General features: G+C 71.5%; 98 protein-coding genes and 3 pseudogenes (2 of these 101 cut by a window edge). 55 read left to right on the top strand and 46 right to left on the bottom strand.

Going from position 1 to position 114577, the window contains the following annotated elements; genetic code table 11:
- A protein-coding gene (locus tag OG199_RS17370) for a SigE family RNA polymerase sigma factor (protein WP_405830188.1) crosses the window boundary here: on the top strand, positions 1–77 show its end. Its footprint begins 700 nt before the window's first position; 77 of the gene's 777 nt are visible here — the last part of the coding sequence; the start codon falls outside the window, past its left edge; the stop codon is at positions 75–77.
- 159 nt (positions 78–236) lie between these two features.
- On the opposite strand, the gene OG199_RS17365 is transcribed toward OG199_RS17370, so the two are convergent.
- On the bottom strand, positions 237–869 hold the full coding sequence (locus OG199_RS17365) for a uridine kinase (protein ID WP_356803557.1): 633 nt from the start codon (positions 867–869) through the stop codon (positions 237–239).
- A 127-nt stretch (positions 870–996) separates the two neighbouring features.
- On the opposite strand from OG199_RS17365, the gene OG199_RS17360 reads away from it, so the two are divergent.
- Positions 997–1404, top strand: a complete 408-nt coding sequence (locus OG199_RS17360) for a hypothetical protein (RefSeq protein ID WP_401805662.1) — start codon at positions 997–999, stop codon at positions 1402–1404.
- Between the two features lie 38 nt (positions 1405–1442).
- Here the strand turns inward: OG199_RS17360 and OG199_RS17355 are convergent, their stop codons facing one another.
- Genes OG199_RS17355 through deoC form a run of 3 tightly spaced genes read right to left on the bottom strand, consistent with a single transcriptional unit; the run spans position 1443 to position 4772 of the window.
- A complete protein-coding gene (locus tag OG199_RS17355; protein WP_405830187.1) occupies positions 1443–2342 on the bottom strand; it encodes an aldehyde dehydrogenase family protein in 900 nt (299 codons plus the stop codon).
- Positions 2335–3771, bottom strand: coding sequence for an aldehyde dehydrogenase family protein (locus OG199_RS17350; RefSeq protein ID WP_401805665.1), 1437 nt, complete (start codon positions 3769–3771; stop codon positions 2335–2337). Before OG199_RS17350 ends, OG199_RS17355 begins: the two co-directional genes overlap by 8 nt.
- Positions 3772–3776: 5 nt before the next feature.
- On the bottom strand, positions 3777–4772 hold the full coding sequence (gene deoC, locus OG199_RS17345; RefSeq protein ID WP_356803552.1) for a deoxyribose-phosphate aldolase: 996 nt from the start codon (positions 4770–4772) through the stop codon (positions 3777–3779).
- Positions 4773–4905: 133 nt separating this feature from the next.
- Between deoC and OG199_RS17340 the strand changes: the two genes are divergently transcribed.
- Positions 4906–5547, top strand: a complete 642-nt coding sequence (locus OG199_RS17340; RefSeq protein ID WP_356803550.1) for a PH domain-containing protein — start codon at positions 4906–4908, stop codon at positions 5545–5547.
- A 297-nt stretch (positions 5548–5844) separates the two neighbouring features.
- Here the strand turns inward: OG199_RS17340 and OG199_RS17335 are convergent, their stop codons facing one another.
- The 4 genes from OG199_RS17335 to OG199_RS17320 form a co-directional block, all read right to left on the bottom strand.
- A complete protein-coding gene (locus OG199_RS17335) occupies positions 5845–7062 on the bottom strand; it encodes a mannosyltransferase family protein (protein WP_405830185.1) in 1218 nt (405 codons plus the stop codon).
- Positions 7063–7364: 302 nt separating this feature from the next.
- Entirely contained in the window at positions 7365–9002 is a 1638-nt protein-coding gene (locus OG199_RS17330; RefSeq protein ID WP_405830183.1) for a phospho-sugar mutase, read from the bottom strand.
- Positions 9003–9260: 258 nt separating this feature from the next.
- Positions 9261–10085 (bottom strand): purine-nucleoside phosphorylase, encoded by an 825-nt coding sequence (locus OG199_RS17325; protein ID WP_266701020.1) that lies wholly within the window; start codon positions 10083–10085, stop codon positions 9261–9263.
- A 100-nt stretch (positions 10086–10185) separates the two neighbouring features.
- Positions 10186–10623 carry a gamma-glutamylcyclotransferase gene (locus OG199_RS17320; RefSeq protein WP_054233631.1) on the bottom strand — a complete coding sequence of 146 codons (438 nt, stop codon included), beginning with the start codon at positions 10621–10623 and terminating at the stop codon, positions 10186–10188.
- On the opposite strand from OG199_RS17320, the gene OG199_RS17315 reads away from it, so the two are divergent.
- Together OG199_RS17315 and OG199_RS17310 are read left to right on the top strand one after the other, a co-directional pair.
- The gene (locus OG199_RS17315) at positions 10558–12180 is read left to right on the top strand and encodes an NAD(P)H-quinone dehydrogenase (RefSeq protein WP_405830180.1); all 1623 of its coding nucleotides are present in this window, start codon (positions 10558–10560) and stop codon (positions 12178–12180) included. The two genes, OG199_RS17320 and OG199_RS17315, sit on opposite strands and share 66 nt — an antisense overlap.
- Positions 12181–12347: 167 nt before the next feature.
- On the top strand, positions 12348–13310 hold the full coding sequence (locus OG199_RS17310; RefSeq protein WP_266701022.1) for a DeoR/GlpR family DNA-binding transcription regulator: 963 nt from the start codon (positions 12348–12350) through the stop codon (positions 13308–13310).
- 746 nt (positions 13311–14056) lie between these two features.
- Here the strand turns inward: OG199_RS17310 and OG199_RS17305 are convergent.
- Positions 14057–15829, bottom strand: a complete 1773-nt coding sequence (locus OG199_RS17305) for an acetyl/propionyl/methylcrotonyl-CoA carboxylase subunit alpha (RefSeq protein WP_405830178.1) — start codon at positions 15827–15829, stop codon at positions 14057–14059.
- Between the two features lie 355 nt (positions 15830–16184).
- Between OG199_RS17305 and OG199_RS17300 the strand changes: the two genes are divergently transcribed.
- On the top strand, positions 16185–16679 hold the full coding sequence (locus OG199_RS17300; RefSeq protein WP_356804981.1) for a hypothetical protein: 495 nt from the start codon (positions 16185–16187) through the stop codon (positions 16677–16679).
- A 15-nt stretch (positions 16680–16694) separates the two neighbouring features.
- Here OG199_RS17300 and OG199_RS17295 read toward each other — a convergent pair whose 3' ends face one another.
- Both OG199_RS17295 and mmpB read right to left on the bottom strand, forming a co-directional pair.
- Positions 16695–17315, bottom strand: a complete 621-nt coding sequence (locus OG199_RS17295) for a nucleoside triphosphate pyrophosphatase (RefSeq protein ID WP_356804983.1) — start codon at positions 17313–17315, stop codon at positions 16695–16697.
- 37 nt (positions 17316–17352) lie between these two features.
- Positions 17353–17481 carry a morphogenic membrane protein MmpB gene (gene mmpB / locus OG199_RS17290; protein WP_266701026.1) on the bottom strand — a complete coding sequence of 43 codons (129 nt, stop codon included), beginning with the start codon at positions 17479–17481 and terminating at the stop codon, positions 17353–17355.
- Between the two features lie 163 nt (positions 17482–17644).
- Between mmpB and OG199_RS17285 the strand changes: the two genes are divergently transcribed.
- Positions 17645–18787, top strand: a complete 1143-nt coding sequence (locus tag OG199_RS17285) for an SGNH/GDSL hydrolase family protein (protein ID WP_405830175.1) — start codon at positions 17645–17647, stop codon at positions 18785–18787.
- 55 nt (positions 18788–18842) lie between these two features.
- On the opposite strand, the gene OG199_RS17280 is transcribed toward OG199_RS17285, so the two are convergent.
- Both OG199_RS17280 and OG199_RS17275 read right to left on the bottom strand, forming a co-directional pair.
- Complete coding sequence (locus tag OG199_RS17280; protein ID WP_356804986.1) at positions 18843–19052, bottom strand: acyl-CoA carboxylase subunit epsilon; 210 nt, start codon at positions 19050–19052, stop codon at positions 18843–18845.
- 24 nt (positions 19053–19076) lie between these two features.
- Positions 19077–20678 (bottom strand): acyl-CoA carboxylase subunit beta, encoded by a 1602-nt coding sequence (locus tag OG199_RS17275; RefSeq protein ID WP_356804987.1) that lies wholly within the window; start codon positions 20676–20678, stop codon positions 19077–19079.
- Positions 20679–20808: 130 nt separating this feature from the next.
- Between OG199_RS17275 and OG199_RS17270 the strand changes: the two genes are divergently transcribed.
- Together OG199_RS17270 and OG199_RS17265 are read left to right on the top strand one after the other, a co-directional pair.
- Positions 20809–21684 (top strand): biotin--[acetyl-CoA-carboxylase] ligase, encoded by an 876-nt coding sequence (locus OG199_RS17270; RefSeq protein WP_356804989.1) that lies wholly within the window; start codon positions 20809–20811, stop codon positions 21682–21684.
- Between the two features lie 161 nt (positions 21685–21845).
- Positions 21846–23192 carry an adenylate/guanylate cyclase domain-containing protein gene (locus OG199_RS17265; RefSeq protein WP_401799246.1) on the top strand — a complete coding sequence of 449 codons (1347 nt, stop codon included), beginning with the start codon at positions 21846–21848 and terminating at the stop codon, positions 23190–23192.
- Positions 23193–23486: 294 nt separating this feature from the next.
- Here the strand turns inward: OG199_RS17265 and OG199_RS17260 are convergent, their stop codons facing one another.
- Positions 23487–24404, bottom strand: a complete 918-nt coding sequence (locus tag OG199_RS17260; RefSeq protein WP_405830172.1) for a hypothetical protein — start codon at positions 24402–24404, stop codon at positions 23487–23489.
- Between the two features lie 210 nt (positions 24405–24614).
- Between OG199_RS17260 and OG199_RS17255 the strand changes: the two genes are divergently transcribed.
- From OG199_RS17255 to OG199_RS17235, 5 genes are all read left to right on the top strand, one after another.
- A complete protein-coding gene (locus tag OG199_RS17255; protein ID WP_356804993.1) occupies positions 24615–25457 on the top strand; it encodes an enoyl-CoA hydratase-related protein in 843 nt (280 codons plus the stop codon).
- A gap of 197 nt (positions 25458–25654) precedes the next feature.
- Positions 25655–26809: a sensor domain-containing diguanylate cyclase gene (locus OG199_RS17250; protein WP_356804995.1), complete on the top strand. Its 1155-nt coding sequence runs from the start codon at positions 25655–25657 to the stop codon at positions 26807–26809.
- A 121-nt stretch (positions 26810–26930) separates the two neighbouring features.
- Positions 26931–28469 (top strand): histidine ammonia-lyase, encoded by a 1539-nt coding sequence (hutH, locus tag OG199_RS17245; protein WP_356805006.1) that lies wholly within the window; start codon positions 26931–26933, stop codon positions 28467–28469.
- Positions 28470–28683: 214 nt separating this feature from the next.
- Positions 28684–28887 (top strand): cold-shock protein, encoded by a 204-nt coding sequence (locus OG199_RS17240; RefSeq protein ID WP_028803001.1) that lies wholly within the window; start codon positions 28684–28686, stop codon positions 28885–28887.
- A 149-nt stretch (positions 28888–29036) separates the two neighbouring features.
- Positions 29037–30689, top strand: a complete 1653-nt coding sequence (locus tag OG199_RS17235) for a DEAD/DEAH box helicase (RefSeq protein WP_356804996.1) — start codon at positions 29037–29039, stop codon at positions 30687–30689.
- A gap of 103 nt (positions 30690–30792) precedes the next feature.
- Here OG199_RS17235 and OG199_RS17230 read toward each other — a convergent pair whose 3' ends face one another.
- Both OG199_RS17230 and OG199_RS17225 read right to left on the bottom strand, forming a co-directional pair.
- A complete protein-coding gene (locus OG199_RS17230; protein WP_405830170.1) occupies positions 30793–31533 on the bottom strand; it encodes a DUF2625 family protein in 741 nt (246 codons plus the stop codon).
- 29 nt (positions 31534–31562) lie between these two features.
- Positions 31563–31916, bottom strand: coding sequence for a hypothetical protein (locus OG199_RS17225; protein WP_356804998.1), 354 nt, complete (start codon positions 31914–31916; stop codon positions 31563–31565).
- Positions 31917–32026: 110 nt separating this feature from the next.
- On the opposite strand from OG199_RS17225, the gene OG199_RS17220 reads away from it, so the two are divergent.
- The 5 genes from OG199_RS17220 to OG199_RS17200 all read left to right on the top strand — a co-directional run bounded on the left by OG199_RS17220 (position 32027) and on the right by OG199_RS17200 (position 39834).
- Entirely contained in the window at positions 32027–32371 is a 345-nt protein-coding gene (locus tag OG199_RS17220; protein WP_356805000.1) for a hypothetical protein, read from the top strand.
- Between the two features lie 279 nt (positions 32372–32650).
- Positions 32651–33901, top strand: coding sequence for an Ig-like domain-containing protein (locus OG199_RS17215; RefSeq protein WP_401799252.1), 1251 nt, complete (start codon positions 32651–32653; stop codon positions 33899–33901).
- 206 nt (positions 33902–34107) lie between these two features.
- A complete protein-coding gene (locus OG199_RS17210) occupies positions 34108–35571 on the top strand; it encodes an ABC transporter permease (protein ID WP_405830167.1) in 1464 nt (487 codons plus the stop codon).
- Between the two features lie 74 nt (positions 35572–35645).
- Entirely contained in the window at positions 35646–36329 is a 684-nt protein-coding gene (locus OG199_RS17205) for an ABC transporter ATP-binding protein (RefSeq protein WP_356806300.1), read from the top strand.
- 193 nt (positions 36330–36522) lie between these two features.
- A complete protein-coding gene (locus OG199_RS17200; RefSeq protein WP_405830165.1) occupies positions 36523–39834 on the top strand; it encodes a S8 family peptidase in 3312 nt (1103 codons plus the stop codon).
- Positions 39835–39961: 127 nt separating this feature from the next.
- Here OG199_RS17200 and OG199_RS17195 read toward each other — a convergent pair whose 3' ends face one another.
- Positions 39962–40876 (bottom strand): helix-turn-helix domain-containing protein, encoded by a 915-nt coding sequence (locus tag OG199_RS17195; protein WP_405830163.1) that lies wholly within the window; start codon positions 40874–40876, stop codon positions 39962–39964.
- Between the two features lie 173 nt (positions 40877–41049).
- Between OG199_RS17195 and OG199_RS17190 the strand changes: the two genes are divergently transcribed.
- The 4 genes from OG199_RS17190 (at position 41050) to OG199_RS17175 (ending at position 45374) form a co-directional block, all read left to right on the top strand.
- The gene (locus OG199_RS17190) at positions 41050–42090 is read left to right on the top strand and encodes an NAD(P)-dependent alcohol dehydrogenase (protein WP_356806296.1); all 1041 of its coding nucleotides are present in this window, start codon (positions 41050–41052) and stop codon (positions 42088–42090) included.
- A gap of 365 nt (positions 42091–42455) precedes the next feature.
- Positions 42456–42683 (top strand): ferredoxin, encoded by a 228-nt coding sequence (locus OG199_RS17185; RefSeq protein ID WP_356806294.1) that lies wholly within the window; start codon positions 42456–42458, stop codon positions 42681–42683.
- Positions 42680–44071 carry an FAD-dependent oxidoreductase gene (locus tag OG199_RS17180; protein WP_356806292.1) on the top strand — a complete coding sequence of 464 codons (1392 nt, stop codon included), beginning with the start codon at positions 42680–42682 and terminating at the stop codon, positions 44069–44071. The genes OG199_RS17185 and OG199_RS17180 overlap by 4 nt, the downstream gene beginning before the upstream one ends.
- 88 nt (positions 44072–44159) lie before the next feature.
- On the top strand, positions 44160–45374 hold the full coding sequence (locus OG199_RS17175) for a cytochrome P450 (protein WP_401799258.1): 1215 nt from the start codon (positions 44160–44162) through the stop codon (positions 45372–45374).
- Positions 45375–45526: 152 nt separating this feature from the next.
- Here the strand turns inward: OG199_RS17175 and OG199_RS17170 are convergent, their stop codons facing one another.
- Together OG199_RS17170 and OG199_RS17165 are read right to left on the bottom strand one after the other, a co-directional pair.
- Positions 45527–46744 (bottom strand): alkaline phosphatase, encoded by a 1218-nt coding sequence (locus OG199_RS17170; protein WP_401800050.1) that lies wholly within the window; start codon positions 46742–46744, stop codon positions 45527–45529.
- 407 nt (positions 46745–47151) lie between these two features.
- On the bottom strand, positions 47152–48072 hold the full coding sequence (locus OG199_RS17165; protein ID WP_356806287.1) for a DUF5829 family protein: 921 nt from the start codon (positions 48070–48072) through the stop codon (positions 47152–47154).
- 435 nt (positions 48073–48507) lie between these two features.
- On the opposite strand from OG199_RS17165, the gene OG199_RS17160 reads away from it, so the two are divergent.
- Entirely contained in the window at positions 48508–49101 is a 594-nt protein-coding gene (locus tag OG199_RS17160) for a DUF4291 domain-containing protein (RefSeq protein ID WP_356806286.1), read from the top strand.
- A 91-nt stretch (positions 49102–49192) separates the two neighbouring features.
- Here OG199_RS17160 and OG199_RS17155 read toward each other — a convergent pair.
- Together OG199_RS17155 and OG199_RS17150 are read right to left on the bottom strand one after the other, a co-directional pair.
- A pseudogene (locus OG199_RS17155) lies at positions 49193–49339 on the bottom strand (DUF4291 family protein); the annotation flags it as partial.
- Positions 49340–49399: 60 nt separating this feature from the next.
- Positions 49400–50506, bottom strand: a complete 1107-nt coding sequence (locus OG199_RS17150) for a serine hydrolase domain-containing protein (protein WP_405830160.1) — start codon at positions 50504–50506, stop codon at positions 49400–49402.
- Between the two features lie 142 nt (positions 50507–50648).
- Here OG199_RS17150 and OG199_RS17145 point away from each other — a divergent pair, with 142 nt between their 5' ends.
- The gene (locus OG199_RS17145; RefSeq protein ID WP_405830158.1) at positions 50649–51596 is read left to right on the top strand and encodes a hypothetical protein; all 948 of its coding nucleotides are present in this window, start codon (positions 50649–50651) and stop codon (positions 51594–51596) included.
- Positions 51597–51667: 71 nt separating this feature from the next.
- Positions 51668–52090 carry a VOC family protein gene (locus tag OG199_RS17140; RefSeq protein WP_405830156.1) on the top strand — a complete coding sequence of 141 codons (423 nt, stop codon included), beginning with the start codon at positions 51668–51670 and terminating at the stop codon, positions 52088–52090.
- 60 nt (positions 52091–52150) lie between these two features.
- Here OG199_RS17140 and OG199_RS17135 read toward each other — a convergent pair whose 3' ends face one another.
- The gene (locus tag OG199_RS17135; RefSeq protein WP_356809028.1) at positions 52151–53050 is read right to left on the bottom strand and encodes a phosphotransferase; all 900 of its coding nucleotides are present in this window, start codon (positions 53048–53050) and stop codon (positions 52151–52153) included.
- A 130-nt stretch (positions 53051–53180) separates the two neighbouring features.
- Here OG199_RS17135 and OG199_RS17130 point away from each other — a divergent pair, with 130 nt between their 5' ends.
- Entirely contained in the window at positions 53181–54140 is a 960-nt protein-coding gene (locus OG199_RS17130) for an epimerase (protein WP_405830154.1), read from the top strand.
- Between the two features lie 63 nt (positions 54141–54203).
- Here the strand turns inward: OG199_RS17130 and OG199_RS17125 are convergent, their stop codons facing one another.
- The 3 genes from OG199_RS17125 to OG199_RS17115 form a co-directional block, all read right to left on the bottom strand.
- Positions 54204–56636 carry a SpoIIE family protein phosphatase gene (locus tag OG199_RS17125; RefSeq protein ID WP_405830152.1) on the bottom strand — a complete coding sequence of 811 codons (2433 nt, stop codon included), beginning with the start codon at positions 56634–56636 and terminating at the stop codon, positions 54204–54206.
- A 223-nt stretch (positions 56637–56859) separates the two neighbouring features.
- Positions 56860–57528, bottom strand: coding sequence for a peptide-methionine (S)-S-oxide reductase MsrA (msrA, locus tag OG199_RS17120; RefSeq protein ID WP_405830150.1), 669 nt, complete (start codon positions 57526–57528; stop codon positions 56860–56862).
- 130 nt (positions 57529–57658) lie between these two features.
- Entirely contained in the window at positions 57659–58777 is a 1119-nt protein-coding gene (locus OG199_RS17115) for a hypothetical protein (RefSeq protein ID WP_356807605.1), read from the bottom strand.
- A gap of 244 nt (positions 58778–59021) precedes the next feature.
- Here OG199_RS17115 and OG199_RS17110 point away from each other — a divergent pair, with 244 nt between their 5' ends.
- On the top strand, positions 59022–60176 hold the full coding sequence (locus tag OG199_RS17110; protein WP_266701063.1) for a cystathionine gamma-synthase: 1155 nt from the start codon (positions 59022–59024) through the stop codon (positions 60174–60176).
- A 54-nt stretch (positions 60177–60230) separates the two neighbouring features.
- Here the strand turns inward: OG199_RS17110 and OG199_RS17105 are convergent, their stop codons facing one another.
- The 3 genes from OG199_RS17105 to OG199_RS17095 all read right to left on the bottom strand — a co-directional run bounded on the left by OG199_RS17105 (position 60231) and on the right by OG199_RS17095 (position 61771).
- On the bottom strand, positions 60231–60479 hold the full coding sequence (locus tag OG199_RS17105) for a hypothetical protein (protein WP_266701064.1): 249 nt from the start codon (positions 60477–60479) through the stop codon (positions 60231–60233).
- On the bottom strand, positions 60476–60973 hold the full coding sequence (locus OG199_RS17100) for a sigma factor-like helix-turn-helix DNA-binding protein (RefSeq protein WP_356807614.1): 498 nt from the start codon (positions 60971–60973) through the stop codon (positions 60476–60478). Before OG199_RS17100 ends, OG199_RS17105 begins: the two co-directional genes overlap by 4 nt.
- Positions 60974–61273: 300 nt before the next feature.
- A complete protein-coding gene (locus OG199_RS17095; protein WP_401800051.1) occupies positions 61274–61771 on the bottom strand; it encodes a MarR family winged helix-turn-helix transcriptional regulator in 498 nt (165 codons plus the stop codon).
- 170 nt (positions 61772–61941) lie between these two features.
- Between OG199_RS17095 and ilvA the strand changes: the two genes are divergently transcribed.
- The 3 genes from ilvA to OG199_RS17080 all read left to right on the top strand — a co-directional run bounded on the left by ilvA (position 61942) and on the right by OG199_RS17080 (position 65254).
- Complete coding sequence (gene ilvA / locus OG199_RS17090) at positions 61942–63171, top strand: threonine ammonia-lyase (RefSeq protein ID WP_405830147.1); 1230 nt, start codon at positions 61942–61944, stop codon at positions 63169–63171.
- Between the two features lie 224 nt (positions 63172–63395).
- Positions 63396–64406: an ATP-binding cassette domain-containing protein gene (locus tag OG199_RS17085; RefSeq protein WP_405830146.1), complete on the top strand. Its 1011-nt coding sequence runs from the start codon at positions 63396–63398 to the stop codon at positions 64404–64406.
- The gene (locus OG199_RS17080; protein ID WP_356807612.1) at positions 64403–65254 is read left to right on the top strand and encodes an ABC transporter permease; all 852 of its coding nucleotides are present in this window, start codon (positions 64403–64405) and stop codon (positions 65252–65254) included. Before OG199_RS17085 ends, OG199_RS17080 begins: the two co-directional genes overlap by 4 nt.
- Before the next feature lie 138 nt (positions 65255–65392).
- Here the strand turns inward: OG199_RS17080 and greA are convergent, their stop codons facing one another.
- Positions 65393–65890 carry a transcription elongation factor GreA gene (greA, locus tag OG199_RS17075; RefSeq protein WP_266701069.1) on the bottom strand — a complete coding sequence of 166 codons (498 nt, stop codon included), beginning with the start codon at positions 65888–65890 and terminating at the stop codon, positions 65393–65395.
- A gap of 178 nt (positions 65891–66068) precedes the next feature.
- A complete protein-coding gene (locus OG199_RS17070; protein WP_401799279.1) occupies positions 66069–66467 on the bottom strand; it encodes a DUF4307 domain-containing protein in 399 nt (132 codons plus the stop codon).
- A gap of 202 nt (positions 66468–66669) precedes the next feature.
- Between OG199_RS17070 and mca the strand changes: the two genes are divergently transcribed.
- From mca to OG199_RS17055, 3 genes are all read left to right on the top strand, one after another.
- Positions 66670–67530, top strand: a complete 861-nt coding sequence (mca, locus tag OG199_RS17065) for a mycothiol conjugate amidase Mca (RefSeq protein WP_405834571.1) — start codon at positions 66670–66672, stop codon at positions 67528–67530.
- A complete protein-coding gene (locus OG199_RS17060; protein WP_405830144.1) occupies positions 67523–67783 on the top strand; it encodes a hypothetical protein in 261 nt (86 codons plus the stop codon). The genes mca and OG199_RS17060 overlap by 8 nt, the downstream gene beginning before the upstream one ends.
- 258 nt (positions 67784–68041) lie before the next feature.
- Positions 68042–68269: a hypothetical protein gene (locus OG199_RS17055; RefSeq protein WP_405830142.1), complete on the top strand. Its 228-nt coding sequence runs from the start codon at positions 68042–68044 to the stop codon at positions 68267–68269.
- Positions 68270–68380: 111 nt separating this feature from the next.
- Here the strand turns inward: OG199_RS17055 and OG199_RS17050 are convergent.
- Positions 68381–71571, bottom strand: a pseudogene (locus OG199_RS17050) (NB-ARC domain-containing protein).
- A 145-nt stretch (positions 71572–71716) separates the two neighbouring features.
- Positions 71717–71930: pseudogene (locus OG199_RS17045) on the bottom strand (Uma2 family endonuclease); the annotation flags it as partial.
- Between the two features lie 209 nt (positions 71931–72139).
- On the opposite strand from OG199_RS17045, the gene OG199_RS17040 reads away from it, so the two are divergent.
- From OG199_RS17040 to OG199_RS17015, 6 genes are all read left to right on the top strand, one after another.
- The gene (locus OG199_RS17040) at positions 72140–74164 is read left to right on the top strand and encodes a thioredoxin domain-containing protein (RefSeq protein ID WP_356806128.1); all 2025 of its coding nucleotides are present in this window, start codon (positions 72140–72142) and stop codon (positions 74162–74164) included.
- 192 nt (positions 74165–74356) lie between these two features.
- On the top strand, positions 74357–75610 hold the full coding sequence (locus tag OG199_RS17035) for a glycosyltransferase (protein ID WP_356806130.1): 1254 nt from the start codon (positions 74357–74359) through the stop codon (positions 75608–75610).
- A gap of 232 nt (positions 75611–75842) precedes the next feature.
- Positions 75843–77501, top strand: coding sequence for an ArnT family glycosyltransferase (locus OG199_RS17030; RefSeq protein WP_405830140.1), 1659 nt, complete (start codon positions 75843–75845; stop codon positions 77499–77501).
- Positions 77498–78715 (top strand): glycosyltransferase, encoded by a 1218-nt coding sequence (locus tag OG199_RS17025; protein ID WP_405830138.1) that lies wholly within the window; start codon positions 77498–77500, stop codon positions 78713–78715. The genes OG199_RS17030 and OG199_RS17025 overlap by 4 nt, the downstream gene beginning before the upstream one ends.
- 143 nt (positions 78716–78858) lie before the next feature.
- On the top strand, positions 78859–81123 hold the full coding sequence (locus OG199_RS17020) for a galactose oxidase-like domain-containing protein (RefSeq protein ID WP_405834569.1): 2265 nt from the start codon (positions 78859–78861) through the stop codon (positions 81121–81123).
- Positions 81124–81259: 136 nt separating this feature from the next.
- Positions 81260–82190, top strand: a protein-coding gene (locus OG199_RS17015) for an IS5 family transposase (protein WP_405830136.1) whose coding sequence is annotated in 2 segments (ribosomal slippage) — positions 81260–81624 and positions 81623–82190 — 933 coding nt in all. Because the reading frame shifts where the segments join, the coding sequence is not laid out codon by codon here.
- A gap of 15 nt (positions 82191–82205) precedes the next feature.
- Here the strand turns inward: OG199_RS17015 and OG199_RS17010 are convergent.
- The 4 genes from OG199_RS17010 to OG199_RS16995 all read right to left on the bottom strand — a co-directional run bounded on the left by OG199_RS17010 (position 82206) and on the right by OG199_RS16995 (position 86049).
- A complete protein-coding gene (locus tag OG199_RS17010; RefSeq protein ID WP_405830135.1) occupies positions 82206–82940 on the bottom strand; it encodes a Mut7-C RNAse domain-containing protein in 735 nt (244 codons plus the stop codon).
- 12 nt (positions 82941–82952) lie between these two features.
- A complete protein-coding gene (locus OG199_RS17005) occupies positions 82953–83597 on the bottom strand; it encodes a TetR/AcrR family transcriptional regulator (RefSeq protein ID WP_405830134.1) in 645 nt (214 codons plus the stop codon).
- Positions 83594–85162, bottom strand: coding sequence for an MFS transporter (locus tag OG199_RS17000; protein WP_405830133.1), 1569 nt, complete (start codon positions 85160–85162; stop codon positions 83594–83596). Before OG199_RS17000 ends, OG199_RS17005 begins: the two co-directional genes overlap by 4 nt.
- 161 nt (positions 85163–85323) lie before the next feature.
- Positions 85324–86049 (bottom strand): hemolysin III family protein, encoded by a 726-nt coding sequence (locus OG199_RS16995; RefSeq protein ID WP_401799295.1) that lies wholly within the window; start codon positions 86047–86049, stop codon positions 85324–85326.
- Positions 86050–86382: 333 nt separating this feature from the next.
- On the opposite strand from OG199_RS16995, the gene OG199_RS16990 reads away from it, so the two are divergent.
- A complete protein-coding gene (locus OG199_RS16990; protein WP_356799801.1) occupies positions 86383–88206 on the top strand; it encodes a phosphoenolpyruvate carboxykinase (GTP) in 1824 nt (607 codons plus the stop codon).
- 213 nt (positions 88207–88419) lie between these two features.
- Here the strand turns inward: OG199_RS16990 and OG199_RS16985 are convergent, their stop codons facing one another.
- The 5 genes from OG199_RS16985 to OG199_RS16965 all read right to left on the bottom strand — a co-directional run bounded on the left by OG199_RS16985 (position 88420) and on the right by OG199_RS16965 (position 93627).
- On the bottom strand, positions 88420–89028 hold the full coding sequence (locus tag OG199_RS16985; RefSeq protein ID WP_356799799.1) for a hypothetical protein: 609 nt from the start codon (positions 89026–89028) through the stop codon (positions 88420–88422).
- Positions 89015–90553: a substrate-binding and vWA domain-containing protein gene (locus tag OG199_RS16980; RefSeq protein WP_405830131.1), complete on the bottom strand. Its 1539-nt coding sequence runs from the start codon at positions 90551–90553 to the stop codon at positions 89015–89017. Before OG199_RS16980 ends, OG199_RS16985 begins: the two co-directional genes overlap by 14 nt.
- Positions 90550–91722 (bottom strand): toxic anion resistance protein, encoded by a 1173-nt coding sequence (locus tag OG199_RS16975; protein WP_405830129.1) that lies wholly within the window; start codon positions 91720–91722, stop codon positions 90550–90552. The genes OG199_RS16980 and OG199_RS16975 overlap by 4 nt, the downstream gene beginning before the upstream one ends.
- Positions 91719–92810 (bottom strand): substrate-binding domain-containing protein, encoded by a 1092-nt coding sequence (locus tag OG199_RS16970; protein WP_405830127.1) that lies wholly within the window; start codon positions 92808–92810, stop codon positions 91719–91721. The genes OG199_RS16975 and OG199_RS16970 overlap by 4 nt, the downstream gene beginning before the upstream one ends.
- Positions 92811–92922: 112 nt before the next feature.
- Positions 92923–93627 carry an SDR family NAD(P)-dependent oxidoreductase gene (locus tag OG199_RS16965; RefSeq protein WP_405830125.1) on the bottom strand — a complete coding sequence of 235 codons (705 nt, stop codon included), beginning with the start codon at positions 93625–93627 and terminating at the stop codon, positions 92923–92925.
- Between the two features lie 102 nt (positions 93628–93729).
- Between OG199_RS16965 and OG199_RS16960 the strand changes: the two genes are divergently transcribed.
- Positions 93730–94632 (top strand): helix-turn-helix transcriptional regulator, encoded by a 903-nt coding sequence (locus OG199_RS16960; protein WP_356799791.1) that lies wholly within the window; start codon positions 93730–93732, stop codon positions 94630–94632.
- A 75-nt stretch (positions 94633–94707) separates the two neighbouring features.
- Here OG199_RS16960 and OG199_RS16955 read toward each other — a convergent pair whose 3' ends face one another.
- Entirely contained in the window at positions 94708–95121 is a 414-nt protein-coding gene (locus OG199_RS16955) for a hypothetical protein (RefSeq protein WP_401799306.1), read from the bottom strand.
- A 103-nt stretch (positions 95122–95224) separates the two neighbouring features.
- The gene (locus tag OG199_RS16950; protein ID WP_356799787.1) at positions 95225–96436 is read right to left on the bottom strand and encodes a pyridoxal phosphate-dependent aminotransferase; all 1212 of its coding nucleotides are present in this window, start codon (positions 96434–96436) and stop codon (positions 95225–95227) included.
- A 365-nt stretch (positions 96437–96801) separates the two neighbouring features.
- Here OG199_RS16950 and OG199_RS16945 point away from each other — a divergent pair, with 365 nt between their 5' ends.
- The gene (locus OG199_RS16945; protein ID WP_405830124.1) at positions 96802–97716 is read left to right on the top strand and encodes a serine protease; all 915 of its coding nucleotides are present in this window, start codon (positions 96802–96804) and stop codon (positions 97714–97716) included.
- Between the two features lie 19 nt (positions 97717–97735).
- On the opposite strand, the gene OG199_RS16940 is transcribed toward OG199_RS16945, so the two are convergent.
- Entirely contained in the window at positions 97736–99358 is a 1623-nt protein-coding gene (locus OG199_RS16940) for a D-aminoacylase (protein WP_356799783.1), read from the bottom strand.
- Between the two features lie 26 nt (positions 99359–99384).
- On the bottom strand, positions 99385–100662 hold the full coding sequence (locus OG199_RS16935; protein ID WP_405830122.1) for an amino acid deaminase: 1278 nt from the start codon (positions 100660–100662) through the stop codon (positions 99385–99387).
- A gap of 141 nt (positions 100663–100803) precedes the next feature.
- Between OG199_RS16935 and OG199_RS16930 the strand changes: the two genes are divergently transcribed.
- The 5 genes from OG199_RS16930 (at position 100804) to OG199_RS16910 (ending at position 105489) form a co-directional block, all read left to right on the top strand.
- Entirely contained in the window at positions 100804–101964 is a 1161-nt protein-coding gene (locus OG199_RS16930; protein WP_405830120.1) for a sugar kinase, read from the top strand.
- Entirely contained in the window at positions 101961–102719 is a 759-nt protein-coding gene (locus OG199_RS16925) for an IclR family transcriptional regulator (RefSeq protein WP_401799312.1), read from the top strand. The genes OG199_RS16930 and OG199_RS16925 overlap by 4 nt, the downstream gene beginning before the upstream one ends.
- A gap of 8 nt (positions 102720–102727) precedes the next feature.
- Positions 102728–103138, top strand: coding sequence for a RidA family protein (locus OG199_RS16920; RefSeq protein WP_356799775.1), 411 nt, complete (start codon positions 102728–102730; stop codon positions 103136–103138).
- Between the two features lie 130 nt (positions 103139–103268).
- A complete protein-coding gene (locus tag OG199_RS16915) occupies positions 103269–104741 on the top strand; it encodes a gluconate:H+ symporter (protein WP_356799773.1) in 1473 nt (490 codons plus the stop codon).
- Between the two features lie 64 nt (positions 104742–104805).
- Complete coding sequence (locus OG199_RS16910) at positions 104806–105489, top strand: hypothetical protein (protein WP_405830117.1); 684 nt, start codon at positions 104806–104808, stop codon at positions 105487–105489.
- A gap of 140 nt (positions 105490–105629) precedes the next feature.
- Here the strand turns inward: OG199_RS16910 and OG199_RS16905 are convergent, their stop codons facing one another.
- Complete coding sequence (locus OG199_RS16905; protein ID WP_405830115.1) at positions 105630–107321, bottom strand: chitinase; 1692 nt, start codon at positions 107319–107321, stop codon at positions 105630–105632.
- A gap of 371 nt (positions 107322–107692) precedes the next feature.
- On the opposite strand from OG199_RS16905, the gene OG199_RS16900 reads away from it, so the two are divergent.
- From OG199_RS16900 to OG199_RS16870, 7 genes are all read left to right on the top strand, one after another.
- Entirely contained in the window at positions 107693–108568 is an 876-nt protein-coding gene (locus OG199_RS16900) for a hypothetical protein (protein ID WP_405830114.1), read from the top strand.
- A 192-nt stretch (positions 108569–108760) separates the two neighbouring features.
- Positions 108761–109474, top strand: coding sequence for a Flp pilus assembly protein CpaB (gene cpaB / locus OG199_RS16895; RefSeq protein ID WP_266701102.1), 714 nt, complete (start codon positions 108761–108763; stop codon positions 109472–109474).
- Positions 109475–109513: 39 nt separating this feature from the next.
- On the top strand, positions 109514–111133 hold the full coding sequence (locus tag OG199_RS16890; RefSeq protein WP_405830112.1) for a CpaE family protein: 1620 nt from the start codon (positions 109514–109516) through the stop codon (positions 111131–111133).
- The gene (locus OG199_RS16885; protein ID WP_356799761.1) at positions 111130–111507 is read left to right on the top strand and encodes a TadE/TadG family type IV pilus assembly protein; all 378 of its coding nucleotides are present in this window, start codon (positions 111130–111132) and stop codon (positions 111505–111507) included. Before OG199_RS16890 ends, OG199_RS16885 begins: the two co-directional genes overlap by 4 nt.
- 121 nt (positions 111508–111628) lie before the next feature.
- The gene (locus tag OG199_RS16880; RefSeq protein WP_356799759.1) at positions 111629–112969 is read left to right on the top strand and encodes a CpaF family protein; all 1341 of its coding nucleotides are present in this window, start codon (positions 111629–111631) and stop codon (positions 112967–112969) included.
- Between the two features lie 25 nt (positions 112970–112994).
- Positions 112995–113933, top strand: coding sequence for a type II secretion system F family protein (locus OG199_RS16875; RefSeq protein ID WP_356799757.1), 939 nt, complete (start codon positions 112995–112997; stop codon positions 113931–113933).
- A 16-nt stretch (positions 113934–113949) separates the two neighbouring features.
- A protein-coding gene (locus OG199_RS16870; RefSeq protein ID WP_356799755.1) for a DUF5936 domain-containing protein crosses the window boundary here: on the top strand, positions 113950–114577 show its 5' portion. It continues 263 nt past the right edge of the window; 628 of the gene's 891 nt are visible here — the first part of the coding sequence; its start codon is at positions 113950–113952; its stop codon lies beyond the right edge, outside the window.

The raw sequence follows: 114577 nt of genomic DNA, 5'->3' as shown, positions 1-114577 counted from the left end.
TGCGCCGGATGCGCGAGGACGAGGTCCTCAGCTTCGGCCGTGACGAGGAGGAGTCCTTCGGGGAGCTCGTCGCCTGAAGGTCTGCGGGGGAAGCGGTTCGCGCGGGGAACGGTTCCGGGGGGAGCCGACGGGGGACCGCGGGGAACCACGGGGGAAGCGGAAAAGGTCCGGGCGGACGGGGGGTCCGCCTGGACCTCTTTTCGTGTGCGGGCCCGGCGTGTCGCCGTGGCCGGCGGTCATGCCGCTGTCGTACAGCGATCCGCGGGGCCGGCCGCCGTGGCCAGCCGGCCCAGGGCCTCGTCCTTGTCGCAGGGGTGTGCGCCCAGCGCGGTCTGGCGCGCCACGATCGAGCGTTCGGCGCGCATCAGGCGCCAGCCGCGGCGGAGCAGGAACAGGACCGACTTGCGGCCCTCCTTGAGATCCCGCACGAAGCGCCGCCGGAACGTCGTCACCGGACCGCGGGACAGGCACAGCGCGTCGCCCAGCAGGCCCAGTTCACGGCAGCGCTCGACGATCTCGGCGGCGAAGATGCCCTCCGCGATGAACAGCGGAGTCCGTTCGATGCGCAGCGCCTCCGTGCCGGTACGGGCGCTCAGCGCGATGTCGTACACGGGAACGGTCGTACGTCCCGTACGGCACAGTTCCTCGATCGCGGCCACCGCCGTGTCCGCGTCCCATGACCGCGGGTGGTCCCAGTCGATGTCGGAACTCCCGTCCACCAGCGGCAGTGTCGGGTCGTCACCCTCCTTGTAGAAGTCGTCCAAGCGCAGCACGGGCAGGCCGGAACGGGCGGCGACGAGGGACTTGCCCGAGCCGGAGGGGCCACAGAGCAGCGCGACGCGGGTCGCTATCGGGGGAGGGAGACTCACGAGACACCAGTCTGACGCATCGCGCGGGCGGTGCCGACCCTGCGGGTCGTCGTTGGAGCGCACATCACACCTCAACTACCCTTCGCATCGGACCGATTACTTTGCGCTGCAGAAGGTGGCACCCGTCATGGCACGACACGCATCAGGCAAGAACCCGACCGCGCGGCGCGCGCTGGTCGCCCTGGCGACCGCGGGTGCGGCACTCGGGGCGGGCGCGGCCACGGCCGCCGCGGACACGGCTCCGGCCGTCGACGTGCTGCGCGCCCGGCCCGCGTCGGCGGGGGACCTCGACCCGCAGGCGGGCCTGCAGGCACTGACCGGCACGGTCGGATACGTCACCGGTCCGATCGCCGGCCTCAAGCCCAACCCGCTCGCGGGCACAGGCGTCGACCCGCTCGACAACGGGGTCGGCACCCAGCTCGCCGACTTCAAGCCGCTGAGTTCGCAGGCCCTGACGCGGCCGCTGGCGCAGGCGCCGTCGGTGGGCAGTGTGCCGGTGGTGGGGCAGGCGCTGGGGGTGCTGGGGGGTGCGTGAGCTTCCCCGCGCCCCTCGGGGGGCGCGGGGAACCCGACTCAGTACGACGAGCCCGAGGCGCCCAGTGAACCGGTCGGGTGCCAGACGGTCTTCGTCTCCAGGAAGGCCGTGAGGCGCTCGATGCCGGGGGTCTTCGCGTAGTCCACAGGCTGTGGACGCAGGACCCGCTTCAGGTTGTCGGCCGCGGCGATCTCCAGCTCCTTCGCCAGGACGTCGTCCGCGCCCGCGAGGTCGATCGCGTTGACGTCCTGGTGCGCGGCGAGGGGAGCGGCGATCTCCGCCGTCCTGCCGGAGAGGATGTTGACGACACCGCCCGGGAGGTCGGAGGTCGCCAGCACCTCGCCGAGCGACAGCGCCGGCAGCGGGGACTTCTCGCTCGCGATCACCACGGCCGTGTTACCGGTCGCGACCACCGGGGCGATCACCGAGACCAGGCCCAGGAACGAGGACTCCTGGGGCGCGAGGACCGTGACGACACCGGTCGGCTCCGGGGTCGACAGGTTGAAGAAGGGGCCCGCGACCGGGTTGGCCCCGCCCACGACCTGGGCGATCTTGTCGGTCCAGCCCGCGTACCAGACCCAGCGGTCGACGGCCGCGTCGACCTGGGCCGCCGCCTTCGACTTCGACAGGCCCTCCGCGTCCGCGACCTCGCGCGCGAACTGGTCCCTGCGGCCCTCCAGCATCTCGGCGACGCGGTAGAGGATCTGGCCGCGGTTGTACGCGGTCGCGCCGGACCAGCCGCCGAACGCCTTGCGCGCGGCGACCACCGCGTCACGGGCGTCCTTGCGGCTCGACTGCGGGGCGTTCGCCAGCCACTTGCCCTTCGAGTCCGTCACCTCGTACACCCGGCCGCTCTCGGAACGCGGGAACTTCCCGCCCACGTACAGCTTGTAGGTCTTGAAGACACTCAGACGGTGCTCTTCGGACTTGTCAGACATCGAGGTACGCCTCCAGGCCGTGGCGGCCGCCCTCGCGGCCGAAGCCCGACTCCTTGTAACCGCCGAACGGCGAGGTCGGGTCGAACTTGTTGAACGTGTTGGACCAGATGACGCCCGCGCGCAGCTTGCCCGCGACGGCCAGGATCCGGGAACCCTTCTCCGTCCAGATGCCCGCCGAGAGGCCGTACTGGGAGTTGTTGGCCTTGGCGACGGCCTCGTCCGGGGTGCGGAAGCTGAGGACGGACAGCACCGGGCCGAAGATCTCGTCGCGGGCGATGGTGTGCGCCTGGGTGACGTTGGTGAACAGCGTCGGGGCGAACCAGTATCCGGAGGAGGGCAGTTCACAGGCCGGGGACCAGCGCTCGGCGCCCTCGGCCGTGCCCTGCTCGACGAGCGAGGTGATACGGGCCAGCTGCTCGGCGGAGTTGATCGCGCCGATGTCGGTGTTCTTGTCGAGCGGGTCGCCCAGCCGCAGGGTGGAGAGCCTGCGCTTCAGGGAGTCGAGCAGCTCGTCCTGGATCGACTCCTGGACGAGGAGCCGGCTGCCCGCGCAGCAGACCTGGCCCTGGTTGAAGAAGATCCCGGTGACGATCCCCTCCACCGCCTGGTCGATGGGGGCGTCGTCGAAGACGATGTTCGCGCCCTTGCCGCCCAGTTCGAGGGTGACCTTCTTGTCGGTGCCGGCCACCTGGCGGGCGATGGCCTTGCCGACGGCGGTCGAGCCGGTGAACGCGACCTTGTTCACGTCGGGGTGCTCGACGAGCGCGGCGCCCGCGTCGCCGTATCCCGGAAGGATGTTGACGACGCCCTTGGGCAGGCCCGCCTGGCGGCAGATGTCCGCGAAGAACAGCGCCGACAGCGGGGTGGTCTCGGCGGGCTTGAGGACGACCGTGTTGCCGGTCGCCAGCGCCGGGGCGATCTTCCACGCCAGCATCAGCAGCGGGAAGTTCCAGGGGATGACCTGGCCGGCCACGCCCAGCGGGCGCGGGTTCGCGCCGAAGCCGGCGTGGTCGAGCTTGTCGGCCCAGCCCGCGTAGTAGAAGAAGTGCGCGGCGACCAGGGGGAGGTCGGCGTCGCGGGTCTCCTTGATGGGCTTCCCGTTGTCCAGCGTCTCCAGGACGGCGAGCTCGCGGGAGCGCTCCTGGACGATGCGGGCGATGCGGTAGAGGTACTTGGCGCGCTCGGAACCGGGCAGCGCCGACCACTTCTCGAAGGCCCTGCGGGCCGCCTTCACGGCACGGTCGACGTCCTCGGCGCCCGCCCGGGCGACCTCGGAGAGGACCTCCTCCGTGCTGGGGCTGACGGTCTTGAAGACCTTGCCGTCTGCCGCCTCGGTGAACTCGCCGTCGATGAACAGGCCGTACGAGGGGGCGATGTCGACGACCGAGCGGGACTCGGGTGCCGGTGCGTACTCGAATGCAGATGCCATGGTGATCAGTCCACCGTCACGTAGTCGGGGCCGGAGTAGCGGCCGGTGGCCAGCTTCTGGCGCTGCATCAGCAGGTCGTTCAGAAGTGAGGACGCGCCGAAGCGGAACCAGTGGTTGTCCAGCCAGTCCTCGCCCGCGGTCTCGTTCACCAGGACCAGGAACTTGACGGCGTCCTTGGTGGTGCGGATGCCGCCGGCCGGCTTCACGCCGACCTGGACGCCGGTCTGCGCGCGGAAGTCGCGGACCGCCTCCAGCATCAGCAGCGTGTTCGACGGCGTCGCGTTGACGGCCACCTTGCCGGTGGAGGTCTTGATGAAGTCCGCGCCGGCCAGCATGCCGAGCCAGGAGGCCCGCCGGATGTTGTCGTACGTCGACAGCTCGCCGGTCTCGAAGATGACCTTCAGACGGGCGGCGCCCGAGGCCTCCTTCACCGCGACGATCTCGTCGTACACCTTCAGGTAGTGGCCCGCGAGGAACGCCCCGCGGTCGATGACCATGTCGATCTCGTCGGCGCCCGCGGCGACGGCGTCCCGCACGTCGGCCAGCTTCACGTCGAGCGCGGCGCGGCCCGCCGGGAAGGCGGTGGCCACGGAGGCGACCTTCACACCGGAACCGGCCACGGCCTCCTTGGCGGTGGCCACCATGTCGGGATAGACGCAGACCGCGGCCGTGGCGGGCGCCGTGCGGTCGGTCGGGTCCGGGTGGACCGCCTTGACGCCGAGCGCCCGGACCTTGCCCGGGGTGTCCGCGCCTTCCAGCGTCGTCAGGTCGACCATCGAGATGGCGAGGTCGATCGCGTACGCCTTCGCGGTCGTCTTGATGGAACGGGTGCCGAGCGAGGCGGCGCGCGCCTCCAGGCCGACCGCGTCGACGCCGGGCAACCCGTGCAGGAAGCGGCGCAGGGTGCTGTCGGACGCGGTCACGTCGCCGAGTGCGTGGGTGGGGGCACCACCCTGCTCGAGCGAAGTCGAGTGCTTGGGGGAGGGTGCAGTGGTGGGCATGGTCACCACCCGAGCATATCTACGCGCGTAGCGGCTGTACAGCCCCGGGGGTGGATGCGGAAGGGGCGGGGCAACCCGGGGAGACGGCGGGGGCGGAAGAGGCCGCCGCGGACCGTCGGGCAGAATCGGGGGCATGACGACGCCCGATCACCAGCCACCCCCGCCGGACGCCTCGCGCCCCGAGTCGAGGGACCGGATCTACCGGTCATCCGCCGGCATCGCGGGCGGCGTGCTGCTGCTCGCCATCGTCGCCTGGCTCGGCATCGACGCGCTGGTCTCGGGACACGGGCGCACCCCGTGGCTGGCGCTCGCCGCGATGATCCTGGTGATTCCGCTGGTGAGCGCCTTCACCCTGCGCCCGGCCGTCTACGCCAACGAGGACCGGCTGCGCGTCCGCAACCCCTTCCGCGTGATCGTGGTGCCCTGGAGCGCGATCGCCACGCTGCGCTCCGGCTACTCCAACGAGGTCGTCACCACGGACGGCACCAAGTACCAGCTGTGGGCGATCCCCGTCTCGCTGCGCTCCCGCAAGCGCGCGGCCAAGCGGCAGACGCGGGGGCGGGCGGCGGCGGCCGACAGCGCCGGGCGCGTGACCCCGGCCGCGCCCGCGCGCGCCCAGGCCGACCGGGCCATGGACGACCTGCGTGAGCTCGCCGAGGCGCACCCGGCCACGGAAGGGGCGCAGGGCGCGGTCAGCGTGCGCTGGGCGTACGAGGTCATGGGTCCCGCGCTCGCGGGCGCCGTGGTGCTGGCGATCCTGCTCGCCGTGGGGTGACGCCACAGGGGTGCGGGTGCGCCGTCGCCGGTTCGCCGGGGTGAGCGAGGGACGGCCGGTTCGCCGGGGTGTGAGAACGGCGGGGGCCGCCGGTCGCGGCGCCGCGGGCCGGTGTCACCGCGTACGGCCGGCCGCGGTCCTGTACGACCGCGTGCGGCCGCCGGGCCGGGGCCGCCCCGGTCGCGCCGGGCGCGCGGTGTCCGGCACGGCATCTTGCCGCGTGGTCGGATCAGCTGGGTGCGGGTGCGGGTGCGGGTGCGGGTGCGGGTGCGGGCGGTACGCCGTCACGGACGCCGTTCAGGGCGCGCTCGGCCACACCAGGACCATGTACGCGCCGCAGTACGCCGCTCCCAGCACCGCGGTGCCCAGGGCCAGCGTCAGATAGCGGCGTGAGGCCCGGGACAGGTGCAGGGCCACCGGAAGCAGCAACGGGAAGCCCGGCAGGAGGAAGCGGGCCCGGGGGAAGTAGACACCGCCGCTGCCCAGCACGATGAGCAGCAGGACACCGGTGAAGAGCAGCAGCGGGAGCGGCCGGCGGTCCCAGACGCAGAGGACGTGGAGAGCCGTGGAGACGACGAGCGTCACCGTCACCAGGAACAGCTCCGGCGTCGAGTCGGTGACGAGTACCTCCCGCATCCGCCGCAGGGTCTCGGCGCCGCCGTCCCACTCGTTGTGCCACAGGCGCTGTACGGCGAAGTAGCCGTCCCAGCGGCCCAGGCGCCACCCCACCCAGCCGACGTACGCGAGCCAGCCCGCGGGGGCGAGGGCGGCGGCCACGAGGGCACGGGAGGAGAAGCGGTGGCGCAGGCCGAGCAGGGCCGTGACGGTGACGGCGGCCGCGACCGCGATGCCGGTGGGGCGGGTCAGGCCGGACAGCGCCGCCAGCCAGCCCGCCCAGAGCCAGCGGTCGCTGAGCACCGCGTACAGCGCCCATGCCGCGAACGCGGTGAACAAGGACTCCGTGTAGCCCATCCACTGCACCAGACCGACCGGGAGGGCCGCCCACAGGACGGTCAGCAGTACGGCGGCGCGGCGGCCGTGGAGACGGTGACCGACGGCGAAGACCCCCCATGCGGCGAGGAAGGAGGCGACCACCGTGATCAGCAGGCCCGCCGTCGCGAGGGTGCCCGGCGTCAGCGCCCCGACCGCCTTCACCAGGAACGGGTAGAGCGGGAAGAAGGCGAGGTTGTTGGCGTCGTAGGCGGTGCCCAGACGGTGCGTGTAGCCGTGCCGCGCGATGCCCAGATACCAGTTCGCGTCCCACTGCGTGGCGAGGATCGGCCGGACGCCGTGGTGTTCGGCGTGCGCCCAGAGCGCGAGGACGAGCAGTCCCACCAGGCGCACCGCGGCGTAGGCCAGCAGAGCGGGGGCCGCCAGGCCCAGCCGGGTGCGGAGCGAGGCCGCGGGGCCGGCCGCGGGCCTGGGGAGCCGGGTGCCCGGGGTGGTGTCCGGGAGGAGCCCGCCGGGGGAGTTCCGGGGCGGGGCGGAGGTCGGCCGGGAAGCGGTCGGGGGCACGCGGCAGCTCCTGGGACTCGGCGGTGCGCTACCGGTAACCGTTCCTCGGCCGGGTGGCGGCGCACGGGAGTGCTGCCTCAAGTGCCGGGCGGAAATCACCCGTAAGGGCGGTGGAGGGGTGGAGGGGTGGAGCGGGGTGCTCGGTGGGTCCACTCGGTGCCGCTCGGTGGCCCGCCCGCTCCTGCTCGGTGGACCCACCCGCTCCTGCTCGGCGGACCGGCCCGGTCCCCCTCCGTGTGCCCGTACCGCCCTGCCCCGTGGGCCCACCAGGTCCCGCCCGGCGGCCCCACCGGGGGCAGGCGTCAGATGCCGGCCGCCGCCGACAGGTCGCGCTTGATGGCCGTGAGCAGCTCGGCGGCCTCGGCGTGGGCCGCGGCGAGACCGGCGTGCGAGGCGACCGGGACCACGACCTCCAGGTAGCACTTCAGCTTCGGCTCGGTGCCGCTGGGACGGACGATGACGCGGGCGCCGTCCAGCGTGTAACGCAGACCGTCCGTGGGCGGGAGGCTGTCCGTGCCCAGGGTGAGGTCCTCGGCCCTGGTGACGGGCAGGCCCGCCAGCCGCGTCGGCGGCTGTTCGCGCAGGCTGCGCATGGCGTTCGCGATCACCGAGAGGTCCTCGACACGGACGGAGAGCTGGTCCGTGGCGTGCAGACCGTGCTCCACGGCGATGTCGTCGAGCAGGTCCAGCAGGGTGCGGCCGTCCTCCTTGAGCTGGGAGGCGAGCTCCGTGATCAGGAGGGCCGCCGTGATGCCGTCCTTGTCGCGCACCCCCTCGGGGTCGACGCAGTAGCCGAGCGCCTCCTCGTAGCCGTAGCGCAGGTCCTCCACGCGGGCGATCCACTTGAAGCCGGTCAGGGTCTCCTCGTACGCCAGACCCGCCTTCTCGGCGATCCGGCCGAGGAGGGATGAGGAGACGATCGACTCGGCGAAGGTGCCGCGGGCGCCGCGGTCGACCAGGTGCCGGGCGAGCAGCGTGCCGACCTCGTCGCCGCGCAGCATCCGCCAGTCCGCGCCCTCGCGGCCCTTCACGGCCACGGCGCAGCGGTCCGCGTCGGGGTCGTTGGCGATGATCAGGTCGGGGTCCGTCTCCCGGGCCTTCGCGAAGGCGAGGTCCATCGCGCCGGGCTCTTCCGGGTTGGGGAAGGCGACGGTGGGGAAGTCAGGGTCCGGCTCGGCCTGTTCGGCGACCAGTACGGGGGCGGGGAAGCCTGCGCGGGCGAAGGCGGCGAGCAGGACGTCCTTGCCGACGCCGTGCATCGCCGTGTAGACGGTGCGGGCGGTGCGGGGGGAGTCCTGGGCGAGCACGGCGTCCGTACGGGCCAGGTAGGCGTTCAGGACGCCCTCGTCGAGGATCTCCCAGCCGCCGTCCGGGCGGGGGACGGTGTCCAGGCGGGTGACGGCGTCGATCTCGGCCGCGATCTCGGCGTCCGCCGGGGGGACGATCTGCGAGCCGTCGCCGAGGTACACCTTGTAGCCGTTGTCGCGGGGCGGGTTGTGGCTGGCGGTGACCTCGACGCCCGCCACGGCACCGAGGTGCCGAATGGCGTAGGCCAGGACGGGGGTGGGGAGGGGGCGGGGCAGCACGGCGGCCCGCAGCCCCGCGCCCGTCATCACCGCGGCGGTGTCGCGGGCGAAGTCGGCGGACTTGTGACGGGCGTCGTAGCCGATGACGACGAGACCGCCGGTCTCGCCCTTGGCCTTGAGGTACGCGGCCAGACCGGCGGCGGCGCGGATGACCACCGCGCGGTTCATGCGCATCGGGCCCGCGCCGAGTTCGCCCCGCAGGCCCGCGGTGCCGAACTGGAGGGTGCCGCTGAAGCGTGCGGTGAGCTCGGTGACGTCCCGGGCGTCGATGAGCTTGGCGAGTTCCTCACGGGTCTCCGCGTCGGGGTCCTCGGCCAGCCACGCCTCGGCCCGTGCGATGAGTTCGTCCTGCACGTCGGGTGTACCTCTCTGTCTGTGGTGCCTTGCTGATACCGGGCCGCGGTGGGCTTTCCGCGCCATCGCCGCTCCTACCCCGTCCCGTTCCCGGAGACCGTCCCCCCAGGCCCCCACTTCGGCCTGAACGTCCTCGTCCTCGGACGCGGGCGGGCCGAGTCGCCCAGGGACGCGGGGAACCGCGTGTCCGGCCCCCACCCACCCGCGGCCGGACGACGCACCGTCGAACGCCGACACCGGGGGACCCGGGGCGCGGTCCTACAGCCGGTCCAGGACCTGGGTGAGCAGCGCACCCATGCGGGTCGCCGAGTCACGGCCGGCCTGGAGGACCTCCTCGTGGTTCAGCGGCTCGCCCGTCATGCCGGCGGCGAGGTTGGTGACGAGGGAGATGCCCAGCACCTCCGCCCCGGCCTCGCGCGCGGCGATGGCCTCGAGGACGGTCGACATGCCGACGAGGTCCGCGCCGATGGTGCGGGCCATCCGGATCTCGGCGGGCGTCTCGTAGTGCGGCCCGGTGAACTGCGCGTAGACGCCCTCCTCCAGGGTGGGGTCCACCTCCTTGCAGAGGGCGCGCAGCCGCGGGGAGTAGAGGTCGGTGAGGTCGACGAAGTTCGCGCCGACGATCGGGGAGGTCGCCGTCAGGTTGATGTGGTCGCTGATCAGCACCGGCTGGCCGGGACGCATGTCCGCGCGCAGGCCGCCACAGCCGTTGGTGAGCACGAGGGTCTTGCAGCCGGCGGCGACGGCCGTACGGACACCGTGCGCGACGGCGGCGACACCGCGGCCCTCGTAGTAGTGCGTGCGGCCCAGGAAGACCAGCGCCCGCTTGTCGCCGATCAGGTACGAGCGGACCTTGCCGCCGTGGCCCTCGACCGCGGGCGGGGGGAACCCGGGCAGCTCGGTGACCTGGAACTCGGCCTCGGGGGAGCCGAGGGCGTCCACGGCCGGTGCCCAGCCGGAGCCCATCACGAGCGCGACGTCGTGGGTCTCGGCGCCCGTGAGCTCCCGCAGGCGTGTGGCGGCGGCGTCGGCAGCGGCGTAGGGGTCGCCCTGGATGTCGTCCGGAAGAAGAGATGCGTTCACGCGCATGAGGGTAGCCGGTCCGGGCCTACGCGCGTAGATGATGGAGCTCACGGTCTTGCGATCGTTGTCTTGTCGTTTCCAACGAAGGGACCCGGGCTCGTCAGCAGGGGCGCTTGCGCAGCTCCATCACGTAGTCGTGCGGCGCTCCCGCCGACTCCGCCGCGTCGGCGATCTCACCGAGGTAGCGCGCGGAGGGGAGGCCGCCCTCGTACCCGTTCAGTACGTACACCCACGCGGGCTCCTCGCCCTCCAGCGTGTGCACCCGTACCCGCATCCTGCGATAGATGTCGAGGCCCACGCCCTCCCAGCGGTCCATGGAGTCCTCGTCCAGGGGGGCGATGTCGTACAGCGCCACGAAGACCTGCGAACGGGGCGCCTCGACGAGGGTCACGAGCGCACCCTCCCACCCCATGTGCTCGCCCCCGAACGTCAGCCGCCAGCCGTTCAGCCAGCCGGTGGCGCGCAGCGGCGAGTGCGGGGCGCGGCGCGTCATGAGCCGCGGGTCGAGATTGCCGGCGTACGCGGCGTAGAGCGACATGTGGTCGAGGGTACGGCAGTGAACACGTGCGCCTCCCGCGTAACAGAAGCAGCTCGAATACGCGGTCGGCGGCCCCCGGGGCGCGGGCACCTTGAAGCGTGCGGGACAATGGAGTACGTGACTCGGATCGTGATCATCGGTGGCGGACCCGGCGGATACGAGGCGGCCCTGGTGGCCGCCCAGCTCGGCGCGGAGGTGACCGTCGTCGACTGCGACGGTCTGGGCGGGGCGTCGGTGCTCACCGACTGCGTGCCGTCGAAGACCCTCATCGCCACGGCCGAGGTGATGACGACCTTCGATTCGTCGTACCAGGAACTCGGCATCATCGTCGCCGACGACACCCCGCCGGCGGAGCAGTCCGCGCGGGTGGTCGGGGTCGACCTGGGCAAGGTCAACCGCCGGGTGAAGCGGCTGGCGCTGGCCCAGTCGCACGACATCACCGCCTCCGTCACCCGGGCCGGCGCGCGTGTGCTGCGCGGCCGCGGCCGGCTGGAGGGCATGCAGTCCCTGGACGGCTCGCGCAAGGTCGTCGTGCGCGCCGCGGACGGCACCGAGGAGACGCTCGTCGCCGACGCCGTCCTCATCGCCACCGGCGGGCACCCCCGCGAGCTGCCCGACGCCCAGCCGGACGGTGAGCGGATCCTGAACTGGACACAGGTGTACGACCTGGACGAGCTGCCCGAGGAGCTCATCGTGGTCGGGTCCGGTGTCACCGGAGCCGAGTTCGCCGGCGCCTACCAGGCGCTCGGCTCGCGCGTCACCCTGGTCTCCAGCCGTGACCGCGTGCTGCCGGGCGAGGACCCGGACGCGGCGGCGGTGCTGGAGGACGTCTTCCGGCGCCGCGGCATGAACGTCATGGCCCGATCGCGCGCCGAGTCCGCCAAGCGGGTCGGCGACCGGGTGGAGGTCACCCTCTCCGACGGCCGCGTCATCAGCGGCTCGCACTGTCTGATGGCCGTCGGCGCCATTCCGAACAGCAGCGGCATGGGTCTGGAGGAGGCCGGGGTCAAGGTCAGGGACTCCGGGCACATCTGGACCGACAAGGTGTCCAGGACCACGGCCCCGGGCGTGTACGCGGCCGGTGACGTGACGGGCGTCTTCGCCCTCGCCTCGGTGGCGGCGATGCAGGGACGTATCGCCATGTACCACTTCCTGGGCGACTCGGTCACGCCGCTGAACCTCAAGACGGTGTCCTCCAACGTCTTCACCGACCCCGAGATCGCGACCGTGGGCTACTCGCAGGCCGACGTGGACGCGGGCAAGATCGACGCCCGGGTCGTCAAGCTTCCCCTGCTGCGCAACCCGCGCGCCAAGATGCAGGGCATCCGGGACGGCTTCGTGAAGATCTTCTGCCGTCCGGGCACCGGGATCGTGGTCGGCGGTGTGGTCGTCGCCCCGCGCGCCTCGGAACTGATCCACCCCATCTCGATCGCGGTCGACAACAATCTGACGGTCGAACAGATCGCGAACGCGTTCACCGTGTATCCCTCCCTTTCGGGCTCGATCGCCGAGGTGGCACGGCAGTTGCACACCCGTAAGCTGACCGACGAGGGCTGACGGGCGAAAGCGATTTCCCGCTGGTCACGGGGAGTCGCCGCCCATTCCCGCGGCATAGGCGGCGTGAGTAGACGCGTATACCACTTCGTACCCTGCCATGCGAACAACTTCTGTTATTCGGCGCAAACTGCTGAAAGCAGACGGTCGTTGGGGTTACTGTCAGTTTCGTGTTCGCTGCAGAACGTCGCCAATTGATCCTCGAAATGGTGCGAGCGAACGGGGCCGTGTCGCTCCGTGAGCTCGCCCGCGTCGTCCAGACCTCCGAAGTGACCGTACGGCGGGACGTGCGCGCACTGGAGGCAGAAGGACTCCTCGACCGCCGGCATGGCGGTGCGGTATTGCCGGGCGGGTTCACGCGGGAGTCCGGCTTTCCGCAGAAATCGCATCTCGCGACCGCCGAGAAGACGGCCATCGCCGATCTCGCCGCGGGTCTCGTCGAAGAGGGCGAGGCCATCGTGGTGGGCGCGGGTACCACCACGCAGGAGCTGGCTCGCCGGCTCGCGCGGGTGCCCGGCCTGACCGTCGTCACCAATTCCCTGCTGGTGGCCCAGGCGTTGGCCCATGCCAACCGTGTCGAGGTCGTCATGACGGGCGGCACCTTGCGCGGCTCCAACTACGCGCTGGTGGGCAGCGGTGCCGAGCAGTCCCTCCAGGGGCTGCGGGTCTCCCGGGCCTTCCTGTCGGGCAGTGGGCTCACTGCCGAGCGCGGCCTGTCCACCTCCAACATGCTGTCGGCGTCCGTCGACCGCGCGCTGGTGCAGGCCGCGGCGGAGGTCGTGGTCCTCGCCGACCACACCAAGCTCGGCACCGACACCATGTTCCAGACGGTACCGACCGATCTGATCACCCGTCTGGTGACCGACGAGCCGCCCGCGCACGACGATCGCGCGGTCACCGAACTGCAGGCGCTGGCGGACCAGGGCGTGCAGATCGCGGTGGCGGGGCAGTCGGGCGGTGGTACGGCAGGCGATACGGCCCCGGCGGGGCGTCAGCCGCGCCGGGACGTGCCCCTGCCCGGTCCGCGCCGCGGTCAGGTCCCGGGCGCCGGGCCGCAGTTGCGCAGCGCGACCTCTCTGGGCGAGCAGTCTCCCGGAGAGCGGGCTCGGGTGGCGGATTTACGCCGCCGTTGACCGAGGCGCAGACCGACGCACAGCCCGGGGCGGAGGCTGAAGCACGGGCCGAGGCGCCTTCCGATGCGCGGGCCGAGCCACCGCCGTCCGGCACCGAGCCAGGCGCCGACCACCGCGGCCGTGACGGTTCGTGACGGCCGGTGGTGACCCTTGACGGCACGCCGCGGCCCAGTGGCCGACGGCGACCGCTCCCGTCCTTCTGACCGCCGGTGAGGCCGGGCGCCGGGTCCCTGGCGGCCCGTCGTGACCCCTCGCCCACCGGATCGTGCCGGCCCATGGTGGAGCCGCACTCCGGATCGCCGCCCGGCCGTCCCCGCGCGAGGCCCCCCGGCCCACGTCCACAGGAGTGGGCCCGCGTCCACACGATCCGCCGGGAGTGCGGACCCCCACACCGGTGTCCCGCGTTCACCCGAACGGGCGACCCCCTGTGCCGCGCCCCCACTCACCCGCGCGATACCCGTCCGCCCGCGCCGCGCCGGACCGGACCGGACCGGGAACACGACGTGGACCTGTAACCGGAGTGGGACCTGTACCCGGATGTGGACCTGTACCCGGACATGGACCTGTACCCGGACGTGCACCTGTACCCGGACCTGGATCCGGACTCGACCTGGACCCGGGCCCGACCCCGGGCCTCCGTCCGGACCCGACCCCGGACACAGCAAAGCGCCCGGCGGACCGACCGTTCCGGTCCACCGGGCGCTTCGGATGCCGTACGGACCGGGATCGGTCCGTACGGCGGTGTCTCAGTCCTTGATCTCGCAGATCGCGGCGCCCGACGTGATGGACGCGCCCACTTCGGCGCTCAGACCCTTGACGGTGCCGGAGCGGTGGGCGTTGAGGGGCTGCTCCATCTTCATGGCTTCCAGGACGACGATGAGGTCGCCCTCCTGGACCTCCTGGCCCTCCTCGACCGCGATCTTGACGATCGTGCCCTGCATGGGCGAGGCGAGGGTGTCGCCGGAAGCGACCGGGCCGGACTTCTTGGCGGCGCGGCGCTTCGGCTTGGCGCCCGCGGCGAGTCCGGTGCGGGCCAGCGACATGCCCAGCGAGGACGGCAGCGACACCTCGAGACGCTTGCCACCGACCTCGACCACGACCGTCTCGCGGCCCGACTCGTCCTCGGTGTCCGCGTCCGCGGGGGCCGTGAACGCGGGGATCTCGTTGACGAACTCGGTCTCGATCCACCGGGTGTGGACGGTGAACGGGTCCGCGGAACCGGTCAGCTCCGGAGCGAACGCCGGGTCCCGCACCACCGCGCGGTGGAACGGGATCGCGGTCGCCATGCCCTCGACGGTGAACTCCTCCAGGGCGCGGGCGGCACGCTGGAGCGCCTGCTCGCGGGTGGCGCCCGAGACGATCAGCTTGGCCAGCAGGGAGTCCCACGCGGGGCCGATGACCGAACCGGACTCGACGCCGGCGTCGAGGCGGACGCCGGGGCCGGAGGGCGGGGCGAAGGTGGTGACGGTGCCGGGAGCGGGCAGGAAGCCGCGGCCGGGGTCCTCGCCGTTGATACGGAACTCGAAGGAGTGGCCGCGCAGTTCGGGATCGCCGTAGCCGAGTTCCTCGCCGTCCGCGATACGGAACATCTCCCGGACCAGGTCGATGCCGGCGACCTCCTCGGTGACCGGGTGCTCGACCTGCAGACGGGTGTTGACCTCCAGGAAGGAGATCGTGCCGTCCATCCCGACGAGGAACTCCACCGTGCCCGCGCCGACGTAGCCGGCCTCCTTGAGGATCGCCTTGGACGACGCGTACAACTCGGCGACCTGCGCGTCGGACAGGAACGGAGCGGGCGCCTCCTCCACCAGCTTCTGGTGACGGCGCTGGAGCGAGCAGTCACGGGTCGAGACGACGACCACGTTGCCGTGCGTGTCGGCCAGGCACTGCGTCTCCACATGGCGGGGCTTGTCGAGGTAACGCTCGACGAAGCACTCACCGCGTCCGAACGCGGCGACCGCCTCCCGGACCGCCGAGTCGTACAGCTCCGGGACCTCCTCCAGGGTGCGGGCGACCTTCAGCCCGCGTCCGCCGCCGCCGAACGCCGCCTTGATCGCGATCGGCAGCCCGTGCTCCTTCGCGAAGGCGACGACCTCCTCCGCGCCGGAGACCGGGTCGGGGGTGCCCGCGACCAGCGGGGCACCGGCACGCTGCGCGATGTGCCGGGCGGCGACCTTGTCACCCAGGTCACGGATGGCCTGCGGGGGCGGCCCGATCCAGATCAGTCCGGCGTCCAGGACGGCCTGCGCGAACTCGGCGTTCTCGGACAGGAAGCCGTACCCGGGATGGACCGCGTCCGCCCCCGAGTCCCCGGCGGCCCTGAGCACCTTCGCGATGTCCAGATAACTGGTGGCCGGGGTGTCACCGCCCAACGCGAACGCTTCGTCCGCCGCTCGGACATGCACAGCGTCCCGGTCCGGTTCCGCATACACGGCAACGCTCGCGATCCCGGCATCCCGGCACGCCCGGGCCACGCGGACAGCGATTTCGCCACGGTTGGCGATGAGCACCTTGCGCACGATGGCTCCCTCCTTGAAACAAGCCGAGTTTAGGGACTGCCGACACGGCCTTTCGACCCGTCCCCAATGGTGAGCTTGCCCACACGGAGCGTGATTCGAGGCTCGCTCGACCCGCGAGATCCCTTGTCACACCGCGGTACGCAGGAATCCTTGGTTGAACCCTAGCCCTCCTGTGTGGTCAAGGTCTCTGTGCGGCTGTGCCGCGCCGCACATCGTTTCTTTGTGGAGTCCCTACGAATGGCCCAATGATTCTTTGCCCTCGGCAGAACCCTTGTCCCGTGGTTTACCCGTTAGTAGCGTTCGGGATGTCTCGAACGTACTTGGGGTAACAGCACTCGGAAGTGGGTGGGGACCGGTGGTACGCAGACCGGTGGCGTGGGTGGCGGCGATCGTGCTCTTCGTGGAAGCGGTCGGTATCGCGCTGCTGAACTGGTTCCTCGGCGTGGTCGTCGACCGGCAGGACATGTCCCTGGCGGGGCTGGACTCGGACATGATGTCCACCTCGTCGAAGATCGGGGGACTGGTCTTCGGTCTCTACTTCGCGCTGTGCGGGGTCGCCGCGCTGCTGGTCGCGGTGCGGAACCGCGCTCCGGGGACCGTCGGGCGCGTCCTGCTGATCAGCGCCGCCGTGGTGCACGGACTGCTCGGCGCGTTCACGGTGGGGCTGGTGGGCTGGGGCGCGTTCGCCTTCATGATGGTGGTGCTCGGGCTGATCCTGTTCACGCTGCTGGCGTTCGGCCCCGCGGCGGGTCCCGCCGACGCCGCGCCGGAGGGCGGCAACGGTGGAGCGGACGGGGCGGGCGGCGGAGGAGCCCCGGTCGCGGCCCCTCCGGCACCCAGCGCCTCCTGACCGTCCCGGCGGCTGTCACTTCTCCCGCGGTGTCCACAACTCCGTGATGCCGACGCCCAGTTCGCCCAGCAGGCGGCGGACCAGGGGCAGGGAGATGCCGATGACGTTGCCGTGGTCGCCGTCGATGCCCTCGATGAACGGGGCCGAGCGGCCGTCGAGCGTGAAGGCGCCGGCGACATGCAGCGGCTCGCCCGAGGCGACGTACGCGGCGATCTCGGCGTCGGTCGGCTCGCCGAAGCGGACCACGGTGGACGCGGTCCCCGACGCGTAGCGCTTGGTCGCCGTGTCGTGGACGCAGTGCCCCGTCTGAAGGGTCCCGACCCGGCCGCGCATCGCCTTCCACCGTGCGGTGGCCTCCTCGGCGTCCGCCGGCTTGCCGAGCGCCTGGCCGTCCAGGTCGAGGACCGAGTCGCAGCCGATCACCAGGGCGCCCTGTGTCTCGGGCCGCGCGGCCACGACGGAGGCCTTGGCCTCGGCCAGGGCGAGCGCGAGTTCGGCGGGTGTCGGGGCGGAGACGGCGTCCTCGTCGACCCCGCTCACGATCACCTCGGGGGCGAGCCCGGCCTGGCGCAGCAGGTTGAGCCGGGCGGGGGACTGCGAGGCGAGCACGAGGCGGCGGCGCGGCTGATCGGTCATGCGGTCAGCGTATCGGCGCGGGCGTGTCGTCCGCCGCTCACATCACGCCGAGGACGATCATCGCGAGCAGCATGGCCAGTGCCATGAGAACGCCGAGCCGCCGCAACATGTCCTGCATGTCGCGCAACTCCTTGGGCGGCTCGTTCTCGGGGTCGGACCACAGCATGTCCCCGATCGTGCGGCGGGCCGGGTGCCGGGCGCCTGAGTACGCGTACTCAACTTGCCCTCCACCCCGTAAACGGGTCTGGGGTTTCTTTAGTGTCGCCACGCCTGCTACGGTCATGGGTACTGCTAAAGGAACCCTGGTCCCCTTTAGGGAGGGAACTGTCGTGTTCGTCAGCGCTTGGACCGCATCGCCCCAGCTTCCCAGCGAGGGCTTCACCCCCAACTGGTCGCGGGAGGGCTTCTGGCGGCAGTCGCTGCGCCAGGTCGTCCGGGTCGGCGCGGGCGGCGGCCGGGTCCGTATACGGCTCTCGCACGCCTACGGGACCTCGCCGCTGCGGATCGCCGGGGCCACGGTGGCGCGCGCGGGCGAGGGGGCCGCCGTAGAGCCCGGCTCGCTGCGGCGGCTCACCTTCGGGGGCCTGTCCGGCGCCGCCGTCCCGGCGCGCGGACAGATCGTCAGCGACCCGGCCGAACTCGCCCTGGAAGCGTGGGAGTCGGTCACCGTCACCCTCCACCTCGACGCCGTCAGCGGCCCCGCGACCTTCCACGCGCAGGCCTTCACGGTGAGCTACCGGGGTGCGGGGGACCGCCTCGACGACATCGGCGGGGAGGGGTTCGGCGAGACGACCGAGTCCTGGTACTTCCTGTCGGCCGTGGAGGTCGACGCGGACCGCGCGGACGGTGTCGCGCTCTTCGGCGACTCCGTCACCGACGGATTCGGCTCGACACCGGGCGCGAACCGCCGCTGGTCCGACGCGCTCGCCGAGCGCACGGGACGCTGCGTCCTCAACGCGGGTATCGGAGGGAACCTGCTGCTGAACGACTCGGCCTGGTACGGCGAGAAGGGGGTCCGGCGGCTCGCGCGCGACGTCCTCGGACACGCGGGCGTGCGGACACTCGTCGTGCTCCACGGTCTCAACGACATCGGGTTCAGCGAGACCGCCGAGCAGCCGACGTACAAGCCCGCACCGGTGGTGGAGGCCGACGAACTCGTCACCGGATACCGGGAGCTGATACGGCAGGCGCGTGGGCGGGGGCTGCGGGTGATCGGCGCGACGCTGCTCCCCTTCGGCGGGTCCGACCACTGGGGGGAACGCGCGGCGAAGGTGAGCCACGAGGTGAACGAGTGGATCCGGGGCTCGGGGGAGTGGGACGCGGTGGTGGACCTGAACCGCGCCCTCGCCGGTCCGGCGGACCCGGACCGGCTGCGGGCGGCGTACGACTTCGGCGACCACCTGCATCCGAACGACGCCGGGATCGCGGTGATGGCCGAAGAGGTGGCGACCTGCCTGCGGGGCCGCGCGTAGGCGCGGCGCCCGCCCGGCCGCCGGCGGCGCCCCGGCTCCCGGCGGGGCGCTCCCGTCAGCTGGGCCAGTAGGTCCGGGTCCAGGTCGCCGCGCCCGGCTGCGGCAGTCGGCGGGTGGCGATACGCGACGGGTCCGACCACGCGTCCCTGGTTCCCGGCGCGCCGGACGGCGTGCCGGCCGCCGCCGCGGCGCGGACCTGGACCACCGCCAGTGCGGCGGCCAGCTCCTCGGGGGTCGGATTGCCCCGTACGACCTTGATGTTCATGTCCGCTCCCAAGCGTCCCGGGGTCTACAGGGGGATGTTGCCGTGCTTCTTCGGAGGGAGTGATTCCCGCTTCGTGCGCAGCTGACGCAGACCCCGTACGAGGTGGGAGCGGGTGTCGGAGGGCATGATCACCGCGTCGATGTAGCCGCGCTCGGCCGCCGTGTAGGGGTTGAGGAGCGCGTCCTCGTACTCCTGGATCAGACGGGCCCGGGTGGCCTCCGCCTCGCCGGGGTCGGTGACGGCGGCGATGGTGCGGCGGTGCAGGATGTTCACCGCGCCCTGGGCGCCCATGACGGCGATCTGGGCGGTGGGCCAGGCGAGATTGAGGTCGGCTCCGAGGTGCTTGGAGCCCATGACGTCGTACGCGCCGCCGAAGGCCTTGCGGGTGATGACCGTGATGAGCGGGACGGTGGCCTCGGCGTACGCGTAGATCAGCTTGGCGCCGCGGCGGATGATGCCGGTGTGCTCCTGGCCGACGCCCGGGAGGAAGCCGGGGACGTCCACGAAGGTGATGACCGGGACGTTGAAGGCGTCACAGGTGCGGACGAAGCGGGCCGCCTTCTCCGAGGCGTCGATGTCCAGGCAGCCGGCGAACTGCATCGGCTGGTTGGCGACGATGCCCACCGGCCGGCCCTCGACCCGGCCGAAGCCGGTGAGGATGTTCGGCGCGAACAGCGGCTGCGTCTCGAAGAACTCGGCGTCGTCCAGGACGTGTTCGATCACCGTGTGCATGTCGTACGGCTGGTTCGCGCTGTCCGGCACGATCGTGTCCAGCTCGCGGTCCTCGTCGGTGATCGCGAGGTCCGCCTCCTCCGGGAACACCGGGGGTTCGCTCAGGTTGTTGGACGGCAGGTACGACAGCAGCTGCTTGACGTACTCGATGGCGTCCTTCTCGTCACCCGCCATGTGGTGGGCCACGCCTGACACCGCGTTGTGCGTGCGGGCGCCGCCGAGCTCCTCGAAGCCGACGTCCTCGCCCGTCACCGTCTTGATGACGTCAGGACCCGTGATGAACATGTGCGAGGTCTGGTCGACCATGATCGTGAAGTCGGTGATCGCGGGGGAGTAGACCGCGCCGCCCGCACAGGGGCCGACGACCAGGCTGATCTGCGGGATCACGCCCGAGGCATGGGTGTTGCGGCGGAAGATCTCGCCGTACATGCCGAGGGCCGAGACGCCCTCCTGGATGCGGGCGCCGCCCGAGTCGTTGATGCCGATGACCGGACAGCCGGTCTTCAGCGCGAAGTCCATCACCTTCATGATCTTCTGCCCGAAGACCTCGCCGAGGGCGCCGCCGAAGACCGTGAAGTCCTGCGAGAAGACGGCGACGGGACGACCGTCGACCATGCCGTACCCGGTGACGACACCGTCGCCGTACGGCCGGTTCTGCTCCATGCCGAAGTCGGTCGAGCGGTGCTGCGCGAACTCGTCGAGTTCCACGAACGAGCCCTCGTCGATCAGCAGCTCGATCCGCTCACGGGCCGTCAGTTTTCCCTTGGCGTGCTGCTTTTCGACGGCCCGCGCCGAGCCGGCGTGCGTCGCCTCCTGGACGCGGCGCCGCAGATCCGCGAGTTTGCCCGCGGTCGTGTGGATGTCGGGGTGGTGCAGCTCTTCCGGCTCGGACATCGGGATGCGGCTCCCTGCCTGCTCAGTGGGACGTGAGGGTGATGTGCTCAGGGGGTTGCTACTGACTCGTAGGGTAGTGGTGCCCATACGGTTCGGCAGTGCGGCGTTTACCACACCTAGGGTGGGTTGCATGACGCCGCGAGATGCCTCAGACGCGAACGACAACCGATGGTCCGACCTCGACCGTCCGCCCCTCAACGCCACCGCCCTGCGCCGGGCGCTGGTGCGGGACGGCGCGGACGGCGGGCTCTGGAGCGATCTCCAGGTCGTGGCCGGCACCGGATCCACCAACAGCGACCTGGTCGAACTGGCCGTCTCCGGGAAGGCGGACGAAGGAGCCGTGCTCGTCGCCGAGGAGCAGAACGCCGGGCGCGGCCGCCTGGACCGGCGGTGGACGGCACCGGCCCGCTCGGGCCTGTTCTTCTCCGTCCTGCTCAAGCCCACCGGGATCCCCGTCGAACGCTGGGGCTGGCTCCCGCTGCTGACCGGGGTCGCCGTGGCGACGGCCCTGTCCCGGGTCGCGGGCGTCGACACGGCGCTCAAGTGGCCCAACGACCTGCTGGTGACGGTCGACGGCGGGGAACGCAAGGCGGGCGGCATCCTGGCCGAACGTGCCGGGACCGACGCGGTCGTGGTCGGCATCGGCATCAACGTCACCCTGCGCGAGGACGAGCTCCCGGTGCCGGGCGCGGGGTCACTCGCCCTCGCCGGAGCGACGACCACGGACCGTGACACCGTGCTGCGGGCCGTGCTGCGCTCCCTGGAGCAGTGGTACGAGAGGTGGCGCGCCGCCGGTGGCGACCCCGACGCCTCAGGTCTCCAGGAGACATATGCCGCCGGGTGCGCGACGCTCGGACGAGTGGTGCGGGCCGAACTGCCGGGCGGCAGGTCGATCACCGGGGAGGCGGTGGCCGTCGACGGGGACGGGCGTCTGGTCCTGGCCACGGAGGAGGGGGTGCAGCAGCCGGTGGGCGCGGGAGACATCGTCCACCTTCGACCGGCCTGAGCGGTGGAGGCCGGCGGGCCGTACTCAGCGATGGGGCGACGGAGCCGATCCTGGTTCCGGGTCCAGGTCAGGTGTACGAGTCAGGAGTGAGCCAGCGCACACCTGCCGTAGAGTTGAGCGCGGTCGATACCTGACCGTGGCAGATCGGAAAGGCAGCAGGCGTGACCGTCGACGACACGGGCTCCGGCACGGGTGCGCACCCCGCTCCCGACGGTGAGCCGGGGCGTACCGCCGGGTCGGCCACCGACCCGGCGCCCGCGGCCGGTGACGCGGACCTGCGGGCCGACGAGGACGCCGGTGACCCACAGGAGCGGTCGGATGGGAAAGCGCGTCCGGACCGCAGTCTCTCGGACACCCCCAGCCCGCCGCAGGACCCGCAGGGGCGGCTGGACGCCCAGGGCCGGCTGGACGCGCAGAACCGGCTGGACGAGCAGGCCGCCGACTCCGGGGAGGACCCCCTCGCCCTGCGCCTGGAAGGGCTCATCCTGGGCGCCGAGCGCCGCTACACGCCGTTCCAGGCCGCCCGCAGCGCCGGTGTCTCCATGGAGCTGGCCTCGCGCTTCTGGCGGGCCATGGGCTTCGCCGACATAGGCCAGGCCAAGGCGCTGACCGAGGCCGACGTTCTCGCCCTGCGCCGGCTGGCCGGTCTCGTCGAGGCGGGCCTGCTCAGCGAGGCGATGGCGGTGCAGGTCGCCCGGTCCACCGGCCAGACCACCGCACGGCTGGCCGAGTGGCAGATCGACTCGTTCCTGGAGGGGCTGACCGAGCCCCCGGAACCGGGGATGACGCGCACCGAGGTGACGTACCCCCTGATCGAGCTGCTCCTGCCCGAGCTGGAGGAGTTCATCGTCTACGTCTGGCGGCGCCAGCTCGCCGCCGCGACCGGCCGGGTCGTCCAGGCCGGTGACGACGAGGAGATGGTCGACCGCCGCCTCGCCGTCGGCTTCGCGGACCTCGTCGGGTTCACCCGGCTGACCCGGCGCATGGAGGAGGAGGAGCTCGGCGAGCTGGTCGAGGCCTTCGAGACCACCGCCGCCGACCTGGTGGCCGCGCACGGGGGCCGGCTCATCAAGACCCTCGGCGACGAGGTGCTGTACTCCGCGGACGACGCGGGTGTCGCCGCCGAGATCGCCCTGCGCCTCATCGAGACGATGGCGAACGACGAGACCATGCCGGAGCTGCGTGTCGGTATCGCCTTCGGCACCGTCACGACCCGGATGGGAGACGTCTTCGGCACGACGGTGAACCTCGCCTCCCGTCTCACGTCGATAGCTCCGCGGGACGCCGTCCTGGTGGACGGTGCCTTCGCGGAGGAACTGGTCCGCACCCAGGACGCCCCCGCCTCCGAGGCCGAGGCGGCGGAGGCGGCGGCCACCGCGGAGAAGGAGGGCGAGGAGCCGCCCGTCTACCGTTTCGCCCTCCAGCCGATGTGGCAGCGGCCGGTCCGCGGCCTCGGCGTGGTCGAACCATGGCTGCTGGCCCGCCGGGGGATGCCGGACACGCCCTGAGGGCTGTCCCGCGTTCCCGGTGGATCAGCGCGTGACGCCGGATACGGGTGTCCGCGAGGCGGAGACCGCGAGGACAGATGCCGCGGGGACAGAGGCCGCGGGGGCGGACAGGCGACTGCGTACCGGGCCTGTTCGGGCGCGGTCCTGGTCCCGTTCGCGCGGTCCGACAGCATGGCTGGGTGCCGTGGCTGTCGCCCGTGCGGCCGCCGGGGTACGCGGGACAGCCCTCAGCCGCGTCCCGCCGGGCCGCCCTCCCCCCGGCGACGCTGCCTCCCGCGTCCTGCCCGGCCCCTGCTACCCGTGTCCCAGTGGGTTCGCCAGGCCGTCGACGCAGATTCCGACGATCGGCACGCAGAGGCCGGGGGACCCGGGCTTCGGTGCCGGGGCGTGGGTGCCGCCGCTCGGCGCGGGGTGCGGCCCGGGCGCGGCCGGCGGCTGCGACGGTACGGGCGCCGTGGGGATGCCGGTCGTGTCCGGTGCGTCGTCCGCGGGTGCGCCGGCGCGGCCCGGCGGGTGCGCCCCGGGCGGCGCCGTGCCCGGCGGGTCCGTCACCCCGGCCGCTCCGTCCGCTCCGGTCGCTCCGGCGGGGCCGGTCGACGCCGGCGATGCCGTCGCGCCGGGACTCGCCCCCGTTGTCGGGGTCGCGCCCGCCCCGCCCCTCGCGGCGGCCGCACCAGCGGTCGCGGGATGCGCGGAGGGCACGGCCCAGACGGTCGGCGAGGCGTCGAGCGCCCCGTCGTCGGCGACCGCCGGCCTCGGCTCGGCCTCCGCGCCCCCGCCGCTCCCGGTCACGCCGTCGGGAGCCATCCGCGCCAGGCTCAGCGCCCCGGCGGCCAGCGCGAGGCCGCCCACCGCGAAGAGCGCCCGACGCGGCCGCGGCCTGCGGTGCCGCCCCCGGCCGGCGCGCTGCCTGAACGCGGGGGGAACGGTCCCGGCGGCATCCGCCGGTTCCGGGGCGCGGCCGGTGGTCCCCGGCGAGCTGCCCGTGTCCCGGGTCCGTCCGGGCGGCGTGGAGGCCCAGGCAGGCTCGGTGGGGGCCGCGTCCCCGCCGCGCGGCCGGGCCGGCGGCTCGGAGGCTCCCCCCGGCCGTTCCGGGCCGAGTGCCCGGGAGAGCGCGGCCGCGCGGGTGGCGGGCTCCGTGGACCCCGGCGGGGCCGAGGGCACCCGGGTCCTCGGGTCCCTTGCCACGTCCGTGGTCGTGCCGTTCGTCATGGTCATCCCTCCCCGATGTGCGGACGCCCCCCGATGCCCTTGGCGGTGCGCAGGTTATGCGTCTTTTGGGGGCCTGGGGCGGGAGTTGGGCGGGATGTCACTCGAACGTGGAAGCGCGGCCGAAGGGACGGGTTTCGCCGGACGGCGTCGGCTGCGATGATCGGGGGAGGCGGAAGTTAACCCGCGTTAACCGTTCACAGGGAGGGTGTCATGGCGGAGCAAGGGGACGAGCGGCGGTCCGGGGACGAGTGGCGGTCCGAGGACGAGCGACGGTTCGGGGAGTTCGTCGTCGTGCGTCGGCACGAGCACGTCGCGGAGCTCGCCCTCGACCGGCCGAAGGCCATGAACGCCGTGTCCACGGACATGGCCCGTTCCCTCGCCGGCGCCTGCGCGGCGCTCGCCGCCGACCCCGGCGTACGGGTGGTCGTGCTGACCTCCACCCACGAGCGGGCCTTCTGCGTGGGTGCCGACCTGAAGGAGCGAAACTCCTTCACCGACGCCGACCTGATGCGGCAGCGCCCCCTGGCGCGGGCCGCGTACACCGGCGTCCTGGAGCTGCCGATGCCGACCGTCGCCGCCGTGCACGGCTTCGCGCTCGGCGGCGGGTTCGAGCTGGCGCTCTCCTGCGACCTGATCGTGGCCGACCGTACGGCGGTGCTCGGGCTGCCCGAGGTGTCGGTCGGGGTGATCCCGGGAGGCGGCGGTACGCAGTTGCTGCCGCGTCGCGTCGGTGCGGCCCGCGCGGCCGAGCTGATCTTCTCGGCACGCCGTCTGGAGGCGGTCGAGGCACGGGAGTTGGGGCTCGTCGACGACCTCGTGGACGAGGGCAGGGACCGTGCGGAGGCGCTGGCGCTCGCCGCGCGCGTCGCCGCCAACTCGCCCGTCGGCCTGCGGGCGGCCAAGCGGGCGCTGCGACTCGGGCAGGGGCTCGACCTCCGCGCGGGCCTTGAGGTGGAGGACGCCGCCTGGCGGTCGGTCGCCTTCTCCGGGGACCGGGCGGAGGGAGTCGCGGCCTTCAACGAGAAGCGAAAGCCGCAGTGGCCCGGGCAGTGAAAGCCGCAGTGGCCCGGGAGGTAGGTGCGGCGGCCGGGTCGGTGGCTCGCGGGTAGGGGTGCGCGGGGTCCGGGTGCGGACACGGCGGCGGCGGGCGGCGGGCGCTCTAGGGTGCCCGCCACGCCGGTACGGCCACTCGGGCCCCTGTTCGCCGTACCGATATCCCAAATGCCGGTAAATGTCCCTAGCCTGTAGTGATGGGTGAGGACAGACGGCTGAGGGCCGTGGTGGAGCTGGCGCAGGGGATGGCGGCGGCGCACACCCCACGGGAATCCTGGCGGGCCGCGGCGCTCGGTGCCTGCCGCGCGCTCAGCGGGAGCTTCGCCGCGCTCTCCGTGTGGGAACGCGAACTCGGCCGGCTCCGCGTACTGGTGAACGTGGGCGAACGCGCGCCGGACGAGGAGGAGTTCCCCGAGGGGGAGGCCTACCCGGTGCACCAGTTCCCGGAGATCGCCGAGTTCCTGCACGAGCGCTGGGCCGGTGGCGGCGGCCCGAACGCCTGGGTGGAGACCGCGGACGGCCCGGCGCAGGGCCGCGCCGGATACTGCCACCAGCGGGTCGCGGCCCTGCGCAGACGCGGGCGCGGCTGCTGTGTGGTCGCCCCGGTCGTGCTGCACGGACGCGCCTGGGGTGAGCTGTACGTGGCCCGCCCCGCGTCGGAGCCCTTCTTCGACCGGGCCGACGCGGACTTCGCGACCGTTCTCGCCTCCGTCGTCGCGGCCGGGATCGCCCAGACCGAGCGGCTGGAGGAGGCCCGGCGGCTGGCGTTCACCGACGCGCTCACCGGGCTCGCCAACCGCCGCGCCGTCGACGTACGTCTGGACGAGGCGATCGGACGGCACCGGGCGGAGGACGTCGTGGTCAGTCTCGTCGTCTGCGACCTCAACGGACTCAAGCGCGTGAACGACACCCGGGGGCACGCCGTCGGCGACCGGCTCCTGGAACGGTTCGGGTCGGTGCTGTCGTTGTGCGGGGCGATGCTCCCGGGCACCCTCGCCGCCCGCCTCGGCGGCGACGAGTTCTGTCTTCTCGCCGTCGGACCGCCGGCCGACGAGGTCGTCCGCATCGCCGCCGAACTCTGCCGCCGAGCCGCCGGGTTGGACATGGGCGAGGGGGTGGCGTGCGGGGTCGCCTCGACCGGCGATCCGATCGGGCCGGTGCGCTCGGCCCGCCGGCTCTTCCGGCTGGCCGACGCCGCCCAGTACCGCGCGAAGGCCGTACGTGCCGCACAGCCCGTGGTCGCCGGGCGGGAGGGGCCCGACGACCCGGTCGTACGCCTGGCCGACGCGCCCCCGCCGGCCAAGGGGGAGCGCCGCCGCTTCCGGGGGCGTCACGAGCAGCGCCGTCCGTGACGTGTGACGTACGCCGAAGCAGACGTGTGACGTACACCGAAGTAAGGGGCGAACTGCCCATCCACTAGTGACACGACTAGTGACATCGCGGAATTCACTGCGTACGCTCCTGAATATGGATATGCATACTGTGGTGGTGGGGACGTCCGGCGTGACCGCGTCCGACGTTCTCGCCGTGGCGCGCGGCGGCGCCCGGATCGAGCTCGCCGACGAGGCGGTGGCGGCCCTGGCCGCGGCCCGCGAGATCGTGGACGCGCTGGCCGCCAAGCCGGAGCCCGTCTACGGCGTCTCCACCGGATTCGGCGCGCTCGCGAGCCGGCACATCAGCCCGGAGCTCCGCGCCCAGCTGCAGCGCAACATCGTCCGCTCGCACGCCGCCGGGATGGGCCCGCGCGTCGAGCGCGAGGTCGTGCGCGCGCTGATGTTCCTGCGGCTCAAGACCGTCTGCTCGGGGCACACCGGCGTCCGGCCCGAGGTCGCGCGGACCATGGCCGACATCCTCAACGCGGGCATCACCCCGGTCGTGCACGAGTACGGTTCGCTCGGCTGCTCCGGCGACCTGGCGCCGCTCTCCCACTGCGCGCTGACGCTGATGGGCGAGGGCGACGCGGAGGGCCCGGACGGCACGGTCCGCCCCGCCGGCGAACTCCTCGCCGAGCACGGCATCGCACCCGTCGAGCTGCGCGAGAAGGAAGGCCTCGCCCTTCTCAACGGCACCGACGGCATGCTCGGCATGCTGGTCATGGCCCTCGCCGACCTGGACACGCTCTACAAGTCCGCCGACGTCACCGCGGCCCTCTCCCTCGAAGCCCTGCTCGGCACCGACAAGGTCCTCGCCCCCGAGCTGCACGCCATCCGCCCGCACCCCGGACAGAGCGCCTCGGCCGCCAACATGCTGGCCGTGCTCAAGGGTTCGGAGCTCACCGGCCACCACCAGGACGGCGCCCCGCGCGTGCAGGACGCCTACTCCGTGCGCTGCGCCCCGCAGGTCGCGGGCGCCGGCCGCGACACCCTCGCGCACGCCCGGCTCGTCGCGGAGCGCGAGCTCGCCGCCGCCGTCGACAACCCGCTCGTGCTGCCCGACGGACGTGTCGAGTCGAACGGCAACTTCCACGGCGCCCCGGTCGCCTACGTCCTCGACTTCCTGGCCATCGCCGCCGCCGACCTGGGCTCGATCGCCGAGCGCCGCACCGACCGGCTGCTCGACAAGAACCGCTCGCACGGCCTGCCGCCGTTCCTCGCGGACGACGCGGGCGTCGACTCCGGTCTGATGATCGCCCAGTACACGCAGGCCGCACTGGTCAGCGAGATGAAGCGGCTCGCCGTACCGGCGTCCGTGGACTCCATCCCGTCCTCCGCCATGCAGGAGGACCACGTCTCCATGGGCTGGTCGGCCGCGCGCAAGCTGCGCACCGCGGTGGACAACCTGACCCGCATCGTCGCGATCGAGCTGTACGCCGCCACCCGCGCGATCGAACTGCGCGAGGGCCTGGCCCCCGCTCCGGCGTCGCGGGCCGTGATCGACGCCGTCCGCGCCGCCGGTGTCCAGGGACCGGGTCCCGACCGTTTCCTCTCCCCGGACCTGGAGGCGGCCGACGCCTTCGTGCGCGGCGGCCGGGTGGTGACCGCGGTGGAACCGGTCACCGGTCCGCTGCTCTAGGCGTCCACTGCCGTACGCTGCGGAGGGCGTCGCCGACCAGGCCGGCGCCCTCACGGGCCGCAGAGTGTGCTACTGTCTCATTGATACGTTTTTGGTACCCATTTACTTTGTGCGCCTGATCGGAATCCTCCGCAGGCGCGTTTTGTTTTACCGGCATCTCCGGCATTTCCCGGTGCATCTCCGGATTGGGGCCCTACCTGTTCAGGAGAGAAACATGGCTACCGGCACCGTGAAGTGGTTCAACTCGGAAAAGGGCTTCGGCTTCATCGAGCAGGACGGCGGCGGCCCCGACGTCTTCGCCCACTACTCCAACATCGCCAGCTCCGGCTTCCGTGAGCTGCTGGAGGGCCAGAAGGTCTCGTTCGACGTCGCGCAGGGCCAGAAGGGCCTGCAGGCGGAGAACATCATCCCCGCCTGATTTCGGGGACGCGCTTTTCCAGAGCCGGGGCCCGCACCTTCGGGTGCGGGTCCCGGCTCGTGCTGTGAGTGCTCATGAAAGCCGCTCCTACAAGCGGCGGGCGCTGTGCGTGCAGTCCGTGGGGCCCAGGAAGGAAATCCAGATCCAGCATGACTCGATCCGAACGTCCCGTCCGTAAGCGGCCGGCGAATGCGCGTGGCGGCGCCCAGACCGGCGGCGCCGCGAGGAACGCGGGCCGCGGTGGCGGCCGGGGCGCCGGCAAGGGCCCCGCCCGCAAGGCGGCGGCACCGCAGGAGTTCTCCCTGCCCGAGACCATCACCCCGGCGCTGCCCGCCGTCGACTCCTTCGACGCGCTGGACATGCCGGCCGCGCTGACCAAGACCCTCGCGGCGCAGGGTGTCACCGAGCCGTTCCCGATCCAGGGCGCGACCCTGCCCAACTCGCTGGCCGGACGCGACGTCCTGGGCCGGGGCCGGACCGGCTCCGGCAAGACGCTCGCCTTCGGCCTCGCGCTGCTGGCCCGCACCGCCGGCCGCCGCGCCGAACCCCGGGCACCTCTCGCCCTGGTCCTGGTGCCCACGCGTGAGCTGGCCCAGCAGGTCGACGACGCGCTGACGCCGTACGCGACCGCCGTGAACCTGCGGGTCGCCACCGCGGTCGGCGGTATGTCGATCGGCCGTCAGGCCGGCACGCTGCGCCGCGGCGCCGAGGTCCTGGTGGCCACCCCGGGACGGCTGAAGGACCTCATCGAGCGCGGCGACTGCACGCTCGGCCAGGTCGCGATCACCGTCCTCGACGAGGCCGACCAGATGGCCGACATGGGCTTCATGCCGCAGGTCACCGCGCTGCTCCAGCAGGTCGAGCCGGGCGGTCAGCGACTGCTGTTCTCGGCGACGCTGGACAAGAACATCGACCGGCTCGTCCGGATGTTCCTGACGGACCCCGTGGTGCACTCCGTCGACCCGTCGGCGGGCGCGGTGACGACCATGGAGCACCACGTGCTGCACGTCGCCGACGAGACCGACAAGAAGGCCGTGGCCCTGCGGATCGCCGCGCGCGACGGCCGCGTGATCCTGTTCGTGGACACCAAGCGCGGTGCCGACCGGTTCACCAAGCGGCTGCTGGCCAATGGTGTGCGGGCCTCCGCGCTGCACGGCGGCCGCAGCCAGCCGCAGCGCAACCGGACCCTGGACCAGTTCAAGAACGGCCAGGTCACCGCGCTGGTCGCCACCAACGTGGCCGCCCGTGGCATCCACATCGACGACCTCGACCTCGTCGTCAACGTCGACCCGCCGACCGACCACAAGGACTACCTGCACCGGGGCGGCCGTACCGCGCGGGCCGGCGAGTCCGGCAGCGTCGTCACCCTCGTCCTGCCCGAGCAGCGGCGGGAGATGACCCGTCTGATGGCGGACGCGGGCATCACCCCGCGCTCCGCCCAGGTCAAGTCGAGCGATGAGGAACTGGCCCGCCTCACCGGCGCCCGCGAGCCCTCCGGGGTTCCGGTCGTCATCGAGGTGCCGCAACCCGTCGAGCAGCCGAAGCAGCGGCCCCGGTCGCGGCCCCGGACGGGCGGCGGCGCGCGGCGCTCCGCGGGGTCGGGCACGGGCGCGGAGTCGCAGGGCCGGCAGGCGCAGGGGCGTCAGCCGCAGCGCGGCACGGGCGGTGCCACCGGCGGCGGCGCCGGCGGTGGACGTCGTACCGGCGGCGGCACCGGGACCGGCGGCGGTACCCGGGGACGTGCGCCGCAGCGGCGCACGGAGCGTGGCGGACAGGGCGGCGGCGGCCGGCGCGCCGCGTAGGCGCTGCCTCCGGATCCGGCCGGGCCGGTCCCCGACCACGCGCCGCAGCCGCGGACTTCACGGGTCCCGGGCTCCTTGGGGAGCCCGGGACCCGTCGGTCCTGTCAGGGATGGAAGTTGCCGAGGAAGCCCGGGTCGATCTTGTCGAGCTCCAGGCCGACGTCCCGGTGGAGGTCGAGCAGTTCGGTCATGTGCAGTGCGCGACGGCGGGCCGCGGGCAGGTCGCGGCGGGCGTCGGCGGACCACAGCACCGGGTCGAACGTGATGCCCTGGGAGCCCGGGAGCGGACCCGTCTCGGCCCGCCAGCCGGGCCAGCGCAGGTTGTCGTAGAAGTCCTCCGTGCCGCCTTCCAGGAGCCAGCCGAGCCAGGCCGCGTGGCCCACGTCGAGGGCCTCCCAGCGCAGTGAGTCCGGCGCGAAGTAGACCACTTCGCCGGGACCCCCGGGGCGGCCCACCGCGCCCGGCTCGGGTCCGTTCAGCACATAGGTCCCGCCGAGGACGTCATGGCCGACGACGAGCCCGCCGTCCGGCCGCCACGCCGGGTCGAAGCGGGCGGGGAAGTCGTTGACGTCGGCGATGCCCGGCGGACCCTTGGGCGATCCGTCGCCCGGGCTGCCGTAGATGCGCAGCCATCCGCTGTCGAGCGACACGCCGCCGCAGTTGAGGACGAAGGCACCGAGCCAGGAGCGCGCGGTGACCTGCAGTTGCAGCAGGGCGGCTCGGGCCTGGGCGGGCTCCACCGGGAGCACCTCCAGGGACACCTTGCTCGTGGAGATCGCCTCGGACAGGAGGGGCCATGCGGGCTCCTCGACGTCGGTCAGCTCGGTCAGGTCTCGCATGGGCATCCCGTGGGTTCCGGGCCGGAGCGCTGCGCTCAGAAGGCCGCCGTGCGTTCCCGGCGCACCGAGTAGGTCACAAAGCCGGCGCCGAGGCCGAGGAAAAGGGTGCCGCCGACGACGTACGGCGTCGTGTTGACGCTTCCGGTGTCGGCGAGCCGGGTCTGGTCGTCGCCCGGCTCCGGGGCGGCCTGCTCCGCTTCGGCCGCGGTGGTCGGGGCCGTCGTGGTGGTGGCGGCCGTCGTGGTGGCGGCCGACCGGTCGGCGGTCGGTGCCGACCCGTGCTGAGCAGGCTCTTCCGGAGTCGCGTTGGCGGACGGGACGAACCACAGGGCTCCCAGGAGGGTCCCCGCTGCGGTGGCGGTCAGCAACGAGCGACGTGCGGCGGACACGTAATATCGATCCCCTTGTGGCGCTGGCGAATTGGCCGTGTGGCCCGATGCTAATGAAAGGCGCGGGTCGTGGGAAAGTCGCGGGGACCTCGGGCCGTACGCTCCGTCTCATGAGTACTCCTGAGACATCACGATTTGTCCGGCTTCGCGTGGAGCTGGTACTGGAAGTCGACGACGCGGACGCCGTCACCAAGGCCGCGCTGCGTCGCATCGCGGACGACTCCGGCATGCAGACCGACGAGCGGGCGCACGCCGAGAACGCAGTGACGGAAGACACTGCCGAAGCCCTCGCCTATCTCGTCGACCCGTTCGACCTGGTCAGTGAGGTGCCCGGGGTCGAGCTCGCCCAGGCGTCCTGGAGCAGCGAGCCGATCGACTACGACCCCGATTCGCCGGAATGGGACCTCGACGAGGATGATGACGAGGACGACGACGAGGAAGTCGGAGTCGGCTGAGGCCTCTTGGGAAATTCTTGACCCCGGGTGGCAACCGCCGCCCGGGGTTCATTCGTCTCAGACGACGCACCGGCCACTTCCGCACCACGGGTTTCGGTCCGGCCGCCGGTCCACCGACCGGGGTCCCGCGGGCCCGATCGGCCCGGTGGACGCCGTTGATCGCGTGGTGTGTCCCACACACGCCGGCGGTGTGGAACGGGACCAACCGGTCGTACGTTGAAGGTTTCTACGGGGTTCTATGCGGTATTTGGTGATTCGGCAACGATGGAGAAGCGTGTGATGACGGACAGGAAGCGGGGCCGGGGCCTGGTGGCCGCGTCCGCACTGCTCGGCGGAGTGCTGGTGCTCTCTGCGTGCAGCGGAGGCGGCGGCAAGGCGAACGCCTCGGACGGCGGCCGGTCCTCGCAAGCCCAGGCCGACGAGGCGGCGGCCAAGAAGAGTTCCGAGGCGCAGATCAAGATCACGCCCGCCGACGGCTCCGACAACGCGTCCATCAACAACGCCGCCGCGGTCACTGTGACCAAGGGCACACTCACCTCCGTCTCCATGAAGACGGCGTCCGGCACGGCCGTCGCCGGCCAGATATCAGCCGACAAGAAGAGCTGGAAGCCCGCCGCCCAGCTGGACCGTGCGACCACGTACAAGGTCGCCGCCGAGGCCACCGACTCCGAGGGCCTCGTGGCCCACGAGAACGCCTCGTTCACCACGGTCTCCCCGGCGAACAGCTTCATCGGCAACTTCACGCCGGAGGACGGTTCCACCGTCGGCGTCGGCATGCCGGTCTCGATCAACTTCAACAAGGCGATCACCGACAAGGCCGCCGTGCAGAAGGGGATCACCGTCTCCTCCAGCAGCGGCCAGGAGGTCGTCGGGCACTGGTTCGGCGCCAACCGCCTCGACTTCCGTCCCGAGAACTACTGGACCGGCGGCTCGACCGTCACCCTCAAGCTGAACCTGGACGGCGTCCAGGGCGCGAGCGGTGTGTACGGCGTGCAGCAGAAGACGGTCACGTTCAAGATCGGTCGCAACCAGGTCTCGGTCGTCGACGCCCAGACCAAGACCATGAAGGTCACGCAGGACGGCAAGACGATCAAGACGATCCCGATCTCCTCGGGGTCCCCGGAGCACAAGACGTACCAGGGTCAGATGGTGATCTCCGAGAAGTTCAAGGAGACCCGGATGAACGGCTCGACGGTCGGCTTCACGAACTCCGACGGCAAGGGCGAGTACGACATCAAGGACGTGCCGCACGCCATGCGTCTGTCGAACTCCGGCACCTTCGTGCACGGCAACTACTGGGGCGCCAAGTCCATCTTCGGCTCGGTGAACACCAGTCACGGCTGTGTCGGCCTGTCCGACACCAAGGGTGCCAACGACGCGAACACCCCCGCGGCGTGGTTCTACAACCACTCGCTGATCGGTGACGTCGTCGTCGTCAAGAACACCGGCGACAAGACCGTGGCCCCGGACAACGGCCTCAACGGCTGGAACCTGGACTGGGCGTCCTGGAAGGCCGGTTCGGCCGTCTGACGCCCGCCCCCGCTTCACAGGAACCCCGCCGGTGGCGGCGGCCCGCACGGGCCGCCGCCATCGGCGTTCCCACAGGCTTCCGGAGCCGGCGTTCCCACAGGCTTCCGGGGCCGGGCACAGGTGAACTTCCGTGCCGCCACAGCCTTCTCATCGTTCTCTTATTTCGGCCTTATGGCTTCATCACGCGCCGTACCTACCTTGCGGCCATGTTCTTCACCTACCTGAGGCGCGAACTGCGCCGCCGCAGGAAGGCGGCGCTCGTCGTCGCCTCCGGGCTCGCCCTGGGCATCGCCCTGGTCATCGTGGTCAGTTCCGTGTCGTCCGGCATGGAGAAGGCCCAGGGCAAGGTCCTCCAGTCGCTGTACGGGCTGGGCACGGACATGACCGTCACCAAGGCCGCGGCACCGCCGACGAGCACCGGTCAGCGCCCGCGCTTCAACTTCGGCGCGAACGACAACGGCTCCGCCAAGGAGCAGAGCAGCGACCGCGTCATGGTCCAGGGATTCCAGACCCTGGCCGCCTCGACGGTCTCCAAGGTCGACTCGCAGCACGGCGTCGCGGACTCCGTCGCCGGCCTCAGCCTCCAGGTCATCCGGGTCAACGGCCAGTTCACGCGAGGTCAGTTCCAGCAGAACCGGAACGGCGGCGGCAACCAGCAGGGCGGCCGCCAGGGCGGGCAGCAGCCCCCGCAGGGCCGCGTCGAGGGCGGTGGCGCCAACTTCGACGTCAACAACTACTCCGTCTACGGCACCGACGTCACCAAGCCGGCGCTCGGTCCGCTGACCTCCTCGAAGATCACCAGCGGTCGTACCTTCACGACGTCCGAGACGAACGCCGAGGTGGTCGTCGCCGACACGTCGTACGCCAAGGAGAAGAAGCTCTCGGTCGGCAGCACCGTCACCGTCAAGAACGTCAAGTTCAAGGTGATCGGGATCGCGACTCCCGACAGCGGCGACGCGGCGGCCAACCTCTACATACCGCTCCAGCAGGCGCAGACGCTGGCCGACGCCAAGGGCAAGGTCACCACGATCTACGTCAAGGCCTCCGACTCGCAGCAGATCTCCAGCGTCAAGAGCACCATCCAGAAGAACATCCCGGGGACCACGGTCACCACCTCCGCGGATCTCGCGGACACCGTCTCCGGCTCCCTGTCGACCGCCTCCGACCTCGCCTCGAACGTCGGCAAGTGGCTCTCGATCGCGGTGCTCGTGGCCGCGTTCCTGGTCGCCGGTCTGCTCACCTCCTCGGCCGTCTCCCGGCGTGTGCGCGAGTTCGGCACCCTCAAGGCGCTCGGCTGGAAGTCGGGCCGGGTGACCCGGCAGGTCGTCGGCGAGGCCATCGTCAACGGTCTGGTCGGCGGCGTCCTCGGCATCGCGCTCGGTCTGGCGGGCGCCTACGCGGTCACCGAGATCAGCCCCGACCTGCAGGCGCAGATCGGCGGGGGCGGCGGCGGTGGGCAGGGCGGCCCCGGCGGATTCGGTGGCTTCGGCGGTCCCGGGCGGCGGGTCGCGTCCAAGGCGCTGGACGTCACGCTGACCGCGCCCGTCAGTCTCTCCACCATCGCCGGAGCGGTCGCTCTCGCCGTCGCCGGCGGCCTGATCGCCGGTGCCTTCGGCGGCTGGCGCGCCTCCCGGCTGCGGCCGGCGGACGCCCTGCGCCGCGTCGAATAGACCGGCCCCGCACGGACCGTGCGGCCCACACCCCCGCACGGCCCACCCCCTCACGCACAACCAGGAGCGGCACCATGTACGAACTCAGCGGCGTCATCAAGCGCTACCAGCGGGGCAAGGGCACGGTCGACGCGCTCGCCGGCATCGATCTGACCATCGCGGACGGAGACCGGCTGGTCATCCAGGGGCCCACGGGTGGCGGAAAATCCACCCTGCTGCAGATGCTCGGCGGACTCGACCGGCCCACCGGGGGCAGCGTCGAACTCGACGGCATCGATCTGGCGAAACTGTCCGAGGCGAAGCTCACCAAGGTGCGCAGCGAGAACATCGGATTCGTCTTTCAGAGCTTCAACCTGATTCCCACACTCACCGCGCAGGAGAATGTGGAGACGGCTCTCGTGCCCCTCGGGGTGAAGGGGAAGGAGCGGCGCGCGCGGGCCGCCGAGGCCCTGGAGTCGGTGGGGCTCGCCGAGCGGCTCGGGCATCTGCCCGCCGAACTCTCCGGCGGGCAGCAGCAGCGCGTCGCCATCGCCCGGGCCCTGGTCAAGCAGCCGAAGGTGCTGCTCGCCGACGAGCCCACCGGCAATCTCGACGAGTCCATGCGCGACGAGATCATGGACGTGCTGGAGACCATGTGGAAAGAGCGCGGGCTCACTTTCATCATGGTCACCCACGATTCCGCGATCGCGAGGAAGGCCCCCCGCCTCGCGACGATTCGCAAGGGAAAGATCAGCGTCAAGGAGAACGCGGGGGCGTGAACGAGAACAAAAGGGAGAGTTCGGGAACTTAGCGGAGCAATTCCGTCAACTCTTCACCGCAGCCCCGCTATTGAGGGGCCGATCACCCCCCGGCATACTTGCGTTTTCCGGAGGGGTGATCGTGCATGCGTACGAGACTTCCCCCGGCCGGGTGAATGGGGAATTCACCCGGACCTCATCTCCAGGGGGAGACTTGCGCAGACAAGTGAAAAGAGCGTGCGCGGCGACCGTCGCCACGGCGGCGGCCGTGGCTCTGGCGGCGGGAATGACCAGCCCGGCGTCCGCGAGGGTCCCGGCACACGCCGGACACGTCAACGGCGCTTCCGCGGCCGGGATCACGGCCAAGCACCGCATCACACTGATCACCGGCGACCGGGTGGTCGTCGATTCCCAGGGGCGCGTCGTCGGCCTCGAGCGGGCCAAGGGCCGTGCACACGTGCCCGTCCAGATCCGCAAGGCCCGCGGTCACACCCTCGTGGTGCCGGCCGACGCGCAGGCGCTGATAGCCGCCGGCAAGCTGGACCGGCGGCTCTTCGACGTCACCGAGCTGAACAGGCCCGCGACCCGCGCCTCCCAGAAGCAGGGCCTGAAGGTCATCGTCGGCTACCGGGGAGCCGCGACGGCCGCCCGGGCCGACGTCCGCGAGTCGGGCACGCTCCGCCGGACCCTGAAGTCCCTGAACGCGGACGCCGTGCGGACACCGCAACGGGACGCGGCCGAGCTCTGGTCAGCGGTCACCGACCACGGCCGGGCGGCCTCCGGCATCGCGCACGTCTGGCTGGACGGCGTGCGCAGGGCGAGCCTCGACAAGTCCGTGCCGCAGATCGGCGCCCCCAAGGCCTGGGCCGCCGGGTACGACGGCAAGGGCGTCAGAATCGCCGTCCTCGACACCGGTGTCGACGCGACCCACCCGGACCTCAGGAACCAGGTGATCGCGTCCCGGAACTTCTCCGCGGCCGCCGACGCCACCGACCACTACGGCCACGGCACGCACGTCGCGTCCATCGCGGCGGGCACCGGTGCCAAGTCGAACGGGAAGTACAAGGGCGTCGCGCCCGGCGCCAAGATCCTCAACGGCAAGGTTCTCGACGACACCGGAAGCGGTGACGACTCCGGCATCCTCGCGGGCATGGAGTGGGCGGCCGACCAGGGCGCCGACGTCGTCAACCTGAGCCTCGGCGGCCCGGACACCCCCGACGTGGACCCGCTGGAGGCCGAGGTCGACAAGCTCTCGGCCGAGAAGGGCATCCTCTTCGCGATCGCGGCGGGCAACGAGGGCCCCGAGTCCATCGGCTCGCCGGGCAGCGCGGACGCCGCGCTCACCGTCGGCGCCGTGGACGACCACGACAAGCTGGCGGACTTCTCCAGCACCGGCCCCCGCCTCGGCGACGGCGCCATCAAGCCGGACGTCACCGCTCCCGGCGTCGACATCACCGCGGCCGCCGCCCCGGGCAGCGTCATCGACACGGAGGTCGGCGAGAAGCCCCCGGGCTACCTGACCATCTCGGGTACGTCGATGGCGACCCCGCATGTCGCGGGCGCCGCCGCCATCCTCAAGCAGGAACACCCGGACTGGACGTACACCGAGCTCAAGAGCGCGCTGACCGGCTCCGCCAAGGGCGGCTCGTACACACCGTTCCAGCAGGGCGCGGGCCGGATCGCCGTCGACGCGGCGATCAAGCAGACCGTGATCGCCGATCCGTCCTCGGTGAGCTTCGGCGTGGCGCGGTGGCCGCACACCGACGACTCGGCCCTGACCAGGCAGCTGACGTACCGCAACCTCGGCACGAAGGACATCACCCTGGCCCTCGGGGTCAAGGCCACCGACCCCAAGGGTCACGCGGCACCCTCGGGCTTCTTCAAGCTCGCCGCCACCACCCTCACCGTCCCGGCCGGCGGCCGGGCGTCCGTCGGCGTCGCCGCGAACACCAGGCTCGGCGGCACTCTCGACGGCGCGTACGCCGCGTACGTGACGGCGACGGGCGGCGGTCAGTCGGTGCGCGCGGCGCTCGCGGTCGAGCGTGAGCCGGAGTCGTACGACGTCACCCTGAAGTACGTCGACCGCGCCGGCGAGACGCCCACGCACCTCACCGACCTGGAGGGCTACACCGGGCTCGGCGCCGACCGGGACTACGCGTCGCAGAACACCGCGGACAGCGTGACCCTCCGGGTGCCCAAGGGCAAGTACCTGCTCAACTCCCTGTCCGTGCAGGACCTGGTGGAGGCGAAGGGCGGGGTCGACTGGCTGGTCCGGCCCCGGCTGGACGTCACCGGGAACACCACGCTGACGCTGGACGCCCGCACCGCCGAGGGCGCCGACATCACCGTGCCGGACACGCGGGCCGAGCCGTTGTCGGCGGTCGTCAACTACTTCGACGACGCCACGGGCTTCGGGCTCGGCCTCGGGCTGGACTCCTTCCGGAACCTGCGGATGGCGCACCTCGGCCCGGCGCTCACCCCCGGTCTGTTCCAGAGCTGGTCCGGACAGTGGACCAAGGGCGCCGGTGCCGAGTACGACACCTTCACCGGCGCGAAGGTCAGCAGGCTCCAGGGCGCGCACGTCAAGCACTACAAGGCGGGCGACCTGGCCGAGGTGCGGGCGGACATGGGAGCCGCGGCCGCCGGCAAGACGGGCGCGATCACCGCGTTCGGCTTTCTGCCCGACGACGACAGCTTCAGCGTCGCCGTCGACCAGAAGCTGCCGAGCGCGCGCACGCTCTACCTGTCGACCGGTGAAAAGGTCCAGTGGACGTTCGACTTCGAGCAGCACGCCGGTACCGACGCCACCGGATTCCCGGTCGTCGACGCCTACTACACGCTCGGCGACCCGCAGATCTTCAAGGCGGGCACGAGCTACACGAAGCGGTTCAACACGGCCGTCTTCGGCCCGAAGATCAGCGCCGACTTCGGTGTCTTCCGGGAGGGCGACAACCTCGTCGGATACCTGCCACTGTTCGCCGACGGAAGCACCCACGCCGGGTCCTCCCCGTTCAGCTCGGTCACCACGACGCTGTACCGCAACGGGGCGAAGGTCGGATCGAACGACGACCCGCTCTTCGGGGACAAGGAGTTCAAGGTCCCGGCCGGCCAGGCGGAGTACCGGCTGACGGCCTCGGTCAAGCGCAGCGTGAAGGTCGCCGCGGCCTCCACACGGATCGACGCGAGCTGGACCTTCACGTCCAAGAGGACCGACTTCGCGAAGCTGCCCGCCTCCACGGTCCGCTTCAACGCCGCGACCGGACTGGACAGCCGCGTCGAGGCCGGCAAGAAGGTCAGCATCCCGCTCACCGTGCAGGGCTCGGCCGCGGGCAGGAACCTCAAGACGCTGTACGTGTACGTCTCGTACGACTACGGCCAGACCTGGACCATGCTCAAGGTCAGGGACGGAAAGATCACCGTCAGGAACCCGGCGAAGGGCAAGGGCATCTCCTTCCACGCGAAGATCACCGACAAGCAGGGCAACAAGTCGACGGTCTCGATCTACAACGCGTACTACGGAAAGTGAGCCCGCCGCGCCCCCTGGTGAGGTGAGCCCCCAGCGGACGGCCCGCCGGAAGAAAGGTTTCCGGCGGGCCGTCCGTGTTCCCCCGGCGTCCCTGAGGCGCCGCGCCGTGCGCGGGTGCGCGGCGCGGTCACGACTGGGCGTTGGCCCCCGCGCGGGTCGCGTCCGTGCCCCAGCTGGCCAGCAGCCGCAGGGCCTCCGCCGAGGCGGACCCCGGCTCCGCGTGGTACGTGATCAGCGCCTGCTCGCTGTCGCCGGCCATCCGGAACGACTCGAACCGCAGGTCCAGGTCGCCCACCAGCGGATGCCGCAGCTCCTTCACGCCGTGGGTCTTCTCCTTCACGTCGTGCGTGGCCCACAGGCGCCGGAAGTCCGGGCTCTTGACGGAGAGCTCCCCGACCAGCGCCGACAGCCTCGGATCGTCCGGATGGCAGCCCGCGTCCATGCGCAGCATGCACACGATGTCGATCGCCTTCTGCTCCCAGTCCACGAACAGATCGCGGTACTCGGGCCGCAGGAACACCAGCCGTGCCCAGTTCCGCTCGCCCGGCGCGAGCTCCGCCCAGTCGCCGAACACGGCCGCGGCCATCCGGTTCCAGACCAGGATGTCCGCCCGCCGCCCGGTGACGTAGGCGGGCACGCCGTCCAGCATGTCCAGCAGATGCCGCAGCGCCACCCGCACCTGCTGCGGCCGGGCCGTCTGCTTCTTCTTGAGCTGCTTGGGCCTGGCGAGGTGGGTCAGATGCGCGTGCTCCGCGTCCGACAGGCGCAGGGCGCGGGCGATGGCGTCGAGCACCTCCGACGACACGTTTCGTCCGTTGCCCTGTTCGAGCCGTGTGTAGTACGCGACGGACACGCCGGCCAGCTGCGCCAGCTCCTCGCGCCGCAGGCCCGGCACCCGGCGGTGCCGTCCGAAGTCGGGCAGCCCCACGTCGTCCGGCTTCAGCCGGGCCCGGCGCGTGCGCAGGAACTCACTGAGCTCGGCACGCCGATCCAGCGGCTGCCCGGCTTGCCCGGCGATCTCCTGGAAGGGCTGCTCGTTCATACGTCCAGTATTCACGGTCGTACGCAGCGGAGCCTGACCCCGCCAGTAGTAGGACCAGCGGTCGTACGCAAAGCCGTGGCCTGGGTGAACGGCCTCCGGTGGGGCACGCTGGTGAGCGTGCCCGGCGGAAGAAGACAGCCGGGCACAGACCACTCCTGAGGAGAACCACCGGCATGACCACTGTTGCTGCGTACGCCGCCCCCGCCGCGAAGGCCCCGCTGGAGCGCACCACCATCGAACGCCGCCCCGTGGGCGAGTTCGATGTCCTGATCGACATCAAGTTCGCCGGTATCTGCCACTCGGACATCCACCAGGCCCGTGAGGGCTGGGGTGAGGCGATCTTCCCGATGGTGCCCGGTCACGAGATCGCCGGCATCATCTCCGAGGTCGGCTCCGGCGTCACCCGGTTCAAGGTCGGCGACCGCGCCGGCGTCGGCTGCATGGTCGACTCCTGCCGCGAGTGCGAGAACTGCAAGGCGGGCCTGGAGCAGTACTGCGTCAACGGCAACGTAGGCACCTACAACGCCCTCGACAAGAACGGCGAGCCCACCTACGGCGGCTACTCCGAGAAGATCGTCGTCGACGAGAACTACACCGTCCGCATCCCCGACGGCCTCTCCCTCGACGAGGCCGCGCCCCTGCTCTGCGCCGGTATCACCACGTACTCCCCGCTCCGGCACTGGAACGCCGGCCCCGGCAAGAAGGTCGCGGTCCTCGGCATGGGTGGCCTCGGCCACATGGGCGTCAAGATCGCGCACGCGCTCGGCGCCGAGGTGACCGTGCTGTCGCAGTCCCTGCGCAAGAAGGACGACGGCCTGAAGCTGGGCGCCGACCACTACTACGCCACCAGCGACCCGAAGACCTTCGAGGAACTGCGCGGCACCTTCGACATCATCCTCTCCACGGTCTCGGCACCGCTCGACTTCGGGGCGTTCCTCTCGCTGCTGCGCACGGACGGCGCGCTGGTCAACGTCGGCGCCCCCGAGGAGCCGATCTCCCTCAACCTCTTCTCCGTGATCGGCGGCCGCAAGTCCCTGTCCGGCTCAGGAATCGGCGGCATCCAGGAGACCCAGGAGATGCTCGACTTCTGCGCCGAGCACGGCCTCGGCGCAGAGATCGAACTGATCAGCGCGTCCGAGATCAACGACGCGTACGAGCGGGTGCTGTCGAGCGACGTCCGCTACCGCTTCGTGATCGACACCGCGACGATCTAGTGGGCCGACGCGGATGAGGAGGGCGCCGACCGGTCACAGGACCGGTCGGCGCCCTCCTTTCTCCCTTCCGCACGCCGCGGTCCCGGGTGCGGGCCGGATGGGTGGGGGATAGGCTTTTCGACGGCAAGGTCAGGTTCTCCGGGCGGTGTGTCAGACGCCGGAGCCTCGATCGTGATGACCGGTTCTTCCTACCGAGACATTCGACGAGCGTGGTGCCCCCCACATGTGCACGGGGGTGGGCGACAGCCGTATCCCTTCTTCGAAGGCATGGACTCTCGCTTCTGGGCGCCGTGGTGGTGCCGCGTGGGCGCCCTGAGGGCGCCCACGCGGCCGCTGCCGTGCAGCCCCGTGAATTGGAGGTCGGGATGAGAGTTGTCGTCGATCTGTCGCGGTGTCAGGGGTACGCCCAGTGCGCGTTCCTGGCCCCGGACGCGTTCCGGATGCACGGCGAGGAAGCGCTGATGTACGCCCCGAACCCCGACGACGCCCAGCGCGAACAGGTACTGCGCGCCGCGGCGGCCTGCCCGCTCCAGGCCATTCTGGTCGACCGGGTGGACGGGCGGGACGCGTCGGTGGGGACGTCGCCGTCATGAGCAGCGCGCACACCCTGCAGCGGTTCAAGCGCGACGGCCGCGTGGTGATCGTCGGGGCGTCACTGGCGGGACTGCGCGCCGCCGAGGCCCTGCGCGGGGAAGGCTTCACCGGCTCCTTGACCATGATCGGTGACGAACTGGGCGAGCCCTACGACCGGCCTCCGCTGTCCAAACAGGTACTCACCGGATGGGTGCCGGCCGGGGGCACCACACTGCCGCGACGGTGCGACATCGACGCGGAGTGGCTGCTGGGCGTCCCCGCCGCCGGCCTCGACCTGGCGGCCGACCAGGTGCGGCTCGCGGACGGTCGCAGGATCCCCTTCGACCGCATGCTGATCGCCACCGGGGTACGGGCGCGGCCCTGGCCCGTCGAGGCCGAAGCGGCCCTGGACGGCGTGTTCGTCGTCCGTACCCGTGAGGACGCGGACGGCCTGCAGCGGGCGATCGCCGCCGGGCCCTCCCGCGTCCTGATCATCGGCGCGGGATTCACCGGTTCCGAGATCGCCTCCGTCTGCCGCGAGCGCGGCCTCCCGGTGACCGTCGCCGAACTCGGGCCGGCCCCGCTGGTCGGCGGACTCGGCGCGATGATCGGTGAGGTCGCCGCCGACATGCAGCGCGCCCACGGTGTCGACCTGCGCTGCGGCGTCAAGGTCACCCGCTTGGAGGGCGACGCGCAAGGGCGGTTGCGCCGCGCCCACTTCTCCGACGGCAGCACGGTCGACGCGGAGGTGGCGGTGGTGGCGCTCGGCGGCATCCGCAACACCGAGTGGCTGCGGGACTCGGGACTGGCGGTGGGCGTATGGGGAGTCGCCTGCGACGCGGGCTGCCGCGCCTTCGACCTCAACGGCCTGGTCACCGACGACATCTTCGTCGCCGGGGACGTGGCACGCAGCCCCAACCCGATCTACGAGTACCGGTTCATCTCCCTGGAGCACTGGGCCAACGCCGTGGAACAGGCCGAGATCGCGGCCCACAACATGGTCAGCACCCAGGCGGACCGCTGGCCGCACCTGTCGATCCCGGCGTTCTGGTCGATCCAGTTCGGCGTCAACATCAAGTCCGTCGGTGTGCCGACCTACGCCGACGAGGTCGTCGTCGCCCAGGGATCCGTGGCCGACCGCCGCTTCGTCGCCGCGTACGGCTATCAGGGCCGGGTCACCGCGGCGGTCAGCTTCAACAACGCGAAGTGGCTCGACCACTACCGGGAGTTGATCGAGACGGCCGCGCCCTTCCCGCCTCCCTGCCCCACACCCGACCAGCCCGCCGACGCGAAGCCGGTGCCCGTCGACTTCCCCGGCCCCACGCTGCTCGCCCAGGGCGCCACCGTGGTCGTCACCGGGCACGACCCGGGCGAACGGCGCGTCACCGTCATGCGGCAGGGCCGGTAGCGGAAGGAAGCCCCCGGTGGAGGAGGCCCGGTGGGAGGAAGCCGGTGGGAGGACGAAGTCCGGTAGAGGGAAGTAGGAGGGAACCGACATGACCACGACCGAGACGCCCGACACCCTGCACCGGATCCTCGACTACTCCTCCCGGGCCGACCCCTACCCGCTCTACACCGAACTGCGCAAGACGCCGGTGGCCCTGCAGGAGGACGGCAGCTACGTCATCAGCACCTACCGCGAGCTCACCGGCATACTCCACGACCCGCGCCTGAGTTCCGACGTACGCAACCTGTCGCGGCCGATGGCGGCGGTCGAGGGACGCGCCACTCCGTCGTTCATCAACCTCGACCCGCCCGAGCACGACCGCCTGCGGCGCCTGGCGATGCGTCACTTCGGGCCCCCGCACACCCCGGGCCTGGTCTCCGGCATGGAACCCGACCTGGCCGCCACCGTCAGCGGTCTGATCGACGGCTTCGCGGGCGAACAGCGGATCGACATCGTCGACGACTTCGCCTACCCGTTCCCGGTCACCGTGATCTGCCACCTGCTCGGTGTGCCACGCGAGGACGAACCGCGGTTCCACGTGTGGGTGAACGCCATCGTCGAGTCGATCGACTACGACCCCAGGACCGACCCGCAGGAGAAACTGGACAACGGCGTGCAGGCCACCAAGGACCTGCGGGAGTACCTCGGCGGACTGCTGGAACAACGCCACGGCCACCCCGGCGACGACCTGTTGACCCGGCTGGCCAACGACGACGGGCCCGACGGACGGATGACCGACGAGGAGATCATCAGCACCGCCAACCTGCTGCTCATCGCCGGCCACGAGACCACCGTCAACCTCATCGCCAACGGCATGCTGACGCTGCTGCGCCACCCCGAGGTGCTGCGACGCCTGCGTACCGAACCCGACCTGGTGGTGCCCCTGGTGGAGGAACTGCTGCGCTACGAGCCGCCGGTGCAGATCATTCCCTGGCGGGCGGCGTACAGCGACATCGCGATCGGCGACACCGTCATCCCCAAGGGGTCGAAGATCATGCTCATGCTCGCCTCGGGCAGCCGCGACCCGGACCGCTTCGTGGACCCCGACCGCTTCGACCCCGACCGGCGGGACAACCAGCACCTGGGCTTCGGCAGTGGCATCCACCTGTGCTTCGGCGGACCGCTGGCCCGGCTGGAGACCCAGATCGCACTGACCGAGCTGGCACGCCGCCTCGAACAGCCCAGGCTGCTCGTCGACCCGCCGCCGTACCGGCCAAGCCCCGTCCTGCGGGGCCCCGTCCATCTGCACGTCGAGCAGAGCTGAGCTGAGCCCGGGACGGGCGCGGAGTGGAGTGCCGAGTGCCGAGTGCCGAGTGCCGAGTGCCGAGTGCTCCGTGGCGAGGGTCGCCGCGCGTGCCGTGACGACAGCGGGGCCCCGGGACGGTCACGCCCCGGGGCCCCGCTTCAGTGTGTCGCTCAGCGGCGCGTCAGGGCCTGACGCAGCACGTCGTACACGTGGGTGTTGGGGTGCTTGCCGGTGAAGCGGTCGGACAGCGGGCCGGCCGCGGTCACCGGCACGTCCACTCCGGTGTGACCGGACGTGGTCCAGTCGACGAAGAAGCTCTTCTGGCTGCCGCGGATGCTGAACGGACCGTCCTCGGCGGAGATGGCGTCGCCGGACTCGTCGGCGGCGTCCGACTCCTCGACGGCCAGGCCGCCGGTCTCGTGGTCGCCGGTGATGACGAGCAGGGTGTCGGAGTGGGTGGCGACGTACGCGCGGGCCACGGCCACCGCCTTCTCCAGCTCCTGCATGGACTGCAGGGTGCGGGTGGCGTTGTTGGAGTGCGCGAACTCGTCGGTGCCCTCCTCCTCGACCATGAGGAAGAAGCCCTTCTTGCTCTTGTCCAGCGTGCCCAGGGCCTTGCTGGTCATGGTGGAGAGACCGACCACCGGGCTGTACACGTCGCCCTGACCCTCGGGACGCTGCTGGAACATCTCCTCGTTGGCGAAGAGACCGAGCAGCTTGCCGCCCTTGGCGCGGCTGAGCTGGTCCGCGCTGTTGACGTAGGAGTAACCGGCCTTCTTGGCCTTCTTGATGAGGTCGCCCTTGGTGCCCTTGCTCGCCTCGGACGGGTCCTCGGCGGGCTGGTCCTTGAACGCGCCGGCGCTGCCTGCGGGCAGCCACCAGTCCTCGCCACCGCCCAGGATGACGTCGGGCTTGCTGACCTCGATGTACTGGCGCGCGATCTCGTCCTGCGCCGAACGGTTGGCGGTGCTGGAGAAGAACGCCGCCGGCGAGGCGTCGGTGACCTGCGCGGTGGTGACCAGACCGGTGGCCTTGCCGGCCGCCTTGGCCTGCTGGCCGAGGGTGGCCAGCGGGTTGCCGTCCACGTCGACGCTGATCGCGCCGTTGTAGGTCTTCTCGCCGGTGGCCCACGCGGTGGCCGCGGCGGCCGAGTCGGTGACGACGGCCTTCGGGTCGTCCGGCTCCGTGGTGAGCTGGCCCGAGACGGGGAGCTTGTCCATCGCGAGCTGGCCACCCAGGCCGGCCAGGTGCAGACGGGCGGCCTGACGCATGGCGGCGCCCATGCCGTCGCCGTTGATGAAGATGACGTTCTTGGCGGTCGGGGCCTTGGCCTTGGCCGCGGCCTGCGGAGCCGAGGCCGACGCGCCCAGCGTCGGGTTGACCACCATCGTCACGACGGCGGCGGCGACTGCGGCGGCTGCGGGAGCGGCGAACCGCCGAGCCCTACGGGCATCCAGGGACACAACGTCCTCCATTGCTGTTCTTGCCCATCATTTGACCGTGAACATAAGGTTCTTTGGGGGGAGGTTGACCAAGAACAGATGGCCAGTACACGACGAGATCTTCAGCGGCAGGTAAAGGCGCAGGTCCGGCGCGTCCCCCACTTGTCCGAACAGGTCACCTGACGGCGAACCCCGCCCCGGGCCTCCCGCCCACCCCACGCCGCGGCAAAGTCGCGCCCCCGCCCGCCCGCCCGACGCCGCAGGTCGTCACCGGTCCGGGGCCGCCCGGTCACGGGCGCGGACAGGCCAAGGGCGCGCCCCTCGTCGAGGGACGCGCCCCGCGGGCCGCAGACCTACTCGGTGCCGCTGTCGCCGAACGTCCACACGGCGTGGTCACCCGGCCCGACGACGAGCTTCGAGTGACCGATCCGTTCCACGTGACGGTCCTTCACCGGCCGGTTGAGCGACAGTTCGATCCGCCGCAGGCCCGCGTCGTCGCGCGCTACGGCGTCGAACCGGATCGCGGTGCCGCCGCGCTCCGCGACGACGCCACCGTCCGGCACGGTCCGGACGGCGAACCCCCCGGCCCGGAGCAGCGGCACGGTGTCGGCGAGGTCGCCTTCGGTGACCGCGAGGCGGACGGAGGTCACGTCACGCATCAGATGGCTGCGGTAGTCGTCGGACAGGTAGCGCTCCCGGCCGACGTCACCGGGGAAACTCGGCGGCTCGGTGTTGCCGCGCGGGTCGGCGAAGTACTCCGGCCGGTACTCCATCGCCCAGGCCCCGAAGGCGTCGTACTCGGCGGTGGTGAGGACGGCGTCGAACCACGGAACGGGGACGCCGTCACCGAAGTCACGTGTCTGGAGGAACTCGACGGGGTCGGCGACGCCCTCGTCCTTCAGGCGCTCCGTGACCGTCGTCAAGTCTCCGGCACGCTCGGTCGAGAGGCCCAGCCCGGCGGAGCCGAGGGTGCCGTCCTGGCCGGCGACGTCACCGACCCCCAACAGCTCGAGGTAGGTCTCGTGGCCCATCAGATAACGGCCGGTCCAGGTCTGTCCGTCGGCACCGGTGGTGGTGCGGACCTGGAAGTTGGCGAAGTCCCGCAGATAGTCGGAGTGCTCGATGGCGTCGGCGGTCTCCCGGTCGAACACGCCGTAGGAGTGGTTGAAGAACAGCAACTGCCGATCGTGCGACGACCGGTTCTGCTCGGCCTGCGCCGTCCCCACGCCACCCCCGATCGCACCGGCGAGGGTCACAGCGAGCACGGTGATCATCCGTAATGTCCGGCGAATCAGCATGCGGGGGATCGTAGGGCGGGGAGCGCGCGGGTGCCGCTCCTTTCGAACCAGCCTGAAATGACCACACCTTGACCTCCACCGAGGTGTAGCTCGCCGGCGACCCTCCCCAACGCTCCTGGTGCTCCTGCACACGGTCGATCTCCACCGATGCGACGCCGAGCGCATGGCACTGCCCCGCAATCCGGCCGACCGGCGGCACGGCGATCCTGATGCTGTGCGCGGTGATGAACGACCGCGCCCGACGCGTCAGTCCATCGAGCACGGCTTTGCCGTGATGTCGTTCCATGTGCCGGACGCCACTTGGCCCGCACGGGCAACTGCCTGCCGTTCGCGGCCGACGTGCTCCGTCGGATCGGGCAACGGGTCGAAAACCGGTGGTCACCTGAGCTGACCGGGCCCACGCTGTACGCCATGGAAGAACCGCTCCGCAGGATTCGCGCGCTCCACACGGCGTCCACGATCACCGTCTACCAGGCGTACCGCCCGGAGATCGGCGGACCCGCCGCCCGCGAGGGCCGTTTCCCCGCCGCGTGGAAGCCTGACCGGATGACGTGGATCAAACCCAGTTTCCTGTGGATGATGTACCGCTCCGGCTGGGGCACCAAAGAGGGTCAGGAGACCGTCCTCGCCGTCGAGATCACTCGCGACGGTTTCGACTGGGCGCTCGGCCATGCCTGCCTGTCGCACTACGTCCGCGGGCTGCACCCTGATCGCGGCGCCTGGCAGCGCGACCTCAAGCGCGCACCGGCCCGCGTCCAGTGGGATCCCGAACGCGATCTGCACCTGCGTCCCCTGCCGTACCGCTCGCTGCAACTCGGGCTCTCGGGCGAGGCGTCGTCGCGCTACGCGAACGACTGGACCGTGTCCATCAGCGACGTGACCCCGCTCGCCCACGAGATCCATGCACTCGTCAAGGACGGCGAACTGGACTCGGCCACCCGCCTGCTCCCCCAGGAACAGCCGTACCCCGCCGGTGAAGGACCACTGGCCCACCTGTGTCCCTGACCGGAAACACGGGCACAACCGCCGGCACCACCCACGGGCCACACGGCGGCAGAGGTCTGTGAACGCTGCTTGATGACCCACGTCACTCGATGACCCACGTCACCCTGTCCCGCTTCCACGCCGCGGGGAAACGGCCTTCCCGGGCGGCGGGCAGGCCGATCTCCGGTGAGTACGCCTGGTAGACGGTGATCGTGGACTCCCCGTGGACCACACGGATTCCGCGTCGAGGTTCCTCCAGGGCGTCCAGCGTGGCGTCCGTCGGGTCCGGGCTGCCGGCGAATTCGGGTGGCACGTCGGATCAGGCCCGCAGACCCTTGAGTCCGTCGTAGGCGGCCATCACCATCTCCAGCCCGCGGTTGTCGGCCGCGGGTTCGCGCATCTGGTGCGTCACGTAGGCCACCGTCATACGGCCCTCGGGTTCGATCACGACCAGGGAGCCGCCCCAGCCGCCCCACCCGTAGATGCTGTCGAACAGCCCGTAGCCCAGGCCCCAGCGCATGGGCGTGCCCAGGAGGCGGTCCTCGCCGCTGAACTGCTCCTGCCTCGCGAGGTCACAGCCCGCCCGCGAGAGCAGCCGTGTCCCGCGCACCGCTCCCGCGCAGGCCATCACCGACTGCACGAGACCGACCGAGCGGGCGTTGCCGAAGCCGTTCGCCGCGGGGATCTCCGCACGACGCCAGGCCACGCTGTTGCCGTCACGGACCCGTACCCGGGTGGCGGCGGAGGGAGTCGCCTTGCCGCCGGGCGCGCTCGCGGCGTAGTCCTCGTCCTGGGAAGGGGGCGGGATCGTGGGTGCCACCCGGTGGTCGTGCTCGGCGGCCAGCCCGATGTGGAAGTCGGCGCCCAGCGGTCCGGCCACCTCCTGCGCGAAGAACTCGCCCAGGCTGCGGCCGGTGATCCGGCGTACGACCTCGCCCACGAGGAACCCCTGGGTGAGCGAGTGGTACCCGGCCGCGCTTCCCGGCTCCCACTGCGGAGTCTGCGCGGCCAGACGTGCCGTGGCGGACGGCCAGTCGTAGAGCTCCTCGATCGGCCCGTCCCAGTCGGGCAGGCCCGCGGTGTGCGCGAGCAGGTGCCGCACCAGCACCTTCTCCTTGCCCGCCCTCGCGAACCCCGGCCAGTACCGGCCGACCGGCGCGTCGAGATCCAGCTCGCCACGGTCTGCGAGGACCAGCGCGCACAGCGCCGTCATCGTCTTGGTGACGGACCAGGTGTTGGTGATCGTGTCCCGCTGCCACGGGATCGTACGGTCCGCGTCGGCGAACCCGCCCCAGACGTCCACCACCGGTTCGCCGTCCACGAAGACGGCCACCGAGGCGCCGGCGTCCCCCTCGTCCAACAACGCGGACAGCGCGCGGGGCACGGCGGTGAACAGGTCGTCGTACGAGCCCTGGATGTCGGCCATGCGTGGTTTCTAGCCCGCAACCGCCCGCCGGGGCAACCGAATTCCAGGGCCGCGGTCACCGGGCCCGGGAACGTACGAGAGTCTGTGCAACTGTCCGGCGCGCCCCTGCGTCTGACGGGCGACGCAGGAGACGAGGAGAGGCATGGCCGAGCGCTGGGACGTCCCCCCTGTGGGTCCGGCCGCCGTGGCGCTGGGGAAGTGGTTGCTGCGTGTCGGTGTCGTGGGCCTGCTCATCGCCGTCCCGGGCGTGGCGCTGGGCTGCTTCGAGGGGTTCGGGGACGGCACGGAGGCCGGTGCCCTCGCCTGGATCATGATGTCCTTCGGCGGAGTGCTGATGGGCGTCGCGGCCTGGATCGGCCTGGTCCGCAGGCTGGATCTCGGGTCGAGGAGGGAGCGTCGTCGCAGGACCGCCGTCCGGCGTGCGCGGGAGGCGCCCCTGCCTGCCGCGGAACTCACCCATGACGCCCTCCTCGAAGCGGCTGGACGCTCCACGGCCGAGGCCGTACGGCAGCGGCCGCCCGTGCCCGTCACCGACAGCCGGGGGCGGTTGGTCTGGTGGCGCGACCGCGGCCTGCTGAGCGCCCTCGGCCTTCCCGGCGTGGCCGCCTCGACCGTCGTCATGGCGAGTGTCGGATTCGGCGGCGTGCTGCATCTCTTCGGGGGGCCCGGCCACGGGTGGTTCTTCCTCGTGGGCTCGGCCTGCGGCCTGCTGGCCCTCGTGTTCGAAGCGCGGCTCGCCCGCGGTCTCGCCCGCGTGGCCGTCAGCGAGGACGTACGCCCGATGCGCTGGCTGCTGCTGCGTGAACAGGACGCGGGCGAGGCGTACTTGGTGCTGTACCGGGCCCACGGCGATCCGGACGGGGATCCGCCGATGCTTCTGCGGCTGGCCAAGAAGCGGCAGGCGCGACGTCTCCCGCCGGCGGGCGTCGCGGACGTCCACGGCCCGCTCCGACCCGTCGTCGTGCTCGTGCCGTGGATCGACGGCGCACCCGTGTGGTCCCGCCACCCCGTGGTCGCGCTCGACCTGACGACCGAGCGCGACCGAGCGCGGCTGACCTACCTCAAGGGATTCGGTAACCACGGCCGGTAGGAGCGCCTCGCGAGCGGAACCCGGTGGGCCGAGCCGGAGCGGGGCTCTGTCGTCTCCGTACACTGACGGGCATGGCATGTCGCATCAGTGAGCTGGTCCTCGACGTCGCCGACCCCGACCGGCTCGCCGCGTTCTGGAGCGAGGTCCTCGGCTACGTCGAACTCGGCCGCGAGGACGACGGAAGCATCGAGATCGGGCCGCCCGACGCCGGCTTCGGCGGCCCGCAGCCCACCCTCGTCCTCAGCCCCAGCAGCGAGCCGCGGACCGGGCGGAAGCTCCCCCTGCACATCGACGTCAACGCCACCGACCGCGACCAGGACGCCGAGTTGGAGCGGCTGCTCGCGGTCGGCGCCACGCCCGTCGACATCGGCCAGACCGGCACCGAGACCTGGCACGTCCTGGCCGACCCGGAGGGCAACGAATTCTGCCTCCTGCGCACCCGGCTCCAGCCTCTCCGACCACGTGCGTCCAGCCGCTCCGGCGGCCAGGCGTGACGGGCACCGGTACCCGCACGGGGGGTTGAGGTCCTCGGCCGCTCGGTCGAGACGAGGCGGCTAGGCCGGAAACAGCCAATCCAGCGCGGCAAGGCTCTTGTCGACGTACTTGCCCTGTCCCGTCTCGATGCCGTGTGCCAGGTCCTCGAAGACACCGCACCTGGCGTAGAACACGGCGCGCTCGTGGAGAGCCGCGAGGTCGTTGACGTCGGTTCGATAGCTGCTGAGGGCGGCGCCGGCAGCGGCAGGGCCGAGATCGCGGTGGAGCAGCCCGAAGTCGTGGGCCGGATCGACGACAGCCGCATCGCTCCAGTCGATGACGCCGGTCACCGTCCAGGTGACCGGGTCGACGAGAACGTGTTCGATCCCCAAATCGTTGTGGGAGAACGTCGGGGTGTATCCGTCGTGCGGTGGTGCGGCATCCAGGAACGCCTCGACGGGTCCGCGGTGCGCCGCCGGTACCTGCCCGGCCACCGTCGCATAGGTCTCCGCGGCGTCATGTCGCCACTCGGTCAGCGGCGGGTGGTCCGCGTCCACCAGATCGGCCAGCCGGTCGATCGGAACGGCGTGCAGCGCGGTGAGCAGCTCGCCGAGCGTGGCGGCGATCGACGTGCCGTGGGCCGATAGCTGCTGCCGCGACATGTCCAGCAGCGGCGTGCCGGGGAGCTTGGGGTAGGCCAGACACCCCTGCTCCGCGACCGTGAACGTCGGTTCGGGGACGGGCAGCGGCGAGATGGCGGCCACGGCAGCGAGCAGACGGACCTCACGGCTCACGAGGGCGGCCCGCCGTGCCGGGTCGGCCTCCTTGCCGAAGCGCACGATCAGCTCACCGTTGACCTCGTAGGCCAGGTGGTCGAGGCCCTCGCCGATCGGCACGACGGACTCGATCCGACGGTCGAGCAGGTGCGTGACCACGACGCTGCGGACGTCCGCGACGCGGTCACGGCTGCGACGGGTCATCCGCCGAATTTATCAAGCCGATCCGCCCGCCCGCGTAGTCCGCCCTCATCCCGAAGCACACCGAACTCCCGTGTTGAACGTGTTCAAAAAGAGGGGATACGCTGATGCCGAGCGAAGCCCAGGGGGTTCGATGAAGGTAGTGCTGCCCGGGGGAACCGGACAGGTGGGCACGATTCTCGACCGGGCGCTGACGGCGGCCGGCCACGAGGTCACGGTGGTGACCCGGCGTCCCGTGCGGGCGCACGACATCGGATGGGACGGGGCCACGCTCGGCCGCTGGGCCGCGGCGATCGACGGCTGCGATGTCGTGATCAACCTGGCCGGGCGCAGCGTCTCCTGCCGCTACACCGCCGAGAACCTGCAAACCATGATGGACTCACGGGTGGATTCGGCGCGGGTGGTCGGCGAGGCGATCGCCGCTGCCGCGCGGCCACCGCGCGTCTGGCTGCAGATGAGTACGGCGACGGTCTACGCCCACCGCTTCGACGCGGCACACGACGAGGCGACCGGAGTGATCGGAGGCTCGGAGGGCGGCGTACCGGACTACTGGGCGTACAGCGTCGACATCGCGAAGAACTGGGAGCGCGCACAGGCGGAGGCGCCGACTCCCGCGACCCGCAAGGTCGCGCTGCGCTCGGCGATGGTCATGAGCCCGGACCGGGGAGGTGTGTTCGACGTACTGTCACGACTGGTGCGACTCGGGCTGGGCGGTCCGGTGGCCGGCGGCGCGCAGTACGTCTCCTGGATCCAGGACGAGGACTTCGTGCGAGCGGTCGAGTTCCTGATCGCCCGGGACGACATCGAGGGGCCGGTGAACCTCGCCTCGCCCGGCCCCCTTCCGCACCGCGACTTCATGCGGGCGCTGCGCACGGCCTGGGGCGTCCCGCTGGGGCTGCCGGCGACGCGTTGGATGGCCGAGTTGGGGGCGTTCGCGCTGCGCTCGGACACGGAGCTGCTGCTCAAGAGCCGCCGGGTGGTGCCGGGCCGGCTGCGCGCGGCCGGGTTCACTTTCGACTGTCCCGACTGGGAGGGGGCCGCCACGTCCCTCGTGCGGCGGGCCAGGTCGGCGCGTCCGGCCGAGCCGGGCTGACGGAGGCCGGGACGACTCGACGTCTCCGCCGGCGGTCACGTGAAACCGCGCCGTTGTCGTGGGTCACGTGTACGGCAGAGGCTGTTCCGTCCAGACGGTCTTGCCGTCGTGGGCGTAGCGGGTGCCCCACCGCTCCGTGAGCTGCGCGACCAGGAAGAGTCCGCGTCCGCCCTCGTCCGTGCTGAGGGCCCGCCGGAGGTGAGGGGAGGTGTGGCTGGCGTCCGACACCTCACAGATCAGACTGTGCGTACGGATGAGGCGCAGGGTGACGGGGCCGGCCGCGTAACGGTAGGCGTTGGTGACGAGTTCGCTGGCGACCAGCTCGGTGGTGAAGGCCATGTCCTCGAGCCCCCATTCGGTCAGTTTCGCCGTGGTCAGCTCCCTGGCACGGGCGGCGGCGGTCGCTTCCAGGGGCAGCTGCCAGGTGGCGACATCCTGTGGCGGGAGCACCCGGGTGCGGGCGATGAGCAGCGCGACGTCGTCGGTGGGGAGGCGTTCCTTCGGCAGCAGCGCTTCGACCACGGCGCGGCAGGTGTTGTCCAGGGAATCGTCGGTGTGGGTGAGGCATTCGTGCAGGCGCTCGAGCGCGTCGTCGATGTCGCTGTTGCGCGCCTCCAGAAGACCGTTGGTGTAGAGCGTGAGCAGGCTGCCCTCGGGGAGGTCGAGGTCGTACGTCTCGAACGGCAGCCCGCCCAGACCCAGCGGCGGACCGGCGGGCAGGTCGAGCACGGTCACCTCGCCGTCCGGGGTGGACACCGCCGGTGCCGGGTGGCCGGCGCGTGCCAGGGAGCAGCGCCGGGAGACCGGATCGTAGACCGCGTACACGCAGGTGGCCCCGAGCATCTGTTCCACCGTGGACCCGCCGCCGGCGTTCGCCTCCAGCTCGGCGGCCAGCAGACTGACCAGATCGTCCAGCCGCGCCACCACCTCGTCCGGTTCCAGGTCGAGGCTGGCCAGGGTGCGTACGGCGGCGCGCAGACGGCCCATCGAGGCCGCGGCGTGGATCCCGTGGCCGACCACGTCTCCTACGACGAGTGCGACGCGGGCCCCGGACAGCGGGATCACGTCGAACCAGTCACCGCCGATGCCGGGTTCACCGCTCGCCGGGAGGTAGCGGCAGGCCACCTCGACCGCCGGCAGGTCGGACGCCGCGCTCGGCAGCAGACTGCGTTGCAGGGTCAGCGCGGCGCTCTGCTGCTGGGTGAAGCGGCGCGCGTTGTCGATGCAGACGGCGGCACGCGAGGAGAGCTCGTGGGCCACCGCGGCGTCGTCGTCCTCGAAAGGCTCCGAATGACGCACGCGCCACAGGCTCACCACGCCCAGGACCAGGCCGCGCGCCACCAAAGGCACCACGATGAGCGAATGGACGCCGAGACCCATGGCGATCTCGATCCGCCGCCGGTCCATGGCGTACCACTCGGGCCGGAGGGACAGCAGGCGTTCGAGAATCGGGCGACGCTCGGCGAGGCACCGCGCCTGCGGGGATTCCGGAAGGAGCGGGACCACCTCGCCCTCCTGGTACGGGGCCCGGTGTTCCGGGGGCGAGAGGGCTACGCGCAGCAGCGCACCGGTCATTCCGGAGCTCGGCTCGCCACCGAGTGTCACCGGCTTCAGGAGGTCCACCGAGCAGTAGTCGGCCAGGCCGTCGGCGGCGACCTCGGCCAGTTCCCGGGCCGTCTGTGCCACGTCCAGTGAGGTTCCGATCCGGGCGCTCGCCTCGTTCATCAGGGCGAGCCTGCGCCGGGCCCGGTGGCGGTCGGTCACGTCCTCGATCGTCTCGGCCACGCCGAGAACCCGGCCCGCGGGGTCTTCCATCCGGAACGCCGAGACGGAAACGATCCGTTCCCGACCCGGATCATGGCGTGCCCGGGCCGACTGTTCCGTGAAGATCAGCGGCTCGCCGGTCTCCAGGACGTGCCGTACCCGTTCCTCGGCCGGACCCGCGTCCTCGTCGACCATGAACTCGCTGGGGCGATGGCCCACCGGCGCCTCGGCCGGGACACCGCTCGCCTTTTCGACCGCGCGGTTGACCCGGATCACCCTTCTGTCCGGGCCATGGACCACCAGACCGATCGGTGACCGGTGGTACAGGCCGTCCAGCAGCGCACGGTCCCGCTGCCAGGCGATGACCTCCGCGGCGGGGGCTCCGACCAGGAACCACTCCCGAGCGTTCCGGTCCCGAGTGATCGCGCGGGCCCGGAAACCCATCTCCACCCGTCGCCCGTCGCGGTGTCGGACGGGCAGGACCCCGAACCAGCCTCCCGTCCTCATGGCGTCCATGACGACGGACCGCACGATCGGCAGGTCACGGGCGTCCACGAGGAGGTCCTGCCACACCCGTCCGAGTACTTCCCCGGCCGGATAACCCAGCAACTCCTGGGCGCGTGCGCTCCAGCCGACGACGGCGCCCCGATCGTCGAGCACGGCCGTGGCGCCGCGCCCGAGAGCGAACGGATCCTCGAGGCTCTCGCTGAAATGCATCGACGGCATCCCCATACCCACCACCTTGCCTACATGGCTTCGATGGTCCTCCCTGCGGTCTCCGTCCGCGACTCTCCCGTTCGCCTCGGCGGGCGGCTCGGCAGCGCCGACACGGTGACGCGCGGTGAGGACGGCGACGCGGGCGCGATCCACTTGCGGACGCCTGGTACGTCGTGGGGACCGGGGGGACAGGCGTCAGGCTCAGTGACCCGTTCCGGACGAACCTCGGCGACGAGGCTCAGCCGTCCGCCTCGGTCAGGCCGATCGGGCAGGAGACCCCCGTCCCCCCGATCCCGCAGTAGCCGTCGATGTTGCGGTGCAGATACTGCTGGTGGTACGCCTCCGCCGGATAGAAGGTGCGGCCCTCCGCCGGGAGGAGTTCCGTGGTGATCGTGCCGTGGCCCGAGCGGGTGAGGACCCTCTGGTAGGCCTCGCGGGAGGCGCGCGCGGCGGCTGCCTGGGCGGGGGTGTGGGTGTGGACGGCGGAGCGGTACTGCGTGCCGGAGTCGTTGCCCTGGCGGAAGCCCTGGGTCGGGTCGTGGGACTCCCAGAAGAGTTTCAGGAGCTCCTCGTACGAGACCTCGGCCGGGTCGTGGACCACGCGGACGGCCTCCGTGTGGCCGGTCAGGCCCGAGCAGACCTCCTCGTAGGTGGGGTTCTCGGTGTAGCCGCCCTGATAGCCGACGAGGGTCGTGTACACGCCCTTCGGCAGCTGCCAGAACTTGCGCTCGGCACCCCAGAAGCAGCCCAGGCCGAAGTCGGCGATCTCCAGGCCCTCGGGGTAGGGGCCGAGGAGGGGCGTGCCGAGGACCGGGTGCCGGTCGGGGACCCTGAAGATCGGCTCGGACCGGCCGGACAGGGCCTGCTCGGCGGTCGGGAGTCGCGGGGTACGGCTGTACGGGAACATGCGGTCTCCACGGGTCACGGGTCACGGGGTCACGAGGGCACGGGGGCCGGGGTCCGGCGCCTACAACGCGGGAGCCCCGGCCGGCATTCCGTTCCGGCCGGGGCTCCCGGTGCTCGCGCGGCGCCCCGCCTCAGCGGGGGAGCGACGCCGGGCTGCCCCCGTTCGCCTCGTACCCGGCCACCGCCAGCGCGCGGTACACCGCGTAGTCCGCCGCCGGGTCGGGGGTGAGGGTCCAGGGGAGGGCGCCGACGTGGCCGTCGACGTGCACCAGCTGGTTCATGGCCTCCGCCCACCGCTCGCCGCGGACCAGGAAGAGCACCAGGAGATGGCGGACGTGCGCCAGCATCGGGTCGTCCGGGCGGGCCGCGTGCACCGCGAAGAGCGCGCCGTGGACCGCCTTGGTGACGACCTCGCTCTGGTAGAAGCTGCGGACCAGGTTGACCTCGGGCAGGTGCTCGAAGACCGCGAAGAGGGGCATGGCCGCGAGCAGGGACCCCTGCGGGGCGCGCGCGGCGGCGGCCTCCGCGAACGAGTACGCCACCTCACGCGAGCCGTGCCACTTCTCGCACCAGTAGTGGAGGGCCGCCAGGTGCGCGCCCATGTGGGAGGGCGCGCGGTCCAGGATCTTCAGCCACAGCTTCTCGAACTCCGCCTGGGGATAGGCGAGACCGCGGGCCACCGACAGCTCGACGATGTACGGGATCGGGTCACCGGGGGAGAGCAGCGCCGCCTCGCCGCAGGCCGACCTCGCCTCCTCCATGATGATCCGGAACTCGTCCGTCCCCGGCGTCGACGTCCGCCACGCCTGCTGCACGAGGAACTCCGCGTGCACGGCAGCGCCGCCCGCGTCCTTGGGCGCCTCGGCCCGCCACACGCGAAGCCACTGCCCGCCCGGCGTGTCACTGACCCCGCCGGGGCGCTGCTGCAGCTCCAGGGACGCGGCACCCGCGAAGGCCTGCACCCGCTGCCAGCGCGTCTCGCCGGCGATCTCCGTGCCCGCCAGGAGCTGTGCGGCGGCGCGGTAGTCCTGCGTGTGCTGCACCACGTCCAGGACGTCGAGAAGATCCGCGTCCGGGCCCGGCATGCGGATGTCCAGCTCCTCCTGGCGCAGGAATCCGTAGTTCGCCGGGTCCGCGGCGTCCGGGTCGCCGGGCGAGACCAGCTGAATACCGGCGCGCCGACGCCTGAGAACCGGCAGCAGGACCAGGCTGAACAGGGCCAGCGCCATCAGGACCCAGAGAATTTGCATGTCTCAAGCGAACCAGACGGGTCCGACAATTGGCCAACCCGGTCGGACACGGGCCTGCTCCGCCGCCCGTCGCCGCCCGCCGGGTCGCCTCGGCACGGTCCGCGCGGTGGCTCCGCGACGTCCCGCCCGGTCGCCCCGCGCCGGTGTGCGCCGTCGCTCCGCGCGGCCCCCGGTGCGCCGCGCGGCGACCCGGCCGGGACCGCGGGCCGCCACCAGCCCCGCGGGCGCACTACGCTCGGGACCCATGAGCGACAGGCACATCAGTCAGCACTTCGAGACCCTCGCGATCCACGCGGGCAACACCGCGGATCCCCTGACCGGCGCGGTCGTCCCGCCGATCTACCAGGTCTCGACCTACAAGCAGGACGGCGTCGGCGGGCTGCGCGGCGGCTACGAGTACAGCCGCAGCGCCAACCCCACCAGGACCGCCCTGGAAGAGAACCTCGCCGCCCTGGAGGGCGGTCGCCGCGGCCTCGCGTTCGCGTCCGGACTGGCGGCCGAGGACTGCCTGTTGCGTACGCTGCTCAGCCCCGGCGACCACGTGGTGATCCCCAACGACGCCTACGGCGGGACGTTCCGCCTCTTCGCGAAGGTCGTCTCGCGCTGGGGCGTGGAATGGTCCGTGGCCGACACCAGCGACCCCGACTCCGTACGGGCCGCCCTCACCCCGAAGACCAAGGCGATTTGGGTCGAGACACCCTCCAACCCCCTCCTCGGCATCACCGACATCACCGCGGTGGCGCAGATCGCGCGCGAGGCGGGCGCCCGGCTCGTCGTCGACAACACCTTCGCCACCCCTTACCTCCAGCAGCCCCTCGCGCTCGGCGCGGACGTCGTCGTGCACTCCCTCACCAAGTACATGGGCGGCCACTCGGACGTCGTCGGCGGCGCGCTGATCACCGGCGACCAGGAGCTCGGCGAGGAGCTGGCGTACCACCAGAACGCGATGGGCGCGGTCGCCGGGCCCTTCGACTCCTGGCTGGTGCTGCGCGGTGCCAAGACGCTCTCGGTGCGCATGGACCGGCACAGCGAGAACGCCACGAAGGTCGCCGACATGCTCACCCGGCACGCGCGTGTGACGCGGGTCCTGTACCCGGGCCTGCCGGACCACCCCGGTCACGAGATCGCCGCCAAGCAGATGCGGGCGTTCGGCGGCATGGTCTCCTTCCAGGTGGAGGGCGGCGAGGAAGCGGCCGTCGAGGTCTGCAACCGCGCCAAGGTGTTCACGCTCGGCGAGTCGCTGGGCGGCGTCGAATCCCTGATCGAGCACCCCGGGCGCATGACGCACGCCTCCGTCGTGGGGTCGGCCCTGGAGGTACCGGGCGACCTCGTCCGGCTCTCCGTGGGCATCGAGAACGTCGACGACCTTCTCCAGGACCTGCAGCAGGCCCTCGGCTAGGAGCACGCCGGTCACCGGCGGGACGGCCGGATCACCGTCCGTCCCGCGCGGTCGTCACCAGCCCGTCAGCGGTGGAGTCGTCTGGGACGGCGGCTCCACCCAGGGCCGGGCCGTCGCCGCCCAGACGACGAAGGCCACGGTCGCCGCGAACAGCAGCAGCCACGTCAGGCGCCGGGCCAGCGTCCTGCGGCGCAGCATGTGGCTCCCCAGGCGCACGGCCTCCGCGTAGAGATCCGGCGGCACCTTGGGCGGTGTTCGCTCCAGCAGCCGCCGTACGGCCGTCTCGCGCTCGTGCAGGGTCACGAGGGTGCCACCTCCACCACCGCAGGGGCCGGTCCGCGCGGCGGGTGGAGCAGGGTCACCGTCGCGCGGGCGCAGATCGCTCTGACACGTTCCGTGGGCAGCCCGAGCAGGGCCGCCGCCTGTTCCTCGGCGACACCCTCGTACAGCCTCAGGACCAGGATCAGTCGTTCCTGGGGTGTCAGCCGCGCCAGGGGGCCGGCGGGAGCGGGACGGTTCCGCCCGAAGCCCCCGTGCCGGTGCCAGGCGCCGCGCGCGTAGCGCACGGCGAGGTGCTGGCGGGCCCGGTCGTACGGGTCCTCGCCGCGCAGCCGGTCCCAGGAGGCGTACGTGTGGGCCAGCGCCAGGGTCAGCAGGCGCCGCGCGCGCGGGTTGGCCTCCGGCGGTTCCGCCGTGAGCAGTGTGGCGGCATGCAGCAGCCGCCCTGCCGCGCCCGCGACGAATGCCTCGAACTCCCGGGCCCGGCGGGCACCTTGGGACGCACGCCGTTCTCGCAACACGCCTCCCGCCCGAGGGCGACCCTGAGGGGAACGAGACTCCGGCCGCGTACGACGGACCGCACCGTGTGCGACAGGAGCCCGGTCTCATATGAGGCCAGTTGTGGCCTTCCGGTCAAGGGCCCGGCGTACATCAGGCGCGCGTGCCCGGCGCGCACCACGCGCGCGGTGGTGGCGCGGGCACCGGGCCCCCCGGGTGGCCTGCGCGGCTCCGGAAGGCCGCGGAGTCCCGGAGGCCGGGACGGGGCGCGGGAGCCGGGGGAGGGGACGCCCGGGGGAGGCGGCGGGTGAGGGCCGGGGTCAGGACGTCGGGCGGTCCGACGACGCGACTCCCGTGGTCGTCATCCGGGCCGAGAGGGCGCCATTGAAGCGCATGAGGAGCGCGCAGAAGACCTCGCGCTCCTGCGGCTCCCAGTCGTCCGTCAGTTCGGCCATCAACTGACGCCTGGAGGAGCGGACTTCCTCGAGACGGGCGTGCCCGCGCGGCGACAGCTGGAGCACCACGGCGCGCCCGTCCTCCGGGTGCGAGGTGCGCTTGACGAGGCCGGTGTCGACCAGCGGCGCCACCTGCCGGGTGACCGTCGAGGAGTCGATGCCCATGCTCGCGGCGAGCGCCTTGACGCCCATCGGACCCTCCTTGTCGAGGCGGTTGAGCAGCAGGTACGCGGCACGGTCCATGGAGTTGCGCACCTGCCCCACCCCGCCGAGCCGGGTCTGTTCGGCACGGCGCGCGAAGACCGCGACCTCGTGCTGCAGCGTTTCGAGAAGACCGGTGTCACCGACGGTCGTCATGTCCATCGACATCTCTGGTGTTGTGGGCATGGCCGGGGGCTCAATTCATGCGTGGGGAGCTGGGTTGGGGGACAGGGTACGCGGCCGGGAGGCGGGTCGTACCGGCGCTGCGGAAACCAGTCTCGGAGGGTGGTCACACAAGGAGCCCGCATGCGTGAACTGCGAGACTGGTGGTCATGAGCTACAGCACCGCTGACTCCTTGCCCAGGGTGACGTCGGACGACGTACGAGGCGCCCAGAAGATGCTGTCGGGCGTGGCGCGGATGACCGCGATGGAGGGCAGCAGGTACCTGTCCCAGCTGGTGGGCGCCCCGGTGCACCTCAAATGCGAGAACCTCCAGCGCACCGGTTCCTTCAAACTGCGGGGCGCGTACGTGCGGATCGCGGGGCTTCTCCCGGAGGAGCGCGCGGCCGGTGTGGTCGCGGCGAGCGCCGGGAACCACGCGCAGGGGGTGGCCCTCGCGTCCTCTCTGCTGGGCGTGCGTTCCACGGTCTTCATGCCGACCGGGGCCCCGCTGCCGAAGGTCGCGGCCACCCGCGACTACGGCGCCGAGGTGAGGCTGCACGGTCAGGTGGTCGACGAGACGCTGGCCGCCGCCCAGGAGTACGCGGCCGCGACGGGAGCGGTGTTCATCCACCCCTTCGACCACCCCGACATCATCGCGGGCCAGGGCACGGTCGGTCTGGAGATCCTGGAGCAGTGCCCGGAGGTGCGCACGATCGTCGTCGGGATCGGCGGCGGCGGGCTGGCCGCGGGCGTCGCGGTCGCGGTGAAGTCGATCCGACCCGATGTGCGGATCGTCGGTGTGCAGGCGGCGGGCGCCGCGGCGTACCCGCCCTCGCTGGCGGCCGGCCGGCCGGTGCCGGTCGCGAACCCGGCGACGATGGCCGACGGCATCAGGGTCGGACGGCCGGGAGACGTGCCGTTCGAGATCATCCGTGACCTCGTGGACGAGGTGCGCACGGTCTCCGAGAACAGCCTGTCCAGCGCGCTGCTGCTCTGTCTGGAGCGGGCGAAGCTGGTCGTCGAACCGGCAGGCGCGAGCCCGGTGGCGGCGCTGCTGCAGGAGCCGGACACCTTCGAGGGGCCGGTCGTCGCGCTGCTGTCCGGCGGCAACGTGGACCCGCTGCTGATGCAGCGCATCCTGCGGCACGGCATGGCGGCGAGCGGCCGCTACCTGGCGGTCACGCTCCGGCTGACGGACCGGCCGGGAGCCCTGGCCACACTTCTCGGGGTGTTGTCAGTGGCGGACGCTAACGTCCTCGACGTGAGCCACGTGCGAACCGATCCCCGGCTCGGGCTCACGGAGGTGGAGGTCGAGCTGCACCTGGAGACGAAGGGTCCGGAGCACTGCGCCGAGGTCGGCCGCGCCCTGCGCGAGGCGGGCTACACGGTCATCGACTGAGGCCGCTGGCAGGTCCGGGTCGGGTCGGAGGCCCTCTCGTCATCCCGTGGAAAAATCTGTTGAGCAACGCGATACATCGCGTTACGGTGTGCCTTCCGTCCGCTCCGTGGCGGGCCGGAGCAGGCGCGCGACCGCTCGGCTCACTCACCCGACCCACCAGACCAGTACTCACCAGAACGCAGAAGAACCCACCGTGAAAATCCCCAAAGACGTGGAGAACTCACATGCCAGGCGCCATCTACGCCGAAGGCCTGGTCAAGACCTTCGGTGACGTAAAGGCTCTGGACGGCGTCGACCTCGATGTACCCGAGGGCACCGTCCTGGGCCTCCTCGGGCCGAACGGCGCGGGCAAGACCACCGCCGTCCGCTGCCTGACGACCCTGCTGCGACCCGACAGCGGCAAGGCGGTCGTCGCCGGCGTCGACGTGCTCAAGCACCCCGACGCGGTACGGCGCAGGGTCGGCCTGTCCGGCCAGTTCGCCGCGGTCGACGAGTACCTGACCGGCCGCGAGAACCTCCAGATGGTCGGCAGGCTCTACCAGATGAGGTCGAAGGCCGCGAAGGACCGGGCCGTCGAGCTGCTCGACCAGTTCCATCTGACGGACGCGGCCGACCGCCCCGCGAAGACCTACTCGGGCGGCATGCGCCGCCGGCTCGACCTGGCCGCCGCGCTGGTCGTCTCCCCGCCAGTGATGTTCATGGACGAGCCGACGACGGGCCTCGACCCGCGCAACCGCCAGCAGCTGTGGGAGGTCATCAAGCAGCTCGTCTCCGGCGGTACGACGCTCCTGCTGACCACCCAGTACCTGGAGGAGGCCGACCACCTCGCGCACAACATCTGTGTGGTCGACCACGGCCGTGTCATCGCCCGCGGTACCGCCGACGAGCTGAAGGCGCGGACCGGCGGCGAGCGCGTCGAGGTCGTCATCCACGAGCGCGAGCACCTGGCGACCGCCGCCGAGGTGCTGCGCGGCTTCGGCAAGGGCGAGAGCACCGTCGAGGAGCACACCCGCAAGCTCACCGTCCCCGTCACCGGTGGTGCCAAGCTCCTCGTGGAGGTCATCCGGGAGCTGGACACGCGCGGTATCGAGATCGACGACATCGGCCTGCGCCGGCCCACGCTCGACGACGTCTTCCTCTCCCTCACCGGTCATGTGGCCGAGGTGAAGGAGGAGGAACACGGCGAGGCCGCGGACGCGAAGGGCCGCAAGGCGAAGAAGGAGTCCGTGAAGTGAGTGCCGTGACAGACGCCGCCCCCGCGCCGGCCCCCAAGGGAGTCCTCGGCCAGTCCGTGCGCGACTCCCTGGTCATCGCCCACCGGAATCTGATCCGCATGGGCCGAATTCCCGAAATGCTCATTTTCGGCCTGATCCAGCCCATCATGTTCGTGGTGCTGTTCACCTACGTGTTCGGCGGTTCGATCCAGATCGGTTCGTCCAGCACCACTCAGGCCTACCGCGAGTTCCTGATGGCCGGCATCTTCGCCCAGACCGTCACGTTCGCCACGGCGGGTGCCGGTGCGGGCATCGCGGACGACATGCACAAGGGGCTCATCGACCGCTTCCGGTCCCTGCCGATGGCGCGTGGCGCGGTGCTGACCGGCCGCACCCTCGCCGACCTGGTGCAGACGGCGCTCACGCTCGTCGTCCTCGCGGTCGTCGCAGTGATCGTCGGCTGGCGCACGCACGAGAACCTCGGCAAGGTACTCGCCGGATTCGGCCTGCTCCTGCTCCTCGGGTACGCGTTCTCGTGGATCGGCGCGCTCATCGGCCTGTCCGTGCGCACTCCCGAAGCAGCGACCTCGGGCGGCCTGATCTGGCTGTTTCCGCTGACATTCATCTCGAACGCGTTCGTGGACGCGAATCAGATGCCGTCCTTCCTGCGGCACATCGCGGAGTGGAACCCCTTCAGCGCCACGGTGCAGGCGTGCCGCGAGCTGTTCGGCAACCTTCCGCCGGGCTTCCGGACACCCGACGCGTGGCCCATGCAGCACCCCGTGTGGGCCTCGCTGATCTGGTCGGTCGTGATCCTCCTGGTCTTCCGGACGCTGGCGGTACGCAAGTACCGGTCCGCCACGGCCTGACCGGGCCGCCCGGCCGAGTCGGCGGAGCGGGGCCCCGGCGACAGGACCCCGGACATGACGGTGCCCCCGGCGTGAGCCGGGGGCACCGTCGGAGCGAAGGTTCCGGGAGCGGAGTTCGGCCGTGCCCGGACGGGGGGCTCAGCCCTGGTAGGGCTCGGCCTTGAGGATCTTCACCGAGGCGAGCTTGCCGTTCGGCAGCTCGTACTGGGCGTCCTCGCCGACCTTCTTGCCGTTCACGCCGGAGCCCAGGGGGGACTGCGGCGAGTACGTCTCGATGTCGGCGCTGGCGTACTCACGCGAGGCGAGCAGGAAGTCCAGCGTGTCGTCCTCGTCACCGTCGAAGGCGATGGTGACGACCATGCCGGGGGCGACCACGCCGTCCGCCGCGGGGGCCTCGCCCACCTTGGCCTTCTCCAGGAGCTGGGTCAGCTGGCGCACACGGAGCTCCTGCTTGCCCTGCTCTTCCTTGGCCGCGTGGTACCCGCCGTTCTCCCGCAGGTCGCCCTCCTCGCGCGCGGCCGCGATCTTGGCGGCGATCTCCGTGCGCGCGGGACCAGACAGGTACTCCAGCTCGGCCCTGAGCTGGTTGTACGCCTCCTGGGTCAGCCAGGTGACGTTCTCGCTGGTCTGGGTCACAGGTGCTCCTCGTAGGTACTGGGAATACAAAGCATCGCCCTACCCAGAAGCATGTTCTTTCACGGGTGGGCGAAACCACGAGCCTAACAATTCAGCGGCTCAAGGGGGAGGACATAAGACATCAGAATTACGTCAACCCAGGTCAGGACTGGTGTCACGGGTGAAGTGACCGGGGATGTCAGTCGGCGTGGCAGCCGAGCAGCTCCGCCGTGCTGCCGCGTGAGGTCGTACGCAGCGTGACGACCTTGTCGATGCGCGAGGCGTTCTGGTCGAAGCGGAAGTCCGCGCGGCCCACCTCCGCGCCGTCGGCGCTCTGTGAGCGGAGGGTGCAGTAGCCGTGGGCGTCCGCGTCCTTGTGCACCTCCAGGTGCACCTGGACCGCGTCGGCCGAGGCGTCGAAGGTGATCACCTGGGCGCTGATCTTGTTCTCACCGACGTAGTAGTACGCGAACCAGCCGATCAGGGCGAGCAGGACGACTCCGAGAACACTGCCGAGGATCTTGAGTTTGCGGTCGGCGCGCTCGTCCGCGGAGCGGCCGTACCGGCCCTCGGGCAGCTGTGTGCGCGCCGTACTCATGATCGTCCTCTCGGCAGGGCCGGGACCGGGGCATGGCCGAGGTCCTGGAAGGGGCCCAGGGACCGGGCCCCGGAATTATTCGCCCCCCGATTCCGTCACTATAGAAGCCGCCCACAGCGCTGATTCACGCCGGGCGCCGACAGCCGACCCAGGCGACAGCCGACTGACCGAGGATTGAGTCTTGACTGACCAGCTGCGACTGATGGCCGTGCACGCCCACCCCGACGACGAGTCGAGCAAGGGCGCGGCCACCATGGCGAAGTACGTGTCCGAGGGGGTGGACGTGCTGGTCGTGACCTGCACGGGCGGGGAGCGCGGCTCCATCCTCAACCCGAAGCTCCACGGCGACACGTACATCGAGGAGCACATCCACGAGGTACGCAAGAAGGAGATGGACGAGGCTCGCGAGATCCTCGGCGTCAAGCAGGAGTGGCTCGGCTTCGTCGACTCGGGCCTGCCCGAGGGTGACCCGCTGCCGCCGCTGCCCGAGGGCTGTTTCGCGCTCGAGGACGTCGACAAGGCGGCCGGTGAGCTGGTCAGGCAGATCCGCTCCTTCCGTCCCCAGGTGATCACCACCTACGACGAGAACGGCGGTTACCCGCACCCCGACCACATCATGACCCACAAGATCACGATGGTGGCCTTCGACGGTGCGGCGGACACCGAGAAGTACCCGGAGTCCGAGTACGGCCCGGCCTTCCAGCCGCGGAAGCTCTACTACAACCAGGGCTTCAACCGCCCGCGCACCGAGGCGCTGCACAACGCGCTGCTGGACCGCGGCCTGGAATCGCCGTACGGGGACTGGCTGAAGCGCTGGAACGAGTTCGAGCGCACCGAGCGCACGCTGACCACGCACGTTCCGTGCGCCGAGTTCTTCGAGATCCGGGACAAGGCGCTGATCGCGCACGCCACCCAGATCGACCCCGACGGCGGCTGGTTCAAGGTGCCCATGGAGATCCAGAAGGAGGTCTGGCCGACCGAGGAGTACGAGCTCGCGACGTCCCTCGTCGATACCTCCCTCCCCGAGGACGACCTCTTTGCGGGCATCCGCGACAATGCCTGACATGAGCGCAAGCCTGGCACTGACGCACCTCGTCCCCCTCGCCAAGGAGGTCGACGAGAACAAGGTCACCCCCGGTGTTCTCGGCTTCATCGTCTTCGCGGTGATGGCCCTGGCCGTGTGGGGTCTGATGAAGTCCATGAACCGCCGACTGGGCAAGGTCACCTTCGAGGAGGACGCGGGGAAGGACACCGCGGCCTCCGGCAAGGGGGCCGGCGGTCCGGCGGGCGGAAAGGCCTCGCCCGCGAAGGGCTGAGTCCCCGGCGCGCCCGCTCCGTGCGGCGCGAGTGGCCCGCCGGGACGGCAGCGGGTGTGCGTACGCCGGTCGCGGACGGCCGGGGTACGCACCCGTGCGGCCGCTCCCGCGACCGGTGACACCCGGACGCGAGACGCCCGACGAGGCGATGGCCGGGGCTGCCCCCGGCCACGGCTCCCCGGCCGTCCACGTCGCACGGACACGGCCGCCGACCGTCCGCGTGCCGGACGCGGACCGGGACGCCGCACCGATCGGGACGTGGTGCCGCTCCTGGCGTATCCGGTGCCGATCTCGGCGTGCGTGGCGCCGATGCTGGCCTACGCGGCGCGGATCCTGGCGTATGCGGTGCCGATCTCGGCGTGCGCGGCGAGGATCCCGGTGTTCGCGGTGGCCGATCTCGGCGTGCGTGGCGCCGATGCTGGCCTACGCGGTGCCGATCTCGGGGTGTTCGCGCTGGCCGATCCCGGCGTGGCGGCGCCGATCTAGGTCTGGGCGGTGTCGATCCCGGCGTCCCCGGAGCGGCCCGCTTCTCGGTGTGCGGGTACCGGAAGCCGTCGTCCGTACGCCGGTCGGCGGAGCGGCGTACGGCCCCGGGTCCTACGGGACGCTTCCGACCGCCACCCCCATGACCTCCCGGGAATGCCGGCCGGGCACCATCCGAAGGCGCCAGGCCTGCCATCCCGCGTCCAGGTCGACCCCCCGTTCCAGCAGGAGCTGGTACGCCTCGACGTAGTCGTCGAGCTTTCCGTCGCGGGACGGGTGGCCGGAGCGGGAGAGCTGGGCCAGTTCCTCCAGGGCGACGGCGCTGCCCACTTCCAGGCCGCCCGCGGACGCGTACGGCAGCAGGGTGCACCTCAGGAACCTCGCCCAGTCCTCGCCCCGCCGGTCGCCGTACGAGGCGAAGAGGCCGGCCGCCTCGTCGCACAGCGCGAGGGCCTGCGGCGTACGGGCGTTGCCCGCGTCGACCACCGCCAGTTCCAGGCACGTCCACGCCTCGCCGTGCGCCACGCCGATGCGCTGGAAGTCGGCCCGCGCGTCCACCAGCAGCTGACGGGCGAAGCCCGAGTTGCGCAGCGAGCCGGTCTGGGCGGCGCGCTGGTCGCGGGTGACGCGGGCCGAGTGGTGGCGCGCGCACGCGAGCCCGTAGACGTCCCGCATCCGGGAGAACATCGAGCGGGAGCGCTCCAGCTCACGGACCGCCCGGTCCAGGTCGCCGGTCTCCTCCAGGGCCTGGCCCAGGTAGTACACCGTCCATGCCTCCCCGCGCGCGTCCTCGTTCTCCCGGTGCCGGGAGGCCGCCTGGCGAAGGCCCGTGACCGCGGTGGACGGGTCGCCGTCGACGAGACGGGCGCGGGCCAGCTGGGTCAGGGCCCAGGCCTCGCCACGGGCGTCGCGGGTACGTCCGTACAGGTCGAGGGCCTCATGCAGCTCCCGCTCCGCGCGCGGTACGTCGCCCATGCGCAGGCCCAGCTGGCCGAGCTGGAAGTGGGCCCAGGCCTCGCCGTGCACGGACTCGCCCTCGTGGTGCAGGACGAGGGCCTCGGTGAGCAGGGCCAGGGCGGTGGCGATCCGGCCGCGGTCGCGCTCCACCGCGGCCAGCGCGTGCATCGTCCAGGCGCGGTCCGCCGCGAGGTCGGGGGAGACCTGCAGATCCATGGCCTCCTGAAGCCTGGCCGCCGCCTCGGTGAGGTTGCCCTGGTGGTGGAGGGTGATGCCGAGCGAGCACAGGGCGCGGGCCGCGCCCGCGTCGTGGTGCGCCTCGAAGTAGAGGTTCACCACGGACGACAGGGTGGTGTGGGCCTTGTCCAGCTCGCCGAGCTGGCGGGCCGCGATGCCGGTGCGCCACTGGACCGAGCGGACCAGCAGCCCCTGGTCGACCGCCTGCGTCAGCTCGCTGATCTCGCCCAGGCGGTAGAGGTCGCCGCGCAGCAGGCAGTAGTCGCACAGGGCGCCCAGAAGGTGCAGTACGGCCGCCTGGTCCACGCCCTCCGCGTGCCGCAGCGCCGCCGTGATGAAGCTCGACTCGTCGTCCAGCCAGCGCAGGGCCGCGTCGAGGGAGGTGAACCCGTGCGGGCCGAACTGGTCGGCCCGGGTGGACGTCTTGCCGTCGACCAGCCGGATCACCGAGTCCGCCAGCTCCGCGTAGTTGACGATCAGGCGTTCCTGCGCCGCCGTCCGCTCGGAGGGTTCCTCCTCGTCCAGCAGCCGCGCCTGGGCGAAGGCCCGGACGAGGTCGTGCAGGCGGTAGCGGCTGCCGCGGACGTGGTCGATCAGGCCCGCCTGTGCCAGTGCCGTCAGGTGGCGGGTGGCTTCCGGTTCGTCCGTCGCCAGCAGGGACGCCGCCGCCGCGGCGCCCAGCGAGGCCCGGCCGGCCAGCGCCAGCCGGCGCAGCAGCCGCCGGGCCGCGTCGGTCTGGTCCGTGTAGCGCAGCCACAGCGCCCGCTCGACCGGTTCCACGGGACCGTACGCCCCGAGGTCGGCGGCGAGCCCGCGCGAGGTGCGGGGTCCGAGCGAGGAACCCGCGAGGCGCAGCGCCAGCGGGAGGCTGCCGCACAGCTCCCGCACCTGGTCGGAGGCCTCGGCGTCGTACGGGTCCGACGCGTCCTGGGCCGCGGCGTTCAGCAGTTCCTCGGCGCCCGCCGCGTCGAGTGCCTCGACGGGGAGCTGGTGCACCCAGGCGGGGAGGTCGGCGGGCAGGTCGAGTGCGGTGCGGGCGGTGACCAGGACGAGGCTCTCCGAGCGTTCCGGGACCAGGGTGCGCACCTGCTCGGCGTCGGAGGCGTCGTCGAGCACGATCGTGACCGGCAGCCCCGTCAGATGGCCTCGGCGAGCCGCCTGACCTGCTGGTCCGGTGAGGAACGCTCGCGGAAGAGAAGCTGCTCGCGGGGCGCGCCGAGCCGGTTGAGGAGGTGGAGGAGGGCGTCGCGCGTGGACAGGGGCGCCTCCTCGGTGCTGTCGCCGCGCAGGTCGACCACGCACGCGCCCCGGAACTGGTCCCGCAGGCTGTGCGCCGCCCGGATCGCGAGGGTGCTGCGGCCGGAGCCGGGCGTGCCGTGCAGCACCACCACCGTCGGCTTCGACTCCGTGCTGGCGCGTGCCGCGTGCACCCACTGGGCGATCCGCGCCAGCTCGGTCCGGCGTCCCGCGAACGGACCGGCCGGCTCGGGCAGTTGCCCGAACGACTGCTCCAGCACGCTGCGCCGGCGCGCGGCGGCGCTCTTGTCCGTGCGGCGCAGCTGCGGCGCACCCTGTTTGGCGCCCGCGGAGGCGCTGACCACCCGCTGCTGGTCGAGGAAGGGGCGGATGCCGCGGACGTCCAGGGCGGTCAGCCACTGCAGCCGCAGCTGCTCGGGACCGCCGGGCCGGCCCAGGGCTCCGGCCCGGCGGCTCGCGGCCGGCACGTGGGTGGCCGTCACCTTGAGCACCGTGGCCGCCGCGGCCGCCACCGCGACCGTCGCTCCCGCGCCGATCGCCGTGCCCGCGCCGGTGCCCAGCGCGAGGTCCGCGGCGCAGGCGGCGACCGCGGCAACGGCCGCCACCAGCAGCGGAGTTCCGGCGCCCTCCCGGGCGTAGCGCTGTGCGAACGTCAGCCGGCCGGTGTCCGCCGCGTCGAGGGCGCGGGTGTAGGCCCCGTACTCCTCGGCGGCGGCCTGGCCCAGGGTGTCGAGCTCGGCGCGGGCCCGGGACAGGAGCACGGCTCCGTCCGTACGTCCGCCCGAGCGCCGTACCTCCTCCTCGACGGCCCGGGCCAACAGCCGCTCGGCCTCCGTCCGGTGGCTGTCCCGCATGTCACGTCCCCCTCCGGCGGCAACTCCCTTGTGGTCAAGTGTCCTTGGTGGGCGGCGTGAGCGCGAGAGGGCGGCGATCACCGGAGAGCGGACAGGTGGGCCGGAGGAGAACGCAGGGCCGGAATGACTTCCAGCGCTGCCAGGCGGCTCCCAGGTCGACAGTGACGGAGAAGGGCGCGGCAGCCTTGATCACGCCGGTGCACATCTCGCCGTCCCCGTAGGCCTTGGCGGCGGGGTCGGTACTGGTCCACCTTCACGATCCGGTCGGTGGTCTCCGAGCCGGGCGACACGACCTCGGCGACCAGGAGCGCGCGTGTGCCGGCGTTCCAGTCCGGGCCCGCGACGGTGTCCAGGGCGTCCTCCGGGGAGCCTCGACAGTTCCAGCGCTGCCGGCCTCGGCCTACTGTCCTGTGATGCCGGGGTGTCCGATCGCCGTCGCGGGCTGCCCCTTCCCCGAAGGGCACGCTGTCGTCCACGACGTGAGGGCGCACGGTGCGGCTCGGCCGAGCGAGGCAGAGCCCGTGCGGGCATCGCCAACGGGGCTGGGCGTTGTGAGAGGCTGGGGCCCATGAACCGGCTGGCTGGTGTGACCTCGCCTTATCTCCTTCAGCACGCTGACAATCCGGTCGACTGGTGGCCCTGGACGCCGGAGGCTTTCGAGGAAGCGCGGCGGCGTGACGTACCCGTCCTGCTGTCGGTCGGCTACTCGGCATGCCACTGGTGTCACGTCATGGCGCACGAGTCCTTCGAGGACGAGACGACGGCCGCGTATCTGAACGAGCACTTCGTGAGCGTCAAGGTGGACCGCGAGGAGCGTCCGGACGTCGACGCGGTCTACATGGAGGCCGTGCAGGCGGCCACCGGCCAGGGCGGCTGGCCCATGACCGTCTTCCTGACGCCCGAGGCCGAGCCCTTCTACTTCGGGACGTACTTCCCACCCGTCCCGCGCCACGGCATGCCCGGCTTCCGGCAGATCCTGGAGGGCGTGCACGGCGCCTGGGCCGAGCGGCGCGACGAGGTCGCCGAGGTCGCCGAGAAGATCGTGCGGGACCTCGCCGGACGCGAGATGAGCTTCGGGGACGACCGGGTGCCCGGCGAGGAGGAGCTGGCCGGTGCGCTGCTCGGCCTCACCCGGGAGTACGACGCAGCCCGCGGCGGTTTCGGCGGGGCGCCGAAGTTCCCGCCGTCCATGGTCGTGGAGTTCCTGCTCCGTCATCACGCCCGCACCGGCTCCGAGGGCGCGCTCCAGATGGCGCGGGACACCTGTGAGCGGATGGCGCGCGGCGGGATCTACGACCAGCTCGGCGGAGGGTTCGCCCGGTACTCCGTCGACCGCGAGTGGGTGGTCCCCCACTTCGAGAAGATGCTGTACGACAACGCGCTGCTCTGCCGTGTCTACGCGCACCTCTGGCGTGCCACCGGCTCCGAGCTCGCACGCCGGATCGCCCTGGAGACCGCCGACTTCATGGTGCGTGAACTGCGTACCGCCGAGGGCGGTTTCGCCTCCGCGCTGGACGCCGACAGTGACGACGGGAGCGGCCGGCACGTCGAGGGCGCGTACTACGTGTGGACACCTGAGCAACTGCGGGAGGTTCTGGGGGACGACGCCGAACTCGCCGCCCAGTACTTCGGGGTGACCGCGGAGGGCACCTTCGAGGAAGGTTCCTCCGTGCTGCAACTCCCGCAGCAGGAAGGGGTGTTCGACAGCGAGAAGGTGGCCGGTGTGCGCCGTCTGCTGCTCGCCGCCCGGTCGGACCGCCCGGCGCCCGGCCGTGACGACAAGGTCGTCGCCGCGTGGAACGGGCTCGCGATCGCCGCGCTCGCGGAGACCGGCGCGTACTTCGACCGCCCCGACCTGGTGGACGCCGCGATCGGCGCCGCCGACCTCCTCGTACGCCTGCACATGGACGACCGGGCGCGGCTGGCCCGTACCAGCCGGGACGGCCGTGCCGGCGCGAACGCGGGGGTGCTGGAGGACTACGCCGACGTCGCCGAGGGCTTCCTCGCGCTGGCCTCCGTGACCGGCGAAGGCGTCTGGCTGGAATTCGCCGGGTTCCTCCTCGACCACGTGCTCGCACAGTTCACCGACCCCGAGTCGGGCGGCCTGTACGACACCGCGGCCGACGCGGAGCAGCTCATCCGCCGACCCCAGGACCCGACCGACAACGCCACGCCCTCCGGCTGGAGCGCGGCGGCCGGCGCCCTGCTGTCGTACGCCGCGCACACCGGTTCCGAGCCTCATCGCGCGGCCGCCGAGCGGGCGTTGGGCGTGGTGAAGGCGCTCGGGCCGCGCGCTCCCCGTTTCGTCGGCTGGGGACTGGCGGTCGCGGAGGCGCTGCTCGACGGGCCGCGCGAGATCGCGGTCGTGGGGCCGGCCGGCGACGCCATGACCCGGGCGCTGCACCGGACGGCGCTGCTGGGCACCGCGCCGGGTGCCGTCGTCGCCGTGGGTGCCGCGGAGAGTGACGAGCTGCCGCTGCTCGCCGACCGCCCGCTGGTGGACGGGGGACCGGCCGCGTACGTCTGCCGTAACTTCACCTGTGACGCTCCGACGACCGATCCCGACCGTCTTCGTGCGGCTCTGAGCGGCTGAAACGGCTGATCCCCAACCGACTCAAACGCGACGAGCGTTCGATTTGTTCAGCAAATCATCCGAGTGTGATGAAACGTGGTCTTCACCGGAACAACCTGTGGGCTTCACAGATCACCCATAGTCTCTGCTCGGTGACGCGGCGGATGTGACACACCGTCGCGCCTGGGGGATTTGGGGATCTGGGGGGATCTGTTGCTCACGTCTGTCTTCATCGCTGCCGTTTCGCTGGCCCTTTTCTGGATGGCCGCCTTCACCCTGTGGTGGCAGATGCACGCGTGGCGTACGCCCGAAGTGCTGGCTTCCACCCGCTTCAGCAGACCGGACGGCGGTGACCGGCTCGCCTTCTCGCTGCTGCTGCCGGCCCGCCACGAACAGGCCGTGCTCGACCACACCATCCAGCGGCTGCTGGAGTCGAGCCACACGGACTTCGAGATCATCGTCATCGTCGGACACGACGATCCGGAGACCACCGAGGTCGCCCGGCAGGCCGCGGCCCGTGACGCACGTGTGCGGGTCGTCGTCGACCAGCACGAACGGAAGAACAAGCCGAAGGCCATGAACACGGCGCTGCCGCACTGCCGCGGCGATGTCGTGGGAGTCTTCGACGCCGAGGACCAGGTGCACCCGGAGCTGCTCGCCCACGTCGACCACGCGTTCCGCACGACGGGTGCGGACGTCGTCCAGGGCGGGGTGCAGCTCATCAACTTCAACTCCAGCTGGTACAGCCTGCGCAACTGCCTGGAGTACTTCTTCTGGTTCCGCTCACGGCTCCATCTGCACGCGCAGAAAGGATTCATTCCGCTCGGCGGAAACACCGTGTTCGTCCGGACGGACGTGCTGCGGGAGGCCGACGGCTGGGATCCCGACTGCCTCGCCGAGGACTGCGACCTGGGGGTACGCCTGTCCAGCGTCGGCAAGAAGGTCGTCGTCGCCTACGACTCCGACATGGTCACCCGGGAGGAGACCCCCGGCAGCCTGATGTCGCTGCTCAAGCAGCGCACCCGCTGGAACCAGGGCTTCCTGCAGGTCTACCGCAAGAAGGACTGGAAGCAACTGCCGGGCTTCTGGCAGCGGTTGCTGGCCCGGTACACGCTCATGACGCCGTATCTGCAGGCGGTCTCCGGTGTGGTCATCCCGCTCAACGTGGCCATCGCGCTCTTCCTCGACGTGCCCGTCGGCATCGCCTTCATCACCTTCCTGCCGGCCGTGACCGCCCTGGTCACCTTCGTCTTCGAACTCGTGGGACTGCACGACTTCGGCAAGCAGTACGGACTCCGCGTCCGCTTCGTGCACTATCTCAAGCTCGTCGTCGGCGGCCCCTTCTATCAGGTGCTCCTCGCCGGTGCGGCCGTCCGAGCCGTGTGGCGTGAGCAAAGGGGCCGGAACGACTGGGAGTTGACCAGTCACATCGGCGCGCACCTCACGGAGGCCGAAGTGGCCCGCTAGGGCCTGAAGCGATCCGTCAGGCCCGGGGAACGATCCGCCGGGGCCTGAAGTGATCGGCCTGAGCCTGAAACGACCCGCCAGGACCCGAAGCGACCTGCCACGACCCGAAGCGACCCGCCGGGATCAGCCCGGCGGACCGACGTCGGTTCCGCATGCCGTGGTTCCAGGAGCCCTGCCCGCGAACGTCCTGAACCTGTCGATACGTCCCGAAAGTCCCGAGAGGACCTTCCGCGTGACCTCCACTCTTCCCGCGGCGACCGCTTCCACGGTCCCCGCGCAACGGCCCTCCGCGCCCGAAACCGTCCACGACCTCCCGCCGCGCCGGCGGCTGCGCACCTCGCGCGCCGACCTCGCCCTGTGCGGTGTGCTGCTGCTGGCGATCATCGTCGTGCAGGGCTGGAACATCGCCGACTACCCGACCCTCAGCGACGACGAGGGCACCTATCTCGCCCAGGCCTGGGCGGTACAGCAGGGCAGGGGCCTCGCCCACTACACGTACTGGTACGACCACCCGCCCCTCGGCTGGATCCAGATAGCCGCCCTGACCTGGATCCCCGCGCACCTCAGTCCCTCGCTGATGACGGTCGGCCCGATGCGGGTGACGATGCTCGCGGTCAGCGCCGTCAGCGCCGTGCTCCTGTACGTCCTCGCGCGCCGTCTCTCGCTGCCGCGCTGGGCGGCCGGGCTCGCCATGGTCCTCTTCGGTCTCTCGCCGCTGTCGGTCGTGCTCCAGCGCGAGATCTTCCTCGACAACATCGCGGTCATGTGGACTCTGCTCGCGTTCTGCCTCGCCGCGTCCCCGAACCGTCACCTGTGGCACCACTTCGGGGCGGGCATCGCCGCCGCGGCCGCCGTGCTCACCAAGGAGACGATGCTCGTCGTCCTCCCCGCCCTGCTGGTCACCCTGTGGCGGCACGGCCACCGTGACACCCGGAAGTTCGCGCTCACCGGAGCCGTCACCGCCTGCGCGCTGATCGGCCTCGCGTATCCGCTCTTCGCCCTGCTCAAGGGGGAGCTCTTCCCCGGCGCGGGCCATGTCTCGCTCTGGGACGGCATCACGTACCAGATGAGCCGCCCGGGCTCCGGCTTCGTCCTCGACCCCGGCTCCGGCTCGTACGGCGTACTGCACTCCTGGCTCTACTACGACCGCGTACTGCCGCTCGGCGGCCTCGCCGGAGCCCTGCTCCTCCTGGTCACCTGGCGCTGGTCGGTCACCGCCCGCGCCCTGGCCGGACCCGCGCTCACCGTCGCGATCCTGGCCTTGGTGGCGCTGCGCCCGAGCGGCTACCTGCCCGCGATGTACGTCATCCAGGCGCTGCCGTTCCTCGCGCTGGTGCTCGCCGGCGGCACCGCGAGCGTGCTCCACGCGGTACTGCGCCGGCGGCGCGAGACCGCGGAGAAACCCGTCCTCACCTGGGGACGGCGGGTGACGGCGGCCGCCCTCGTGGCGGTGGCCGCCGGGTTCGTCCTGCCGCGCTGGTACGACGGCGACCACACCGCCGTCACCACCGACGCCAACGCCCCCTACCGGGCGGCTGCTTCCTGGCTGAGGACCGAGGTGCCGGACCCGGCGGGCACCCGGGTCCTGGTGGACGACGCGCTCTGGCTGGACCTGGCGCACGACGGTTACCGGCCCGGCCTCGGGGTCATCTGGTTCTACAAGGCGGACCTCGACCCCGCGGTGACCAGGACGATGCCGGGCGGCTGGAAGGACATCGACTACGTCGTCGCCTCCCCGACCGTGCGGCGCGACGCGGTGGACCTGCCCCACGTCAGGGCGGCCATCGAGCACTCCACGCCGGTCGCCACCTTCGGCAGGGGCGAGGACCGCATCGAGATCCGGCGGATCACCGCGAGCACCACCACGTCGAGCACCGGAGGCAGTCGATGAGCAGCTTCGAGAGCACGGTCCCCGGTGAGCTGGGCGATCCGGCGGCGGCAGCGGCGGAGGTTCCCGAACCGGGTGCGGTCACCATCGTCGTACCGACCTTCAACGAGGCCGGCAACGTCCCCGAACTGCTGCGCCGGATCACCGAGTCGGTACCGGCCCGGCTGCCCTGCGAGGTGGTCTTCGTGGACGACTCCACCGACGAGACCCCCGAGGTGATCGCCCGGGTCGCGCAGGACTGCCCGTTCCCGGTGAGCGTGCTGCACCGCGAACAGCCCACCGGCGGCCTCGGCGGCGCGGTCGTCGAGGGACTGAGGGCGGCGACCTCCGACTGGATCGTCGTCATGGACGGCGACCTGCAGCATCCGCCGTCCCTGGTACCGGAGTTGGTGGCATCGGGGGAGCGGTCCGGCGCCGGTCTCGTCGTCGCCAGCCGCTATGTCAAGGGCGGCAGCCGCGCGGGACTCGCCGGCGGCTACCGCATCGCCGTCTCACGCGGCGCGACCTGGCTGACCAAGACCCTCTTCCCGCGCCGACTGCACGGCATCAGCGACCCGATGAGCGGCTTCTTCGCGATTCGCCGCAGCGTGGTCACCGCCGACATCCTCCAGCCGCTCGGCTACAAGATCCTGCTCGAACTCGCCGTGCGCAGCCGCCCCCGCCGGGTCACCGAGGTGCCCTTCGTCTTCCAGGACCGGTTCGCCGGCGAGTCCAAGTCGACCGCGCGGGAGGGCTTCCGTTTCCTGCGCCACCTGGCCGGGCTGCGCACCGCCTCACCGGTCGCCCGGATGGTCGTCTTCGGGCTGATCGGCGCCACCGGCTTCCTGCCCAACCTGCTCGGCCTGTACGCGCTCACCGCCACCGGCCTGCACTACCTGCCGGCGGAGATCCTCGCCAACCAGTTCGGCGTCGCCTGGAACTTCCTGCTCATCGAGCACCTGCTGTTCCGCGAACGCCGCAGGCACCGCAACCGCTGGGACCGCATGGGCCGCTTCGCCCTGCTGGCCAACGCCGACCTGGTGCTGCGCATCCCCCTGATCGCCCTGTTCGTCCACCACTTCGCCATGGGCGCGCTGTCCGCCACCGCCCTGGCCCTGGTGACGACCTTCGTCCTGCGCTTCGCCGGCACCGAGGCGCTGGTCTACCTGCCGCGCCGCAGCCGTGCGGCCGCGGACGGGAGCCGCGACCGCGACCGCACAGCAAGGAGAGCGGTGTGAAATTCCTGGTCCGACCACGACGCAGCACCTCACTCCTGGCCGTGGCGGGTCTGGCCGCCGGACTGTTGCTCGTCTCGCCGCAGTCCGCCTCGGCCGCGAACCTCGTCACCAATCCGGGCTTCGAGACCGCCGGTACGGACGGCATGCCGTCCTGCTGGGAGAAGTCCGGGTGGGGCGACAACGACTTCACGTTCGCCACGGTGAGCGGATCCCACTCCGGCTCCAAGGCCATGAAGGTCAGCCTGACCCGGCGGGTGGACGGCGACCGCAAGGCGCTGATCACGGAGTCCGCGGCCTGCGCGCCGGTGGTCGCCGCGGGCAGGCAGTACGACCTGGGCCTCTGGTACAGGACGACGACTCCCGATGCCTCGATCACTCTCTTCCGGCACGACACGACGGCGGGCTGGCAGTACTGGACCGACCTCAAGACCCTGGACCTGGCGGCCGCCTGGACCTCGGCGAGCGTGCGTACGCCCGCCGTCCCGGCCGGTACCGACCGGATCACCTGGGGTGTCTCGGTGTACGGCACCGGCTCGGCGACCACCGACGACTACACGATGGAGCAGGTCGTCGACCCGATCCCGCCGGCCACCTGCACCGGTACCGCCGACCAGTGCGCGGGCGGCCGCTGGGACGTGCTCCCGACCCAGAACCCGGTGCGCTCCATGCACTCGGTCGTCCTCAACAACGGCAAGGTGCTGCTGATCGCCGGGTCGGGCAACAGTGAGGAGAACTTCGACGCGGGCACGTTCACCAGCGCGGTCTACGACCCGGTGAACGGCACGTACAAGGTGATCCCGACGCCGAAGGACATGTTCTGCTCGGGGCACGTCCAGCTGGCCGACGGGCGGGTGCTGGTGATGAGCGGCAACAAGGCGTTCCCGGTCGCGGGCGGGCACGGTTACGAGGGGTACAAGGAGTCGTACGTCTTCGACCCCGTCACCGAGACGTACGGCAGGACGAACGACCTGAACGACGGCCACTGGTATCCCTCGGCCACCGAGCTCGGCAACGGTGACGTCGTGTCGTTCGGCGGACTGCGCGAGGACTCCACCGGTTCGGTGACCGCCGAGCGCTGGTCGGCGCAGCAGCAGCAGTGGCTGCCGCTGTGGCAGGTCAACCAGACCTGGTCGTACTGGGGTCTGTACCCGTCGATGATCCTGATGCAGGACGGGCGGCTCTTCTACTCGGGCAGTCATGTCTTCGGCAACGGGACCCCGGGTACCGGGTCGGCGATCTACGACTACGACGCGAACACGGTGACGGCGGTCCCGGGGCTGCGGAACAAGGACGAGCGCGACCAGTCCGCGAGTGTGCTGCTGCCCCCGGCCCAGGACCAGAAGGTCCTCACGCTCGGCGGCGGCAACATCGACTCCAACCCGGAGGCGGGCCGGCTCACCGACGTCATCGACCTCAAGGCCGCGAACCCGGTGTACACGGCGGGTCCGCAGATCCCGCAGGGCACCGTCGACCTCGGCAACGGCAAGGTCCCGGAGACGGGGGGTCAGGGCAAGATGTACGTCTCCGCCGTCCTGCTGCCCGACGGCAAGGTGCTGGAGACGGGCGGCGGTCTGCACAACCGTGCCAATCCCGTCTACGAGGCGTCGATCTACGACCCGGCCTCCTCCACCTTCGCCCCGGTGGCCGCCGATCCCGAGGCGCGCGGCTACCACTCGTCCGCGTTCCTGCTGCCCGACGGCCGTGTCATGGCCACCGGCGACAACCCGGGCAACGGCACCTGGAACCACAACGTGTCCCTCTACACGCCGCCCTATCTGCTCAAGGGACCCCGCCCGGCGATCACCTCGGTGATCGACAACGAGTGGGTGTACGGGGACACCCAGCGCATCACGGTCGACCGGCCCGTCGTGAAGGCGGAGCTGATCCGGCCCGCCGCGGTGACGCACTCGTCCGACCCCAACCAGCGGTTCGTGGACCTGCCGCTGAGCGTGGACGGCGACAACGTCGACCTGAACGTCACCAGCAACCCCGACTTGGCGCCGCCTGGGTGGTACATGCTCTTCGCGGTCGACGCCAACGGGGTCCCGTCGGTCGCCAAGTGGGTGCATCTGCAGGGCCCGTCCGCGCTGGCCACGGACACCGCCTCGGCGCACGTCCACTCCTTCGCCGACTCCCTGGAGGGCACGGTCACCAAGGGCGGCAGGAAGCGGAGTTCGCAGAAGGTCAGCACCACGATCTCCGGCTGCGACCGGCACTATGGCAGCGTCAACGTCTGTGTGCCGACGGTCTTCCCGGCCGGCGTCGGAAAGGCGACGGCCCCGCGCTGCGCGTGGCTGAAGGCCAACGACTACGGCCGCCTCGAGGTCAACGGCAAGGACGACCCGCTGGGCCTCGACCCGAACCGGGACGGGGTGGCCTGCGGCGCCAAGGACGTGAAGCGCGGCTAGGGCGTGTGGCGGAAGTCCCGCCTGCCTCCGGGCGGACGACGGGACGTTCGCCACACGCCCTGGTGCCGCAACACGCCCTAGGCGCTGTTTCTCGGATCTCCCTCCGTGAACGGGGTGTTGGGGGCAGGCTGGCTCCATGGGACGCGGAGACCTGACGAATGCGGAGTGGGACCGGCTGGAGTCGTTCTTACCTCGCGGTGGTGCGCGTGGGGGCCGGTGGAGTGATCACCGGCGGGTGATCAACGGGGTGCTGTACCGGGTCCGCACGGGGGTGCAGTGGCGGGATCTGCCCGAGCGGTTCGGACCGTGGGAGACGGTCTACAAACGTCATCGCCGCTGGTCGGCGGACGGGACCTGGCACATGCTGCTGTCGAAGGTGCAGGCCGCCGAGGACGCCGCGGGCCACATCGACTGGGACGTGTCCGTCGACTCCACGGCGGTGCGAGCTCACCAGCACGCCGCCGGCGCGCGGAAGGCACCGCCCACCGCGGCTGCTCAAAGGGGGCCCTTCCGCGGACGAATCAGGGCGATCCGGTGCTTCGGAAACTGGCCGTCCGGCTGGAGGAGGTGGTCAGGTCGGCGAGTGCCTGGGACGTTCCCGGGGCGGCTTCACCACCAAGATCCACCTCGCAGCGGACGGGCGATGCCGACCGCTCACCGTTCTCCTGACACCTGGACACTTCGGTGACGGCCCCCAACTGCAGCCCGTCCTGGAGCAGGTGTCGGTACCCCGCAGCGGGGTCGGCCGGCCTCGCAGCCGGCCCGACCATGTCCTGGCCGACAAGGCCTACACATCCCGCGAGAACCGCCGCTACCTGCGACGACGCGGCATCTCGCACACCATCCCCGAACGACTCGACCAGCGCAGACACCGACGCAACCGCGGTTCCCAAGGCGGTCGGCCCACCGGATTCGACCGCGAACGCTACAAGAAACGCAACACCGTTGAGCGAGCCATCAACCGTCTCAAGGGCTTCCGCGCGGTCGCCACACGCTACGAGAAACGGGCCTACACCTACCTCGGCACCGTCACCGTCGCAGCACTCATCATCTGGCTCCGCACATGATCCGAGAAACAGCGCCTAGCTCTCGACCGGCCCGAACTCGGCGAGGGCGCGCCCCACGATGGCCTCCAGGCTCTCGTGGTGCGCGCCCCTCCAGTAGGCGCGCCCGCACTCCCGGCACTGCGCGAACACGTCGTACGACCGCTCGGTGCCGCTCTCCAGCTGGCCGGCGACCTGCTCCTTGGCGGCTTCCCGGAGCAGGCCGTTGCAGGCGGTGCAGCGCGTCCAGGGCTTCAGCTCGGGTGCGAACCGGCCCAGGACGTCCCGGAGTTGGTCGTCGGGCCGGGTGCTGTAGACGAACGCGCCCGCCCACAGCTCGCGGCGGCGCAGCAGCCCCCGGTCGCGGCTGAGCATGACGCGCCGCTCGGCCGCGGAGCGGGTGGCGAGGGCGGGGTCGCCGATGTCCGTGGACTCGTAGGCCACGTCGACGCCGAGGAGGCGCAGGCGGCGGGCGAGGGTGCCGAGGTGGACGTCGAGGAGGAAGCGGAGCGGGGCGCCGGGCACCCGCTGCGGGCGCTCGACGGGTCGTACGTGTACGGACTCGCCGGCCGCCGGGACGTGCGACACCGGGACCTCCCGGCCGTCCACGACCAGGGCGCCGACCTCGGTCAGCGGGACGCCGAGCGATTCGACGACGTGGCCGAGGGTGGAGGAGCCGTCGGTGGTGACGGCGGTGGCGCCGGAACGCCGTGCGTGCGGCACGAACAGGCCCAGCTCCGGGGCGAAGGCGACGAGGATCTCCGGTCCGTTCACCCGGTCAGGATGTCACGAGCCCTTGGCCACCGGCAGGCCGTGTTCCAGGACGTCCACCGCACGGTCGACGACGTCGGCGAAGTCCTCCCGATGGCCGCCCTCGGCCCAGTAGAGCGAGGTCTCCAGCAGACCTCCGATCAGCGACATCGCGAAGACGCGCACTTCGAGGCTGTCGGGATCCCGGCCGACGCGTTCCCCGATCGCCCGGCACAGCAGGCGGCCGGTGACGGACATGCTCTCCATCATCCGGGAGCGGACCGCGGGGATCTCGACCATCAGCCGGGTCCGCAGCCGGGTCACCTCGGGCTCCTCGGAGTTCCCGAGGCCGATGGCCTTCCTCAGCACGTACCGCAGGGATTCGAACCACGGCTCGTCCGCGGGCCGTGCGCGCAGCTCCTCCTCCAGGAGTGCGTCGTACTCGTCCGTGAGGACGATGTCCTCCTTGGCGGGAAAGTAGCGGAAGACCGTGGACGGGGAGACCTCGGCCGCCTCCGCGATCTGCTCGACGGTCGTCGCGTCGTACCCCTGCTCCTGGATCAGCCGGTACGTCGCCTCACGGATCGCGATCCGGGTCTTCATCTTCTTCCGCTCCCTGAGCCCCGGCTGGGTGCCCGGGGCGGGAGGGGAGCTGTGTGCGGTGGCGGCCATGACGTTCATTGTCGGGCATCGGCGGGCGTCGGAGCCATGCCGGTGTCCTCCTCGGCGGCGGGGGCGGGGGCCGGCTCGGGCTGGGGCAGCAGTGCCGCGGCGAGCAGCGCGGTGACGAATGCCGCGATCCCGCTGACCAGCAGGACCAGGTCCATGCCGTGAATGTAGGAGGCGTTCGCGGAGGCGGCGAGCGCGTGGTCGCCGAGCCGTGCCGCGACCACGTGGGCGCCGACCACCGAGTCCGCGGCGGTGTCCGCGGCCGCGTGCGGCAGACCGGAGGTGTCGAGCCGGTCGCCGTACGTGCTCGCCAGCAGGGAGCCGAGCAGTGCGACACCGATCGCGCTGCCCACCTGGCGCACGGTCATGAGGAGTCCCGAGCCGCTGCCGGCGCGGTCGCGGGGCAGTGCGCCGAGGGCGGCGGACATCGCGGGCACCACGGCGAAGCCGAAGCCGAGTCCGGCGATCGACAGCCACAGGGCGGTGAAGCCGTACCCGTCGTCGACGGACGTCCGGCTGCCGAGGACCGCGGCGAAGGCGAGGGTGACGAGGCCCCCGCTGATCACCGCCCGCGGCCCGAACCTGGCCAGCAGCGGCTGGGCGCCCCTGGAGGCGATCAGCAGTCCGCCCATCATCGGCAGCATCCGCACTCCGGTGGCGAACGCGTCGTGTCCGAGCACCGCCTGCAGATACTGCGGCAGCACGAACATCAGCCCGGACAGCACGAACATCACGAGGGTCGCCGCGAGCGTGTTGAGCAGGAAGCCGCGCCGGGCGAGCAGGGAGAGGTCGAGCATCGGGCGGGGGCTGCGGCGCTCGCGGACGACGAGCAGCGCGATCAGGGCGAGGGAGGCCGCGAGGAGGCCGAGGATCAGCGGATCGCCCCAGCCGCGGTCCGGGGCCTCGATGATCGCGTAGATGAGGACGCTGAGGCCGGCCGCGGTGAGCGCCGTGGAGACGATGTCGACCTTGGGCGAGGCCGGATCGCGGGTCTCGGGGAGCAGGAAGACGCAGGCGGCGATGCCGATCGCGGCCATGGGCACGTTGACCAGGAAGACCGAGCCCCACCAGAAGTGGTCGAGCAGCCAGCCGCCGAGGATCGGGCCGAGCGGCAGGCCCAGCGCGGAGGCGGCGGAGACCGCGCCGACGGCCTTGGTGCGTTCTTCGGGTCCGAACAGCGACGGCAGGACGGCCATCGCGAGCGGCATCACGAGCGCGCCGCCGACTCCCATCAGCGCGCGGGCGACGATCAGCGGGGTGACGTCGTCGACCAGCGCGCCCACCAGGGAGCCGGCCAGGAAGATGCCGAGGCCGGTGATGAGCATCCGGCGCCGTCCGAAGCGGTCGCCCAGCAGGCCGGCCGGGAGCATCAGCGCGGCGAAGACGACGACGTAGGCATCCGCCATCCACTGTTGTTCGCCCGTGCTCGCGTCCAGGTCACGGGCCATCGTCGGCAGCGCCACGTTGAGGATCGTCATGTCGAAGCCGAGCACGAGCATGCTCGCGACCAGGGCCCCCAGGGCCCACCAGCGGCGGGGGTCGCGCCCCACGGCGTCGTGCTGAGTGAGAGTCACCATGAAATGAGAGTAGCTCTCAAAAGATGGTTACTGTCAATGGGGTGCGTCTGTCAGGCGTTGTGGTGCCGGCCGGGGTGTTCCGGGCACGGCAAAGGGCCGCGGCTCGTGAGCCGCGGCCCTGGGGTGGCCGGAGGTGTGCCGGGAGAGGCCGGCCGGTGGGGTCAGCCGTGCTGGTAGGCGACCAGCGAGATGCCCACGTAGTGCACGACGAACGCCGCGAGGGTGAGGGAGTGGAAGACCTCGTGGAACCCGAAATAGTGGGGGGAGGGGTTGGGGCGCTTGATTCCGTAGATCACTCCGCCCGCGCTGTAGAGCAGGCCCCCGACGATCACCAGGACGAGAACGGCGATCCCGCCCGTCCGCATGAAGTCCGGGAGGAAGAAGACGGCGGCCCAGCCCATCGCGATGTAGCAGGGGGTGTAGAGCCAGCGGGGCGCGCCGACCCAGAAGACCCGGAAGACGATGCCGGCCGCCGCGGCGCCCCAGATGCTCCACAGGAGCCACTGCCCCTTGGCCTCCGGGAGCAGCAGCATCGTCAGCGGGGTGTACGTGCCCGCGATGATCAGGAAGATGTTGGCGTGGTCGAGTCTGCGCAGCACGCCGTCCATGCGCGGGCTCCAGTCGCCGCGGTGGTAGAGCGCGCTGACCCCGAACAGCAGGCAGGCGGTCAGGACGAAGATTCCGCAGGCGATGCGGCCGCGGGTCGAGCTCGCGAGGGCGGTGAGCACCAGGCCGGAGATCAGGACGGCCGGGAACATGCCGAGATGCAGCCAGCCGCGGAGCTTGGGCTTGACCGGATGTGATTCCGGCTGCGACAGGGATGGCGCTACGGGGCCGCGGCCTGCGGCCGGCGAGTCCGTGGGCGCGTCGGGGACGGGCGCAGTCATACGCCGAATCGTACCTACGGAACCGTAAGTTACGTATCAGTACGGCGCGCCGACCGGTCAAGAACCGCCATCTTCTCACGCTCCTGACCTGCTGCGGCGTCCAGGCAAAAAATCCTTCAGCTGAACCCCGCATGGACGCAAAGAAGCGCGGGTACACGTGGCGATGCTCACGCCGCTCAGGTGTGAGGCCCTCTGGACATATGGGCGAATGCGTCGGATGATCAAATGAGTGCGGTCGGCACCGGATGAGCGCCAGGGTTCCCTCACCGTGAAGCATCCGGGTCGCAGCCCCCAAGGGGCACAACAAACAAAACCCCTCATCTAGGAGCAATCGTGGCGCGCGACATCGCGGCTCCCTCCACCGTTCCCACCCAGCACAAGGACCTGATCTCGTGGGTCAACGAGATCGCCGAACTGACGCAGCCGGACAGCGTGGTCTGGTGTGACGGATCCGAGGCCGAGTACGAGCGACTGAGCGAGGAGCTCGTGCGGAAGGGCACCTTCAAGAAGCTCGACCCGATCAAGCGCCCCAATTCCTACTACGCCGCTTCCGACCCGACCGATGTCGCGCGGGTCGAGGACCGGACGTTCATCTGCTCCGAGAAGGAGGAGGACGCGGGCCCGACCAACCACTGGAAGGCCCCCGCCGAGATGCGGGAGATCTTCACCGGTGAGCAGGGCGTCTTCCGCGGCTCGATGAAGGGCCGGACGATGTACGTCGTCCCGTTCTGCATGGGCCCCCTCGGCTCCGACCTCTCCGCGATCGGCGTGGAGATCACCGACTCCGCCTACGTCGCCGTCTCCATGCGCACCATGACCCGCATGGGACAGCCCGTCCTGGACGAGCTCGGCACCGACGGCTTCTTCGTGCGTGCCGTGCACACGCTCGGGGCGCCGCTCGCCGAGGGCGAGGCCGACGTGCCGTGGCCGTGCAACTCCACGAAGTACATCTCGCACTTCCCGGAGACCCGCGAGATCTGGTCGTACGGCTCGGGCTACGGCGGCAACGCGCTGCTCGGCAAGAAGTGCTACGCCCTGCGCATAGCCTCCGTCATGGCACGGGACGAGGGCTGGCTCGCCGAGCACATGCTCATCCTGAAGCTGACCCCGCCGCAGGGCGGGTCCAAGTACGTCGCCGCGGCCTTCCCGAGCGCGTGCGGCAAGACCAACCTCGCCATGCTGGAGCCCACGGTCTCCGGGTGGACGGTCGAGACCATCGGTGACGACATCGCCTGGATGCGGTTCGGCGAGGACGGCCAGCTGTACGCGATCAACCCCGAGGCCGGTTTCTTCGGCGTCGCGCCCGGCACCGGTGAGCACACCAACGCCAACGCGATGAAGACGCTCTGGGGCAACTCGGTCTTCACCAACGTCGCGCTGACGGACGACAACGACATCTGGTGGGAGGGGATGACGGAGGAGACTCCCGCCCACCTCACCGACTGGAAGGGCAACGACTGGACGCCGGAGTCCGGCACCCCGGCCGCCCACCCCAACGCCCGCTTCACCGTCCCCGCCGACCAGTGCCCGATCATCGCGCCCGAGTGGGAGGACCCCAAGGGCGTGCCGATCTCGGCGATCCTCTTCGGCGGACGCCGCGCCACGGCCGTACCGCTGGTGACGGAGTCCTTCGACTGGAACCACGGTGTCTTTCTCGGCGCGAACGTCGCCTCCGAGAAGACCGCCGCCGCCGAGGGCAAGGTCGGTGAACTGCGCCGCGACCCGTTCGCGATGCTGCCGTTCTGCGGCTACAACATGGGCGACTACATGGGGCACTGGATCGACGTCGCCAAGGACAAGGACCAGGCGAAGCTCCCGAAGATCTACTACGTGAACTGGTTCCGCAAGAACGACGCGGGCAAGTTCGTGTGGCCGGGCTTCGGCGAGAACAGCCGTGTCCTGAAGTGGATCGTGGACCGCCTCGACGGCCGTGCCGAGGGCGTCGAGACGCCCATCGGCGTCCTGCCGGCCAAGGGCGCCCTGGATACCAAGGGGCTCGACCTCTCCGAGTCGGACCTCGACTTCCTGCTCACCGTCGACAAGGAGGTGTGGCGCGAGGAGGCCGCGCTCGTGCCCGAGCACCTCAACACCTTCGGCGAGCACACCCCGAAGGAGCTGTGGGACGAATACCGGGCGCTGGTGCAGCGTCTCGGCTAGGTCGTGTCCGTCCCTTCCCGTCGGGCGCCCGCCCGGCGGGAGGAGGCCGACGCGCCCTCGGCGCCCCCAACCGCTCCGCGGCCGGCCCGACTTGCCCTGACCTGCGACGTCGCCAGGGCCGGCCGCGGTGACAGCACCCGCCGGGGCTCCGCACGACCGTGTGCGGAGCCCCGGCTTCCGCCACCCCCGCACCGAGCCGGGCGACCGGGCCGGTCACTGCGAGCGGCCGCGGTCCTCCAGATAGCGCGTGTGCGTCTCCTGGCGCCGCGCCTCGGCCTCCCGCAGGACCGCCGCCAGCCGGTCGGCCTCCTCGTGCAGCAGGGTGAGCTGCCGCTCCAGATGCCGTTCCGGCGGCTCCGTGCCGGGTGTCAGCCGGGTCCACCACCGGGTCCGTACGAAGGTGTCGACGGCCTCGGGAATGTCCTGCCGTACGGCACGGGACAGCGCGTGCACACCCTCCGGGTCGCGCGCGAGGACCTCGGCGACCCAGCCGGGGTCCAGCAGGGCGGCCAGCAGCTCACTCAGTTCGGTGAGCCGGCCCGCCGCCGCAGGCGGCAGCTCGACGCCGTCCAGGTACTCGCGCAGGGTGGCGAAGTCGGCCCGCAGCTCCTCCAGTTGAGCGGAGGGGTCGGGGAAGTCCGGGAGCGGCGGCCGCTCCGGCGGCGCGATCAGCGCGCCCGCGCCGTACAGACCCGCGACGACGACGGGCCAGTACACGCCCGCCAGCCCCGTGAAGGTCAGCGCCAGCCCACCGAGCCCGCAGGCGCTCCCGGCCAGGTTCTTCCGGGACTCCAGATAGCCCACGAACCTATTGGTAGCCACGGATCTCCTCGAAGGCTCCGTCGAGCGAACCCTTGCGGGCGTCGAAGAGACGGCCGCCGGTCAGCTCGGCGATGTGCCCCAGCTCGTCACGGTCGGAGTCGCCGAAGAGGATCGGGAAGACGGGGATCTCCCGCTGCGCGCCGGGCAGCTCGCGGTAGAAGCCGTCGAAGTGCCCGGGACCCGAGCCCGTCGTGTTCTCGCCGTCGGTCATCAGCACGATCGACGTGAACGTGTCGATGCCGGCCCCCAGATGCTCGTACGCCTTCTCCAGCGAGGTGTAGATCGCGGTGTCGCCCGAGGCACTGAGCGCCCGGGTGTCCGCCCTGATGCCGTCCAGCCCGGCCTCCGGGTCGGCGGGCCGCACCACGTGCGTGCGGACGCTCTTCACGTCCGATCCGAACGGCATCAGCGTCACCTCCTCGCGTTCGCGGAAATCGCCCGTCAGCGAGGTGAGCGCCTTCTTCAGCCGGTCGAGCCGGCCGCCCCGCATCGAGCCGGAGGTGTCGAGGACGTACACGGTCCGGGAGGGCCGGCGGAGTTGGTTCTCGTACGAGTCGAGGAGCCGGTCGGCGACGGACCGGCTGCCGGGGAAGGGGAGTTCACGCCGTCGGCTCCTGTCGAGGCCGGCCGCCGGGGCGACGGAGGCGACCACCGGCCGGCGCAGCGTGCGCTCCGTGATGAGCCGCTGGACGGCCGGGGTGCGCAGCGCCTCGGTGAGACGCCGGACGGTCTCCCGGGTGCCCTTGTCCGTGGCGGCGAGCGAGGAGAGCGGGTAGTCGGCGGTCACGACGCCGTCGCGCGGCCGGATGACCGTCAGGTCCTTCATCCCCTTCAGGACGGACTCGTAGTTGAGCAGGGCGTCCACGGTGCCGCGGCGCCGGTACGCGCTCGCCAGCCAGCCGGAGGACCCCGAGGTCAGCTTCTGCCCCTTGAAGAACTCCTTGAGGCGCGGAGTCGCCTTGTCCACGTCGGCGTCGGTGAGCGCCGACTGCGCGCCGGACAGGCCCGAGGCGACCGAGATCAGGGTGGAGAAACCGGAGTTGGAGCGGGCCGGGTCGGTCATGCCGTACGTCAGCCGGCCGTCCGCCACCGCCTGCTCCACCTGCGGCCAGGTGACGTCGTCGGGCTTCCAGCCCAGTGCCTTCACGGTCGTCGGCTTCACCCCGATGGCCACCGGGCTCGACATCACCGGCGTCTCCGAGACGACCTTCTTCGCCGCCTCCGGCCGCAGCCGCAGATAGTCGTTGGACGACAGCCACAGCGCGTCGTAGGAACCGTCCACCTTGCCGCGCGCGAGGAGGTCCACGGCGGCGAGGGTGCCCAGGTAGGTGGGGCGGACCGTGATGCCGGTGTCCTTGCGGACCTGCTCCAGCACCGGTCGCATGTCGCCGAGTTCGCTGGAGGCGAGGATGCGCAGGGTGCCCGGTTCGGGCGCGTTCCCCTCGGGCTGCCGCTCCTGCTGCGGGTGCGAAGTGCAGGCCGTCAGCAGCGCGAGTACGGCGAGGGCGGTCAGTCGTGGTCTCACGCGGACCCTCCGTCCAGGGCGCCGCGCGACCTGCTGCGCTCCAGGTAGACGCTCGCCTGCTGGAGTTCCGAGGTCAGGGATTCCACGGTCGCCGCCATCGACTCGGTGGCCTGCACCTTGTAGGTGTCGATGGCGTCGAGGGTGCGGTAGATCTGCTGGAACGCGGTACGGAGGGTCTCCGCGCCGACGGCCGGGTCGGCGGCGATGCGCTGGATCTCGCCGCTCTGCGTGGCGAGCATCTCGGCGTTGCCGCGGATCAGTTCCTCCGTGGTGCCGCGCAACGCGTTGACCTGGTCGACGACCTTGCGCTGGTTGTCCAGGGCGGAGGCGAGCATCACGGAGATGCGCAGGGCGGAGACCGTGGTGGTGGCGGCGCGGTCGACGCCCTTGATGAGTTCGTCGTTGTTGCGCCGGACCACGTCCATGGCCAGATAGCCCTGCGCGCACACCGCGAGCTGGGTCAGCAGGTCCTGGTGCTTCTGGCGCACCGGGAAGAGGACGTCGGAGCGCAGGGTGTCGGCCTGCGTGGGGTCGGCGGCGTCGACGCCCGCGATGTGCTCCTCGACGGCCGTGTCCAGGGCCTGGGTCAGCACCACGTACTCCTGGAGCTTGCCCATCGTCTCCCAGAGCCGGACCCGCTCGGTCTGCAACGCCGCGTTGTCACGGCGCAGTTCGTCCTGACCGCCGCGCAGGGAGCCCACGATCTTGTTCAGGGTGGCCTGCGAGGAGGCGTACTTGGCGACGTGGTCGCGCAGCTTGTTGCCGCCCGGCAGCCGCGACAGCAGCTTGCGCCCCTTGCCCGCGGGCAGGTCGCGCGGGTCCAGGTCCTCGACCACGCGCCGGAGTTCGACGAGCGAGCCCGCCACGTGCGACTGCGCGTCCTCGCCCTTCGAGGGGAGGCTGCGCAGGGTGCGCTCCAGCATGCGGTTGGACTGCGCGGCGGCTCCCCGCATCTCGCTCGCGCCGAGGCCCGCGATCTCCCCGACCTTGCCCGCGAACTCGGGTGAACGGGCGTCCAGGGAGGCGAGTCCGCCGATGTACTCCGCGGCCCGGCGCGCCATCTCGTTCTGCACGGACGGGTCGACGGGGACGAGCCCGCCGGCCTTCTCGCGCGGCACGGGCGCGACGGCCTCGGGCGGCGTGAGGGTGAACGTGTCCTCGGTGCTCATGATGTGCTTCCCCCCTGTCCCTTCGCCCGGCGTGCCATCTCGTGCAGCACCGCGGAGGCGGGCACGGGCGCCTGCCGGACGCCGGTCAGTTTCTGGTTGAGATAGGTGGCGTGGGCGGCGGTCGCCGCCGTGAACTCCGCGCTCGCGCCCTGCGGTCGGAACCCGTGCCTGACGGCCAGCCTGCGCAGAGCCGGGTCGCTGCTGAGGAGTTCACCGAGCGCGCGGCCGGCCTCCGTCAGCGGTACGACCGTGTGGTCGCTGTTCGCGGTGGTGTCCGGGTACAGGACCGTGAGGTCACCGACGTCCTGGCCCTGGGCGAGCAGCGAGGCGACCTGGGACTCGTACACGAGCACGAGCGGGTTTCCGGCCCCGCTGACGAAGTCCCGGAACGCGGCGTCCGTGCTGGTCTGCTGGGCGCCCTGGACGCTGATGAGCTTGCGCATGAGGGGCGCGGTGCGGGTGACGGCGACGGTGTCCGCGGCGACCCGGCCGCCGTCGGCGACGTACGAGGCGGCGGCGAGGTAGAGCGCGCCGGAGTTGGAGGTGGCGGGGTCGGTGGTGGCGATGTACAGCGTGCCCGTCAGCTCGCCGTGCGCCCCGGCCCCCTTGAGCTGTTGCCAGGTCCGGTCGTGCTCGGCGGCCTTGAGGTAGGCGGCCATCCTGAGCGTGCCGGAGCCCTTGCCGACCGTCGCGAGCCCGTTCGCCGCCAGCACCTCGGCGGCGCTGCGGTGGGCGACGACCACGAGGGGCGAGTAGAAGGGGCGCGGCAGGGGCTGCCGCGCGTGGAACTTGGCGGCGAGCTCGTCGGCCGGGGCCTGGCTCGAGGGGAAGGCGAAGTCGTACCCCTTGAGGTCCAGGCCCTCCATGGCCCAGGACCCGGAGGTCTCCGTCTTCACGGTGTAGCCCTTGGCGGCGAGGGCCTTCACCACGTCGGGGTCGGCGAAGAACTCCGCCTTCTCCGAACCGATCACTCCGTGCACGGTCTTCGTTGCCGTGCGCGTGTCCTGACCTTCGCGGCCCGCTACGACGGCTGCTGCCACGCCGCCGATCAGCAGGACCGCCAGGACGATTCCCACGATGCGTCTCACACCGAGGACCATGCTCCCGGAATCCAACGTTCCCGGAGGCGCCGGGTGAACGGGGAGTGACCGACCTATCCCGGTATGCAACCGGAACGGCCGCCTCCCGTGGTGCGGTTCGTCACCAGGGGAGGTTGCCCGACGCCTCGACGAACGCGCAGGTGGGCGCGTCGGCTCCGGCGGCGGCCGTGGCGACGACGATCTCGGCGCCCTGCTCGACGCTCAGCGTCCCGGAGTGGCCGTTGAGGTCGGTCGCGGTGAAGCCGGGGGTCACGGCACTGATCCGGATCTCCGGGAACGACTTGGCGTACAGCACCGTCAGCATGTTCAGCGCCGCCTTGGAGGAGTTGTAGGCGAGCAGCGGCACCCAGGTCGGCAGCAGCGTGGTGCTGTCCGGCAGGGCGTTGACGGTGAGCGAGCCCAGGGCGCTGGTGACGTTCACGACGACGGGGGCCGCGGCCTTCCGCAGCAGCGGGAGGAAGGCGTGCACGGTGCGGACGACACCGAAGACATTGGTGTCGTAGACGCGTTGGACGTCGGTGGCGGTGAACTCCTCCACGGGTTTGGCGGGTTGGTTGATTCCGGCGTTGTTGACGAGGACGTCCAGATGTCCGGCCTCCTCGCGCACACGGTCCGCGGCGGCCCGCACGGACCCGTCGTCGGTGACGTCGAGCAGCAGCGGCCGGGCGCCCAGCGCGTCGGCGGCCCGCCGGCCCCGGTCGGCGTCGCGGGCGCCGAGGTACACGGTGTGGCCCCGCTCGACGAGTCGGCGGGCGGTCTCGAATCCGATGCCCTTGTTGGCTCCGGTGATCACGGTGATGGTCATGACTCCACTGTGCGCGCGGTCCGGGCGCACGGGCAGGGCCCCCGGCATCGGGGGGTCCGGCAGTACCAGGCTGCGCGGTCCGCGGGGGAGCACCATGGAGGGATGAGCGCGGAGCGGGCGGTACACGGGGAGCAGCGGGCGGCACACGGGGAGCACGGAACACACGGAGCACTCGGCACGACGCTGCGGCACTGGCGCGACCGGACGACGCCTCGGGAGGCGGGACTGCCGACCGGCGGTGTGCGGCGGGCGCCCGGACTGCGCCGCGAGGAGCTGGCGCAGCTCGCCGGGCTCTCGGTGGACTACGTCACCCGTCTCGAACGGGGCCGGGCCACCTCGCCCTCCGACCAGGTCCTCACCGCGCTCTCCCGTGCGCTGCGACTGTCGGAGGCGGAGCGCGACCACCTGTTCCGCCTGGCCGGCCAGGCGCCGCCCGCGGCCGGGCAGATCTCGCGGCACGTCCCGCCCAGCGTCCAGCGGCTGCTGGACCAGCTGCGGCTCGCGCCCCTGGGGGTCCACGACGCGGCGTACGACCTGATCTCGTGGAACCCGTTGTGGGCCGCGCTGGTCGGCGACCCCTCCGAGTGGCGGGGGCGGGAGCGCAACTACGTGTGGCGGCAGTTCGCGGGGCTGCCGACCCGGGTCACGCACACGCCGGAGCAGCGGACGAGGCTGGAGGCGGCCCTCGTGTCGGATCTGCGGTCCGCCACCGCCCGCTATCCCGAGGACAGGGGACTGCGGTCGCTGATCGCGGACCTGCGGCGGGAGAGCGACCGGTTCCGCACCCTGTGGGCCGCGCACACGGTCGGATTCCACACGGCCGACACCAAGACGGTCCACCATCCCGAGCTCGGGACGATCGTCGTGGACTGCGACACCCTCACCGTGCCCGGCGCGGATCTGCGGATCACGGTGTGTTCCGCGGCGCCGGGCACGGAGGCGGCGGAGCAGTTGGCGCTGCTCGCGGCGCTGGGGCTGCAGACGACGGCCGTGACACCCGGCTGACGTGGGGTGTGGGGCACCCGGTCCGCGCGTCGCTGCGGTGCACGCGGACCGGGGCCGTAAGGGGGAGCGCGGGGCTCAGTGGGAGGCGAGGGTGCGGGGGTCGGTGGCCAGGGCGTGGGCGTCCATGCGCTCGGCGGCGAGGATCGCGGCCGCCGTGTCCGCGCGGGAGGCGGCGACGACGAGGGCGCGTCCGGCGAGGGCGTGCGCGCGCTGGTGGAGGGCGTGGGCGCGGGGTCCGGGGGCGGCGGCGGACGCGCGCACGGGCGCGACGCCTCCCCGGAGCCGCGCCACCTGTTCGGCGAGGCGCGCGGCCGCGGTGTCCAGGTCGGGGGAGGGCGCGAGCGCACGGATCTCGTCCGTCACCGCGAGGAGGGCCGCGAGATGCCCGGCGAGCTGGATGTCCAGCTCCTCCTCGCGCGACCGGTGGGGGAAGTCCGAGGGCGCGCCGGTCGCCGTGTGGACCGACTTGGTGCGGATCGGTTCGTACATGGGACGGCCTCCTGTGCGCTCGCAGGAAACCATCCTAGCTTGGATTTCGTCTAAAGTTGAGTCAGGTCGCGCATTTGGCCCCGCCGGGCACGCAGGGTGAGGGTCAGGGCTGGCTGTAACCGTCCAGGAAGGTGCCGATCCGGGTCACCGCGTCGGTCAGATCACCCACGGTCGGCAGGGTGACCACCCGGAAGTGGTCCGGCTCCGGCCAGTTGAAGCCCGTCCCCTGGACGACCATGATCTTCTCGCGGCGCAGCAGGTCGAGCACCATCTGCCGGTCGTCCTTGATCTTGAAGACCTTCGGATCGAGCCGCGGGAAGAGATACAGCGCGCCCTTCGGCTTCACACAGCTCACGCCCGGGATCTGGGTCAGCAGTTCGTACGCGACGTCCCGCTGCTCCTTCAGACGCCCGCCCGGCAGGACGAGCTCGCCGATGGTCTGCCGGCCGCTCAGCGCGGCGACCACGCCGTGCTGACCCGGCATGTTCGCGCACAGCCGCATGTTCGCGAGGATCGTCAGGCCCTCGATGTAGGAGTCGGCGTGGGCGCGGGGGCCCGAGATCGACATCCAGCCGACGCGGTAACCGGCCACCCGGTAGGCCTTCGACATGCCGTTGAAGGTGAGGGTGAGCAGGTCGGGGGCGACCGCGGAGGTGGGGGTGTGCGTCGCGTCGTCGTAGAGGATCTTGTCGTAGATCTCGTCCGAGCAGACGAGCAGGTTGTGGCGGCGGGCGATGTCGGTGAGCCCGCGCAGCATCGCCTCGTCGTACACCGCGCCCGTCGGGTTGTTCGGGTTGATGATGACGAGCGCCTTGGTGCGGTCGGTGACCTTCCGCTCCACGTCCGCGAGGTCGGGCATCCAGTCGGACTGCTCGTCGCAGTGGTAGTGGACGGCGGTGCCGCCGGACAGGGACACGGCCGCGGTCCACAGCGGGTAGTCCGGTGCCGGTACGAGCACCTCGTCGCCGTCGTCGAGCAGGCCCTGCATCGCCATCACGATCAGCTCGGACACGCCGTTGCCGATGAAGACGTGCTCGACGTCCGTCTCGATGCCGAGGGTCTGGTTGTGCATGACGACGGCGCGGCGGGCGGCCAGCAGGCCCTTCGCGTCGCCGTAGCCGTGCGCCGAGGAGACGTTGCGGAGGATGTCCTCCAGGATCTCCGGCGGGCACTCGAACCCGAAGGCGGCCGGATTGCCGGTGTTCAGCTTGAGGATCCGGTGCCCCGCGGCTTCCAGCCGCATCGCCTCCTCGAGCACCGGGCCCCGGATCTCGTAACAGACGTTGGCGAGCTTGGTCGACTGGATCACCTGCATGTCCGTGAGCTTACGGCCGCGTAACGCCTCGCGGGGCGTGTTTTCCACCACGTGAGACGTGGTGTTTTGGGTGCCTTTCGTCCCACGCCGTGCCGTGGACCCCGTGATCCCCGGCGTACGCGCCGGTGTCCTGGCGCAACGGCCGGACCGGGACGCGGGCCGGGGCCGCGGCAGGGCCGATCCCGGCCACGGGCGGGGTTCCCCCGAACGGGTCGGTGACCGCGACCACACGGTTCCCGCGGCGCTCGTCCGAGGCCGGAAACCACTCCTTGTCCACCGCGTCCCCCCGCCTCACAATGCGCATGACAAAACTGGTCGTGGCCGGAAGACCTCCGGCCGCCCAAGTCGCAAGAGGGGACCCCCACATGAGAAAGCCTCTCGTCGCCGCGCTGTTCGCCCTGGTGATCACCGGGGCGGGCGTGGCACCCGCGGTCGCGGCACCCGCACACGCGGCCACCCCCGCACCCGCGTCCGCACCGGCCGCGCGGTCGTCCGTCGTGCCGTTGTCGACCGAGCACGCGTCGGCCGTCCGGGCGCCGGCCGTCCAGGCCGTGAACTACGCCGGCACCGTCGCGCTCAGCAACTGCTCCGGCTCCGTCATCCGGATGCCCAACTCCGCGGACAGTGACCCCGCGCTCGTGCTCTCCAACGGTCACTGCCTGGAGACGGGCTTCCCGGAACCGGGCGAGGTCATCGTCGGCCAGACCTCCTCGCGCTCCTTCACCCTGCTGAACTCCGCCGGGACGGGCGTCGCGACGCTGCGCGCCAGCAAGGTCGCGTACTCGACGATGACCGACACCGACATCACGATCTACCAGCTCACCCGCACCTACGCGCAGATCCGGAGCTCGTACGGGATCAGCGCGCTCACCCTCAGCGACACCCATCCCACCGCGGGCACCGCCATCAAGGTCGTCTCCGGCTACTGGAAGCGGACCTACAGCTGCAACGTCGACGGGTTCGTGTACCGCCTGAAGGAGGGTGACTGGACCTGGAAGGACTCGGTCCGCTACACCTCCGCCTGCAACACCATCGGCGGCACCTCGGGCTCGCCCGTCATCGACAACGCCACCGGCAAGGTCGTCGCCGTCAACAACACCGGCAACGAGGACGGCGAGACCTGCACGGTGAACAACCCGTGCGAGGTCGACGCGAGCGGCAACGTCACCATCCACCAGGGCATCAACTACGCCGAGGAGACCTACCAGATCGTCCCGTGCTTCGGCACCGGCAACAAGCTCGATCTGAGCGCCACCGGGTGTGTCCTGCCCAAGCCGTGACGCCTCGCGGGGCGGGCGGTCAGGCCGTACGGCGGACCGCCCGCCCCGCCAGGACGTCCGTGCGGCGTCCGTCCTCGATCACGAAGCGGCCGTCGATCAACACGTACGGGATGCCCGTCGGGAGCGTGCGCGGCGCCTCGAAGGTCGACCCGGCCGCGACGGTGGCCGGGTCGAACAGGACGAGGTCGGCGCGGTAGCCCTCGCGGACCAGACCGCGGTCCGGCAGCCGCAGCCGGGCGGCCGGGCGGCCGGTGAGGTGGGCGACGCACTCCTCCAGCGAGAGGACGCCCAACTCCCGCACGTACCGGCCGAGATACTGCGGGAACGTGCCGTAGGCGCGCGGGTGCGGCTTGTCGCCGCGCAGGATGCCGTCCGAGCCGCCGGTGTGCACGCGGTGCCGCATGATGGCGCGCACGTTCTCCTCGTGGCCGACGTGCTGGAGGATCGTGGCGCCGAGCCGGTCGTCGAGGAGGATGCGGCGGGCGGTGGTCCAGGGGTCCTCGCCGAGCCGGTCGGCGGACTGCCGGACCGTGCTGCCGACGTACTCCGCGAGCGCCGGATCGGCGACGCCGGAGATCTCGATCGTGTCCCACTCGATGGGGACGCCGTGGCAGCCGTCCGCGCCGACGACCTCCATGTGGTGCCGGATGCGCTCGGCGCTCTCGTCGTCCGCCAGGCGCGCCAGCACCGCCTCGGGACCGCCCTCGCTCGCCCAGCTCGGCAGCATCGCCACGAGCGTGGTGCAGCCGGGGGTGTAGGGGTACGTGTCGAGGCTGATGTCCGCGCCCTCGGCGAGCGCGCGGTCCAGGAGCGCGAGCAGCTCGGGCGCCCGCCCCTCGTTCACCCCGAAGTTCATGGTGGCGTGGGCGAGATGGAGCGGGCAGCCGGCTTCGCGGGTGAGGGCCACCATCTCCTCGTACGCCTCCAGGGCGCCCGCCCCGTACGAGCGGTGGTGCGGGCAGTAGTAGCCGCCGTGTCCGGCCACCACCCGGCACAGTTCGGTGAGTTCGGCGTCCTGGGCGTACATGCCGGGGGTGTAGGTGAGGCCGGAGGACATGCCGACGGCGCCCTCCCGCAGGCCGTCGGCGACCAGCCGCCGCATCCGGTCCAGCTCCCGCTCCGTCGCCGGGCGGTCCTCCCAGCCGACGGCGAGCATGCGGACGGTGCCCTGCGGGACGAGGTAGGCGGCGTTCACCGCGATGCCCTCGCCGCCGAAGCCGTGGTCGAGTCGGTCCAGGTACTCGCCGACCGAGCGCCAGTTGAAGTCGATGTCGTCGCCGTGCCCGTTCCAGCCGGTGATCGCCCTGCGGACCTCGGCGAGCGTGCGGTCGTCCACCGGCGCGTACGACAGGCCGTCCTGGCCGAGGACCTCCAGGGTCACCCCCTGGGCCGCCTTCGCGGTGTGCTCGGGATCGCGCAAAAGGGCCAGGTCGCTGTGGGCGTGCATGTCGATGAAGCCGGGCGCCAGGGCCAGGCCCTCGGCGTCCAGGACCCGGCGCGCGACCGGCCGCAGACAGCCGGCCGCGGCTCCCTCCTTGACCACGGTGGTGATCCTGCCGCCCTCGATCCCCACGTCGGCGCGGTACGAGGGGCCCGAGGTGCCGTCGACGACCTCCGCGTCACGGATGACGAGATCCATCATGGCGTGCGTCCTTTCCCGTGCCGGTTCTAGAAGAACGTCCGTACGTAGTCCACGACCGTCCCGTCCGCCTCCACCACGGGGATCAGCTGCCACTTGTCGAAGGACGTGCACGGGTGCGACAGCCCCAGCCCCACCCAGTCGCCGACCTCCAGGTCCGCCTCCGGGGAGGTGGCCAGCCACCCGTGCTGATCCGAGAGGCCGGTGACGGCGACCCCGGTGGCCGGGCGCTCGCGGCCGTCCCGCCGGACCGCCTGGGCCTCGGGCAGATCGAGGTCGTAGGCCGCGTCCCGCTTGCCCGCGTTGACGAAGGCCTGCTCGGGGGAGGGCCGGGAGACGACCTGGGACCAGAGCCGGAACGCCGGGTGCAGGGCGCCCTCCTCGGGGACCCGGGCGAACGGCGTCAGCCGCCGGTAGTGGCCGTCGTCGTGCGAGACGTACGCGCCCGAGCGCAGCAACTTCAATACAGGACGGGAGAGTTCGGGGATCTCCGCGAAGACGTCGGCCACCGCGTCGAACCAGGCGCTGCCGCCCGCGCTGACGACGATCTCCTCCACCCCGGCGAACCGGCCCGCCTTGTCGAAGTCCACCGCGAGCGCGGTCAGCCGGCGCAGCCACGCGTGCACGCGGCCCGGGTCGGCCCCCGGCACCTCGCCCTCGTACCCCGCCACGCCGACCAGCCGCAGCGTCGTCGTCGCGGCCACCGCGTCCGCGACCGCCGCGCACTCCGCCTCCGTACGCACGCCGGTGCGGGCCCCCTCGCCCGCGGCGAGCTCGACGACCACGTCCACCGGACGGGTGGAGCCGTGCAGCGCGGCGGCCATCAGCTCGACACCGCGCACCGAGTCGACGTAGCAGACGAAGCGGAAGTCCGGGTCGGCGGTGAGCTCCGCCGCGATCCGGCGCAGGGCCGCCGCGTCGACGAGCTCGTTGGCGAGGAAGACCCGCTGGACGCCGAACTCCCGGGCCACCCACACCTGGTGGGGCACGGCGAGGGTGATGCCCCAGGCGCCGTGCTCGATCTGGCGGTGGAAGAGCTGCGGGGCCATCGAGGTCTTGCCGTGCGGGGCGAAGGCGAGGCCGTGGCGGGCGGCGTACGACTCCATCAGGGCGAGGTTGTGGGCGAGACGCTCGGCGGAGAGGGCGAGCACGGGGGTGGTGAAGCCGTCGTCGAAGAGGTTGCGGCGCTGGGCGGTCAGCTCGCCGACGGTCAGACCCCGGGCGTCCGGGGGCAGCCCCTTGAAGCGGTGGTCCACGCGGTCCGCCGCGAGGGCGGCGAGGCGTGCTGCGGCGGTGTCGGCGCCCATGGGGCCTCCCTGATGAGGTGCGTTGCAGATAATGCAACGGTCATTGCGTATGTCGCTTACTGCTGTCTAACATCCCAGCCAACGCAGGGTCAACGGTGCCGTTGACCGCGAGCGCCGCGCGAGCAAGGAGCCCCCGTCATCGTGACCCCCACCGGACCCGCAGCTGCCGTGTCCCGTCCCGTCGACGGCATCCGCCCCGTCGACGTGGTCGCGCTCGGCGAGTCCATGGTCACGTTCCTGCCCTCCCGGCCGGGGCGGCTCGCCGACGTGCCCTCCTTCGACCGGGGGATCGGCGGCGCCGAGTCCAACGTGGCGTGCGTCCTCGCGGCCGCCGGGCACCGCGTGAAGTGGATCGGCAGGGTCGGGGACGACGGGTTCGGCGACCATCTGGTGGAGGCCATCACCGCGTACGGCGTCGACACCTCCGCCGTGCGCCGCGACCCGCACCGCCCCACCGGAATCTACTTCCGCACCGCGGGCGACCGGGCCACGGACGAGCACGAGGTCCTCTACTACCGGGCCGGTTCCGCCGCCTCCGCGATGTCCCCGGACAACACGCCCCGCGCCGAACTGGACTCCGGACGCGTCCTGCACCTCTCCGGCATCACCGCCGCGCTCTCCGCCGACTGCCTGGCCCTGCTCCGCGAGCTGACCGCCCCCCGCCCCGACCGCCCCCTGGTCTCGTTCGACGTCAACCACCGGGCGCATCTCTGGCACCACCCGGAGACGGGCCGGACCGTCCTGCTGGAACTGGCCCGCCGCAGCGACCTCGTCTTCGTGGGCGAGGACGAGGCGGAGGAGGCCTGGGGCATCACCGGCGGCCCCGACGCGATCCGCGCCGCGCTGCCCGAACCCCGGGCACTGGTGGTGAAGCAGGGCGCGGCGGGCGCGACGCTGTTCGAGCGAGGCAGCGGCGGCGAGGCCGGTGGCGGGTGCGGTGCCGAGCCTGACGGTGGGTGCGCTGCCGAGTCCGGCGGCGGTGCCGAGTCCCGCGCGGACACCGTCACCCGCGTCCCCGCCCTCCGCGTCGACGTCGTCGCGCCCGTCGGCGCCGGGGACGCCTTCGCCGCCGGGTTCCTGTCCGCCACCCTCCGATCCCTGCCCGCCCGGGACCGGCTGCGGCACGGCCACCTCACGGCCGCCGCCGCCCTCACCGTCCCCGGCGACCTCGCCGTGCCGCCGTCCCGCGACCACGCCGACCGGCTGGCCGCTCTGGACGACGAGGCGTGGGGGACACTTCGACTCGGCCCCGGCTGGACCGAAGCCGTCACGCGGGCCGACGAGGAGGTACGTACCCCATGAGCCAGACCGTCGACCGGGCGCTGAGCATCCTGCCGCTGCTCGCCGAGGGACCCGCCGACCTCGGCCAGGTCGCCGACCGTCTCGGCGTCCACAAGTCCACGGCGCTCCGGCTCCTGCGCACCCTGCACGAGCACGGCCTCGTCTACCGCCAGTCCGACCAGCGCTACCGCCTCGGCGCCCGCCTCTTCGCCCTCGCCCAGGAGGCCGTCGAGAACCTCGACGTCCGCGAGATCGCCCACTCCCACCTCGTACGCCTCAACGAGCAGTGCGGGCACACCGTCCACCTCGCGGTCTACGAGGACAACGAGGTCCTCTACATCGACAAGGTGGAGAGCCGCTACCCCGTGCGCATGTACTCGCGGATCGGCAAGCCCGTCGCCATCACCGTCGCCGCGGTCGCCAAACTCCTCCTCGCCGACCTGCCCGAGGCCGAGCGCCGCGCCCTCGCGGAGAAGCTCGACTACCCCCTGTACACGGCCCGTTCGACCCCCAACGCCCCCGCCTTCCTCAAAGAGCTGGCGACGGTGCGCGAACAGGGCTGGGCCACCGACCTCGGTGGCCACGAGGAGTCCATCAACTGCGTCGCCGCGCCCATCCGGGGTGCCGACGGGCGGGTCGCCGCCGCGATGTCGGTCTCCGCGCCCAACGTCGTCGTCACCGCCGACGAACTCCTCACCCTGCTCCCGCTGGTGCGCCGTACGGCGGACGCCATCAGCCGCGACTACTCCGGAAAGCCCCCGAAGGACCCCAGCTAAGGACCCCCATGACCGAGAAGACCGCCCTCACCCCCAAGACCCACACCACCCCGCCCGCCAAGTTCTCGCACGGAGTCAGGAAGGGGAACATCCTCCAGGTCGCCGGGCAGGTCGGCTTCCTGCCCGCCGTCGAGGGCGAGCCGCCGACGCCCGCGGGCCCGACCCTGCGCGAGCAGACCCTCCAGACCCTCGCCAACGTCCGGGCCATCCTCGAAGAGGGCGGCGCCGGCTGGGACGACGCGATGATGATCCGCGTCTACCTCACCGACGTCGACCACTTCGCCGAGATGAACCAGATCTACAACGCGTACTTCGAGGAGCAGGGCCTCACCGCGCCCCCCGCCGCCCGCACGACCGTCTACGTCGGTCTGCCCGCGGGCCTCCTCATCGAGATCGACGCGCTGGCCGTCCTGAGCTGACGCCGGGCTCCGCTCTCTCCCGCCTTCTCCCGCACTCCGTACGTCATCACGGTGCGGCGCCCGTTCCCGGGGCGCCGCACCGCGATTCCCCCTGCCCCGAAAGACTCATGGAATTACGAGGTCCCCCGTGATGTCCCTGCTCGCCGCCGCCGCGCCCGAGACCCCACCCCACACCGGTGGACTCATCGCCCTCATCCACGGCACCGCCGGCCTCCTCACGGTCGCCGCGCTCGGCATCCTGCTTCTCCTCTTCCTGATCATCAAGGTCAGACTGCAGCCGTTCGTCGCGCTGCTCGCGGTCTCCATAGCCGTCGGCCTCGCGGCCGGTCTCTCGGTCACCGAACTCTTCGGCACCGTCCAGCGCTCCGACGCCGTCTCGCTCATCGAGTCCGGCATGGGCGGCACCCTCGGCCACATCGCGATCATCATCGGGCTCGGCACCATGCTCGGCGCCGTGCTCGAGGTCTCCGGCGGCGCCGAGGTGCTGGCCTCCCGGCTGCTCCAGATCTTCGGCGAGAAGCGCGCCCCGCTCGCCATGGGCCTCACCGGCCTCATCTTCGGCATCCCGGTCTTCTTCGACGTCGGCATCTTCGTCCTCGCGCCGATCGTGTACGCGGCCGCCAAGCGCGGCGGCAAGTCGATCCTCCTGTACTGCCTGCCGCTGCTCGCCGGCCTGTCCATGACCCACGCGTTCCTGCCGCCGCACCCGGGCCCGGTGGCCGCCGCCGGTCTGCTCCACGTCGACCTCGGCTGGGTCATCCTGATGGGCATCGTCTGCGGCATCCCCGCCGTGCTCGCCGCCTGGGCCTGGGCCGCCTGGGTCGGCAAGCGGATCTTCGTCCCCGTACCGCAGGACATGGTCGAGGCCGCCGACGAGGCGAAGGCGGCGCTGGTCGAGGAGCAGCGGACCGCCGGCGTCACGCCGCGGGAGGCGCCGGTGCCGCTCGGCACGGTGCTGGCCATCATCGGTACGCCGCTGGTGCTGATCCTGCTCGCGACCTTCTCGTCGATCGCCTTCGACCCCTCCACCGGCCGCTCGGTCATCGAGTTCTTCGGGCACCCCTTCGTCGCGCTGACGATCGCGCTGCTGCTGGCGTACTACCTGCTCGGCATCCGGCGCGGCTGGTCCCGCAAGTCGCTGGAGACGGTGTCCACCGCCTCTCTCAAGCCGGTCGGCAACATCCTGCTCGTGGTCGGCGCGGGCGGTGTCTTCGGCGCGGTCCTCAAGGGCAGCGGGGTCGCCCAGGCACTCTCCGACACCTTCAACGACGTCGGCCTGCCGGTGGTCGTCCTCGCCTACCTGATCTCCCTGGTCCTGCGCGTCGCCCAGGGCTCGGCCACGGTCGCCATCGTCACCACGGCGGGCATCGTGGCCCCGCTGCTGACGGAGGGCGACCACTCCCAGGCGTTCGTCGCGCTGGTCATCATGGCCATCTCGGCGGGCTCGATCTTCGCCTCGCACGTCAACGACGGCGGCTTCTGGATGGTCGCCAAGTACTTCGGCATCAGTGAGCGGGACACGCTGAAGACCTGGACCGTCCTGGAGTCGGTGCTGTCCGTCGCCGGGTTCGCCGTGGCCGCCGTGGTGAGCGTGTTCGTATAACAGCCGCGTAGCTAAGTAGGGGCTGGCTGTGCCCGGCACAGGATCTTCGACCATACTGCCCGCTGTGGAGCAGCGCATAGGTTCGAAGAGCCAGCCCCTGGACGCCGCCGCGGTGAACCCGGCGTACATCCCCGGGCTCACGTCACCCGCCACGGCGGAGCCGAAGGACGCGGTCGTCGAGGAGGCCGTGTCCGAGGAGGCGGCTGTCGAGGACGTCGCCCCCGAAGAAGAGGTCTCGGCCGAGACCCCCACCAAGTCCGAGGAGGAGGCCGACTCCGAGCCCGAGCCCGAACTCGATCCCGACGGACCGGTTTTCGAGGCGTCCGACCGGCGCGCCTCGATCAAGGCCGACCACCGCGGCGTACGCCTTCGTCTGGACGACCAGGAGGCGGAGTTCCGCTGGGACGAGATCGGGGCCGTGGAGACGGAGTCGCCCCGCTTCGGCAAGCGGTTCACTGTCACGGTGCACACGCCCGACCGCCGTTGGTACCCGATCGAGATCGAGGCGACGGCCCGGTCGCGCTTCAAGGAGTGGGAGGAGCAGCTCGACGCGGTGCTGGATGCCTACTTCGAGGAGGGCGCCCCGGAAGAGGACGCCCCCGAAGAGGACGCCCCGGACGGGGACGCTCCCGAAGGGAACACCCCGGACGGGGACGCACCCGTGAAGGACACCTCCGCGAAGGGCGCCTCCGCATCGGGCGTCCAGGGCGTCCGGACCGAGGACGTCCCGGACGAGGACACCCCGTAGGAGCGGGGGGAACCGCGCGACCGGCCGTACGCGGCCCCGCGGTTCCCCCTGCCTTCCGGACCGGCCCGGTCGACCGCGGCACCGCGCCTCCGTGCCGGCCGGACGACCGGCCGGTGCGCGCGGTCCGCGGTCCCGCCGGTTCAGCCGAGCCCGTGCACGTGTGCTCCCACCGAGTTGGACCACGCGTTGCCCGCGGAGGCATCCCAGTTCGTCGACCAGGTCATCGCGCCGCGCAGGTCCGGATAGGTCCTGGAGGGCTTGAAGGAACCGCAGTTGGTGCCCTTCGCCAGGCAGTCCAGGGCGTTGTTGACGACGGTCGGGGAGACGTACCCGCTGCCCGCGCCGCTCGTCGAGGCCGGCAGGCCCAGGCCGACCTGGGACGGGGCGAGGCCGCCCTGCAACTGGATGCAGGCGAGGGCGGTCAGGAAGTCGACCGAGCCCTGGGAGTACACCTTGCCGTCACAGCCCAGCATCGAACCGCTGTTGTAGTACTGCATGTTGACGACCGTGAGGATGTCCTTGATGTTCAGGGCGGTCTGGAAGTAGGCGTTCGACGTGGACTGCATGTCGATCGTCTGCGGGGCCATCGTGATGATCAGGGACGAGCCCGCCCTGGACGCCAGCGAGCGCAGGGCCTGCGTCATGTACGTCGCGTTGAGGCCGTTCTCCAGGTCGATGTCGACGCCGTCGAAGCCGTACGTCTGCATGAGGGAGTAGACGGAGTTGGCGAAGTTCGCCGCGGACGTCGAGTCGTTGATCGACACCGTGCCGTTCTGGCCGCCGATGGAGATGACGACCTTCTTGCCCGCGGCCTGCTTGGCCTTGATGTCCGCCTTGAACTGGTCGACCGTGTAGCCGCCGAGGCCGGCGGAGTCGAGGGTGAAGCCCACCGCGCCCGGTGTGCCGGTCGCGTCCGCGAAGGCCACCGCGATGATGTCGTACTGGGACTGGACGGCGGAGATCTTCTGGACCGTCGCGCCGTTGTTGAAGTTCTGCCAGTAGCCCGTGACGGCGTGCTTCGGCAGCGCGGTGCCCCCGCCGCCGCCCGTGGACGCGCTCGTCGTGCCCGTCACCGTCGCCGACTTCGCCGACTCACCGGCCGAGTTGGTCGCCGTGACCTGGAAGGGGTACGAGGTGGACGCCGTCAGCCCGGTCACGGTCGCCGAGGTCCCGGTCACCGCCGTCACCTTCGTGCCGGACCGGTAGACGTTGTAACCCGTCGCGCCCGACACCGTGTTCCAGGTCAGGGAGACGGACGAGGAGGTGGTGGAGGAGACGGCCAGACCGGCGGGTGCCGCGGGGACCGTGGGGGGCTGCTCGCCGCCTCCGCCGCCGTCGGGGCCGAGGACCGAGAGGTCGTCGGCGTAGTACGCGGCCTGTCCGTACCACCCGTGCGTGTAGACCGTCACCGAGGTCGTCGACGCGCCGGTGGCGAAGGTGGTGGACAGCTGCTTCCAGGAGGCGGAGTCCGGGGTCCAGGTCGACACGTCCGTGGTGCCCGTGCCGGTCACACCGAGATAGGAGTACCCGCCCTGCACCCACGCGCTCAGCGTGTACGTCGAGTTGGGCTTGACCGCGACGGGCTGGGTGCACTGGGCGTTGTCCTGGCCGGCGGGCGTCGCCTTGAGCGCCGCCGAGCCGCCGTGCACCGGTGAGGACACCGTCGTACCGCTGCCCGCGGAACAGGTCCAGTTGCTCAGGCCCGACTCGTACCCGCCGTTCCTGGCGTTGTTGACGTCGGCGGCCTGGGCCTGGCCCGCCAGGCCGGTGAGGGAGAGGACGGAGGCGGTGACTGCGGCGGCAAGGCCGACCGCCCATCTCCGTGCGGGCATGCGTGTGACGCGGTCCACTGGGTCCTCCGGGGAGGTGGGGGAGGGATACGGAACGGTGGCCACCGCAGGATTACAAGTTGGTCCAGACCAATCCTGTTGTCAAGACCTCGGGTAGCGGCCGTAAATCCCAACCCCCCTGCGGTGCGGGCGACTTGTCGCGTATTCGCCTTACTCTCCGTTGATCATGCCCCCACCTTCCGTGAGATGATCTGGCGGATTCGGTGTTGAGCGGGCCATGCCGTGGATATGGTGCTGATGCAAGAGGGCGTCACAGTGACGATCTGCGGCCAACTGTGGCCGTCCATGACGAAACAGGGGCGATCCGTGGCGGTGGTTGACCACCTCGCCGCGGCGAACGGGGTGTGTGCAGCGTGCCGACCGCGATAGCCGTCACCAGTCCCGACCTGGTGCTGCCGCATCACGACCGGCAGACTCCGGCCGCGGTCGTCCAGCCCCTCGACACCCTCGAAGGCTCCCTCACGGGAATGCACACGCTCATCGAGCAGCACGGGTACGTCATCGCGCTCTACCCGGCCTCGGTCGACTCGGCCGTGACCCAGCGCCTGCACACCGTCCGCTCCGTCCTGGAGAGCGACCGGATCGCGCTGCTCGCCATAGACCTGCCGCCCCTCGGACTCGCCCTGCTCGCCCAGCAGTTGCGCCAGCTGTCCGTCTGCGACTTCAGTCCGGGCGTGCTCGCCTCCTCCGCCCGGCTGCTCGCCCACTACATCTACGCCGGCGCCCTGCTCGGCTCGGTCGCCAAGCTCGACCGGGTGCCGGTGACCCTGAAGTCGCACGCCAAGTCATGGGTGCCCGGCGCCCAGTTCGCCGTGCTGGCGACCCCGCGGCCCCAGCTCGCGCGGATCGGCCAGGACGAGATCGCCGGGCCCGAGTTCGGCACCCGGCTGCTCGTCGCCTCCGGCCAGCCGCCCTCGGACTGGGTCACGGCGACCCTCGCGCCCGCCTGGCGTGTGCAGGGCGTCGCGACCGTGCCGCTGCCGGAGGAGTCGGGGCGCTGGTGGGGCACCACCAAGCTCGCCGAGTTCGCCGCCGGTCTGTACGACGTCTCCGTGCTCTACCAACTCGTGTCGTCCGTCCGGCGGGAGGAGTGCCACTGGTGCGGGCTCGAACTCATCGGTGACCGCTGCGGGTTCTGCGCCGCACCGCTGCCACCGCCTTCGGAGCTTCCGGCCGCCGCGGTGCGGGCATCCTCTCCAGTGCGTGCCCTGCCCCGGGGCATGACATGAGCCACATAGGTCACATAAGGCGTACAAGCCGTGCGGGGCGCGTCGGCTGCGCGGATCGCGGCTCACGGCTCCGCAGCAGCGCCGCCCCGTAGCACCACGGCTCCACAGCGACATCTCAACAGCACCTGAACAGCACCAGGCACGACCGCTCGACCCCGCCGTCCCCGCCCCACGATCGAGGTTGTCCGCGTCATGAACTCACGCCAGCGCCGCGGCGTCATCCTGCTGGTCCTCTCGGTCCTGTGCGCCCTGGGCGCCTTCGCCGGAGTGCTCTCGGTGATCCGCGACGTGAACTCCAAGGTCGGCCCGGAGGTCTCGGCGTACCGCCTGAAGGACGACATCGCGCCCTACAAGGAGCTGACGGCCGACCAGTTCCAGAAGATCTCGATGCCCGAGCGCTGGCTGTCCTCCACGGCCGTCACGGACCTCTCCCGGATCCGCGGGAAGATCGCCGTCACGCAGCTGAAGAAGGGCTCCCTGCTCCAGAGCGACATGATCGTGGACCGGCCCGCGCTGGAAGCGGGCCAGCAGGAGATCGCCATCATGATCGACGCGGCGACCGGTGTGGCCGGGAAGATCGACCCGGGCGCGCGGGTCAACATCTACGCCACCTTCAAGGCCGAGAACGACAAGCAGAAGGACCAGTCCAAGGTCATCGTGGCGAACGCGCGCGTCATCGACGTCGGCAGACTCACCGCCCTCGACCCCGGCCAGTCCAGCGCCGAACGCAGCCGCACCGCCACCCAGGCCGTCCCCATCACCTTCGCGCTCGACACCGCCGACGCCCAACGCGTCGCGTACGCCGAGTCCTTCGCGACCCACGTCCGGCTCGCCCTGGTCGCGGGCGGCTCCGACACCACCGTCGCCCCCGGCGAGCGTACGTACACCCTCGACCAGGACAAGTAGGAGGCCGCGCATGAGGTCCACGCCCCCGGGGCCGTGCCGATGACCATTCGTATCCTCCCGGCCGTCGGCGACATCGACTCGGCCCGAGCGCTCACCAGCCTGCTCAGCCAGCTCGCCGACGCCGAACCCGCCCCGCCCGTCCCCGACTCCACGGCCCTCCTCGACACCCTCGCCCGGCTCGCGGCGGAATCGCTCGACGAGCTGCCCGAAGTCGTCCTGGTCCACGAACGCATCGGCCCCGTACCGGCGTTGGACCTCATCCGCGATCTGGTGCTGCGCTTCCCGGCGGTCGGCGTCGTCCTCATCACGGCCGACGCCAGCACCGGCGTCCTCACCGCCGCCATGGACTCCGGCGCCCGCGGCATCATCGGTCTGCCGCTCGGCTACGACGCCCTCGCCGAACGCGTCCAGGCCGCGGCCGGGTGGTCGCTCGGCATGCGGCGCCACCTCGGCAGCGGTACGCCCGAGCTGTACACGGGCCCCGGCGGCACCGTCGTCACGGTCACCGGGGCGAAGGGCGGTGTCGGCACGACCGTGACGGCGGTCCAGCTCGCCCTGGCCTCGAAGGCCTCGGGCCGGGACGTGGCGCTGGTGGACCTCGACCTCCAGTCCGGGGACGTCGCCTCGTACCTGGACGTGCAGTTCCGCCGGTCGGTGGCCGACCTCGCCGGGATCAGCGACATCAACCCGCGCGTCCTCCAGGACGCCGTCTACCTCCACGACAGCGGCGTCGGCCTGCTGCTCGCCCCCGCCGAGGGCGAGCGCGGCGAGGAGGTCACGGACCGCGTGACCCGCCAGGTGCTGTCGGCCCTGCGCTCACGCCACGACGTCGTGATCGTGGACTGCGGCTCCCAGATGAACTCCGCGACCGCGGCGGCCGTCGAGATGGCCGACCAGGCGCTGCTCCTCGTCACCCCCGACGTCGTCGCCGTCCGCGCCGCCAAACGCATGGTCCGTATGTGGGACCGCCTCCAGATCCGCAAGGCGGAGGAGACGACGACGGTCGTCAACCGGTTCGCCCGCGGTACGGAGATCCAGCCCTCCCTGGTCCAACGCATCACCGGCACCAAAGTCGCCGCTTCGGCCGTGCCCGCCGCCTTCAAGGAACTCCAGTCCGTCGTGGACGCGGGACGCCTCCAGGACCTGGACACCCGCTCCACCGTCAAGCACGCGCTGTGGGCACTGGCGGCGGAACTGGGACTGGCGGTCGCCCAGGAGGGCGGGGGCGGCGGCCGGCGCCGCAAGGCCTCCCCGGACCGGGGGACGTCGGCGCTGCGCAGGAGGGGCGGCGACCGGGGCGCGGTGACCCTGGAGTTCGCCGGGATGTTCCCGATCCTGCTGGTCGTCATGACGATCCTGTGGCAGTGCGTGCTGTACGGCTACTCCTACTCGCTGGCCGGGAACGCGGCGGACGAGGCGGCGCGCGCGGCGACGGCGGCGTACGCGGTCGACCCCGGCGGCTACCAGGGCGCCTGCGCCGCGGCCGGAAGCAGGCACCTGCCCGGTGCCTGGCGGGGCGCCGCGATCAACTGCGCGCCGGCGGGCTCGGTCATGAAGGCCACCGTCGCCGTCGACGTGCCCCTGTTCTTCCCCGGCTTCGACGCCGGGTGGCGCGTGAACGGGAGCGCGGGCGCCGCACTGGAGGGGGACGACGGATGACCTCCCTCCCGCGGTTGCGGCGGCGCCTTCGACGTGGTCTCCGGGACGACCGGGGCGTCTCCATGCTGGAGTTCGCCGGGTTCCTGCCCATCCTGCTGGTCATCGGGATGGCCGCCATCCAGCTCGGCCTCATCGGATACGGGATCAACCAGGCCGGTTCCGGCGCGCGCGCCGCCGCCCGGGTCGCCTCGCAGGGCGGCGACGGATCGGCGGCGGGACAGGCCGCGGTGAGCGGATGGCTGGACCCGCGCGTCGACCCCGCACCGGGTCCCGACCTCACCACCGCCACCGTCACGGTCAGGGTCCCCGGGGTCATCCCCCTCTTCGGCCCCTACGAGGTGACCCGCCGCGCCACCATGCCCACCGACGACTGACCCCATGGCCGGATCCCCCGACCGGATCCCCCGAGCGAACCGCAGGACCGAACCGCAGGACCGAACCGCACGACCGAACCGCACGACCGAACGCCACGACCGACCGGGAGGAGCTGAACCCATGAGCCTGCGATCCCGACTGGCCACCCCCGACGAGGGAGGCCCCGCCCGCGAGGACGGACACCTCGTCGCCGTCTACCGCGCCAAGCTCCTCGAGGAGATCGACCTCGCCGAGATGTCGAGCCTCGCGGCAGCCGAACGACGGGTGCGCCTGGAGCGCGTGCTCGGCCACATCATCAGCCGCGAAGGCCCCGTCCTCTCCTCCGCCGAACGCGCCCAGCTGATCCGCCGGGTCGTGGACGAGGCCCTAGGACTCGGCGTCCTAGAACCACTGCTCGCCGACGCGTCGATCACCGAGATCATGGTCAACGGCCCGGACTCGATCTTCGTGGAGCGGGCCGGCCGGGTCGAACAGCTCCCGCTCCGCTTCGCCTCCAACGAACAGCTCATGCAGACCATCGAACGCATCGTCTCCACGGTCAACCGCCGCGTCGACGAGTCCAACCCCATGGTCGACGCCCGCCTCCCCACCGGCGAACGCGTCAACGTCATCATCCCGCCGCTCGCCCTCACCGGGCCCACCCTCACCATCCGCCGCTTCCCCCGCGCGTACACACTGCCCGAGCTCATCGGCCTCGGCTCGCTCGACGAGCAGATGCTGATGCTCCTCGCCGCCTTCGTCCGCGCCCGGTTCAACGTGATCGTCAGCGGCGGCACGGGCAGCGGGAAGACCACCCTCCTCAACGCGCTCTCCGGGCTCATCCCGTCCCACGAACGCATCATCACCATCGAGGACTCCGCCGAACTCCAGCTCCAGCAGGAACACGTCATCCGCCTGGAGTCCCGGCCCCCGAACGTCGAGGGCAAGGGCCAGATCACCATCCGCGACCTGGTCCGCAACTCCCTGCGCATGCGCCCCGACCGCATCATCGTCGGTGAGGTCCGCGGCGGGGAGACCCTCGACATGCTGCAGGCCATGTCGACCGGCCACGACGGCTCACTCGCGACGGTCCACGCGAACTCCGCGGAGGACGCCCTCATGCGGCTCCAGACCCTCGGCTCCATGTCCGAGGTCCTGATCCCCTTCGAGGCGCTGAAGGACCAGATCAACTCGGCCGTCGACGTGGTCGTCCAGCTGTCCCGGCACGCCGACGGCTCCCGCAGGATCACCGAGATCGCCTTGCTGGTCTCGCACGGCCGCGAACAGTTCCGGGTCGTCCCCGTCACCCGTTTCGTCCCGCGCCCCGTCGGCCCCGACCGGGTCGTCCACGGCCGTTTCGAGCATCTCCCGCTGCCCCGCCCGGTCGCGGACAAGCTGTACGTCGCCAACGAGCCGCTGCCGCCCGCCTTCGGCGTCGTCGAGGTCCTGGACGCACTCGACCCCAGGCAGGCCATCGGATGACCCCCACGACCGAGAGGAGCGAGCCGTGAACAACCCCGCCGTCCTGGCCCTCGGCGCCACCGTCCTGTGCGGCACCCTCGCCGTCGCGGGCGTGCACACGTACGCCTCCGGGCGTGCCCAGCGCCAGGCCCTCGTGGACCGCCTCGCCGGGGGCCCGCTGCGCACGGCCGCCGGCCGCGTACGCCGCTTCGCCGCCGTCGACCGCCGGCTGCGCCGCACCCGTCTCGGCCGCACCATCCACCTGCGACTGTCGGCGACGGGCCTGGATGTGACGGCGGGCGAGTTTGCCACCTACGTCACCGCCGTCGTCATCGCGCTGTGGCTGATCGCGGCCTCGGTGCTGGCCCCCTTCTTCGGCCCGATCGCCGCCTTGGTCGGGGTGTGGAGCGCGGTCATCTTCCTCAACTGGCAGCGCCAGAAACGCATCGAGGCCTTCATCGGCCAACTCCCCGACGTCGCGCGGCTGCTGGCCAACGCGACCGCCGCCGGCCTCGCCATGCGGACCGCGCTGGCGATGGCCGCCGAGGAGCTGGAGAACCCGGCCGGCGAAGAACTCGCCCATGTGGCCGACCAGTTGATGATGGGCCGTTCCATCGACGACGCCCTCGGCGAGCTCTCCGAGCGGCTGCCCTCCCGCGAACTGATCGTCCTGGTCACCACACTGGTCCTCGCCAACAAGGCGGGCGGCTCGGTCGTCAGCTCCCTGCGCAACCTCACCCAGACCCTGGAGGACCGCAAGGAGACCCGCCGCGAGGTCCGCACGATGCTCTCCGAGGTCAACGCCACGGCCTTCACCGTGCCGTTGCTCGGCCTCGGCTCCCTGCTCCTGATCAACTCCTCGAACGAGGGCGCGCTCGCCCGCGTCACCGGCTCCGGTCTCGGCCAGGCCCTCGTCCTGATCTCGCTGGGCCTGTACACCGTCGGCTTCTTCGTCATCCGCCGCCTCGGCAAGATCGAAGTCTGAGGAAGGAGGGATCACGTTGCTCCCCCTGCTGCTCGCCCTCGTGACGGCCGCCGCCGTCGCGGGCGCCCTGCTGGGCATCCGCATGATCCGCGCCGACGCCAAACTGCCCAGCGACCTCGCGCTCGCCCTGGAGGTCGGCGGAACCCGCGTCTCCAAGGCGGATTCCGCCGTCGACCGCCTCGGCATGCGCCTCGCGCCCACGGTGCTGCGCCTGATGGGCCCCCGCCGCGTCGACGCCAAACGCCGTCGCATAGACATGGCGGGCAACCCGGGCGGTCTGACGCTCAACCGCTACGCCGCGCGCCGCGCGGTGTACGGCATCTTCGGCGTCCTGCTGGGGCTGATCTTCCTCACCAACGGCCGGCTCCTGTTCGCCGTGCTCTCGCTGGCCTTCGGCCTGGTCGCCGCCGACGCCCTCATCTGGCAGGCGGTCCGCGAACGCAAGGAGGCCATCGACCGCGTCCTCCCCGACTTCCTCGACGTCCTCGCGGTCGTGGTCTCGGCGGGGCTCGGCTTCCGCCAGGCCCTGGACCGCGTCGCGGAGAAGTACGAAGGCCCGTGGGCGGACGAACTGCGCATCACGCTGCGCCAGATGGACATGGGTGTCAGCCGCCGCCAGGCCTTCGACGAACTACGCAGGCGCA

The sequence above is a fragment of the Streptomyces sp. NBC_01176 genome (assembly GCF_045039825.1).
Classification (GTDB): domain Bacteria; phylum Actinomycetota; class Actinomycetes; order Streptomycetales; family Streptomycetaceae; genus Streptomyces.
Note: the sequence above shows the minus strand (reverse complement) of the source record. Positions and strands in the feature narration are given on the sequence as shown.

Excerpts from the sequence above, each read along its gene's own strand:
- OG199_RS17220 (WP_356805000.1), top strand. The coding sequence starts at position 32,027 with ATGAGTACTCCTGAGACATCACGATTTGTCCGGCTTCGCGTGGAGCTG.
- OG199_RS17235 (WP_356804996.1), top strand. The coding sequence starts at position 29,037 with ATGACTCGATCCGAACGTCCCGTCCGTAAGCGGCCGGCGAATGCGCGT.
- OG199_RS16995 (WP_401799295.1), bottom strand. The coding sequence starts at position 86,049 with ATGACTGCGCCCGTCCCCGACGCGCCCACGGACTCGCCGGCCGCAGGC.
- OG199_RS16935 (WP_405830122.1), bottom strand. The coding sequence starts at position 100,662 with ATGGGCGCCGACACCGCCGCAGCACGCCTCGCCGCCCTCGCGGCGGAC.
- OG199_RS17020 (WP_405834569.1), top strand. The coding sequence starts at position 78,859 with ATGCCGTCCTGCTGGGAGAAGTCCGGGTGGGGCGACAACGACTTCACG.
- hutH (WP_356805006.1), top strand. The coding sequence starts at position 26,931 with ATGCATACTGTGGTGGTGGGGACGTCCGGCGTGACCGCGTCCGACGTT.
- OG199_RS17195 (WP_405830163.1), bottom strand. The coding sequence starts at position 40,876 with ATGAACGAGCAGCCCTTCCAGGAGATCGCCGGGCAAGCCGGGCAGCCG.
- OG199_RS17040 (WP_356806128.1), top strand. The coding sequence starts at position 72,140 with ATGAACCGGCTGGCTGGTGTGACCTCGCCTTATCTCCTTCAGCACGCT.
- OG199_RS17135 (WP_356809028.1), bottom strand. The coding sequence starts at position 53,050 with ATGACCCGTCGCAGCCGTGACCGCGTCGCGGACGTCCGCAGCGTCGTG.
- mmpB (WP_266701026.1), bottom strand. The coding sequence starts at position 17,481 with ATGCTGTGGTCCGACCCCGAGAACGAGCCGCCCAAGGAGTTGCGCGAC.
- OG199_RS17110 (WP_266701063.1), top strand. The coding sequence starts at position 59,022 with ATGAGCGACAGGCACATCAGTCAGCACTTCGAGACCCTCGCGATCCAC.
- OG199_RS17320 (WP_054233631.1), bottom strand. The coding sequence starts at position 10,623 with ATGTCGCTCTACGCCGCGTACGCCGGCAATCTCGACCCGCGGCTCATG.
- OG199_RS16945 (WP_405830124.1), top strand. The coding sequence starts at position 96,802 with ATGAGAAAGCCTCTCGTCGCCGCGCTGTTCGCCCTGGTGATCACCGGG.
- OG199_RS16965 (WP_405830125.1), bottom strand. The coding sequence starts at position 93,627 with ATGACCATCACCGTGATCACCGGAGCCAACAAGGGCATCGGATTCGAG.
- OG199_RS17170 (WP_401800050.1), bottom strand. The coding sequence starts at position 46,744 with ATGGTGGTCAACCCGACGCTGGGCGCGTCGGCCTCGGCTCCGCAGGCC.
- OG199_RS17185 (WP_356806294.1), top strand. The coding sequence starts at position 42,456 with ATGAGAGTTGTCGTCGATCTGTCGCGGTGTCAGGGGTACGCCCAGTGC.
- OG199_RS17130 (WP_405830154.1), top strand. The coding sequence starts at position 53,181 with ATGAAGGTAGTGCTGCCCGGGGGAACCGGACAGGTGGGCACGATTCTC.
- OG199_RS17000 (WP_405830133.1), bottom strand. The coding sequence starts at position 85,162 with ATGGTGACTCTCACTCAGCACGACGCCGTGGGGCGCGACCCCCGCCGC.
- OG199_RS17205 (WP_356806300.1), top strand. The coding sequence starts at position 35,646 with ATGTACGAACTCAGCGGCGTCATCAAGCGCTACCAGCGGGGCAAGGGC.
- OG199_RS17025 (WP_405830138.1), top strand. The coding sequence starts at position 77,498 with ATGAGCAGCTTCGAGAGCACGGTCCCCGGTGAGCTGGGCGATCCGGCG.
- OG199_RS16975 (WP_405830129.1), bottom strand. The coding sequence starts at position 91,722 with ATGAGCACCGAGGACACGTTCACCCTCACGCCGCCCGAGGCCGTCGCG.
- OG199_RS17070 (WP_401799279.1), bottom strand. The coding sequence starts at position 66,467 with ATGAGTACGGCGCGCACACAGCTGCCCGAGGGCCGGTACGGCCGCTCC.
- OG199_RS17060 (WP_405830144.1), top strand. The coding sequence starts at position 67,523 with ATGCCTGACATGAGCGCAAGCCTGGCACTGACGCACCTCGTCCCCCTC.
- OG199_RS17140 (WP_405830156.1), top strand. The coding sequence starts at position 51,668 with ATGGCATGTCGCATCAGTGAGCTGGTCCTCGACGTCGCCGACCCCGAC.
- OG199_RS17085 (WP_405830146.1), top strand. The coding sequence starts at position 63,396 with ATGCCAGGCGCCATCTACGCCGAAGGCCTGGTCAAGACCTTCGGTGAC.
- cpaB (WP_266701102.1), top strand. The coding sequence starts at position 108,761 with ATGAACTCACGCCAGCGCCGCGGCGTCATCCTGCTGGTCCTCTCGGTC.
- OG199_RS17160 (WP_356806286.1), top strand. The coding sequence starts at position 48,508 with ATGGAAGAACCGCTCCGCAGGATTCGCGCGCTCCACACGGCGTCCACG.
- OG199_RS17250 (WP_356804995.1), top strand. The coding sequence starts at position 25,655 with ATGGGTGAGGACAGACGGCTGAGGGCCGTGGTGGAGCTGGCGCAGGGG.
- OG199_RS17240 (WP_028803001.1), top strand. The coding sequence starts at position 28,684 with ATGGCTACCGGCACCGTGAAGTGGTTCAACTCGGAAAAGGGCTTCGGC.
- OG199_RS16950 (WP_356799787.1), bottom strand. The coding sequence starts at position 96,436 with ATGCAGGTGATCCAGTCGACCAAGCTCGCCAACGTCTGTTACGAGATC.
- msrA (WP_405830150.1), bottom strand. The coding sequence starts at position 57,528 with ATGTTCCCGTACAGCCGTACCCCGCGACTCCCGACCGCCGAGCAGGCC.
- OG199_RS17295 (WP_356804983.1), bottom strand. The coding sequence starts at position 17,315 with ATGACCGATCAGCCGCGCCGCCGCCTCGTGCTCGCCTCGCAGTCCCCC.
- OG199_RS17215 (WP_401799252.1), top strand. The coding sequence starts at position 32,651 with ATGACGGACAGGAAGCGGGGCCGGGGCCTGGTGGCCGCGTCCGCACTG.
- OG199_RS17150 (WP_405830160.1), bottom strand. The coding sequence starts at position 50,506 with ATGGCCGACATCCAGGGCTCGTACGACGACCTGTTCACCGCCGTGCCC.
- OG199_RS16915 (WP_356799773.1), top strand. The coding sequence starts at position 103,269 with ATGTCCCTGCTCGCCGCCGCCGCGCCCGAGACCCCACCCCACACCGGT.
- mca (WP_405834571.1), top strand. The coding sequence starts at position 66,670 with ATGGCCGTGCACGCCCACCCCGACGACGAGTCGAGCAAGGGCGCGGCC.
- OG199_RS16940 (WP_356799783.1), bottom strand. The coding sequence starts at position 99,358 with ATGATGGATCTCGTCATCCGTGACGCGGAGGTCGTCGACGGCACCTCG.
- OG199_RS17125 (WP_405830152.1), bottom strand. The coding sequence starts at position 56,636 with ATGGGGATGCCGTCGATGCATTTCAGCGAGAGCCTCGAGGATCCGTTC.
- OG199_RS17115 (WP_356807605.1), bottom strand. The coding sequence starts at position 58,777 with ATGCAAATTCTCTGGGTCCTGATGGCGCTGGCCCTGTTCAGCCTGGTC.
- OG199_RS17180 (WP_356806292.1), top strand. The coding sequence starts at position 42,680 with ATGAGCAGCGCGCACACCCTGCAGCGGTTCAAGCGCGACGGCCGCGTG.
- OG199_RS17005 (WP_405830134.1), bottom strand. The coding sequence starts at position 83,597 with ATGAACGTCATGGCCGCCACCGCACACAGCTCCCCTCCCGCCCCGGGC.
- OG199_RS17260 (WP_405830172.1), bottom strand. The coding sequence starts at position 24,404 with ATGACGAACGGCACGACCACGGACGTGGCAAGGGACCCGAGGACCCGG.
- OG199_RS17175 (WP_401799258.1), top strand. The coding sequence starts at position 44,160 with ATGACCACGACCGAGACGCCCGACACCCTGCACCGGATCCTCGACTAC.
- OG199_RS17255 (WP_356804993.1), top strand. The coding sequence starts at position 24,615 with ATGGCGGAGCAAGGGGACGAGCGGCGGTCCGGGGACGAGTGGCGGTCC.
- OG199_RS17190 (WP_356806296.1), top strand. The coding sequence starts at position 41,050 with ATGACCACTGTTGCTGCGTACGCCGCCCCCGCCGCGAAGGCCCCGCTG.
- OG199_RS16925 (WP_401799312.1), top strand. The coding sequence starts at position 101,961 with ATGAGCCAGACCGTCGACCGGGCGCTGAGCATCCTGCCGCTGCTCGCC.
- OG199_RS16880 (WP_356799759.1), top strand. The coding sequence starts at position 111,629 with ATGAGCCTGCGATCCCGACTGGCCACCCCCGACGAGGGAGGCCCCGCC.
- OG199_RS17340 (WP_356803550.1), top strand. The coding sequence starts at position 4,906 with ATGACGACGCCCGATCACCAGCCACCCCCGCCGGACGCCTCGCGCCCC.
- ilvA (WP_405830147.1), top strand. The coding sequence starts at position 61,942 with ATGAGCTACAGCACCGCTGACTCCTTGCCCAGGGTGACGTCGGACGAC.
- OG199_RS17095 (WP_401800051.1), bottom strand. The coding sequence starts at position 61,771 with ATGGACATGACGACCGTCGGTGACACCGGTCTTCTCGAAACGCTGCAG.
- OG199_RS16955 (WP_401799306.1), bottom strand. The coding sequence starts at position 95,121 with ATGTACGAACCGATCCGCACCAAGTCGGTCCACACGGCGACCGGCGCG.
- OG199_RS16890 (WP_405830112.1), top strand. The coding sequence starts at position 109,514 with ATGACCATTCGTATCCTCCCGGCCGTCGGCGACATCGACTCGGCCCGA.
- deoC (WP_356803552.1), bottom strand. The coding sequence starts at position 4,772 with ATGCCCACCACTGCACCCTCCCCCAAGCACTCGACTTCGCTCGAGCAG.
- OG199_RS17145 (WP_405830158.1), top strand. The coding sequence starts at position 50,649 with ATGGCCGAGCGCTGGGACGTCCCCCCTGTGGGTCCGGCCGCCGTGGCG.
- OG199_RS16905 (WP_405830115.1), bottom strand. The coding sequence starts at position 107,321 with ATGCCCGCACGGAGATGGGCGGTCGGCCTTGCCGCCGCAGTCACCGCC.
- OG199_RS17165 (WP_356806287.1), bottom strand. The coding sequence starts at position 48,072 with ATGATCACCGTGCTCGCTGTGACCCTCGCCGGTGCGATCGGGGGTGGC.
- OG199_RS17360 (WP_401805662.1), top strand. The coding sequence starts at position 997 with ATGGCACGACACGCATCAGGCAAGAACCCGACCGCGCGGCGCGCGCTG.
- OG199_RS17280 (WP_356804986.1), bottom strand. The coding sequence starts at position 19,052 with ATGAACATCAAGGTCGTACGGGGCAATCCGACCCCCGAGGAGCTGGCC.
- OG199_RS16885 (WP_356799761.1), top strand. The coding sequence starts at position 111,130 with ATGACCTCCCTCCCGCGGTTGCGGCGGCGCCTTCGACGTGGTCTCCGG.
- OG199_RS16960 (WP_356799791.1), top strand. The coding sequence starts at position 93,730 with ATGAGCGCGGAGCGGGCGGTACACGGGGAGCAGCGGGCGGCACACGGG.
- OG199_RS17230 (WP_405830170.1), bottom strand. The coding sequence starts at position 31,533 with ATGCCCATGCGAGACCTGACCGAGCTGACCGACGTCGAGGAGCCCGCA.
- OG199_RS17270 (WP_356804989.1), top strand. The coding sequence starts at position 20,809 with ATGACGCCGCGAGATGCCTCAGACGCGAACGACAACCGATGGTCCGAC.
- OG199_RS17275 (WP_356804987.1), bottom strand. The coding sequence starts at position 20,678 with ATGTCCGAGCCGGAAGAGCTGCACCACCCCGACATCCACACGACCGCG.
- OG199_RS17210 (WP_405830167.1), top strand. The coding sequence starts at position 34,108 with ATGTTCTTCACCTACCTGAGGCGCGAACTGCGCCGCCGCAGGAAGGCG.
- OG199_RS16920 (WP_356799775.1), top strand. The coding sequence starts at position 102,728 with ATGACCGAGAAGACCGCCCTCACCCCCAAGACCCACACCACCCCGCCC.
- OG199_RS17355 (WP_405830187.1), bottom strand. The coding sequence starts at position 2,342 with ATGTCTGACAAGTCCGAAGAGCACCGTCTGAGTGTCTTCAAGACCTAC.
- OG199_RS17350 (WP_401805665.1), bottom strand. The coding sequence starts at position 3,771 with ATGGCATCTGCATTCGAGTACGCACCGGCACCCGAGTCCCGCTCGGTC.